Raw genomic sequence first — 93,213 nt, 5'->3', positions numbered from 1 at the left:
TCCCCACTGCTGCCTCCCGTAGGAGTCTGGACCGTGTCTCAGTTCCAGTGTGGCTGGTCATCCTCTCAGACCAGCTAGGGATCGTCGCCTAGGTGAGCCGTTACCCCACCTACTAGCTAATCCCATCTGGGCACATCCGATGGCAAGAGGCCCGAAGGTCCCCCTCTTTGGTCTTGCGACGTTATGCGGTATTAGCTACCGTTTCCAGTAGTTATCCCCCTCCATCGGGCAGTTTCCCAGACATTACTCACCCGTCCGCCACTCGTCACCCAAGGAGCAAGCTCCTCTGTGCTACCGTTCGACTTGCATGTGTTAGGCCTGCCGCCAGCGTTCAATCTGAGCCATGATCAAACTCTTCAATTTAAGTTTGATGCTCGTGAATTAAACTTCGTAATGAATTACGTATGTTCACTCAGAGACTTGGTATTCATTTTTCGTCTTGCGACGTTAAGAATCCGTATCTTCGAGTGCCCACACAGATTGTCTGATAAATTGTTAAAGAGCAGTTGCGACGCGCTTTAGCGCTCTGTCGCGAGGTCCCGTATATTACGTTTTCCTCATTCAGAGTCAAGCATTTATTTTTGCTTTTCTCTACGAAGTTCTCAGTGGAACCCCGCTGACCCGGCGGCTTGTAATCCGTTGTTCCGTGTCAGTGGAGGCGCATTATAGGGAGTTATTTCAGGCTGACAAGGGGAAATTTAAAATAATTTTCCGAGTGATTATTTTTTATACTTTACGTTTATTTTGACACCGTTTTGTGGGTTAACTGAGCGATTTCCCGCGCGAAACCCGCAACCTGTTCCCAATCGGTATACACCACTTCTTTATTCGCATCCGTTTCACCGCCTGACATCTTCATTATCAGTTGGATCATAACGCGGTCATACCAGCGATAACGGGGATACCGCAAAGCACCGGCAATAACTGCGCTACGATCTGGCCGCCACGGCGAACTCATCAGGAACTTGCGCGCATAGCTGTTAGTTTGAGGCGTACGTTTTTCCGGTTTACGGGCAACCAGGTTAACGGAGTAGAACGCACTCGGCATCGCATTCAATCGCGTGGCATGCTTTTTCACAAATTCCTGGAAAGCAGCATGGTAATGACCATAGCGAATCGAGGCGCCAATCACCACGCTGTCATAATTTTGCCAGTCGGGCTCCGCGGTACGATGCAAATTAAGCACATCCGCCCAAACACCCAGCTCTTTGAGCTCAGAAGCCAGATACTCGGCGATTTCGCGCGTTTGTCCGTCCCGGGAAGAAAAAAGAATCAGTGTTTTCACGTGTTACTCCATTATTCACGCCAGAAGGTAGGTGTAAAAAGTACCAGCAGAGTAAAGACCTCCAGACGACCAAACAGCATATTGGCAATCAGGATCCACTTCGCTACGGGGTTCATACTGGCAAAGTTGTCGGCAACAACCCCCAGCCCGGGCCCCAGGTTATTCAGCGTCGCGACCACAGAGGCAAACGCAGAGAAGTCATCTACGCCGGTCGCAATAATCGCCAGCATACTGATAATAAAGACCAGCGCATAAGCAGAGAAGAATCCCCATACGGCTTCAAGAATTCGCTCCGGCAACGCACGATTCCCCAGCTTGATACTGTAAACCGCATTCGGGTGTACCAGTCGTTTCAATTCACGGTTACCCTGTTTAAACAGCAGCAGGATACGAATCACCTTCAAGCCACCGCCCGTCGACCCGGCACACCCGCCGATAAACGCAGAACACAGCAACAGCACCGGTAGGAACAGCGGCCAGCGGGCAATACTATCTGTAGTAAATCCGGCAGTCGTCGCCATCGACACTACCTGGAAAAAAGCCTGGTTGATGGTCGTGAGCGCCGACCCATAGGTATTATGTATCCACAACACCAGCGTACAGACAACCACCAGCGTCAACTGTACGCCGATGAACATACGGAATTCCGGATCGCGCCAGTAGACCTTCAGACTACGCCCGCTTAATAAAGAGAAGTGCAGACCATAGTTACAGCCGGAGATCAGCAAGAAGATAGCAATAATCGTATTAATCGTGGGACTGTCAAAATATCCCACGCTGGCATCGTGTGTGGAAAAGCCGCCGATAGCAATTGTGGCAAAGCTGTGCCCAATGGCATCAAACGCGGGCATCCCGGCAAACCATAGCGCCAGCGCGCAGGCCACCGTCAGTAATACATAGATAAGCCACAGCGTTTTTGCTGTTTCGGCAATACGCGGGCGCATTTTATTATCTTTCAGCGGTCCGGGCATTTCTGCCCTATAGAGCTGCATGCCACCCACGCCAAGAATAGGCAGGATAGCCACTGCCAGCACGATGATCCCCATCCCGCCGAACCATTGCAGCATCTGGCGATAAAAGAGAATCGCGTGTGGCAATGAATCCAGCCCCACCAGCGTCGTCGCACCTGTGGTAGTTAATCCGGAAAAGGATTCAAAAAAAGCGTCGGTTATCGTGAGGTTAGGACTTTCCGAAAAAATGAATGGCAACGCACCCACGCTCCCCAGCACGGTCCAAAATAAAACAACAATCAGAAATCCTTCGCGCGATTTCAGCTCGCCCTTCTCTTTACGGTTTGGCCACCACAGCATAGAGCCAATAGCCAGAGCAACGAAGAAAGTTTGGGTAAATGCACGCCCAGCCCCATCGCGATAAATGAGCGCTACCAGTCCGGGGATAATCATTGTCCCCGAGAATAAGATGACCAGTAGTCCAACGATTCGGGTGATGGCGCGAAAATGCATCTCTGCCGCTTCCTTAGTTCTTTAAAATGAGGTGGGGATTATTCTTCAATCGCTAACAATTGCAATGAACCACGACTAAAATCCGCCAGTTTTGCCGAAAATCCATCCACTTTGGCATAAGGAAGCGCCACCCTGAGCCGAACAAAAGCCTGGTAATCACTGGCAATGACTTTACCGTCAAACTGCCCCAACAAAGCTTCAATACCTGCCAACTGACCGTACTCACACTGCAAAGTATATTCGGTTAATGGCGTCTTGCGCTGTGTCGTTAACTGCCGCAGCGCCTGATTCACACCACCACCATAGGCTTTTACCAGTCCCCCCGTACCCAGAAGGATACCGCCGTAGTAGCGCACCACCACCGCGGTAATCTCACCGACGCCGCTCCCCATCAGCTGTGCGAGCATCGGTTTGCCTGCCGTACCCGCCGGTTCGCCATCATCGGAAAATCCCAGCTGTTGCGAGTCATTGGGCGCACCCGCCACCCACGCCATACAATGATGACGGGCGTCCGGGTGTTCCGCTTTAACTGACTCAACAAACGCTTTTGCCGCTTCTACACCGTCCGTATGGGCGATCAGCGTAATGAAGCGGCTTTTTTTGATCTCTTCAACGACGCTTACCGGCGCCGCAGGGATTAACCAACTGTCCATTACGCCAGTTTTAAATCCCGGGTCATGTTTTCGATATTGTTTTCGTGGACCACCACGTTGTCCTCAATACGAATACCGCCGAACGGTTTCAGGGCTTCGATTTTCTGCCAATTGAAGTGTTTGCTGAACTGCCCTTCACGCCACGGTGCCAGCAGCGATTCAATAAAATAGATGCCCGGTTCGATCGTCAAAACCATGCCCGGTTGCAAAATGCGGGTGCAACGCAGATAAGGATACTTCGACGGCGCAGCCAGGTGGGTACCGCTGTCATCCTGCATAAAGCCAGCAACATCATGTACCTGCAGGCCCAGCGGGTGACCAATACCGTGCGGCATAAACGGCCCGGTAAGATCGTTTTCAACCATCGCTTCTTCACTCATATCGGTGATAATTTGATGCTTACGTAGCAGTTTCGCGATGCGCTGATGGAACTGAATGTGGTAGTCCACATAGCTGGCGCCCGCTTTCATCGTGGCAATCAACGCCAGTTGCTCGTCATTCACATCCTTCACCAGATGCGCATAGTCATTGTCGCTTTTCGCCGACCAGGTGCGCGTCAGGTCTGCCGCATAGCCGTTATATTCCGCACCTGCGTCCAGCAGGAAGCTACGGATTTCAGACGGAGCCTGATGATCCAGCTTGGTATAGTGTAAAACCGAAGCATGCTCGTTAAGCGCCACGATATTGCTGTACGGCACGTCGGTGTCGCGATGACCGGTAGCCGTCAGGTAAGCGAGGTTAATGTCAAACTCGCTCATTCCGGAACGGAACGCTTCTTCCGCGGCACGGTGTCCATTCACCGCCATTTTCTGCGCTTCGCGCATACAGGCCAGTTCGTAATCCGTTTTATAAGCACGGTAATAATGCAGGTAGTCGATCACCCCTTTCGGGTTGATGTTACTGGCCGCGATGTCCAGTTGCAGCGCGCGTTCCGGAACGGGACCGATGTAACCGATATTGCCGCGAGCAGCAGGCAGTTGGCTACCAATACCATCCGCTTTTGGCAGCGCGATGATCTCGATCTCTTCCGTCCAGAAGGAGGTCGGCAGCGGCTCAACGTTGTGCCAGTAATCAACCGGCAGGTAGAACCACAGCTTTGGCTTATTCACACCATCCACCAACAACCAGCAGTTAGGAACCTGCGTTACAGGCACCCAGGCTTTGAACTGCGGATTGACCTTAAACGGATATGGATGATCGTCGAGAAAGACGTTAATCAGCTCACCTGAATGAATAAGTAACGCATCCAGCTTATAGCGTTCCAGCGCGTCGCGCGTCCGTTCTTGTAGGGTAACGATATGATTTTTATAGAGTGCGGCCAGTGATTCCATTTTCTATCCTTCTGTTTTTTTGACCTCAAGTCTCCGCATCTTAGCACATCGCCTTGTGAGTGCGTGATTTCTACCGAGCGTGATCAAATCGTCATTTCTTTAATCATTCATTTGCATTTTTTAACACAAAATACACACTTCGATTCATCTGGTATGACCAGATCACCTTGCGGATTCAGGAGACTGACATGCTTTACAAAGGCGACACCCTGTACCTCGACTGGCTGGAAGATGGCATCGCCGAACTGGTGTTCGATGCCCCTGGTTCGGTCAATAAACTCGACACGGCCACCGTTGCCAGCCTGGGCCATGCGCTTGACGTGCTGGAAAATCAACCGAATTTAAAAGGGCTGCTGCTGCGTTCTAACAAAGCAGCCTTTATTGTTGGTGCCGATATCACCGAATTCCTTTCACTGTTCCTCGTGCCTGCAGAGCAGTTGAGCCAGTGGCTGCATTTTGCTAACAGCGTCTTTAACCGCCTCGAAGATCTGCCTGTTCCGACCCTCTCAGCGGTAAACGGCTACGCACTGGGCGGCGGCTGCGAGTGTGTCCTGGCAACCGATTATCGCCTGGCAACACCAGACCTGCGCATCGGCCTGCCGGAAACTAAGTTGGGTATCATGCCGGGCTTTGGCGGCTCCGTACGTATGCCACGTATGCTGGGCGCAGACAGCGCTCTGGAAATTATTGCTGCGGGTAAAGATGTTGGCGCTGAGCAGGCGCTGAAAATCGGCCTGGTCGATGGCGTAGTGAAGCAAGACAAACTGCTTGATGGCGCGATTGCGGTATTACGACAGGCAATTAATGGCGATCTCGACTGGAAAGCCAAACGTCAGCCGAAGCTTGAGCCGTTGAAGCTCAGCAAAATTGAAGCGGCCATGAGCTTTACCATCGCTAAAGGTATGGTGGCGCAGACGGCAGGTAAGCACTATCCCGCACCGATTACCGCAGTGAAAACCATTGAAGCAGCGGCCCGTTTTGGTCGTGAAGAAGCGCTGAATCTGGAAAATAAAAGCTTTGTGCCACTGGCGCACACCAGTGAAGCTCGCGCGCTGGTTGGGATCTTCCTGAACGATCAGTTCGTGAAAGCCAAAGCCAAAAAACTCACCAAAAATATTGATGCGCCAAAGCAAGCGGCAGTGCTGGGCGCAGGTATTATGGGCGGCGGCATCGCGTACCAGTCAGCCTGGAAAGGCGTGCCGGTTGTGATGAAAGATATCAATGACAAATCATTAACGCTCGGTATGACCGAAGCAGCCAAGCTACTGAACAAACAGCTTGAACGCGGCAAAATTGACGGTCTGAAAATGGCGGGCGTGATTTCCACCATTCATCCTACCCTCGACTACAGCGGTTTCGAACGTGTGGATGTGGTAGTTGAAGCGGTCGTGGAAAATCCGAAAGTGAAAAAAGCGGTGCTGGCGGAGACTGAAGACAAAGTTCGCCCGGATACGGTACTGGCTTCGAATACCTCCACCATCCCAATCAACGAACTGGCCAGCGCGCTCAAGCGCCCGGAAAACTTCTGTGGGATGCACTTCTTTAACCCAGTACACCGCATGCCACTGGTTGAGATCATTCGCGGCGAGAAAAGCTCGGATGAAACCATCGCCAAAGTTGTCGCATGGGCAAGCCAGATGGGCAAAACGCCAATTGTGGTCAACGACTGCCCCGGTTTCTTCGTGAACCGCGTGCTGTTCCCGTATTTTGCCGGTTTCAGCCAGCTGCTGCGCGACGGAGCGGATTTCCGCAAAGTCGACAAAATCATGGAAAAACAGTTTGGCTGGCCAATGGGTCCGGCTTACCTGCTGGACGTGGTGGGTATTGATACTGCACATCACGCGCAGGCGGTAATGTCTGCAGGTTTCCCACAACGGATGCAGAAAGATTATCGCGACGCGATAGACGCCCTGTTTGATGCTAACCGTTTCGGGCAGAAAAACGGTCTTGGATTCTGGCGCTATAAAGAAGACAACAAAGGCAAGCCGAAGAAAGAAGAAGATGCCACCGTTGATGGTTTGCTGGCAGATATCAGCCAGCCTAAACGCGACTTCAGTGATGAAGAGATTATCGCCCGCATGATGATCCCAATGGTCAACGAAGTGGTGCGTTGTCTGGAAGAAGGCATTATCGCCAGTCCGGCAGAAGCCGATATGGCACTGGTGTATGGCCTGGGCTTCCCTCCGTTCCACGGCGGCGCGTTCCGCTGGCTGGATACGCTCGGCAGCGCGAAGTATCTCGATATGGCTCAGCAGTATCAGCACCTTGGCCCGCTGTATGAAGTTCCGGCTGGTCTGCGTGATAAGGCGCGCCATAACGAACCGTATTATCCCCAGGTTGAGCCTGCCCGCCCGGTTGGCAGCCTGAAAACGGCTTAAGGAGTCACAATGGAACAGGTTGTAATTGTTGATGCGATCCGTACCCCGATGGGCCGTTCAAAAGGGGGGGCGTTTCGTAACGTGCGGGCAGAAGATCTCTCCGCACACTTAATGCGTAGCCTGCTGGCGCGTAATCCGGCACTGGATCCAACCGCGCTGGATGACATTTACTGGGGCTGTGTGCAGCAAACGCTGGAGCAGGGTTTCAACATCGCCCGTAACGCCTCGCTGCTGGCGGAAATCCCGCACTCCGTTCCGGCGGTCACCGTGAACCGCCTGTGCGGTTCATCAATGCAGGCGCTGCACGACGCGGCACGTATGATCATGACCGGCGATGCACAGGCGTGCCTGATTGGTGGCGTGGAGCATATGGGCCATGTACCAATGAGCCACGGCGTTGATTTTCACCCGGGCATGAGCCGCAACGTAGCAAAAGCTGCGGGGATGATGGGCCTGACCGCAGAAATGCTTTCGCGCATGCACGGTATCAGTCGTGAAATGCAGGACGCCTTCGCCGCACGTTCACACGCCCGCGCCTGGGCCGCCACACAGTCCGGCGCCTTTAAGAATGAAATCATCCCAACCGGTGGTCATGACGCAGACGGCGTGCTGAAGCAGTTTAACTACGATGAGGTTATTCGCCCGGAGACAACCGTTGAAGCGCTGTCCACCCTGCGTCCGGCGTTCGATCCGGTGAGCGGAACGGTCACTGCGGGTACCTCCTCCGCGCTCTCCGACGGCGCAGCGGCAATGCTGGTGATGAGCGAAAGCCGCGCCCGTGAGCTGGGTCTGACGCCGCGTGCCCGTATTCGTTCGATGGCTGTTGTCGGCTGCGACCCCTCAATCATGGGTTACGGTCCGGTTCCGGCCTCAAAACTGGCGCTGAAAAAAGCGGGACTCTCCACCAGCGACATCGGCTTGTTTGAAATGAACGAAGCCTTTGCCGCCCAGATCCTGCCGTGCATTAAAGATCTGGGGCTGATGGAGCAGATAGACGAGAAGATCAACCTCAACGGCGGCGCGATCGCCCTGGGCCACCCACTGGGATGTTCCGGTGCGCGTATTAGCACCACCCTGCTCAACCTGATGGAACGCAAAGACGTGCAGTTTGGTCTGGCGACGATGTGTATCGGGTTAGGGCAGGGCATCGCAACGGTATTTGAGCGAGTTTAATCAAAGATAAATTCCCCTAAATAATTCGCGCTGCATCGCGGCGGCAACTGAGCGAATCCCCGGGAACATAGATAACTATGTGACCGGGGTGAGAAAAGGCAGCCAACAAAGAAGCAGTGTGAATTATGACGGGGAAAGGTTTAGTTGCCGTTCTTCCCGCCTGTCAGGGGCGGGTTTTTTATTACTAAATGAATGCAAAAGCATCGCCAAACAGACGGTCTTCACGCGCACTGCGTTCATTGCAGAACAGATCGCGCGCGATTTTGGCCATCTCGAAACGACCAGCAATGTAGATATCGTGTTCCGCCAGAGTACCGTAATCCTGCAATACTGCCGTTAACACGGTGCCCGTACGACCACGCCAGCCGTCTTCAGGCTGTTCCACCACCGGCTCAACGCGCAGGTTCGGGTGATTAACTGACAACGCTTCCAGCTCAGAGAGATCGTAGAGATGTTTCTCTTCGCGCCCACCCCAGTAAATGGTGATATCGCGGTTGGGATTACGCGCCAGCGCGGTGAGCAGAATGGAACGCACGTAAGAAAACCCCGTGCCGCCTGCGATCAGGATCAACGGGCGCTCGTCTTCATCACGCAGCCAGGCTTCGCCATGCGGAATATCGACCTTGATCTCCCGGTCTTTCAGAATGCGGTCCATCACGGCCATGGCATAAAGATTTAGCTCAGAAGCGCCAACGTGCAGCTCAATGAATCCTTTCTCGTCCGGCGTTGATGCCATGGAGAACGGACGCTTATCCCTTTCGTCCATCACGACCATTAAATACTGGCCAGCACGAAAGGAAAACGCCGCGTCAGGCACTAAACGAACGCGATATACGGTGTCAGTGATAGCTTCTACCGAGGTCACTTTACAGCTTAAGGTTGTCATGCGCTCTCTCTGTCGGATCAATAGGCAAAATGATCGCGCCTCAGGCGCTTTTGCCGTCATTAAAGATGGCCAGTTCATCCCAAATAGCGTCAATACGCGCAGTCACTTCAGGATCTTTTTTAATCGGACGTCCCCATTCACGTTGGGTTTCGCCCGGCCATTTATTTGTGGCATCCAGCCCCATTTTTGAACCAAGGCCGGAAACCGGCGAGGCAAAGTCCAGGTAATCAATTGGCGTATTCTCTACCAGTACCGTATCCCGGGCAGGGTCCATACGGGTAGTAATTGCCCAAATCACATCATTCCAGTCACGTGCGTTGACGTCATCATCGCAGACAATAACAAATTTGGTGTACATAAACTGGCGCAAAAACGACCAAACACCCATCATGACGCGTTTAGCATGGCCAGCGTACTGTTTTTTCATCGTCACCACTGCCAGACGGTATGAACAGCCTTCCGGAGGCAGGTAAAAATCGACGATTTCCGGGAACTGCTTTTGCAGAATAGGAACAAATACTTCGTTCAACGCCACGCCGAGCACTGCTGGCTCATCAGGCGGACGTCCGGTATAGGTAGAGTGATAAATAGCATCTTCACGCTGGGTAACATGCGTTACGGTAAAGACCGGGAAGCTATCTACTTCGTTGTAATACCCGGTATGATCGCCATACGGCCCTTCCGGGGCCAACTCACCCGGCTCGATATACCCTTCGAGCACAATTTCAGCGCTGGCGGGTACTTCCAAATCGTTGGAAATACATTTGACCACTTCGGTCTTGGTACCACGTAACAGCCCGGCAAATGCATACTCGGATAATGTATCTGGGACGGGCGTGACGGCCCCCAGAATGGTCGCAGGGTCTGCACCCAGCGCAACTGAAACCGGGAAGCGCTCACCAGGATGCGCCGCGCACCATTCCTGATAATCGAGCGCTCCGCCGCGGTGGGACAGCCAGCGCATAATGAGCTTGTTTTTGCCAATCAACTGCTGGCGATAGATACCCAAATTCTGCCGCTCTTTATGCGGGCCGCGCGTTACGGTTAGCCCCCAGGTAATCAGCGGCGCCGCATCTTCCGGCCAGCAGGTCATAATCGGAATACGATTTAAATCAACGTCATCGCCGGAGAAGACCTTTTGCTGACAAGGCGCACCGCGCAACCGCTTAGTCGGCATGTTCAGCACCTGCTTAAACTGCGGCAGCTTATCAAACAGGTCGCGGAATCCTTTCGGTGGCTCTGGCTCTTTCAAAAACGCCAACAGTTTACCGACTTCCCGTAATGCCGAGACATCTTCTTGCCCCATACCCATCGCAACACGCTTCGGTGTGCCAAACAGGTTACACAACACCGGCATTGAATAGCCTTTAGGATTCTCAAACAGTAACGCAGGCCCACCGGCACGCAGGGTGCGGTCGGCAATTTCAGTGATTTCCAGGTGGGGATCCACCTCAAGCGAAATGCGTTTGAGCTCGCCCTGCTGTTCAAGCAGCGTCAGGAAGTCGCGTAAATCGTGATATTTCATGGCGTCCATTGTGGCCTCTTCGTAAGCGCTTCATTATACGGCGTTCATCATTGTGATGCTGTATTTTTGTTAAATTAGCGTGAACTCTGGCGATGCATTTAAGCTCTGGGAGTATATACCCATTGGGTTTCAGCCTGCTTTGAGACAGGTATAATTAACTTAACTCATGGCTTTTGCTATGCTGGCGCTCAGAACAAGCGGATAAGAGTTATTATGCAAGCCTGGTATTTACTGTACTGCAAACGTGGGCAACTTCAGCGAGCCCAGGAACACCTGGAAAGGCAGGCGGTGAACTGCCTGACGCCTATGATCACCCTGGAAAAAATGGTGCGCGGTAAACGTGCCACGGTCAGTGAACCGCTATTCCCTAATTACATGTTTGTCGAGTTCGACCCAGAAGTGATCCACACCACTACCATCAACGCCACGCGTGGTGTCAGTCATTTCGTACGCTTCGGCGCAACGCCAGCGACCGTCCCTTCTCCCGTTATTCACCAGCTTTCCATCTACAAGCCTGAAGGTATTGTTGATCCTCAGACCCCTCAGCCTGGGGACAGTGTGATTATCACTGAAGGGGCGTTTGAGGGGTTAAAGGCGATTTTCACCGAGCCGGATGGCGAAGCGCGCTCCATGCTGCTGCTTAACCTGCTGAATAAAGAGATTAAGCAGAGCGTGAAAAATACTGGCTTTCGAAAAATATAAGCCATTAGAAGGCCACTTCGAACAGCGTTCTGACGTTAGCATCAATGGTTGCTGACAACCATTGAGGATCTTCTCCGCGCCAGTGTGCAATACGCTCAAGAATATGTGGCAGGTGCGCCGGTTCATTGCGCCGTGAGGCTGGTTTCGGCATTAAGTCGCGAGGAAGTAGATAAGGCGCATCGGTTTCTATCAGCAGTCTTTCCACCGGGATAAACGGCAGCAGCTCCCGTAGTTCCATTCCCCGGCGCTCATCACAGACCCATCCGGTAATACCGATATAAAGTCCTCGGTCCACGCAGTCCTGCATCTCCTGACGCGAGCCGGTGAAACAGTGCAGCACTGCGCCGGGGAGGCTATCCAGCCACGGCTCCAGTAATGTCAGAAAACGCGCATGCGCATCCCGACAATGCATGAAAATCGGCATCTGCAGTTCAGCGGCAATGCGAAGCTGTGCCTCAAACGCACGCTCCTGCTCTTGCGGGGTGGAGAAATTACGATTGAAATCCAGGCCGCATTCACCAATAGCAACCACCTTCGACTGGTTTGCCAGCGCGATAATCTCGTCTTCCGTTGAGGATTGCCATTGACTGCTGTTATGGGGATGCACGCCAGCCGTGGACCAGCAATGCGGATAATGTTGCGCCAGCTTTAACGCTTGCTGACTTTCGTGCAGGTTTGTTCCGGTCAGAAGCATACCGTTTACGCCCGCAGCAAAGGCGCGCGCCACGACCTCATCCCGGTCTTTCGCAAATTGTGAACTGGTTAAATTAACGCCAATATCAAACATGCTTCCTCCCATATGACAACCGCCCTGACGGGCGGTTGAATTTATTCTTCAGTTTTCTCAGTGGCTTCGGCTTCTTTTGCTTCTTCAGCCTCGTTGTCCTCATCTCGCGTACGTCGCTTACCGACATAGAAACGGGAGAAGAAAACACCCACCTCGAACAGGCAGTACATCGGTATCGCCAACAGCGTTTGCGAGAAAACATCCGGCGGGGTCAGTAACATCCCGACGACAAATGCCCCAACTACAACGTAAGGACGTTTCTTGCGTAAATCGTCAGGCGTCGTAATGCCCATCCAGCATAGCAGGACGATGGCAACCGGAACCTCAAAAGAGACACCGAAAGCCATAAACAGCGCCATGACGAAGCTGAGATAGCTGGCAATGTCCGTCGATACCTGTACACCTTGCGGAGCCGTGTTGGCCAGAAAACCAAACGCCAACGGGAAGACGACAAAGTAGGCGAATGCCATGCCGATATAAAACAATAACGAACTGGAAACCAGCAGTGGCACCACCAGGCGACGTTCATGTTTATACAAAGCTGGCGCAATGAATGCCCACACCTGGTAGAGGATCACTGGCGCTGACAGGATCAGCGACACCATGAAGGTCAACTTGATCGGGGTAAAGAACGGCGAGGCCACATCAGTGGCAATCATCGTTGCGCCCTGCGGCATCTGTTTAATCAGCGGCGCTGCAACCATATGGTAAATGTCGTTGGCAAAATAAACCAACGCCAGAAAGATCACGATTACCGCAATAATGCAGTTCAGGAGTCGCTTACGCAGCTCAATAAGATGCGTGATGAGCGGTTGGGTATCTTCTACAGACATGTTTACGGTTTATCACTCGACGAGGGTGAGGATTCGACAACAGGTGCGGCAGCTTTCTTTTCTGCATCCATCAACGTGGCGGAAGCGTTTTCCGTCGGCTCTGGCGTTGTAGCACCCGTGGATTCCGGTTTTTGCTCCGGCGAACTGGCCTGGTTTTCAGCGGCGGCAGGGGTGACCCCTTCTCGCTGCGCTTCACCTTCTTTCACCACCGGATTGTGGATAGTGTGCGCTTCATCGCTCGCTTTCTCAGGATCGTGCACGCTGTATGAACGCTTCATCGATTCTGCCGCTTCACGCAGCTCATCCATTGAGGCTTTCAGCTCCGGGGTCAGATTTGTCAGGCTCGCTTTCTCTACTTTCTTCAGGCTGTCCTGAAACTCCTGAAGCTTAAGCTCCTGGGTCAGTTCATTCTGAACAGTAGTTGCCAGGGAACGTAAAGCACGCACCCAGCCAGCAACCGTTTTTACCGCTACGGGTAATCGTTGCGGCCCCAGAACGATGAGGCCGATCACGAACACCAATAACAGTTCGCTAAAACCGATATCAAACACGGATTATACCTGCTCTTTATCTTGGCTTTTGGCGTCTTCCTTTTTCACTTCGCCCTGCTTATCGGTGATGGATTTAGCTGTAAAATCAGCGTCCTGGCTGGTTTTATCTTGCTTAGGCTCATCATCACCCATCGCTTTTTTGAAGCCTTTAATCGATGCGCCAAGATCGGAACCGATGGAGCCGAGTTTCTTGGTGCCAAATAGCAGTACAACGATGACGGCAATGATCAACAACTGCCAAATACTGATACCACCCATACATGTTCCTCTGTCATAGATGATGAATTAATAAGGCCGTAGTATACGTTACACGGCCTGCCTTGGGCGATGAAAAATTCAGCGCATTTTGCGCCAGCCGATTAACCAGGCCAGGACACCGCCTGCCATCAACCAGCCCGGCATAAGCCCCCACTCAGGACGGCTTACCAGCAGGAATGTTCCACTTAGCAACAATGTTGCGCCAATGCCCAATAAATAACGGGATTGTCCCTGACGTACATGATTCGCGTGAAGCTCGCGGGCAATCTTATCAACACTGTGCTGTAAATATTTGCCCTGGCGCAAACTGTCATACACCAGTTCAGGTATTTCTGGCATTTTTTCGACCCAGAACGGTGCTTTTTCTTTAAATGCCCTGACAAGTGCCGGAATACCGACCTGATCTTTGATCCAGGATTCGAGGAATGGCTTAGCCGTTTTCCATAAATCTAGCTGCGGATAGAGCTGTCGTCCGACACCTTCAACATACAGCAGCGTCTTCTGAAGCAATACCAGTTGAGGCTGAACTTCCATGTTGAATCGGCGCGCAGTGTTGAACAGATTCAACAGCACATGACCAAAGGAAATTTCCGCCAACGGCTTTTCAAAAATCGGCTCACACACGGTACGAATGGCAAATTCGAACTCTTCAACGTTGGTATCCGGCGGAACCCAGCCAGAATCCACGTGCAGTTCAGCAACTTTGCGGTAGTCACGGTTAAAGAACGCGATGAAGTTTTCAGCCAGGTAGCGCTTATCTTCTTTGTTTAAAGAACCCACTATCCCACAATCAATACCAATGTATTTCGGGTTTTCAGGGTGCTCATAACTTACGAAAATATTCCCGGGGTGCATGTCCGCATGGAAAAAGCTGTCACGGAAAACCTGAGTAAAGAAGACCTGAACACCGCGTTCAGCCAGCAACTTCATATTGGTGCCGTTCTTCTCAAGCGTGGCGACATCTGAAACGGGAATACCGTAAATGCGCTCCATCACCATCATGTTCTGACTGCAATAGTCGGAGTACACTTCCGGGATGTACAACATCGGGCTGTCTTCAAAATTACGTCGCAGCTGAATCGCGTTCGCTGACTCGCGCAGCAAATTCAGTTCATCAATCAACGTCTTTTCATATTCACGGACCACTTCTGTTGGCCGCAGGCGACGACCATCAGGCAGCAGGCGAGGAACCCAACGAGCAAGGCGATAGATCAGTTTTAAATCCGCTTTGATAACCGGCAGGATGTCCGGGCGAATAACTTTGATCACCACCTCTTTGCCATTCGATTTCAGCCGTGCGGTGTGAACCTGAGCAATAGATGCAGATGCCAGCGGCGTGATCTCAAAATCATCAAACCATTCTTCGACGGGCAGTCCGCCCATCGCTTCTTCGATTTGTTCTTTCGCGCGTTGCCCATCGAATGGCGCAACCCGATCCTGCAGTAGCGCTAGCTGATCGGCGATGTGAGGAGGGAAAAGATCACGACGGGTTGAGAGCATTTGCCCAAACTTGATCCACACCGGGCCAAGTTCCTGTAAAGCCAGTCTCAGCCTTTCTCCCAGTGGTTTATCTTTGTGTCGGTTGGGCATCCAGAACAGCGAGTAACGCCACAGCCGGAGCGGCAGCGTGATACGCATTTTAGGGATGAGTTCATCAAGGCCATAACTTAAAAAAGTGCGAATGATGAAATAAAGGCGCCGTACTTCACCTGGCGTCATTTGGCCTCCAGTTTTTCCAGCCGTGTTGCCAGAGATTCGACCGCGCGCTCAACGGCTGCCGTTTCTTCTGCAAACCATGCAACCTCAAGCGGACCAGGAGCCATGCGCCACTCTTCGGTGAGCGCTTCAGCAACATAGCGCTGCTGGCGTTGAATGTTGCGGCACAGGAACTTCGTTCCACCACGCAACACTTTGCTAACCCCTTCCGCGACGATATCGCCAGTATAGGGCGCTAACAGTTCAGCGGGATCAAACTCCGCCAGATCGGCCAACGCAACAAAGTTCTGTACGACCTGAATATCGCCCTGGACTTCCAGCTCACCGCTGCGAATAAGCGTGGTGAGTTGCTGCCGATCGCGTAGTTTCGGTAACACGCTGGCATGTGTGATTACGGTGCAATCGGCTTCGCCTTCCCATGCCCCCAGCACATCGACCTGGCGCTCACTGAACACCAGAACTAACGGTGTTGAAAATCCTTTGAGATCAACACGTAGCACTTTTCCCTGTAAACGCGTTCTGGCTGACTTAAGCGCAGGGGAACGGTACAGAAAGGTGTTGAGCAGATTTTCAACGCCTGCGGTCACTAAGGGTTTTAAAGGCATCCCCAATCTCCTGTCAGAACTTGTAACCACGATGCAGCGCAACGACACCTGCCGTCAGGTTGTAGTAATCAACGCTTTCGAACCCGGCATCTTGCATCATTGCTTTTAAGGTGTCCTGATCGGGATGCATGCGGATTGACTCCGCCAAATAGCGATAACTGTCTGCATCGCTTGCTACCATTGAGCCAATACGCGGTAGAACGTGGAAAGAGTACGCGTCGTAGGCTTTGCTCAGCGGTTCGATAATCGGCTTAGAGAACTCCAGCACCAGTAGACGCCCGCCCGGCTTCAACACGCGATACATTGAGCGTAATGCTTTGTCTTTATCCGTCACGTTGCGCAGACCGAAAGAGATGGTGATGCAGTCAAACGTGTTGTCAGGGAAAGGTAATGCTTCCGCATTCGCCTGAACGTACTCAACGTTCCCCACTACACCGATATTGCGCAGCTTTTCACGACCCATTTTGAGCATCGAGTCATTGATATCCGCCAGCACAACTTTGCCGGTTTCGCCTACCATGCGAGAGAATTTCGCCGTCAGATCGCCGGTACCGCCAGCCAAATCGAGAACGGTTTGTCCGCGACGCACGCCACTGCAGTCAATGGTGAAGCGCTTCCACAAACGATGAATGCCGAATGACATTAAGTCATTCATAACGTCATATTTAGAGGCCACAGAATGAAAAACGTGGGCCACCATGTCAGCTTTCTGCTCTTTAGCGACGGTCTGAAAGCCAAAGTGCGTCGTTTCTTGTGAATTATCCACCATCTCAGTGCCTGCTCATTCAAAAAATGTTCGAGAAGTGTAACAGATTGGGCCAATTTGCCCTACCCTTCTGCCGGGTTCAACTACCCCAAATGGACTAGCTTGATTGCTGATTTACCGCTTCATCATCGGAGTAAGGCTCATCTTGTTGCGTTTCAGGGACCGAGCGCAAGCGGTACTCTTCATCCTGCGTAGTGGCTTGTTCAGCCAGCTCAGGATTAATCTCGCGCTTAATTTCCACTCCTAAACTGCGAAACGCTTCGGCCTGCGACAGGACGTTTCCACGGCCTGAAGAGAGTTTTTTCATCGCCTGTCGGTAGTTGTCCTGGGCTTTATCCAGGCTTTGACCAATTGCCGACATATCATCCACAAACAACCGCATCTTGTCATAAAGTTTGCTGGCCCGATCGGCAATTTGTTGCGCATTACGGCTCTGATGCTCGTAGCGCCACAGATTGGCAATCGTACGCAATGCCACCAACAGCGTGGTGGGACTGACCAGCATAATGTTATTTCTAAGCGCTTCGGTAATCAGTTCGGGCTGCCTGTCGAGCGCCAGTAAAAAAGCTGGCTCAACGGGGATAAACATCAGCACATAGTCAAGCGTACGTAATCCAGGAAGCTGCTGATAGTCTTTGCGGCCCAACAGACGAATGTGGTTTCGCACCGAGGCGATGTGCTCCTGTAGCGCGCTCTCGCGGGTGAATTCATCTTCAGCGTTAAAATAGCGTTCATAGGCGACCAGCGTCATTTTCGCATCAATCACCACATCTTTGCCCTGCGGTAATCGAACAATAACATCTGGCTGCATCCGTGAACGGGCGTCGTTTTCGATGCTGACCTGGGTTTCGTATTCATAGCCTTCGCGCAGACCGGAAGCCTCAAGCACCCGCGTGAGTACGACCTCGCCCCAGTTCCCCTGCGTTTTGTTATCACCTTTTAATGCCCGCGTCAGGTTTACCGCTTCCTGTGCCATCTGCGCATTCAGTTGTTGGAGATTACGAATTTCGTGCGCCAGAGTATGGCGTTCCTGCGCCTCTTTGCCAAAGCTGTCCTGAACCTGGCGTCGAAAACCGTCCAGTTGTTCGCGAAGCGGTGCCAGCAGGCTGTTCAGGCTTTGGCGATTTTGCTCATCTACGCGGCGATTGCTGTGCTCGAAAATACGGTTCGCCAGATTTTCAAACTGCTCGCTCAGGCGCTGTTCGCTGTTGATCATCTGACGGATCTTATCTTCCGCATGCTGTTGCGTTGCTTCCAGCCGGGTAGTGACTTCACGGAGATCGGCTTCCAGAGAGGTGTTGATACTGTGCAGGCTGCGCAATTCGTTATTAAGCAGTTCGCACTCATCACGCCAGTGGGCTTCCTGTGAGAGTTGTTGCCGGGCGGCGCTTAGCGCGATATCCAGTTCACGTCGTTCTTCGATGAGATCGGCACGGATCCTGTCGGCGTGCGCTTTTGTTGCCAGCCACCCGACCAGCAGTCCTGCGGCTAATGCCAGCACGGCACTCATCACAATTGAAATATCCACAACGCCCCCCTTACAGCTACGACTTACCGGCACAAAATAGAATTGTGCTGTATAAACGTCCAGTTTAAAAGGAATTTCCTGCGAGGCACTACGCAAAATAAAAAGGCCGAACGCGTCGGCCTTTTTGAATAGACGGGAGAATTACAGTAAACGACGCGCAGCTTCCACCACGATTTTCACCGCGTGGCTTTCTGTTTGTTTCATCGTTTCCGCATTAGGGATCTCTTGCTGAGTACGGTTCACGATAACACCCGCAACCATACCGGCACGCAGACCCTGGCTAGCGCACATGGTCAGCAGCGTGGCGGATTCCATTTCGTAGTTCATGACGCCCATAGACTGCCACTCTTCCATAGAGCCTTTAAAACGGCTCACTACGCGACCAGAGAAGGTGTCATAACGCTCCTGGCCCGGGTAGAAGGTATCAGAAGACGCAGTAACGCCAATGTGGGTGGTGGCGCCGATTGATTTCGCCGCTTCCACCAGCGCGGTGGTGCACTCGAAGTCCGCAACAGCCGGGAACTCCATGGGCGCGAAGTGCAGGCTTGCTCCATCCAGACGGACAGACGCCGTGGTGACCAGGACATCACCCACGTTGATATGTGGCTGGATAGCGCCAGTCGTACCGATACGCAGGAAGGTACGAATGCCCAGCTGTGCCAGTTCTTCTACGGCAATAGAGGTTGACGGGCCACCGATACCGGTAGAGCAAACGATCACGGCTTTACCATCCAGCTCAGCACGCCAGGTAGTGAACTCGCGATGAGATGCCAGCTTAACCGGCTTATCCATCAGCGCGGCGATCTTTTCCACACGCTCCGGGTCGCCAGGGACGATAGCAAGCGTAGCCCCTTGTAAATCGCTCTTAGTGAGGCCGAGATGAAAAACATCAGACTTAGACATAAAAACTCCTCTGTGAATCGGTTTTGTCAGAAGAAGCAAAAACACACTTTACCGAAGGCATGAACATATTTTCGTGACAGTCATCACTATGATGTAAATCAATTGCATTCAATTACCATCAAATAGTGACTTGAATCACATAAATGATGCGATGTAAGGAACCCCTGCACAAAAGATAGCCCGTTTAAGGCAATGTGGTTCGTTGCATGTGTCTATAGTTAACAATGCGCTTTTTGGCTGAATATTTAAGGGTACGGAGAATACCATGACAACACGACAATCTGGCTTTGCACCTGCTGTATCTCCACCAACGTCTACCACGGTTCACACTCCAGATAACGCAATTATCGCCGGAGTAACATCCATACCTTCACAAGGCGATGATATGCCAGCGTATCACGCACGACCAAAGCAAACCGATGGCCCGCTGCCCGTGGTTATTGTCGTGCAGGAGATTTTTGGCATTCATGAACACATTCGTGACGTTTGCCGCCGTCTGGCTCTGGAAGGGTATCTGGCTATCGCTCCAGAGCTCTATTTTCGCGAAGGCGATCCCAATGACTTTGCCGACATTCCCACGCTGCTCAGCGGCCTTGTCGCCAAAGTACCTGACTCTCAGGTACTGGCCGATTTGGATCACGTCGCCAGCTGGGCCTCCCGCAACGGAGGTGATGCGCATCAACTGATGATTACCGGATTCTGCTGGGGCGGGCGCATTACCTGGCTGTATGCCGCACATAATCCACAGTTAAAAGCGGCGGTGGCGTGGTACGGCAAACTGGTGGGCGATAAAACCCTCAACTCGCCGAAACATCCCGTTGATATCGCGACCGATCTTAACGCTCCCGTTCTGGGGCTTTATGGCGGCCAGGACACCAGTATTCCACAAGATACCGTTGAAACAATGCGTCAGGCGCTACGCGCCGCCAATGCTAAAGCGGAAATCGTGGTCTATCCCGATGCCGGACATGCGTTTAACGCCGATTATCGCCCGAGCTATCACGAAGAGTCCGCTAAGGATGGCTGGCAGAGAATGCTGGAGTGGTTTACCCAGTACGGCAGTAAAAAATAAGGACAACCCTGGCTTCGGCCAGGGTATCCCTCAGAAAAAATAAGTGTATTGCGTCACATTCTTGCGACAATTTTTTTAATTATACAGTCTCGCTGCATCAATTTTTTTGCTGTTAAAGAAGGCGCTATGATCGCCTTCACATTTGACGTACTCCTCCCCCATCAAATGCAAAATTTTCGTTGCTTAGCGCCAAACTATTTTTCTGTTTAACATCGCTATTCTCCTGAATACTCAGTAACAGACCCAGCGAATTGCTTATTCTGTGAACAGGAGATTGATCATGACGCAACAGACTTTCCAGGCCCAACCTTTTGCTCTGCCTTTTGATCCGCATACCACCGCACTGGTGATGATCGATATGCAACGTGACTTTGTTGAGGCAGGTGGTTTTGGTGAAGCATTAGGTAACGATGTCTCGTTGGTTCGAAGCGCAATTGAGCCATGTAAAAAGGTATTAGCGGCTGCGCGCGATAAAGGCTTACTTGTGATTCATACTCGCGAAGGGCACCGCGCCGATCTTAGCGATTGCCCGGCGGCGAAACTCACCCGCGGCGGTAAAACTTTCATTGGCGAAACAGGCCCTATGGGACGCATTTTGGTTCGGGGCGAAGCCGGCCACGACATTATCCCTGAACTGTACCCGGTCTCGGGTGAACCGGTTATCGACAAACCAGGTAAAGGTGCGTTCTACCAGACTGATTTACATCTGATTTTACAAAATCACGGGATCAAAACGTTAATTGTCTGCGGCGTCACGACTGAAGTATGCGTGACGACGACGGTACGAGAAGCCAACGATCGGGGCTATGAATGCATCATTCCTGAAGATTGTGTGGGTTCCTACTTTCCAGAGTTCCAGAAATATGCGCTGGAGATGATCAAAGCCCAGGGCGCGATTTTTGGTTGGGTCAGTCACGCTGATGCCATTATCGCAGGGTTGAAAGGCTAACGTCATGGCGCCGGCGGCACTTTCTGCGCTTTCGCTAGGGTATCTCTTTCCGGTGAAAGGACGACACATTCTGCGGGTTCACAGTGCATTTCAGCATGCTCTGAATCTGCGCTCAGAAGAAGGACGTCACCTCACGCTGCTGTGTGCAGAGAAGTATCAAAACCTGGCGGATGCGGCACGGATCATGCTGCCAGAATGGTGGGACTGGCGGCGGGAGATCACAGGAACCGGGACAATTCGGTTAGCCGATGGCGTATTAATAGCCCAGCGTTTTCGTGTGGACCTGAACGCAGCCGCAGTATGGCAACCCCAACTCCGACGTGAATCGCTGGATCCGAAAACCTGTTTGTGGCCCCAACGGCACTACAGGACGCTGGATTCTCAACTGCTGCTGTTTTGCCTGGAACATGAGGTAGAAAGCGCACTGCAATGGCAGGGAAATATTCGCCAACGGGGGTTAAGGCCACAAGAGTCGCCGGAGCAACTTGAAGAACAGGTCCCCCGGTTAATCGGTTACGGCAAAGGGCTAACGCCGGATGGCGATGACTATCTACTGGGTTATCTGGCGGCGCTTTGGCAGTGGAAACTCTGTCCCGGTCTTGAGGCTCACTACACCAGATTGCAACAGGCTATTGAACGGCAACTACCGTACACAACTGACATCAGCCAGCATTATTTACGCGGCGCGCTACAAGGTCATTTTTCGCAACCGATTTGCGAGTTGCTCAAACAGCTTAATGTTGACGCGCCTACAACAACGATTATCGCCTGTGCAGAACAGGTCATGCAATTTGGGGCGACATCGGGCGTCGACTGCCTGGCCGGTTTGCTTCACGGCATGAGAACGCTGTACGCACACCATTGAATAAATGAAATGCTCTCGTAGCGCAGATCGCTACGCGGAATCGCTGTACCCGAAATCTGTTATCGGGTGATAAACGACGGACATAACACAATGAAAGTAAAGAATAAAATTTTCAGAAACCTCTATCAGGATTCCGTATCCCTGATGCAGATTTCGGCGCAAATCAGCGCGTTACCAGGCATTCAGCAGGCTTCCGTGGTGATGGGAACATCAACAAATCTTGAGCAGCTTAGTCACGCCGGGCTTGGCGACAACGTCAAAGCAGGGCCAAACGACCTGGTCATAGCGGTAATGGGAGAAGAGGATATCTGCGCCGAAGCGCTGGATATCGCAGAACAACGCCTGATCAGTAAACCGGAAGATGAAGGTGACGAGGGTGTAAAAACACCGGATATAGTGAGTATAGAAATGGCGCTGGAGAAAGTGCCTGATGCCAATCTGGCGCTGATTTCTGTCCCTGGTGACTACGCCGCGGCGGAAGCCATTAAAGCGCTGAATCTTGGTCTGAATGTGATGATGTTCAGCGATAACGTCAGCATTGAGCAAGAGAAAGCGATAAAAAACCTCGCTCGTGATCGTAACCGTATCGTCATGGGGCCCGATTGCGGAACCGCCATTATTAACGGCATTCCATTGGGTTTCGCGAATGTAGTAAACCGCGGTCATATCGGCGTGGTGGGAGCCTCCGGCACGGGATTACAGGAAGTCACCTGTCGTATTGACCAACTGGGTGCAGGTATCTCTCAGGCGCTCGGTACTGGCGGCCACGATCTGAGCGAAGACATCGGCGGGATTTCGATGCTGTTTGGGCTGCAAGCACTCATGGATGATGACGACACCCACGTCATCGTATTGATTTCCAAACCACCGTCATCAGTGGTAGCTGAACGTATTCTGCAACTGGCGCAGTCTGCCGGCAAGCCGGTCGTCGTCAATTTCCTGGGAGCCGACCCACAAACCGTTACGCGACCAAACGTAACCGCAGCGACAACCCTTGCTGGCGCAGCAGACCTTGCCGTCGCGTTGCTAAACAAACGCCCACTAACGGAAACTCGCTATCAGCCTTCACCGTCAGACCTTACTGCACTGCAACAAGCCTGCCAGCGTTTGGCTCCAACTCGTCAGGCTATCCGCGGTGTTTTTGCAGGAGGAACATTCTGCTACGAAGCGCAGCTCATCTGTCAGCAAAACGGTTTTACCGCCGCATCAAACACGCCGGTGTCGGGTAACCAAACGCTTGCCAATATCTGGCAAAGCCATAACCACACGCTGATAGATATGGGTGATGACGATTTTACCCGAGGTAAGCCACATCCCATGATCGACCCGACATTACGCAATCAACGTCTGCTCGCTGAACTTAACGATCCGCAGACCGCCGTCGTTCTGTTCGATTTGGTGTTGGGATACGGTGCGTCTGAAGCACCTGCTGCTGAATTACTCGAACAACTCACACAGATTGATCAACAGCAGGCACCACTGATGATTGCTCACGTTTGCGGTACCGAAAGCGATCCCCAGCAAAGAAGTCGCCAGGTCAGCGCTTTGCGTGATGCTGGCGTCATTATCGCTGACTGTAATGCCCAGGCTGCGCAATGGGCCAGCATCGTGGCGCAGATTCAGATTGAGAAGAAGGAAGTAATTGCATGAATACCTTGTTTAATCAGCCGCTGAAAGTGGTAAACGCCGGATTACAGAGTTTCGCCAACAATATTCAGAAAGTCGGCGGTGAAGCAATAGCGTTGAGCTGGCAGCCGCCTGCACAGGGAGATGTGAATGCCGGACTGGAGCTGGCCTCTTTAATACACCATCCGCTGGTTGAACAGGCGAATAAAATCGCCATGGAGCGCTATCTCAGCGCCCAACCGGTACTGGTCGATGTTATGCAGGCTCATGAAGCAATTCCAGAAATGGCTAAAAGTAAACGTATTCTTCACTCCGGTCCCCCCATTAGCTGGGAAAACATGTGTGGGCCGGTAAAAGGCGCAATCATCGGCGCAATGCTCTTTGAAGGATGGGCCACCAGCCATGAAGAGGCGGAGTGTCAGATTCTGGCGGGAGATATCGAACTTGAACCGTGCCACCATTATCACGCTGTTGGACCGATGGCGGGAATTATCAGTCCGTCGATGCCGCTGTGGGTCATCGAGAACAAGACTAACGGTCAGCGTACGTTCAGCAATTTTAATGAAGGGCTGGGTAAGGTTTTACGCTTCGGAGCGAACAACGATGAGGTACTCAATCGCTTGTACTGGATGCGTGACGAGCTGGCACCGGCACTGAAAGCGGCTGTCATTCGTCTTGGAGAACTGGAGCTAAAACCACTCATGGCCCAGGCGCTGCATATGGGTGACGAGGTTCACAACCGTAACGCCGCCGCGACCGGCCTGCTCATCAAACGCCTACTGCCTGCGCTGTTGTCCAGTAATTTACCTGCGGAGCAGTTGCAGCGAACGGTCACCTTCATTACCAGCAATGATCACTTCTTTCTTAATCTCTCGATGGCGGCCTGCAAAGCAATGATGGACGCGGCAACCAATGTTCCTTTCAGTTCCATGGTTACCGTTATGGCCCGCAACGGCGTGAATTTTGGTATTCGTCTTTCGGGTACAGGCGACCAGTGGTTCCAGGCTCCGGCCAATGCGGTTGAAGGGTTATTTTTCCCCGGCTATGGAGTAGACGATGCCGCCGCCGATCTTGGCGACAGCGCTATTACCGAAACCGCGGGCGTGGGTGGTTTTGCCATGGCTTCTTCCCCAGCAATTGTGAAATTTGTTGGCGGAACACCTGCAGATGCCACCAACAACAGCAGACGCATGCAGGCAATCACCCTGGGCGGCAATCCGGCATTTACTCTGCCAGCACTCAATTTTGCTCCGACGGCGGCGGGAATCGATGCACGTAAGGTGGCCGACAGGGGGATTTTACCGGTCATCAATACGGGGATCGCCCATAAACAGGCAGGTGTCGGTCAGATTGGCGCAGGGATCACGACCGCGCCAATGCGCTGTTTTGTTGATGCCATTGCCGCGCTGGCGCGGATCGTCGCACAAGGAGAAAAACCGTGAATAAACCTCTGGCTGTCGTTGCCGTTGGCGGCAACGCGCTGATTCAGGACGATCGGCGTAATAGTATCTCCGATCAGTACGAGGCCGTCATGGAAAGCGTGAAGCACATTACTGATATGGTCGAAGCTGGATGGGACCTGGTACTGACTCATGGCAATGGCCCACAAGTGGGCTTTATTTTACGTCGATCCGAGTTAGCTAGCAGTGAAGTCTCGCCGGTCCCGCTGGATTATGCGGTCGGCGATACTCAGGGCGCGATCGGCTATATGTTTCAGAAAGCGCTGCATAACGAACTTGCGCGCCGCAGCCTCCATAAGCCGGTTGTGGCACTCATCACGCAAACACGGGTCAGCCAGCACGACGACGCTTTTGCTAACCCAAGTAAACCCATCGGTGCATTTCTGGACGAACACACTGCACGTGAACGCCAGCAACAGCTTGGCTGGACGATGATGGAGGATGCCGGACGAGGCTGGCGACGTACCGTACCGTCGCCAAGGCCTCTGGAAATCATTGAACGAGACACTATCGCGCAGTTAGTGCGGCAGGGCTATATCGTTATCGCCTGCGGCGGTGGCGGGATCCCTGTCATACGCGATGCGCATCACCAGTTGCAGGGGGTTGAGGCGGTGATAGATAAAGATCTCGCTTCCGCGCTGCTTGCCAGCCAACTGGGAGCGGATTTGCTGGTTATCCCGACTGGCGTGGAAAAAGTGGCGATTAACTTCGGCACACCAAAGCAGCAATGGCTGGAAACGCTCAGCATCGCGCAAGCCGAAAAGCTCCTGCAGGAAGGTCAGTTTGGCGTCGGCAGCATGCAGCCCAAAGTCGAAGCAATTCTCGATTTCATGAATGCCAGCCGACAACAGGGCAAGAACGCCAGCGGTCTGATCACCAGCCCGCAGGCGATCAAATCTGCACTGGACCATCAAAACGGCACATGGATAACCCTTTAGCTTTAGGAGAATAAGATGACTACAACAACCCTACTGGCCGTCAACGGAACCCTGATGCGCGGCCTGGAACTCAATAAAAATATGCAAAAAGCAGGAGGTGTCTTTATCCGCGAAGACCGCACTGATGCGCACTACCGTTTGTGGAGCATTAACGACCAACATCCGGGGATGATCCGCGTTGCCCAAGGTGGTACTCACGTGGCTCTGGAAATTTGGCAATTACCACTGGCCAGTTTTGCTGAACTGCTGATGAGTGAGCCAGCCGGACTGGCAATCGGCAAAGTCAAACTCGAAGATGGCAGTGAAGTTTTGGGTGTACTGGCGGAAAACTGGCTGACAGAAGGGCAACGGGAAATTACCGAATTAGGAAGCTGGCGCAAATACACCGGTCATTTTCATACCGTGTAATGCGCATTAACAGAGGGAACAGGATATGCGTAAAACAGAAGAGAGTATGAATACTGCATCAGGCTTGAGAATTGCCATGATTCTGTTGGGGATCGCAGTAACACCGGTTTTGCTGTCGTCCTCAAGTCTTGGCAACCAACTCTCCAGTAGCAGTCTGGTTACTGTAGTGCTGTTGGGTGGGTTAATCCTTACCATCCTTGCCGCCATCACGATCAGCGTTGGCGAAAAAGCCCGTCTGCCGACATACGGTATTGTTAAGTACGCTTTCGGTGAAAAAGGGGCCATTGCTATCAATATCCTGATGGCAATCAGTCTTTTTGGCTGGATTGCCGTGACTGCAAATATGTTTGGTCACTCTGTCCATGACTTACTGTTACAGCACGGCATAACGCTTCCTGTCCCTCTGCTGGTGATAGCGGGTTGCGTGGTATTCGTCGCATCTACGGCATTTGGCTTTGCCGTATTGGGTAAAGTCGCACAGGTCGCGGTGCCGATCATCGCCTTAGTACTGTGCTATATCCTCTATATTGCGACACACAGCGAAGTCACCGCGCCAGCGGAAGTTGTCAGCATGAATACAGGTGTCGCTGTCTCGACCGTCGTCGGCACCATTATCGTGCTTGTCGCTACGCTACCTGATTTCGGCAGCTTTGTGCATAATCGCAAACATGCTCTCATCTCTGCGGCTGTGACGTTCCTAATCGCCTATCCGCTACTTTACTGGGCTGGCGCAACGCCCAGCGCCCTCAGCGGTCAGGGTTCTCTGCTGGGAGCCATGACAATATTTGGCGCCGTATTGCCAGGCGCGCTGCTGCTGATCTTTGCCTGTGTAACAGGGAATGCCGGAAATATGTTTCAGGGTACGTTAGTGGTTTCAACACTGTTAACCCGGTTCCCTAAATGGCAAATTACTATCGCCCTGGGTGTACTCTCTGCGATAGTCGGAAGTCTGGATATTATGGCGTGGTTCATTCCCTTCCTACTGTTCCTCGGTATCGCGACGCCGCCTGTAGCAGGTATTTATATTGCCGACTTTTTCCTCTATCGCCGAAATGGTTATCAGGAATTGGTCCTGACGCAAGAGCCACAGATTAAGGTACTGACGTTTGTTGCATGGATCCTTGGCGCCGCTGTAGGTTTTATGACGGTAAAAGGCCTCTTCACTCTAACCAGTATTCCTTCGGTGGATTCGATTGTTGTAGCTTGTATCGCTTATATACTGTTAAGTCGACTGGGCAAACATCATTAGTTCCTGGGTATAATTGGCATTAACATTACGGCTGAACCGGGATTGGTTTAGCCGATCTCTGCCAACCAGGAAACCTTATGTTCATCTCTGACGAAACCCTTCGTGTTATTCATCTGGTCGCCAGGCATCAGAGCATCAGCATCGCCGCAGAACAATTAAATAAGGTGCCTTCAGCCATCAGTTACACCATTAAAAAAGCGGAAGAAAGCCTGGGGGTAGCGCTGTTTACTCGCAAAGGTCGATATATCGAAATCACACCTGCTGGCCGCTATTTTATTGAACATAGCAAGACCATTCTCGGTGATATGGAGGCGCTTAAGCGTAACACCGCTCTGATCCATGATGGCGTCGAGCGCGAATTAACAATTGCGGTGAACAATATTATTCCCGCCCCTTTGTTGGTGGCGTTTATCCACGATTTCGAACGACAATTTTCCTCGACAACTCTGACGGTCTGCCTTGAGGTATACAACGGTTGTTGGGACGCGCTCTACAGCAGACGTGCCGATCTGGTGATTGGCGCGCCACATGCCGTCCCCAGTACTGAAGGTATTGTCAGTGAACCTATTGGCCAGCTTGAATGGGATTTTGTCGTCAGCCCGCGACATCCGCTCGCCAGTGAGCGCCATCCGCTGGAAAACGCAGAACTTCGCCAGTACACCGCAGTGTGTATTCGTGATACATCCGTAAATTTTACGCCGTTACAAGCATGGTTACTGGAGGGACAAAAACCGCTGTTCGTACCAGACTTTGCTACCGCCATTGCGCTTATCGAACAAAATGTCGGTATTGGCTATATCCCGCACCATTTAGCGCTCCCGCTGTTAAATAGTGGCAAACTGTTGAAAAAACCGATGCGCGAGCATAAACATGCGACAAAATTATTCCTGGCAGCCCGTTCGGATGGAATGGGGAAAGTGTGCCAGTGGTGCATCGACTATTTAAAGAAACCGGCGCTTTATGCCAGTTAACAGGGAAGAGCGGAGGCTTTTGCCTCCGCTGTAGAGGTTAAGCCTGACGCAGATTCTGCGCCGCTTTAACCATGTTGGCCAGCGCAGCACGGGTTTCCGGCCAGCCGCGCGTTTTCAGGCCGCAGTCCGGGTTCACCCACAGACGCTCTGCCGGAATACGCTGCTCGGCTTTCTTCAGCAGGGCTTCAATCCACTCCACGCTCGGGACGTTCGGCGAGTGAATGTCGTAGACGCCCGGCCCGATTTCGTTCGGATAGTCGAACTCTTCAAACGATTCCAGCAGCTCCATATCAGAACGTGAAGTCTCAATAGTGATCACGTCCGCGTCCAGCGCCGCAATGGAATCCATGATGTCGTTGAACTCGCAGTAACACATGTGGGTGTGGATCTGGGTTTCATCCTTCGCCACTGCCGCGTTAATGCGGAAGGCTTCCACGCCCCACTCCAGATACGCCGCCCAGTCGCTGCGACGCAGCGGTAAACCTTCACGCAGTGCCGGTTCGTCAATCTGAATAATACCAATCCCCGCCGCTTCCAGATCCGCGACTTCATCACGCAATGCTAGCGCAATCTGCTTCGCGATGGTTTCACGCGTCACGTCTTCACGCGGGAATGACCAACAGAGAATGGTCACCGGACCGGTCAGCATACCTTTTACCGGTTTGTCGGTCAGCGACTGGGCATACTTCGCCCACTCCACGGTGATCGCTTCCGGGCGGCTGACGTCGCCAATCACCACCGGCGGCTTCACGCAACGGGAGCCATAGCTCTGCACCCAACCGTTCTGGGTAAAGACAAACCCGTCCAGATGCTCACCAAAGTATTCCACCATGTCGTTACGTTCTGCTTCACCGTGTACCAGCACGTCGAGACCCAGGCGCTCCTGTTCGGCGATCGCCTGTTTGATATGTTCCGCGATCCCTGTGCGATAGTTACCGGCATCCAGGTTGCCTTTTTTGAAGTCCAGACGCAGACCGCGAATTTCCGTGGTTTGCGGGAATGAGCCAATAGTCGTGGTCGGCCATGCCGGCAGATTAAAACGGGCACGCTGTGCCTCGGCGCGAACCGGGTAAGCGTTGGCGCGCTGGCTGTCCTGGGCGGTGATCGCCGCCAGACGTTTTTCCACTGCAGCGTTGTGGACGCGGGTAGAGTGACGACGAGCCTGAATCGGTGCGCTCCACGCCACAATTGCCGCCGTATCACCACTGTTTAGCGCATCGCGCAGCAGCGCCAGTTCGCCGCATTTTTGCAGGGCGAAAGCAAACCAGCTCTTCACTTCCGCATCAAGGCGGGTTTCCACACTGAGATCGATGGGGCTATGCAGCAGTGAGCAGGAAGAGGCCACCCACAGATTACGTTTTCCGACGATATCTTTAATTTGCGCATATTTCTCACTGAGGTCGGCGCGCCATACGTTGCGCCCGTTCACCAGACCCGCTGACAGCAGCCAGTCGGCAGGCAGACGCTTGTGCAGCTCGGCGACATCATCTTTACCATGCACGAAGTCAACGTGCAGCCCCTGTACCGGCAGCGCGGTAATGGTATCCAGATTCGGCGTGACGCCTTCAAAATAGGTGGTCAGCAGCAGCTTCACCTGGCCTTGCAGGGCGTCATAAGCCGGTTTAAAGGCATCCAGCCACGCTTGCGGCAACTCCAGCACCAGAGCCGGTTCATCGATTTGCACCCACTCAATACCCCGTTTTGCCAGCTCCGCCAGCACCTGCTGGTAAACCGGCAGAATATCGTTCAACAGACTCAGGCGATCAAACTGTTCGCCCTTCACTTTCCCCAGCCACAGGTAAGTTACCGGCCCCAGCAGCACAGGTTTCACCTTATGGCCAAGCGCCAGCGCTTCGTCTACTTCATCCAGCAGTTGCGTCCAGGTCAGTTTGAACTGCTGACCTTTGGTGAACTCCGGTACCATGTAGTGATAGTTGGTGTTAAACCATTTAGTCATTTCTGCCGCCGCCGCTGGCTCACCGGTCGGTGCGCGGCCACGACCAATGCGGAATAAGGTATCAATATCAACCGAACCGTCTTTGTTCTGATGACGAGCCGGAACGTTGCCGAGCAGCAGGCTGGTGGTCAGAACATGGTCGTACCAGGCAAAATCACCTACCGGCAGCAGGTCAACACCCGCCAGCTTCTGCTGATCCCAATGGCGGGCACGCAGCTCGCGGCCAACGGCCAGCAATTCTTCACGGGAGGAATTTCCCGCCCAGTAACTTTCTTGCGCTTTCTTCAACTCGCGACGAAGGCCAACACGAGGGAAACCGAGGGTGTGATTAAGTATTGTCATTATATGCCTCTTATTTAATTTGCAGGTTTTAGCCATCCAGATGTTTACACCGCTATATTTCGCAAGTACTGTATATTCCTCAAGCGCAATTTGTTCATGCCGAAGTGAAGGACTTTCATGATCGAGATTAAACACCTGAAAACGCTCCAGGCGTTGCGGAATAGTGGTTCGCTGGCAGCCGCCGCAGCGACGTTGCATCAGACCCAATCCGCCCTTTCTCACCAGTTCAGCGATCTGGAGCAGCGCCTTGGCTTTCGACTCTTTATCCGTAAAAGCCAGCCGCTGCGCTTTACGCCGCAGGGCGAAATTTTGCTGCAGCTGGCAAATCAGGTGTTGCCGCAAATTGGCCGGGCACTGCAGGCCTGCAACGAACCGCAGCAAACCCGGCTGCGAATCGCCATTGAATGCCACAGCTGTATCCAGTGGCTGACGCCCGCGCTGGAGAATTTTCGTGCCAACTGGCCGCAGGTGGAGATGGACTTTAAATCCGGTGTAACGTTTGATCCGCAACCGGCGCTACAGCAAGATGAGCTGGATCTGGTATTAACTTCCGACATTCTGCCGCGCAGTGGACTGCACTACTCACCGATGTTCGATTTTGAAGTCCGCCTGGTACTGGCGCCGGATCATCCGTTAGCCAGCAAAACGCAAATCACACCGGAAGATTTAGCCAGCGAGACGCTGCTTATTTACCCGGTGCAACGGAGTAGACTGGATGTCTGGCGGCATTTCTTACAGCCTGCGGGCGTGAGCCCGTCGCTGAAGAGCGTGGATAACACCCTGCTGCTGATTCAAATGGTTGCCGCCAGAATGGGTATCGCCGCGTTACCACACTGGGTGGTGGAGAGTTTTGAACGCCAGGGCCTGGTGGTGACCAAAACCCTGGGCGATGGATTGTGGAGCCGACTGTACGCCGCCGTGCGTGATGGCGAGCAGCGGCAGCCGGTCACGGAAGCGTTTATTCGCTCAGCGCGGAATCACGCCTGCGATCATCTGCCGTTTGTGCGGAGTGCGGAACGACCCACTTTCGATGTACCCACAGTGAGGCCACTATCACAGCCGCGCCAATGATGAAGCTTGGCCAGTGAGGCTGTTGATGCCAGATAGCCAGGTTGACCAACAGCCCGGCTGGCACATGCATATTGTTCATGATGCCCAACGTACCTGCATCCACTTGGGTCGCACCGTAGTTCCACATAAAGTAACCAATGCCGGACGCCGCCACGCCAAGAAATACCAGGATACCCCACTGTAGCGTAGTGGTAGGCATTTTCTGCGCATTGCCCAGCATGAACCAGGCCACGACAGCCACCATAAAGGCCCCCATGTAAAACCAGGCAAAAGCGTTATGCTGTGGCATTGGGCGGGTTTCCATCAGACGCTTATAGCCCACCATACCGATGGCAAAACTAATGTTGGAAAGCTGCACCAGCAGCAGGCCAGTCCAGAAGTGGCTGGTTACCTGATCGTAACGAATAATCCCCGCGCCAATCACCGCCAGTAACGCACTGAAAGCGTAGCTCCAACGCAGACGCCGCCCGCTCATCAGGTCATAAATCAGCGTGATGTAGAGCGGCGTCAGCACGGTGAAAAGCAATAGCTCTGAAACCGTCAGATACAGGTAGGCGTGAAAACTCAGCATATACATAATGCCAAGCTGCATGGCCCCCACCAGCATATACAGCGCGATTGTTTTTACGCTGTGCCCACGGGTACGTAAAAACGGCAGGAACACCAGCGCCGCGAGTCCAACGCGCACCAGCACTGCAAAATAGCTATCGACATGACCAGCAAGGTACTCGCCAAACAGGCTGAAGGAAAAGGCCCACAAAATAGTGGTAATGATGAGTAGCGCCACAATGGATGTCTCTTAGAACAGGGAACATCCATTGTAGCGGAGAGTTTAGTTGACAACTGGTCAACTAAAGAACAATTACTTTAAAAAGAGATCGCGCAAGTAGTGCGGCACGGCATCGTCGGCGTTGAGTCCGATGACTTCCAGTTCCGGATGCAGATCCTTCAGACGCTGGTGGGCGTTGCCCATGATGCAGCCTTTGCCCGCCATGGAGAGCATTTCCGCGTCGTTCATCCCGTCGCCAAAAGCGATACAGTCTTTCAGGTTGTAGCCCATCGCTTTCGCTACCGCTTCCAGCGCATGACCTTTCGATACGCCGCCCGCCATGACTTCCAGACAGGTAAGCGTAGAGAAGCTAACGTTGACGCGATCGCCCCAGCGGGCGTTAATCGCCTGCTCCAGCGGCAGCAATCTTTCGTGAGAATCGGTGGTGAAGAAAACTTTGCTGACGCCTTCCGGCTCCAGTAGCGCAGGTTCAAACAGGGAATAGTTAAACACCGCTTCTTTGAAAAAGCGCATTTCGTCGGGGCGATGGCGGTTCATAAACCACTCATCATCACGATAAACGTTGGTCACGATGTCCGGATTTGCATTCACTACGCCAAACAGGTCGCTGGCAATGTCGCGATCCAGGTTATGAGAAAACACCAGATTTCCATCAGAATCATGCACCCGCGCACCGTTGGAGGTGATCATGTAGGTTTTAATACCGAGGTTATCGCGAATTTGTCCCACATCAACATGATGACGGCCAGTCGCAAACACGAAGTTAACGCCACGAGCAGTCAGTAATTTCAGCGTCTCTTTGGCATAAGGGGACAAAGTATGGTCGGGGGAAAGCAGCGTACCGTCTAAATCAGACGCAACAACCTGATACATAAGAAAATTAAACCTCTAGGCAAAGCGGGTTCCGCTGGATGAGTTATGCTTGTCGAAAAATTCGACAATAGCGTTAAGCGCGACTGAGCGCATTGCGTCCTTTTCAAAAAGGATCTCATGGTACGCGCCTTTTATGACAAGCGGCTGACCTCCTTCTACAGGATGGCCCGCCGCGGCGCGGAGTTCACAAAAACGATCGTGCATGCGGTTATCCACCACACGCTCTTCTTCGGCCTGAATTAGTAGGGTCGGCGTCGCGTCATCTCCCGCACCAGCCAGAACCTGTTCGCCTGCCAGAATACCTTCACGTACCCAATGGTAGGTCGGGCCGCCAACACGTAGCCGCGGCTCATCAGCATAGAAACGTAGATTGCGCCGATAGCGCTGTCGACTATGAGTTAACGCATTCATGCCGAAGGGTAGCGCCCGCCAGCGCCCGGTGCCCATCGCATAGCCTTCGCGGATCCGTGGATGCCCTTCAGCCCAGTCCAGAATGTGGCGCACCATCCAGTCGGGAAAGCGCATCACAATACCAAACATCGGCGCGCAAAGCGCAATGGCATCACACTGATTCGGGTGGCGCTGCAGGAACAATGTGGCAATCGCACCGCCCATCGAATGCGCCAGTATATAGCGCTTTCTCCACGGACCGGGTAGCACTTCCTGCTGCCAGAAGGCGGTTAAATCGTCGACATAGTCATTAAAGTTATCGACATGACCGCGATGTGGATCCGACAGCATGCGCCCGGAGCGCCCCTGGCCACGGTGGTCGATAATGAGCACGTCAAAACCAGAATGAAACAGGTCATACGCCAGTTCAGCGTATTTCACGTAGCTTTCAATGCGTCCAGGACAGACGACGATGACGCGATCGTTTTTTTCTGCATGAAAACGAACAAAATGTACGGGGATATCATCCACACCCGTAAATTCCGCTTCTTCCCGCTGACGCCAGAAATCTGTCAGTGGCCCCATGGAAAAAGCAGCAAACGCGTTTTCTCTTGTTTCCCAGTCTTTTTGCTGCTGAAACATCGGGTATCCAGCCTCGCTGACCAAGTAAAATCGTTTTTTTCACCGTCGCTGACACAACCTAACGACAGTAGCGTATTGTGGCATAAAAATAGACAATTCGGGAGTTTCTCATGACCTTTGAATGGTGGTTCGCCTACCTGCTGACCTCTATTATTTTGAGCTTGTCTCCAGGTTCAGGCGCAATCAACACCATGACCACTGCCATCAGTCACGGTTATCGCGGTGCCAGCGCGTCGATTGCGGGTTTACAGACCGGGCTGGGCATTCATATCGTTTTGGTTGGCGTGGGGCTGGGAACGCTATTTTCTCGTTCGGTGATCGCGTTTGAGGTGCTGAAGTGGGCGGGAGCAGCCTATCTGATTTGGCTGGGCATTCAACAATGGCGGGCAGCGGGCGCTATCGATCTGAACACCATGGCAAATACGCAATCGCGCAGTCGCCTGTTCAAACGCGCGGTCTTTGTGAATCTGACCAATCCCAAGAGCATTGTTTTTCTTGCTGCTCTGTTCCCGCAGTTTATTCTGCCGCAGGAACCGCAGCTGATGCAGTATGTGGTGCTTGGCGTTACGACCATCGTGGTCGATATCATTGTGATGATCGGTTACGCGACGCTGGCTACGCGCATTGCAGGATGGATTAAAGGGCCAAAGCAAATGAAGGCGCTGAACAAAGTGTTTGGTTCGCTATTTATGCTGATAGGCGCCCTGCTGGCATCGGCAAGGCATGCCTGATTACAGGACCGGACCCGCTAACGCTTATCGGGTCTGGAACGAACTCAGCGCGAAATGATCAGGTGGATACCGAAGCCCGCGAACAGCGCGCCAGCAAAACCGTCAATCCACTTCGCCAGGCGCTGATAGCCACGACGCATTTTCGGCAGCGCAAACAGGCTGGCAACCACGGTAAACCACGCCAACGTTTCCACGATGATCAGGGCAAAAATTCCCCAACGCGCGCCAGTTCCCACGTTGTCGCCAACGAATAATGAGAAGACAGAGCCAAAATAGATAATGGCTTTAGGATTCGCCAGATTGGTCAGCAGACCTTTCAAGAAGCTGCGTCCGCTCTGCGCCAGCTCAACCTGCGGATTGGAAGGAGCCACGTCCTGTTTTTTAAACGCGCCGCGCAGCATCTGATACCCCATCCAGCACAGATACAGACCCCCGCCGACCATAATAATGGTATGTAGCCAGGCCATTTTTTCAATAATCAGATGCAGGCCGAGCAGCGCCACGCCAGCCCAGACCATGACGCCACAGGTAATACCCAGCACGCCCATCATCGCTTCTTTGCGCGAACGGCTAACGGCCGTTTGAGAGACAAAGAAAAAATCGGGGCCGGGACTCATCAGCGCAACGATGTGCACCAACGCAACGGTGAAAAATAGCGTTAACATAAAAAATGACTCGCGGGGGAATAGTTCAGTGAGTCACCATCTTGGCACTTTTTTGCCCGGCTGACTACTCTTCGTCGTCACCATCCACATGTGCGCGGATAAGTGCCATAAACTCTTTGCCAAAACGCTCAAGTTTACGCATTCCCACGCCATTAACGCTCAGCATTTCGCTCGGTGAAACCGGCATTTGTTCGGCCATTTCAATCAGTGTGGCGTCGTTGAACACCACGTAAGGCGGGATATTCTCTTCATCAGCAATGGCTTTACGCAGCTTACGCAGTTTGGCGAACAGTTTGCGATCGTAATTACCGCCAAAGGATTTCTGCATTGCGCGCGGTTTCAGCGCCACAATACGCGGCACGGCAAGCTGTAGTGGAACGTCACCGCGCAGTACCGGACGCGCGGCTTCGGTTAACTGTAATGCCGAGTGATGGGCAATATTCTGCGTCACCAGACCAAGATGAATAAGCTGGCGAATAACGCTGACCCAGTGTTCATGGCTTTGCTCACGACCAATGCCGTAGACCGGCAGCTTGTCATGGGCCAGCTCGCGAATACGCTGGTTATTGGCGCCACGCAGAACCTCGACGACATAACCCATACCAAAACGTTGATTCACACGGTAGATAGTCGACAGCGCTTTACGCGCATCCATGAGTCCGTCGTACTGCTTTGGCGGATCGAGACAAATATCGCAGTTACCACACGGCTCCTGACGCCCCTCGCCAAAATAGTTCAGCAGCACCAGACGACGACAGGTTTGCGCCTCGGCAAACGCCCCCATCGCATTGAGTTTATGCCGTTCGATATCCAGCAGTTGTCCGGCGGGTTTCTCTTCGAGGCAACGGCGTAGCCACGCCATATCTGCCGGATCGTAAAACAGCATTGCTTCCGCAGGCAGGCCGTCACGCCCGGCGCGACCGGTTTCCTGGTAGTAAGACTCGATGTTACGTGGAATATCGAAATGCACCACGAAACGTACGTTGGGTTTGTTGATCCCCATGCCGAACGCCACGGTTGCCACCACAATTTGCAGATCATCGCGCTGGAATTTCTCCTGCACGTCGGCGCGTACGGTATTTTCCAGCCCGGCATGATAAGCCCCGGCACTGATGCCCCGGCTTTGCAGGCGCGCGGCGGTATCTTCTACCTTGGCGCGACTGTTACAGTAGATAATGCCGGACTTACCGCGCTGCTCTTGCACATAGCGCATCAGCTGATCGAGCGGCTTAAACTTCTCCATCAGCATGTAGCGAATATTTGGGCGGTCGAAGCTGCTGATCTGAATTAACGGGTCGTTGAGGCCCAGCAGACGCACAATGTCCAGCCGGGTGGTTTCGTCCGCGGTGGCGGTCAGCGCCACAAACGGCAGGGTTGGGAAACGTTGACGTAACTGTCCCAGCGCCGCGTATTCCGGGCGGAAATCATGTCCCCATTGCGAAATACAGTGCGCTTCATCTACCGCCAGCAGCACCGGGTTCCAGTGCGCCAGGTTTTCAAGGAAGTTATCCAGCATCAGGCGCTCAGGCGCAATGTACAACAGGCGAATCTGTCCGCTGCGACAGCCTGCCATCACCTCAAGCTGCTGCTCGCGACTTTGAGTGGAGTTAAGGCATGCTGCCGCCACGCCGTTGGCCAGCAGTTGATCGACCTGATCTTTCATCAGAGAAATCAGCGGAGAAACAACAACGGTGAGCCCGTTGAGCAATAATGCGGGAATCTGATAGCACAGGGATTTACCGCCGCCGGTCGGCATAACGACCAGGCAGTCGCGACCAGAGATCACGGTATCAATGATTTCTTCCTGACCCGGGCGAAACTGTTGGTAGCCAAAGGTTTCTTGCAAAACCTGTTTAGCGCCCATTTCCAGATTCAACACTTCCGCCTGCGCCACATTAACCCCATTAGCCTGAAATAAAAACAGGCGCTATTTTCAGCGCCTGAGAGAGAAACTGCAATGATTAAAATACTCTCAATACCTGTCAGAAGATATCGTTGAGCATCACGCCCACGCCAACACGGGTCTGATTGAAGTTATAGTCAATCAGCGATTCGCCGTAACCGCTGTAAACCTGGGTGTAAAGGCGCACATGCTTCGTAATGGGGTAACTGACACCCAACTCAGCACCGCCGTAACCGGTATTCCAGTTGTACTGACCTTTCGCACTTAAGACGGCGTCACCGAGGTGATAACCCAGTTTGAGCTGATAGTAGCCCATATATTTTGTGATATCCGGGTTATCGTCGGTGCTGCCGATGACGTACCACGGCTTAACTTCCACCAGCCAGTTACCGTTTTCAGCCATCAAACGCGTGTAAAGACGATTCCAGCTACGTGAAGTGGGGTCAGACCGACCGTTGGAGTCATGGTTATAACCCATTTCGACATCGCGGAGCGTCCAACCAGCGAAGCGATAGTCGGTAGCGAAACCGAGGAACAATTGCGGTTCATAATTGGTTTCGCGAAATGGGGAAGACTCTTCGCTATTCGAAAGCTGCCACCAGGACTTCTGGGTATAGGAGCCGCCAAGTACCGAGTTCGGACCTAAGATCCCGCGCCAGAGCGGAAACGCCAGGCTTAGCTGAAACTTAACCTCATCTTTGCGCGCATTTTCGGACCAGCTATAGCTGCTGATCGCTTCTTTGTTCATGTCGCTGGTATTGGTGTAGATAAGATAGTTGGTGTCATAAGGATAAAGCGTGAAAGGATTGTCATGCTCCTGCAGCATGTTGGCGATAATACTGCCGCGAACCGCGGGTGCATCATGAATCTCTTTCACTGTCGCTTCCTGCGCATACGCGGTCAACGGCAGCATGACTGCTGGTAGTAACCATCCCAGAATCGCCCGCATCGGTACTGTTCTCCTGAACCAAAATATTGATGAATTGTATAATTATCTGGCAAGTATTCTACATACTTAGCGAGTTCCTCGTTAGTTATCCCGTCCTAAAGTAGAAAACAACAAATAATAAGCATAATATCAACATTTCATTAACCATTAAGATGTAGGGATCGTATGTCTGCCGTACTTACTGCTGAGGAAGCGCTGAAGTTAGTGGGTGAAATGTTCGTCTATCATATGCCGTTTAACCGGGCACTGGGACTGGAGCTTGAACGCTATGAGAAAGAATTCGCTCAATTAGCCTTTAATAACCAACCGATGATGGTCGGCAACTGGGCGCAAAGCATTTTGCATGGCGGCGTGATCGCCTCGGCGCTGGACGTCGCCGCCGGACTGGTGTGCGTTGGCAGTACGCTAACCCGCCATGAGACGATCAGTGAAGACGAATTACGTCAGCGGATGTCACGCATGGGAACCATCGATTTGCGCGTTGATTACCTGCGCCCGGGGAGAGGGAATCGCTTTACCGCCACCAGCAGCCTGCTGCGGGCGGGTAATAAAGTCGCCGTGGCGCGCGTGGAACTGCATAACGAAGAACAGCTTTATATTGCCAGCGCAACCGCCACTTATATGGTGGGGTAAGCAGCCAAAAAAAGGTAAACTGCTGTTACATTTCTGCAATGAGTTTTCCCGATGGATGCTAAACAAACGCGGCAGGGCGTGTTACTCGCTCTTGCTGCTTATTTTATTTGGGGTATCGCACCTGCCTACTTCAAGCTGATTTACTATGTCCCGGCGGATGAAATCCTGACGCACCGCGTCATCTGGTCATTTTTCTTCATGGTGGTGCTGATGAGCATCAGCCGCCAGTGGTCGGGTGTCAAAACATTACTCCAAACGCCAAAGAAGATATTCCTGCTGGCACTCTCTGCAGTGCTCATTGGCGGAAACTGGCTGCTGTTCATTTGGGCAGTCAATAATCACCATATGCTGGAAGCCAGCCTCGGCTATTTTATTAACCCGCTGGTGAATATTGTGCTGGGAATGCTTTTCCTCGGCGAGCGCTTCCGTCGCATGCAGTGGCTGGCGGTACTATTAGCCGCCTGTGGCGTACTGGTACAGCTGTGGACCTTCGGATCGCTGCCAATAATTGCGCTGGGACTGGCGTTCAGCTTTGCTTTTTATGGTCTGGTGCGCAAGAAGATTGCCGTCGAAGCACAAACCGGCATGCTGATCGAAACGCTGTGGCTTTTACCCATCGCGGCCATCTATCTGTTTGGCATTGCCGACAGCCCAACCAGCCATATGGGGCAAAACCCAATGTCGCTCAATCTGCTGCTGATTGCTGCGGGTGTCGTGACCACCATTCCGCTGCTGTGCTTTACCGGCGCCGCAACCCGCCTGCGTCTGTCGACGCTGGGTTTCTTCCAGTACATTGGCCCTACGCTGATGTTCCTGCTGGCGGTAACGTTCTACGGTGAAGCCCCGGGTGCGGACAAGATGGTCACCTTCGCGTTTATCTGGGTCGCACTGGCGATTTTCGTAATGGATGCGATTTATACGCAACGACGGGCGCGCCGGAGCTGAAGAAGTGCCGGATGGCGGCTGCGCCTTATCCGGCACAGCCCTTACAGCCAGTTTTTGCGCTTAAAGTACAGATACGGCGCCAGACCGGCGAGCATCATAAAGACAATCGCCCCCGGATACCCGAAGCTCCAGTGCAGTTCCGGCATGAACTCAAAGTTCATCCCATAACTTGAAGCTACCAGCGTCGGCGGCAGGAACACCACAGAGACCACCGAGAAGATCTTGATGATGCGGTTCTGCTCAATGTTGATAAAGCCCATCGCCGCCTGCATCAGGAAGTTAACCTTCTGGAACAGCGATTCGTTGTGCGGCAGCAGAGATTCGATATCGCGCAGGATCTCACGCGCCTGTTCCAGCTGGCTGCCCGGCAACCGCGCTTTACGTACCAGGAAGTTCAGTGCGCGTTGGGTATCCATCAGACACAAGCGTACCTTCCAGCCGATATCTTCAAGTTCCGCCAGCGTCGACAGCGCTTCGTCATATTCATCGCCCTGACGCCCTTCCATGATCACACGGCTGAGTTTTTCCAGGTCGCTGTAGATATTTTCGATCTCATCCGCCAGCTGTTCAATTTTTGTTTCGAACAAGTCGAGCAACAGCTCGTAGGCGTTGCCATCCACCATCGCCTGGTTACGCGCACGCATGCGGTACAGGCGAAAGGCCGGTAATTCGCGCTCGCGCAGGGTAAACAGTCGACCTTCGCGAATAGTAAATGCGACGGTTGAGTTACCCGCGTGATCGTCGGCGTCTTCATAAAAGAAGAAGGAGTGAATGTGCAAACCGTCTTCGTCTTCAAAAAAACGCGCGGATGCTTCGATGTCTTCCAGTTCAGGGCGCGTAGCCAGATTCTGGCCCAAGTCCTTTTGCACACGGTTTCGTTCTTCGTCATCCGGCTCGACTAAATCGACCCAAACCGAACTGGCCAGGTGCTCGATCTCGTCTGCCTCAAGGCGAGTTAAACGATTGTTTTCCAGTTGAAATGCGCTCAGCATGACCGGGACTCCCAATGCAAAAAATTATCGGACAGTTCGGAGGGCACACAGAAACAAATTGGGTTTCAGACCATTAAACAGCCTGACTCAGCGCGACGGAAAAAAAACAGAAGGTCGCTGACAACCGCGAAGGCTATCAGCAAAAAGGGATAGCCTTAGGAGTTGATCCTGGATGACAGGATAATGAGCCAGTATCTACTGGGTGTGTCCAAGGCGAATGTCCTCTTAGCGTAATCGTGCGCGCATGTTACGCCAGCAAAATTTTGACGTCAACACGCAACGAAACGCTAGCCTGGATAAATTACCTGCTCATCAGTAAGGCTAGCAGATCGTTACAAAATAATGATATTTTTCTGAAAGTTATACCGTTTCCAGTCGGGCATAGGCTGCCACCAGCCATTTGATCCCCTGCCCCTGGAACGCGACCTGCAAACGACTGTGCTCACCGCTGCCTTCCAGATTGACAATGGTGCCCTCGCCAAACTTGGCGTGGCGCACGCGCTGGCCAAGCTTATAGCCAGTGTCGTTTTCCGCCATTGGCGTGCCCATCCGCTGATGGCTCACCGGACGGCTGACCGTGGCGCGCAAACGTACCTCTTCAACGCACGCTTCCGGCAGTTCACCAATAAAGCGTGACGGACGATGGTAAACCTCTTTGCCATACAAACGACGCGTTTCAGCGTAGGTTAGCGTCAGCTTTTGCATCGCACGGGTCACGCCGACGTAGGCCAGTCGGCGTTCCTCTTCGAGACGTCCGCCTTCGTCCAGCGACATCTGGCTGGGGAACATGCCTTCTTCCATGCCGACGATAAACACCTGAGGGAACTCCAGACCTTTCGCCGAGTGCAGGGTCATCAGCTGTACCGCGTCCTGCCAGGTATCCGCCTGTCCTTCGCCCGCTTCCAGCGCGGCGTGAGACAGGAACGCCTGCAGCGGCATCAGGTCTTCGTCTTCTTCGTTGTAACTAAACTGACGCGTTGCCGTCACCAGTTCGTCTAAGTTTTCGATACGCGTCTGGCCCTTCTCGCCTTTTTCCTGCTCGTACATCATGCGCAGCCCGGAGTCTTTAATCACCCGGTCAGTCTGCACGTGCAGCGGCATATCGGCGGTCTCCTGCGCCAGAGCGTCAATCAGCTCCATAAAACGCTGTAAGGCGCTGGCGGCACGACCCGCAAGGGCTTTTTCCTGCAACAGTTCACGACAGGCCTGCCACAGCGTTAGCTGGCGGTCACGTGAGGTCTGGCGCACCACATCCAGCGTACGATCGCCAATCCCGCGCGTCGGTGTATTCACCACGCGCTCAAACGCCGCATCGTCATTGCGATTAGCGATCAGGCGCAGGTAGGAGAGTGCATCTTTGATTTCCTGGCGTTCAAAGAAGCGCATCCCGCCATAAATACGATACGGCATACTGGCTTGTAACAACGCCTCTTCCAGCACGCGCGACTGGGCGTTGCTGCGGTACAGAATAGCGCATTGTTCAAGCGCACCGCCGTTGTCCTGCCAGGTTTTGATGCGGTTAACGACAAAGCGCGCTTCATCGAGTTCGTTGAACGCGCAGTATAGCGAGATCGGTTCACCGTCGACGCCGTCGGTCCACAGCTTTTTACCCAGACGCCCATTGTTGTTTTCAATCAGGGCGTTAGCCGCGCTGAGGATATTGTTGGTCGAGCGGTAATTCTGCTCCAGGCGAATGGTTTCTGCGCCCGGGAAATCGGTGAGGAAGCGCTGGATATTTTCCACCTGCGCTCCGCGCCAGCCGTAGATCGACTGGTCGTCATCGCCCACGATCATCACTTTGCCGGTGTCGCCTGCCAGCAGGCGGATCCAGGCGTACTGAATGTTGTTGGTATCCTGGAACTCATCCACCAGGATATTGGTAAAGCGTTCGCGGTAGTGCTGCAGGATATGCGGTTTGTTGAGCCACAGTTCATGGGCACGCAGTAGCAGCTCGGCGAAATCCACCAGCCCGGCGCGATCACACGCTTCCTGGTAAGCCTGATACACTTTCTGCCAGGTTTGCTCAACCGGGTTGCCATAGCTCTGCAGATGGTGCGGGCGCAGCCCTTCGTCTTTCTGACTATTGATAAACCACATCGCCTGACGCGGCGGCCACTGCTTCTCATCCAGGTTCATCGCCTTGATCAGGCGCTTGAGCAGACGCAGTTGGTCTTCGCTGTCGAGGATCTGGAAATCCTGCGGCAGGTTGGCATCCATATGGTGCGCGCGCAGCAGACGGTGCGCCAGACCGTGGAACGTACCCACCCACATACCGCCCTGGCTGGTTCCCATGATCTGACCAATACGGTGGCGCATTTCCGCCGCCGCTTTGTTGGTAAAGGTGACCGCCATAATGGAGTACGGCGAGTTGTTCTCTACCGTCAGTAACCAGGCGATGCGGTGCACCAGCACGCGCGTTTTACCACTCCCCGCGCCTGCCAGAACCAACATGTTGCTGCGTGGCGCGGCCACAGCCTGGCGCTGTTCGTCATTGAGGCTATCGAGCAGGTAAGAAACGTCCATTGGCACCGCCGGAATCAACAGGGCCCAGCCGGACCCCTGGGAATTTATACAGAGTTGTTGGTGATTATATCAGCGAGGTCAGAGATGCCAACTGTGAAATTTCGATATGCGGCAGCAAACGGCTGTCAGCGATGTGCATCAGGTCGGCATTTTCCGGTTTGATCCAGCAAGCCTGCATACCGCAACGGATGGCTCCCGCGACGTCTGTCGTCAGGTCATCGCCCACGTGCAGAATGTCACCCACGGGCATGTTCAGTTTTTCCGCCGCCAGCGCGTACATGTCGCTGAACGGTTTTGATCGCCCGTCGGGACCGGCGCGCAGTACAAACTCAAAATAATCGCCCAGGCCAAACAATTCCGGCTGCGCGTTACCGTTGGTAATCGCCACCAGCGGCCATTTTCGGGCCAGCGCCTTCAGCGTGTCATGTGTCGCCTGCGGGACATCAATACGGCTACGCCATTTGGCGAAATTCATCATCGCCGCATTCGCTCCCATTCTGGCTTCGGCCTCTGACAACCCCGCCTCCAGCATAGCGCGTTCTACGGCGCGGTGGCGCCATTGAGTAACGTCGTGGTAGATTTCCGGCTCAGCGTCGCGAACGGCCTGACGTAAGCGCTGGAGGTCGCTATTTTGCAGCGAACTCAGCGCCGGATGATAATTCTGTACAAACGCGAGCGCTTCCTGCTCGGTGCGTGTGATAACGGGACGGTTATCGTAAAGGGTGTCATCAAGGTCAAAGGTGAGCGCAGAAATGCGCCCCAAAGGCCGGTAAAAACGCATTATTTCCCCCGTTTGGCGCGCGGATGCGCCGCATCGTACACTGAAGCCAGGTGTTGAAAATCAAGATGGGTATAGATTTGGGTCGTGGAGAGATTGGCATGGCCTAATAATTCCTGCACACCACGCAGATCGCCGCTCGACTCCAGCATATGCGTCGCAAATGAATGGCGTAGCTTGTGGGGATGTACATGGCTGTTCAGCCCCTGCTTGATACCCCATTCAGCAAAACGTTTCTGCACGTTCCGTGCAGAGATGCGTTTGCCCAGTTTTGACAGAAATAACGCATCGTCATCGCAGCCAAAGAGTCCGCGCAGATCCAGCCAGTGCTCAATCCACGCCACCGCATTGCGGCCAATCGGCAGTCGACGCTCTTTACTGCCCTTGCCCATCACCCATACTTCGCCGGTGTCGAGATCGAGATGTTTAATATCCAGCCCAACCAGTTCAGATAAACGCAGCCCGGCGCCGTACATCACTTCCAGCATCGCGCGGTCGCGCACGGCGAGGGGATCGTTGAGATCGATATCCAGCAGGCGATTAACGTCGTCGACATCGATATTTTTAGGCAGATGACGCGGTGCTTTGGGTGCGGAAACGCTTTTTGCCGGATTGGCTTTCAGCTCGCCCTGATTAACCAGCCAGTCGAAAAAACTGCGTAGCGCGGAAAGTCGCAACGCCAGGCTCGCCGGTCCCAGCCCTTTACGACGACTGCGCACGGCAAAGCTTCGCACCATAGCAGCGTCACATTGTTGCCAGCTTTGCAAACCGGTTTCTCCGGCTAACGCGATGATGGCATCAAGCTGGCGCTGATAATTAAGCAATGTGATCGGGCTAAGCTGGCGCTCAACGCCCAGATAGCGCAAAAAGCGCGCCACATCCTGAGAAAGGGGTGAATCGGTCATATGCGTTCAATCCAGCGCTCCAGCAGTTCCGGCAACATCAACGAGATTTCCTGCAATAACTGCGTACCTTGTCCCTGCTGGTAATGATTAACGTCACGACTGCTGAACAGCATCACGCCAATGGAGCCATCTTGCCCGAGCATCGACATCGCGACTGAGCCTATCGCTTTCGCCTCCGGCATCATCACCAGCAACTCGGGGCCATTGAGCGGCCCAAGATAATGCCGAGACTGGCCCAGACGCTGAATTCGCAGCGGTTCAAAAGCCTGACGGCTTAATGCCAGATGGGTGAATTTTGAGGGCGCGCCTAGTCGCCAGCGATCCGGGAACAGACGAACCGTCGCTCCTGCCAGCCCTAACTCACGCGCCCAGCGATGAAATCGCATCAGCATATCGTCAAGGCTGCTGGCCGCCACCAGACGTCCTTGCAGATTTAACAGACGATAGAACAGGCTTTCATTGGCGTTGGCCTGTTCCATCAACAGCGCCATGTTCTCTTCCAGCACGTTAATATGATTACGCGCCCGTGCCATATGCCATTCCACTAAAGAGACCGTGCCGCGCACCGGGTGCGGAACACGCATCGCCTCAACTGCCTGGGCATTACGGATAAAAAACTCAGGATTACGTTGCAGGTAATCGACGACCGCCCGATCGTCGAGCTCCATGAGCGTTTCCTGTAGTTCTTCCCCTGGTTGCTTCATAAGTGAATAAATCCGTCGTAGACATGTGCCGCCGGGCCTGTCATATACAGCGGATGACCCGGACCTTTCCAGGCGATATCAAGTCGACCGCCCGGTAATTCCACCCTCACCTCTTCTGCCAGCAGACCCTGCTGAATACCAACCGCAACAGCGGCGCACGCCCCGCTACCGCAGGCCTGCGTTTCACCCGCTCCACGCTCATAAACCCGCAGTCGGATATGCTCGCGCTTCACCACCTGCATAAAGCCAATATTGGCGCGTTCAGGGAAGCGCTCGTGGCTTTCCAGAACCGGTCCCAGTGTTTCTACTGTGGCCGTATCAACATCATCAACCTGAATCACGCAGTGCGGGTTCCCCATTGAAACCACGCCGCACAATACTGTCTGTTCGGCCGCGCGCATAATATAGGTCTTCTCTGCTTTATTGGCGCGAAACGGAACCTGCGAGGGTTCAAAATTGGGTTCTCCCATATTCACCTGCACCAGCTCGTCGTCGGTTACGGTTAATACCATACGACCATTGGCGGTACTGACGCGAATATCGCGCTTATTGGTCAGCCCTTTCAGGCGAACAAAGCGGGCAAAACAGCGGGCGCCATTGCCACATTGTGACACTTCACTGCCGTCGGCATTAAAAATACGGTAGTGGAAATCCAGCTCCGGATCATACGGAGGTTCAACCACCAGCAGTTGATCAAATCCAACGCCGAGATGCCTGTCGGACAGGCGGCGGATCAGCTCTGGTGAGAAAAAGACATTCTGCGTTACCGCGTCGACGACCATAAAATCGTTGCCAAGGCCATGCATTTTAGAGAATTGCATCATTCACTCCGTTCACGCGGGTACAGAAATGTAAATCTATTCCTGCCGTCAGTAATTCACCTGGGAAGGCCCGTCACTAATCCCACGATCGTTTTTCTCAGGCGTGGTGGATTGCGATTGCGGCTGAACGCTCTTGGTCGGAGGCGGCGCGGTTTTATCTGCTGGCGGGAAATACAGCGGGCCTTTGAGCCCACAGCCCGTCAGGCTGAACAGAGTAAAAATGACAGCGAGTGGCTTTAACACGTTTTTCATTATGGATTGCCTGTAAAGTTCATGCTTTCTGTTTTCTATCATCGCAGGAGAAGGCGTAAAAGCAAGAGTTAGCCTGTAATCTGCAACGCGTTTTGTTTCAGGTTATACTGCCGTCATCACGAAAAACAGGATAAGAAAATGAACGACAGTGAATTTCATCGCCTTGCTGACACCCTGTGGATGACCATTGAAGAGCGTCTGGACGACTGGGACGGCGACAGCGATATCGATTGTGAAATCAACGGCGGCGTGCTGACCCTCAGCTTCGAAAACGGCAGCAAAATTATTATTAACCGTCAGGAGCCGCTGCACCAGGTGTGGCTGGCAACCAAGCAGGGCGGCTACCACTTTGACCTGAAAGGCGACGAGTGGATCTGCGATCGTAGCGGCGAAACGTTCTGGGATCTGCTGGAACAGGCGGCAACACAGCAGGCAGGTGAAGAAGTGAGCTTCCGCTAAGTGTGATTGCCGGATGCGCTTCGCTTATCCGGCATCATGTTCAGGAAAAATACTGCTGCAACTGCGGCGCGTCGTTGTCCTGATTGACGGGCGGAACAGCGCTAATCGGCTGGGTACGGAACGGAATTACCTGCGCGCGCCCGTCGGTTTTCACAATCTGGTAGAACTGCGGCAGGTTAAAGTTGATAAAGCTTGAGCCATAGGTGAAGCGATCGTGCGACGATGAGTAGAAACGGCTGACGTCGCGTACCAGTTCCTCTTTGCTGCCTTCGCAGTGGTGATACACCTCGGCCCGGTTACTCTCGTCCAGAATGTAGATATTAAAGCCCTGCTCATCACCCGTTTCTTCGAAAAAGAACTGAATGATCCCTTCGCTGGCAAACCCGTCCACTACCGACGGAAGTTTCACATGGTTAGTCTCAACCTGAACGGAAAGTCCGTGCAGTTTGTTATGTGAAATCGCACCATAGAATTCAATCGCGTTTTCCAGCTTCTGTACCGAGACGTTCAGACGTTCGAAGAACAGCCCCCACGTCTGACCGGAAACACGCAGCGCTTTGAAGCGTCCAGTTTCCTGACGGGTACTGGAGAGGCGTAATTCGATGCACTCAGACACCAGTTGCTGTACGCGAGTACGAATTAACCCGCGCAGATGCTGGCTATAGCAGAAGACCTCGACGCTATCCGGCGGCGCGGCATCCTGATGCATTTTGCCCAGAATCGTTTTTAACGCTTCAATCATCGCCTGCTCGCCGTTGAAGTGCAGCGTACGCACCTCATTCCACGAGTTGCGATACAGCAGGTCTACGCTACCGACCAGGCAATTTTGCTCTTCGCCAAAACTGAAGACGTCCAGCTTACGGAAATCAAAATGCACCACCTGATTGCGAAATGCCGCCGTCGGGTCATATTCGAGGTTAACGATAATTGCCAGATGCCGAATTTCGCACGGACTATAAAGCGCTTTCGGCGTTGGCGCTGGTAAACGCAGCGGGAAGTGGTGCGACACATCGGCGACCATTTCCTGCAGCTTCGGCAAATCAACGATGCCGTTACCCTTAATAAATAGATGCGTACGCGAGGTCAGCAGGCCATTAAACCAGGCCCACGCCACCAGCTTGTTGAGATAGCGGTTATATTCCAGTGGCTGATGGCTGATGATCGAGTCCATGTTCGGCGCTCGGTTGTAAAGATACCACCCCGAACGGTTGGCACGACCCGGAGGCACATGGATAAAGGTCAGATTCGGTTCCGAGAGGTCTGGAGATATCTGCGGGTTCACCAGCGTGACTTTACCCGGCAACGCTTCAAACGCGGCATACAGCTTACGGGTCAGCACGCCGATATCTTGCGGGCTGGCGCTGACGCTGAGGTTATTACGCCGTGCAAAGCGGATCAGGTTACGATAGCTCTGCATCATCGCATCGAGCAGTTCGTTATGCGCTTCACGCACCTGGTCAATCTTCCAGTTAGCGCGGTTATCCAGCATGGTCAGACGGGCATCATCCCAGCCCCACTCTGTCACTAATTGACTTAATACTTCACGGCGCCAGCCCACGCAGGCGCGCTCACGGCTCAGTTTCTCACACACTTTTAAGTAGAAACATCGACGCACTAAATCCAGACGTGTCGGGTCTTCGATCGCCGTAAGGTATTCGGTTACACGCTCCAGCATCATGCAGTAAGGGTCGAGACCAAATGAGACGATCTCACCATCGTGCAAGCGCTGTTTAATATCTTTCGCCAACAGGCGTGGATTGGGGTATTCCCAGGAATACGCCTCCAGCAGCAGCGTTTTCAGCACTGCTTTGTACGGAGAGTCGATACTCTTGTACAACTGCCAAAGGCTGGCGCCGAAATACTCTTCGGCAGAGAGCGAACTGAGCCCGCCGAGATCCAGCCATTCGTTTGGCGTTAGCACCCCTTGTGCGTAGAGCGTCATGACGTAATCGTCGTAATGCTCTTCTTCGTCGCCCGGTACCATATTCCACAGAATACGTTTACCCGCGAGGCGCACAGCGGTGCGATAGAATTCATCCAGCAACAGGATATGCTGCGTCGAGCCACAGTCTTCCCCACCCAGACTGCCGCTTTCATTGTGACGGAAACGGTTTTCGTCAATCAGGAAGAAACTGACTTCCACGCCCAGCGAGGCCGCCCAGCTTTCCAGCAGGCTACATTTACGCTGCAGCAGTTGGCGCTCTTCGCTATCCAGCCAGGATTGATGGCAGACCCAGATATCAAGGTCAGACGAACAGCTTTGCCCTACCGAAGAGGTACTGCCCATCGAGTAAACGCCGGTGATCGGCAGTTCGCCCTTCGGCGGGTCCTGCGGCGACATGCCGCGGTACAGTTCCAACTCGTTCAGGTAGTGGCGTTGGGTTTCATCAGGCGTGTAAAGGCATATGCCTTTGGGAACGTTACCATCAAGGTAACCCGGCATCAGCGGATGGTGGTAGTGCAATAATGTCGGCAGCAGACTGTATACCTGCTGGAAAGCAGGTCCCATGGCAGCAAGCGCGCGATCCACACGCAGTTGATTTATGGCATCCAGTCTCTGTTTCAGAGTCTCAATATAGAGGTACAAGACGTATCGCCTGATGTTGCATCCGTCATGGCGTCGATAGCGGCGGCGCAAACGCTTACCACCCTCGTCATCAATCCGGATAAACCGTATGTCAAAAATAACCGTTACCTTTTTCACCTGCACTTTTATTAGTTACAGATGAAAAAATGGTCTAAAACGTGATCAATTTAACACCTTGCTCATTGACCGTAAAGAAAGATGCGCTACATACAAGTGTAGCACCGTTCGTTACGTGTAAATTCCTTCATACGGTCGGGAGGTTTTTCTCGTCATTCTTCACTGACAGTGATGATGCAGCGCCTTTTCCTCTCACTTACGTTTGAGCGTAACGCTGACATCCCTTTGATAAGGATGTTAGGATGGTCAATGATTGATAATGACGGTAACAAGCATGTTAGACAATGTTTTGAGAATTGCCACACGCCAAAGCCCCCTTGCGCTCTGGCAGGCACATTATGTCAAAGACGCCTTAATGGCAAACCACCCCGGTCTGATCGTGGAACTGGTTCCTATGGTAACCCGTGGCGATGTGATCCTTGATACTCCGCTGGCGAAGGTCGGGGGGAAAGGGCTGTTTGTTAAAGAGCTGGAAGTCGCGCTGCTGGAAAAACGCGCCGATATCGCCGTGCACTCCATGAAGGATGTGCCGGTTGAATTCCCTGACGGTCTTGGACTGGTCACCATTTGCGAGCGAGAAGATCCGCGTGATGCTTTCGTCTCCAATAAGTACAACACGCTGGATGAACTCCCGGCTGGCAGCATCGTCGGGACATCCAGTTTGCGCCGTCAGTGCCAGTTGGCGAAACGCCGTCCGGACCTCATCATCCGTTCGTTGCGCGGTAACGTAGGCACACGTCTCGGCAAACTGGATAACGGTGATTATGACGCGATTATTCTGGCGGTCGCCGGATTAAAACGTTTAGGTCTTGAGTCGCGCGTCCGTACCGCTCTGCCGCCGGAAGTCTCTCTGCCAGCTGTCGGGCAAGGCGCAGTTGGCATAGAATGTCGACTGGATGATATGCGCACTCAGGCGCTGTTAGCGCCGCTCAATCATGAAGAGACAGCGCTACGCGTCAAAGCCGAACGCGCCATGAACACCCGCCTGGAAGGAGGATGTCAGGTACCTATCGGCAGTTATGCCGAGGTCATTAACGGTGAGATTTGGCTGCGGGCGCTGGTTGGCGCACCTGATGGTTCGCAGATGGTATGCGGAGAACGTCGCGGTGCCGCGCAGGATGCTGAACAGATGGGCATCTCTCTGGCTGAAGAGCTACTGGAGAACGGTGCGCGTGCCATTCTGGCTGAAGTTTACAACGGAGAAGCCCCCGCATGAGTATTCTGGTCACCCGCCCGTCTCCCGCTGGGGAAGAGTTAGTGAGCCGTCTGCGCACACTGGGGCAGGTGGCCTGGAGTTTTCCGCTCATCGATTTTTCACCGGGTCGGGAACTGGCGATGCTTGCTTCCCGACTGTCAGCGCTGACGGAAAACGATCTGGTCTTCGCACTCTCACAGCACGCCGTCACCTTTGCTGATGCCGAGCTTCAGCAGCAAGGGAAAAGTTGGCCCTCCCTTCCGCATTATTTTGCTATTGGCCGCACAACGGCGCTGGCACTGCATACCGTTAGCAGCTGCAATATTCACTACCCTCTGGATCGGGAAATTAGCGAAGTCTTGCTACAATTACCTGAATTACAAAATATTGCGGGAAAACGCGCGCTTATTTTACGCGGCAACGGTGGTCGCGAGCTGATAGGTGAAACCCTGACGGCACGTGGAGCTGATGTCAATTTTTGTGAATGTTATCAACGCAGTGCAAAACACTACGATGGCGCGGAAGAAGCGATGCGCTGGCAATCTCGTGGCGTGACCACGCTGGTTGTCACCAGCGGAGAGATGCTACAACAGCTCTGGTCGCTCATTCCGCAATGGTATCGTGAGCACTGGTTACTACGCTGTCGGCTGCTGGTCGTCAGTGAGCGTCTGGCGCACCTCGCCCGGGAACTGGGCTGGCAAGATATTAAGGTCGCTGATAACGCCGACAACGATGCGCTGTTACGCGCATTACAATAACTCTCATAATGGGATGCCATAATGACGGAACAAGAAAAATCCTCCGCCGTGGTTGAAGAGACCAGGGAGGCCGTGGAAACCACGTCACAGCCAGTCAATACTGAAAAAAAGAGTAAGAACAGCACGGCGCTGATTCTGAGCGCCGTGGCGATTGCAATCGCGCTGGCAGCAGGCGTTGGGCTGTACGGCTGGGGGAAACAACAGGCAACAACACAGACAGCAACCAGCGACGCGCTGGCAAACCAACTGACGGCGCTGCAAAAAGCGCAGGAAAGCCAAAAAGCTGAGCTGGAAGGCATTATTAAACAGCAGGCCACGCAGCTGGATGAAGCCTCTCGCCAGCAGGCCGCTCTGGTCAAACAGCTTGACGAAGTCCAGCAAAAAGTCGCCACTATCTCCAGCAGCGATGCCGGAACATGGTTACTGGCGCAGGCTGATTTCCTGGTGAAACTGGCCGGTCGCAAATTATGGAGCGATCAGGACGTGACCACCGCCGCGGCGCTACTGAAAAGCGCTGATGCCAGCCTGGCGGATATGAACGACCCGAGCCTGATTACCGCCCGCCGCGCGATTACCGATGATATCGCTAGCCTCTCCGCGGTGACTCAGGTCGACTATGACGGCATTATCCTCAAAGTAAATCAGCTCGCAAACCAGATTGATAACCTGCGTCTGGCCGACAATGACACCGATGATTCGCCGATGGACTCCGACAGCAACGAGCTTTCCAGCTCGATCAGCGAATGGCGTATCAATCTGCAAAAAAGCTGGCAGAACTTTATGGATAGCTTTATCACCGTTCGCCGTCGTGATGAAACCGCCGTCCCGCTGCTGGCACCGAACCAGGACGTTTATTTACGTGAAAACATCCGTTCACGCCTGTTAGTGGCCGCCCAGGCTGTGCCGCGTCATCAGGAAGAAACCTGGCGTCAGGCGCTGGAAAACGTCTCTACCTGGGTGCGCGCCTACTACGACACCGATGATGCAACGACCAAAGCTTTCCTTGAAGAGGTAGACCAGCTGAGCCAACAAAGCATCAGTATGGATGTCCCGGAAACGCTGCAGAGCCAGGCTCTTCTCGACAAGCTAATGCAGACCCGCGTACGTAATTTACTGGCGCAACCTGCCACAGCGCCAGTTGTACCTGCGCCTGCGCCTGCAACAGACGCTCCGGCGACTGCGCCGCAAGGAGAATAATGATGCTAAAAGTATTATTGCTCTTTGTGCTGCTGATTGCCGGGATCGTTGTTGGTCCGATGATTGCCGGTCATCAGGGCTACGTATTGATCCAGACGGATAATTACAATATCGAAACCAGCGTGACGGGACTGGCGATCATCCTGATCGTCGCCATGGTCGTCCTGTTTGCAATTGAATGGCTGCTGCGCCGAATTTTCCGCACAGGTGCGCATACCCGCGGATGGTTTGTCGGTCGTAAACGTCGTCGCGCCCGTAAGCAGACCGAACAGGCGCTGCTCAAGCTGGCGGAAGGTGACTATCAGCAGGTTGAGAAGCTGATGTCGAAAAATGCCGATCATGCAGAACAGCCGGTAGTGAATTACCTGCTGGCGGCAGAAGCGGCTCAGCAGCGCGGTGACGAAGCGCGTGCCAACCAACACCTTGAGCGTGCCGCCGAACTGGCAGGCAATGATACGATCCCGGTTGAAATCGCTCGCGTTCGCCTGCAGCTGGCGCGTAATGAAAATCATGCCGCGCGCCACAGCGTAGACAAACTGCTGGAAGTGACACCTCGTCATCCGGAAGTGCTGCGTCTGGCTGAACAGGCCTACATTCGTACCGGCGCATGGAGTTCGTTACTGGATATCATTCCATCCATGGCAAAAGCGCACGTGGGCGATGACGAACATCGCACTATGCTGGAACAGCAGGCATGGGTTGGCCTGATGGATCAGGTTCGCGCCGATCAGGGCAGCGAGGGGCTACGCGCATGGTGGAAAAATCAGAACCGTAAAACCCGTCATCAGGTTGCCCTGCAGGTAGCGATGGCTGAACATCTGATTGAGTGTGACGATCACGACACGGCGCAGCAGGTCATTATTGATGGCCTGAAACGTCAGTACGACGATCGCCTGGTGCTGCCGATCCCGCGTCTGAAAACCAATAACCCGGAACAGATAGAGAAAGTGTTGCGCCAGCAGATTAAAGCCGTGGGCGATCGCCCGTTGCTATGGAGCACGCTGGGGCAGTCGCTCATGAAGCATGGCGAATGGCAGGAAGCCACGCTCGCCTTCCGTGCAGCCCTCAAACAGCGCCCGGATGCCTATGACTACGCCTGGCTTGCTGACGCGCTGGACAGATTGCATCAACCGGAAGAAGCCGCCACCATGCGCCGTGATGGCCTGATGCTGACGCTGCAGAACAACAATCCCCCGCAGTAATTCCCCATTGCCCGGTGACGCTTCGCTTACCGGGCATTTTCAATGATGCATAAATAAAAAAACGCCCGCTCTTTTGGAGCAGGCGTTAAACAGGTCTGTATGACAACATAAATGGGTGCTTCACTCAACGTTATGTCCATGGTGTTTGATGAGGCTACGCGACATCTGTCTGTGGACGATAAGCACCGTAAACGGCTCTGCATCATTCCTGAGTTTATGAGGCCAGATGGCGAACATAAGAGATGGAATGAGCATCTACCCGTATATTATTGCACAACGCGTGCCACGATTGCACTGCAAAAACCAGGTATTCGGACTTTTTAAGACAGCAGGTAATTCTTGGGAATAACGACTGAGAAAGGAAAATCAGAAAACAAAAAACCCCGCCGAAGCGGGGTTCAAAATTGGTCGGCGAGAGAGGATTCGAACCTCCGACCCACTGGTCCCAAACCAGTTGCGCTACCAAGCTGCGCTACTCGCCGTTTTACTGCTTTTTGAATTTTTAGTTCAATTCTTTAAGTCGTGGTGCGAGGGGGGGGACTCGAACCCCCACATCCTAAGGACACTAACACCTGAAGCTAGCGCGTCTACCAATTCCGCCACCTTCGCATTTCACAACTTTAAATTAATGGGGTGGCTAATGGGATTCGAACCCACGACAACTGGAATCACAATCCAGGGCTCTACCAACTGAGCTATAGCCACCACTGCAAATCTTTTACGCGGTATTAAAACCACCGCAGCTCCGGCACCTTACTAAATGGTGCGCCCGACAGGATTCGAACCTGAGACCTCTGCCTCCGGAGGGCAGCGCTCTATCCAGCTGAGCTACGGGCGCTTAGCGCCGTTGCGGGGCTGGATATTACGGAGGTCTCGGTCTGCTGTCTAGTGGTTTTTTAAAATAAATTATCGTTTGGTCATGGTTTGTGCGTTTTGTCGCTTATTCCTGCAATTTTTGGGCTGTGCCATGACGATTCAGGCCAAAAACCTTATAAATGAGTGTCACCGCCAGTAAGAAGCCAATGCCAACAAACAGTGACATTCGGGTATCTTCATTAAAGTACATGCCGATTAATACGCAAATCAGGAACGCCATCGTCAAATAATTCGCCCACGGGAACAGAATCGAACGGAAAGGATGACTGGCGATCGCCGCTTTATGCGCCTGGCGGAACCGCAGCTGGCTTATCAGGATCACAAACCACGGCACCATCCCCGGTAGCACGCTGGCGCTATAAACATAAACGAATACGCGCTGCGGGTTGGGAATAATGTAGTTCAGGCACGACCCAATCAGCAGTATCGCGATAGAAATAGCCACGCCGGCAACCGGTACGCCATGGCGAGAAACTTTTCCAACAGCGGCGGGGAGCTGACGATTCTTTGCCAGTGCGTAGAGCATGCGCCCGCAGCTGTACATCCCGCTGTTACAACCCGACAGCGCAGCCGTCAGAACCACAAAGTTAATAATCCCTGCCGCGGCGGTAATACCAATCTTGGCAAAGGTGAGAACAAACGGACTGCCGTTGCTGCCAATCTCGTTCCACGGGAAAATAGTGACGATAACAAAAATCGCCCCAACGTAGAAAATCAGGATACGCCACAGCACTTTACCTACTGCGCTACGCAGCGTGACCTGTGGATTCTTCGCTTCACCTGCAGTAATGCCGATCAGCTCCACGCCCTGGTAAGAAGCCACGACAATACACAATGCCGTCAGGAAGCCCTTCCAACCACCAGCAAAGAAGCCACCATGCTCGGTCAGGTTGCCAAAACCGATCGCCTGACCACCGTTGCCAAACCCGAAGAAAATCACCCCTAACCCAATGACGATCATCACAATGATGGTGGTCACTTTGATCATGGCAAACCAGAATTCAATTTCACCATACAAGCGAACTGCGGCGAGGTTTGCCAACGCAACCAGTCCAACAGCAATCAGTGCGGGTATCCATTGCGCCATTTCCGGGAACCAGAACTGGACGTACACTCCGATGGCGGTAATCTCTGATATCCCCACTGCCATCCACATAAACCAATATGACCAGGCGGTGAGATAACCAAAGAAGGGGCTCATATAACGATGGGCGTAAACAGCGAATGAACCGGCAACCGGCTCGAGGAATAACATCTCCCCCATAGAACGCATAATGAAAAAGACGAACAGCCCGGCCACGATGTATGCCAGCAGAACCGACGGCCCCGCCCATTTCAGGGTACTGGCAGCCCCCATAAAGAGTCCGACGCCAATAGTGCCCCCAAGGGCAATTAATTCGATGTGACGAGCCTCCAGCCCACGCTGTAGCTCAGGTTTGTTCTCGGCCATAAATCCTCTTGTTGTGTTTGCATGCTGTCCGGTATTACCGGTTCTCGTTATGGGTACATCTTGTTATGCCATAACAGGCCACACGACACCGACCGCTTAGCGGTTGGCGTCAAAACTCCACGGCACTGGAATGATTGTTGCGAATGGTTTCCTAAAATCGCTTAAATGGCAATTAAAGCATTCAAAAAATAGATGGATTGTGCGATAAAGCAGCGATAATGTGGTGAATAAGTAGCGTAATTAGTAGAAAACGCTACTTATCAGAGAAGAGAAGGTGTCAGAGGTTGCCGGTATAGTGCCAGCGGAGATAACGCAATAAGCGCAGTTGACGAGTGATGCGGCTTGGCTGCGACAGTAAGCGATACAGCCACTCCAGACCCAGATTCTGCCAAATTTTAGGTGCGCGCTTAACGTGACCGGTAAAGACGTCGTAGGTACCACCCACGCCCATATACAGCGCTTCTGGGTGAGTCTTGCGGCAATCACGCATAAAGATCTCTTGTTTCGGCGAGCCCATCGCCACCGTCACAATTTGCGCACCGCTGGTGTGGATACGCTCAAACAACGCCTGACGTTGCTCCGGGGTAAAATACCCGTCCTGGCTACCCACTATGTTCACGCGCCACTGCGCACGCAGTTTGGCTTCTGTTTGCGCCAGAACGTCAGGCTTACCGCCAATCAGGAATACCGGCGTTCCCTCATGCCCGGCTCGCGCCATCAGCGCTTCCCACAGATCAGCCCCCGCCACGCGTGAAACCTGCGCCTGCGGGAATTTTTTGCGCACTGAACGCACCACGCTAATGCCATCCGCATATTTGAACTCAGCGGCGTTGATCAATTCCCGCACTTCAGGGTTATCTTCTGCCGTCAGCATTTTCTCGGCGTTGATCGCCACCAGTGTCCCCTGCCTGAGATGTCCCTCGGCAAACAGGTAATTTAGCGCATGCTGCATATCGCGCCAGCCAATCAGTTGTAGCCCGCGCAGCGAATAGAGTGGCGCTGTTGTGTTATCTGTCATTACGATCCTTCAATCTGTGTCCGGGGCAGCGATTTTATTCGTTTATGGATGAGTCCCGCACTATCGAATAGCCAGAACAGCAATTTTGCTACCAGCAGACAAACGCCAAAAATCACGAGGAAAAAGACTACTCGTGAGACAAACGAATCCAGTCCTTCACGTGCCAAAACGATCATATTGAAAATGGCACCAAAACAGAAACTGTGCAGAATCGCCGCCTTATAGCGATTAGCTTCGCGATTGCCTAACTCATACAACCAGTCGAACCATTTAATAATTAACCCGACGACAATCGCGCCTAACGGAATAAACAGCGCCCCGCCCATCACCACCAGAGAACCAATTAGCGTCGGCGAAATCGCCAGTCCCGAGTGGTTATTCAACACTTCCCAGGTAAAGTAGTTCGCTGAGTTGAGAACAATACTCGGCCGCCCTGGCCACAGCCAGGAAGGGATAAAGACATAGAAGTCACGAACAATCGGCGCCAGCCCCTGGAACTCAATATTATGGTAATTTTGCAGCAACAGCGCCAGATTCTCCCACGGCGAGAAAGTGTCGCGCGTAAGATACAAGAACGTATAGAACGCCTCATCTCCGCTGACGTTCATTCCGTAGCGCTTCAGCGCAAGCCAGAACATTCCGACAATACCCAACACACCCGCAGCGGCCAGCATCCACAGCGAAATCCAGCCGCGAATAATGCCGATAAACAGGAAGATGGCAAACGCAATAATGATATTGGCGCGTGTCCCGCCCACAATCATATAGGTCAGCAAACCAAACGCGACGGTGCTTACCAGGAAGAACAACCACGCTTTGCTGTCCTGACGCAGGAAATAGACGACCAGCATGGCCGGAATGAAGAAGTAGAAGAAACGCTTCAGAGCGACCCCAGAGACTTCGCTGGAAAAAATCTGGCTGTAGGATTGCAGTCTGAACAGCAGGAATCCGTTGTTCATAAAGAAGACGCCTACGCTTACCAACGCAATCGCCATCAGGATAATCCAGGTCAAATGGGCTTCAACGCGGTTAATAGTAAACAGCGGCCTGCGCGGCTTACCCTCTACTCGCTTACGCAATCGCGTTTTATACGTCACATAGTAGACGGCATAGAAACAGGCGGCTGACAGCAAGGCCTGCAGCAAGATCTCCGGTGGAGCGACAACCACATCAAAACGGAACACCAGGATGCTGGTCAACGGGAATCCAAAAAAGAACGTCAGCAAAAACAGCAGCGAAAAGAAAACGTTGAAGTTAAAACGTACGCGACGGAATTCGAACCAGGTCAGCGTGGCGATAAACAAGGTGGAAAGCAACCATACCACCAGCAGGCCGCTAAATTGCATCAGGCTCATACGATTTCTCCTGAAGCAATGCGCAGCGCGTTATGCCACGGCTGCAGATAATTAGGGCTAAAGAAGGTGATTGTATTTTTATCTACCGATGCCAACTGGCGCTGCGCTTCGCGTACGACGTCTTCATTGAGCTCATCAGTGGTAAATAACACCGGGAGATTCTGCTCCACCATATCCTGCCAGAAGGGATTTTCACGGTTCAGCACGCAAGGAATACCGGCCTGAATCAGCAAACACAGAGTACCGATCCCTTGCTGACGGGCAAAAATGAAGTACCCCAAATCACACTGACGCAATAATGCCAGATAGGCATCAAATTCCAGTTTTTCACTTAAAATTTGCAGATTATCAGCGCTAAATAATGCCAGCCCCGCCTGGCGAACCTCATCGATGTAGGCGGTATTATTAGCGGGGTAACCCATCGGCACAATCACGTTCACCGTGTCGCCGAACTGCTGATGAACAGCGCGTAGCGCGGCAACATGCTCATTGCTGCGATCGCCTGAGTTGCCAACCAACACCGTCATCTTGCCGCTACGCTGACATTCACTGCTCATATTATTGAGTCTGGGATCCATTCGCGTTGGGAAATAGAGCAACTCACCACGCACGCGCGGATGTTGTCCGGCGAAATAGCTCAAGTCACCACGCGTGGCAAATACGCAGCCCACGCGGTTCTGCGCCATGCGACGAATCGGGTAAAACAGGCGGAATTTCAGTCCACTGGAGACTTCGTATAAATCTGCGCCCCAGATATGCCAGTTAAACTGCGTCGGTTTAATTCCCCCGCTCAGCAGCGCCAGCCATAGGCTGGTATTGAACTGACCGTGGAAGAAGAAGCGCTGTTGGCGATCCGCTTTTGCTTTCGCGATAACCGCTTCAGCCAACGCCTTTTTCCCGCTGTAGAAACTCAGCGATAACGCCGGGCAGCTCTCACTGAATCCCGCATCCGGACCTGCAACCATAAACGAGCGCGCGTGCTCGCTGGTTGCGGCCAGCGAGTCGTTGAAAAACCGCAGCACGGTTTGATTATGGTGAGGGATATCCGATCCCAAAACGTGAATCAGTACAGTCATGCCCGCCTACGCCAGAGTAAAAATACGCCACAACAAAGAGAAAAATAGACGATGTACGTTGCCATATACGCCTGTGCCGCGCCCAGCGCACCGTGAGCAGGGATCAACCAATGAGCAAACGCCGTCAATAATATGAACTGGCTAATTTCAGCCAAAATATAAAACCGCAGCGACGCTTTCGCGATCACCAGATACCCAAAGACATACGCCCCCACTTTCAGCACATCGCCGACCAGTTGCCAGGCAAACAGGTCGCGCATCGCGGTGAATTTAGCGGAGAAAAGCAGCCAGATAGCAAAGTCACGCAGTAGCCAAACGCTAAAGCTTGCGGCGGCAACCGCCGGCAACACAAACTTCAACGACTTGATCACTTCGCGTGTAATGTCGCGCTTTTCGGTCAAACGCGACAATGTCGGCAGCAAGTAAACGCTAAATGAGGCGGTGATAAATTGCAGGTAAGCATCGGAAATACTGCTTACCCCTTGCCAGATCCCCACATCATCCCAGCCGTACTGCGCCGCCAGCAGGTTTCGCATCATCACATATGCGACAGGTAGCGTTATGGAGGTAATCAGCGCCATCAGCGTAAACTTGCTTAGCTGCCCTGCCAGACCGTTATCCCACGAGGGCTTCAGGTAATGCAGAGGAATAGTGCCACGCTTAATCAGCATGATGGCTGCTGGGATAACCACCAGCGCAGGAACCAGCGCCAGCCCCAGCAAGGCCCCCTCATACCCACCCAGGCGATAACAGCCATAATAAGCCACCACGCCTACCAGGCTACCCACAATTAGCGACAGCGCGTTACCCGCCGCATCGCGGAAACCCTTCATCAGCGCCAGCAGTAGATTCGCCCATGCAATACCCATCTGCACCAGCGCAACCAGTCGTACCAGCCCCTGATAATGAGTATGGCCAAATAACCCCTGACTGATAGGCGCGGCCGCCAGCAAAAAAACCACCGCCATTAGGGTAGAGAATCCCAACACCATTGCGGAAGAGGTACCGACTACCCTCCGCAGTCGTGCCGGGTCATCATGGTGCTGCGCAACGTATTTCGTGACGCCGTTAAAAATGCCGGCCCCCGCTAACACGCCAAGCACGGTGACCATCTGACGGAAGTTGCCCGCCTGCCCCACGCCAGCCGGACCAAATGACACTGCCAGCAGCTTCACGACCAGCAAACCCGCACCGATTTTTACCAGCGTACTGGCCGCCGTCCACAAGGACACTTTTGCAAGCGACATATCAGGCGAAATAGTTGAGTAAGGTCGAAATTACCGTTCGCTGGTTAACCGGTGACAGGTTATAGAACAGCGGTAAACGCAGCAGGCGCTCGCTCTCTTTGGTGGTGTAACGATCAACACCGGCAAACACGCCAAATTTATCGCCAGCCGGGCAATCATGCAGCGGGATATAGTGGAACACCGCCATAATTTCGGCTTCTTTCAGGAAGTTAATCAACGCGGTGCGATCATCGATATCGCGCAGCTTGATATAAAACATATGGGCATTTTGCACGCAGCTTTCCGGAACACAAGGCAGGTCAATCCGTCCGGCACGCGCCAGCGGTTCGAGGGCATCGTAATAATTCTGCCACAGCGCCAGACGCTGCTGGTTAATGCGGTCCGCCGCTTCCAGTTGCGCCCACAGATAGGCGGCCTGCAGATCGGACATCAGATAGCTGGAGCCGATATCACGCCAGGTATATTTGTCTACCTGACCGCGGAAAAACTGGCTGCGGTTGGTGCCTTTTTCACGGATGATCTCTGCGCGTTCGACTAATTTTTTATCATTAATCAGCGTCGCACCACCTTCACCGCCTGCGGTATAGTTTTTGGTTTCATGGAAGCTAAAGCAGCCAATGTGACCAATTGTCCCCAGCGCCCGACCTTTGTAGGTTGACATGACGCCCTGAGCGGCATCTTCCACCACAAACAGGTTGTACTTTGTCGCCAGCGCCATAATGGTATCCATTTCGCAGGCCACGCCCGCGTAATGTACTGGCACAATCGCGCGGGTTTTGTCGGTAATTGCCGCTTCAATCAGCGTTTCGTCCATGTTCATGGTATCCGGGCGGATATCAACAAAGACGATTTTTGCCCCGCGCAGCACGAAGGCATTGGCCGTGGAGACAAACGTGTAGCTTGGCATAATGACTTCATCACCAGGCTGGATATCCAGCAGTAATGCCGCCATCTCAAGCGATGCGGTACAGGAGGGTGTCAGCAGCACTTTCTCGCTGCCAAAATGCTGCTCCAACCATTGCTGACAGCGGCGGGTAAAGCCGCCATCACCACACAGTTTGCCGCTGTTCATCGCGGACTGCATGTAATCAAGTTCAGTTCCCACCACCGGCGGTGCGTTAAATGGAATCATCGTTTCACCTGTATAACCAATACGCGGTGCTTTCCACATTCGCACCACTGTGTATGTAACGTTTAAGCGCGGCGGTGTTGCCCATTTGGGTCGCCACGCGCAATGTTGTTTTACCGCGAGCCTGTGCCCAACAAAGCGCCGCCTGCATCAGTTCTGCGCCCACACCACGCCCGGCCAGCAGACCAATTCGGGCCTCGGTCGCATTCAGTTCACGCAGCGAGACATAGCCACGAATTTCACCTGTCGGTTTACGAAAAATGAGGCATTGATGATCGAACGTCCCAAGCACCGCGTTTTCGATCCACTGCGCGTAAAAACGCGCACTGGCATCTGCGGGATACCACGGAGTGCGAAAACGACTTTGCGCAAACGCCTGGCCTGCCAGTTGGCGTAATGCCGGGATATCCTCAGGTTGTGCGACCTGCGCACCGGGGTTGCCGCTTAAACAGGTCACCGGCAGTACAAAATCCACTTCACCTTCTACCAGTGAGAATCCCAACTGCTGTAAGCCATCTAATTCATGGCTATTTGCGGCAGGAATTTTTGCCTGTACCCGCGACCAGGACTGCAACGCATTCGCAGTCAGAACCGGCGCATGTTGGTCAAAACGTACAATGGCGCTATTGACGCCAAAGAACGTATTTTCCCAGCTAAGCGGCTCAATACTGGCGCGGACGAGCACGGAGCAGCTCCAACAAATATTGGCCATAGCCCGTTTTGGACAGTGAACTGGCGGCACGCTTAACGCCTTCGTCATCCAGCCAACCGTTACGCCAGGCGATTTCTTCCAGACAGGCTATTTTAAAGCCCTGGCGTTTCTCTACCGTCTGCACAAAAGTACTCGCTTCGATCAAACTGTCATGCGTACCGGTATCCAGCCAGGCAAAACCACGCCCAAGCAACTCTACCGTCAGGTGTCCGTCATCAAGATACATCTGGTTAATGGACGTAATCTCCAGTTCTCCACGCTCAGACGGTTTTACGCGTTTTGCATATTCCACCACTTTACTGTCATAGAAATAGAGTCCTGTCACCGCCCAGTTAGACTTCGGTTCTTTCGGCTTCTCTTCCAGTGAGACTGCGCGAAAATTTTCGTCAAACTCAACAACACCAAAACGTTCAGGATCCATCACCTGATAGCCAAACACCGTCGCGCCTTGCGTTCGGGCAGCCACATGACGCAGTTTTGGACTAAATCCCTGACCAAAGAAGATATTGTCCCCTAACACCAGACACGATGGTTCACCGTTAAGAAACGTTTCACCGATAATAAACGCCTGCGCTAATCCATCCGGGCTCGGCTGCTCAGCATACTGCAATTCAATGCCGAACTCAGAGCCATCACCCAGTAAACGCTGGAAATACCCTTTATCTTCCGGGGTAGTGATAATCAGGATTTCGCGAATTCCCGCCAGCATCAGTACCGATAGCGGGTAGTAAATCATCGGCTTATCGTAAATGGGTAACAGTTGCTTCGATACGCCGCGCGTGATGGGATACAGGCGAGTACCTGAACCACCCGCCAGAATGATACCTTTCATGCGTTGTCTCCTCCGGGAGCCAAAACCAGGCTGTTAGCCCTTCAGACCTAAACGTTCGCCCTGGTAACTGCCGTCCTGCACGGGTTTCCACCATGCTTGATTATCCAGATACCACTGCACGGTTTTGCGCATTCCGCTTTCAAACGTTTCCTGCGGCATCCAACCTAGTTCACGCGCTATTTTTGAAGCATCAATGGCGTAACGCAAATCATGACCTGGGCGATCGTCCACAAAAGCGATCAAATCGCGGTACTGCGCAATGCCCTGCGGTTTATGCGGCGCCAGCTCTTCCAACAGGCTGCAAACTGTTTCGACGACATCCAGGTTTTTACGCTCGTTATGACCACCAATATTATAGGTTTCTCCAACCACGCCCGCCGTCGCCACACACCAGAGCGCCCTGGCATGATCTTCTACATATAACCAGTCACGGATTTGTTGCCCATTGCCGTACACCGGCAACGGTTTCCCCGCCAGTCCGTTGAGGATCATTAGCGGAATCAGTTTTTCCGGGAAATGGTACGGACCATAGTTGTTGGAACAATTGGTAATCAGCGTTGGCAGACCGTAGGTACGCAGCCAGGCGCGGACCAGATGATCGCTGCTGGCTTTCGACGCAGAATAAGGGCTACTCGGCGCATACGGCGTGGTTTCTGTGAAGAAATCATCGGTAGAATGGAGATCACCATACACCTCATCCGTCGAGATATGGTGGAACCGAAATGCGGCTTTTTCCTCGCTGGTTAATGCACTCCAGTACGCGCGCGCCGCTTCTAACAGCGTGTAAGTTCCCACAATGTTAGTTTCGATAAATGCGGCCGGCCCATCAATGGAGCGGTCAACATGGCTTTCTGCAGCCAGATGCATCACACAGTCCGGCTGATATTGTTGAAACACTCTGTCGAGAGATGCCCGATCGCAGATATCCACTTTCTCAAAGGCAAAACGGGGATTCTGTGCAACCGGCTCCAGCGACATCAGGTTTCCGGCGTAGGTCAGCTTATCGACCACCACCACCGCATCCTTTGTCTCATGAATGATATGCCGTACAACTGCAGAGCCGATGAATCCCGCTCCACCGGTAACCAGAATTCGTTTCATTAGCGCCAGACCCCTTTGGTATCAACCACATACTGCTGTTGTACCGCATCGCCTTCAATGGCTTTAAATTCATTATGGTCGACCAGCATGACTAACACATCGGCACTTGCCAGCGCATCATCCAGTGCCGCCAGCTGGCAAAGACCATCCAGTTTTTTCGGCAGTTGACGGATATTCGGTTCCACCACCAGCGTTTCACCTTTGTGCCATTGCGCGATATGTTGCGCAATTCCCATCGCCGGGCTTTCACGCAAATCATCAATATTCGGTTTGAATGCCAGGCCAAAACAGGCAATTTTCACTTCGCTGGCGCGTTTATTGGTGTCCGCCAAACAGTCGGCCACGGCAGCCTTAACACGCTCGACCACCCAATGAGGCTTACCATCATTGACCTCACGCGCAGTGCGGATTAATTTCGCCTGTTGCGGGTTCTGCGCCACGATAAACCACGGATCGACCGCGATACAGTGCCCACCTACGCCCGGGCCAGGCTGCAAAATATTCACACGCGGATGACGATTTGCCAGGCGAATCAGTTCCCAGACGTTAATCCCCTGTTCGGCGCAAATCAGCGATAGTTCATTAGCGAAGGCGATATTGACGTCGCGGAAGCTATTTTCCGTGAGCTTGCACATTTCCGCTGTGCGCGCGTTGGTCACGACACATTCTCCTTCAAGGAAGATGTTGTACAGCTCACTGGCGCGTGCAGAACAGACTGGGGTCATGCCCCCAATCACTCGGTCGTTTTTAATCAGCTCAACCATCACCTGACCCGGCAGCACGCGTTCAGGGCAATAGGCAATATTGACGTCAGCCTGGTCACCAACCTGTTGCGGGAAAGTCAGATCGGGCCGCATTTCTGCAAGCCATGCAGCCATCTGTTCCGTTGCCCCGACGGGTGACGTCGATTCAAGGATCACCAGGGCGCCTTTTTTCAACACCGCTGCAAGAGACTTCGCCGCGGCTTCAACGTAGGCCATATCGGGATCATGCTCACCCTTGAATGGAGTCGGCACGGCGATCAGATAAGCGTCAGCTTCGACGGGCGTAGTGACCGCTCGCAGAAATCCGTTTTCAACCGCCGTTTTCACCACCGCCCCCAGATCGGGCTCAACGATGTGAATTTCCCCGCGGTTAATGGTGTCCACCGCATGCTGATTTACATCTACGCCAATCACATGTTTTTGACGGGAAGCAAAGGCAGCCGCCGTTGGCAGTCCGATATAACCCAGCCCAATGACAGAAATGGTCGTAAAACTCATAGCGATATCCGATTATTTTTTAACGCGTGTAAAATTCGGTCACATGCCTGCCCGTCACCATACGGATTATGGGCGCGGCTCATGGTTTGATATTCATCGTCGTTATGAAGCAAACGCGTGACTTCTTCAACAATACGCTGCGGGTCTGTCCCCACCAGACGTACCGTACCAGCGGTAATGGCCTCCGGACGCTCCGTCGTTTCGCGCATTACCAGCACAGGTTTCCCCAAAGACGGCGCTTCTTCCTGAATCCCGCCGGAGTCGGTAAGGATCAGCCAGGCGTGATTCATCAGCCAGACGAATGGCATATAGTCCTGCGGTTCAATCAGAATCACGTTTTCAACGTGACCTAAGATTCGATTAACCGGCTCGCTAACGTTAGGGTTGAGGTGTACCGGATAGACAATCTGTACATTCTGATTAGCCGCAGCAATTTCCGCCAGCGCGTGGCAAATGTTTTCAAAGCCGCGGCCAAAACTTTCCCGACGATGGCCGGTCACCAGGATCATCTTTTTATCAGAGCTCAGGAAAGGATAATGCTCTGCTAATTCAGCACGCAATTCATCGTTCGCCAGTACGCGGTCGCGAACCCAGATCAACGCATCAATCACCGTATTGCCCGTGACGAAAATACGATTTTCGGGAATAGCTTCCCGTAACAAATTTTGGCGCGAGTTTTCTGTTGGCGCAAAATGATACATAGCCAGACGCCCGGTCAGCGTACGGTTCGCCTCTTCCGGCCAGGGAGAGTAGAGATCACCAGTACGTAAACCAGCCTCTACATGCCCCACCGGGATGCGCTGATAGAACGCAGCCAGACTAGTGGCAATGGTCGTTGTGGTATCACCATGAACCAACACCACATCAGGTTTAAAATCAGCCAGAATTGGCTTTAATCCTTCCAGTATTCGGCAGGTAATTTCTGTTAATCCCTGGCCTGGCTGCATAATATTGAGATCGTAGTCAGGTACGATGGAAAAGAGGTTCAACACCTGATCGAGCATCTCCCGATGCTGCGCCGTGACGCAAACTTTCGCCTCAAAATCAGGATCTTTTGCCAGCGCATGAACCAGAGGTGCCATTTTGATAGCCTCCGGTCGCGTGCCAAATACAGTCAGTACTTTCACATCGATTCTCTTCGGATTGGCAGTGAGGGCCCAGCCCCTCACTGCAACGGTATTGCTAAATCGTGCGGCGGCGGGTTAACGCGACACCAGCACCGATCAGAGCCCCAACGATGCCCCACATAATCATCAGGAAAGCACGACGAGGGCTGTCACGTTTTACCGGTTCTTCCGGCGTACGCAAATAACGATAGGTCTGAAAACGCGGATCCAGAGTTGGCCCAACGTTCAGTGTGTTAAGCATGGCTCGGTTTTGGAAGTAGTCCAGATCGAAATCAGGACCAACAGATTGCAGGTTCTCGAGTCGCGCCTGCAGCATAGGTCGTCCAAGCAAAAACAGTTCAGAATCAGGTAATTCTTCAGCAGGAATATCCGTGGAAGTACGCGAAATATTATGCTGTTCAGCAATTTTGAGCGCCTGCTCAATGTTGTGAACACGGCGGGAGAAGATCGATTTCGCCACTTCCTCCTGACGTTTAACCTGCGCCTTCATCTGCACGGTGCGTGCAGCCCAGGCACCCTTCAACTCATCATTCAGATGACGCGCCGCGCGCTGGCTGGCAAACGCGACGTACTGACGCAGCAGATTGTTAGCATCAGGCGCCGTCTCGGCAATCAGCTTCACGCTGTCGTTGGTATTACGTACCGCATCACCAGGCATAAACTGAATGTTATTAATCAGTTCATCCAGCATCGCCGCATCGGCTTTGCTATTACCGACCATACGCTGCTTATAGTAATCAGTCTGCTGCCAGAATTCACGACGCGTATCCCAGGAAGCAAGCTGCATGATGAATTCTTTATAGGCTTCATCCATCACCGACGGTTGGTCCGCAGAAGCGAGACTGGCCTTAATATCCAGGTTACGCAAAAACTGCTGCTGAGAGTAATAACCGCCTAACATATTGACCGTTGGCCGGTCTGAAATCGCCGTGGCGCTCCACTCCTGACGCGCAAAAAACGTATAGGCGAGAGCGACAATCGCAAAGGCGAGAGCCATACCGACGATCCACACCTTTCCAGCCCACAAGGTACGAAACAACCCACGGATGTCCAGTTCATTTTCAGCGCTCACGGCGTGTTCCCCCGGTAATGGTTGTGTCATCGTACCCTCATTTTATTTGGTTAAGTCTGGTTTACTTTCACGATTTCTACGCAGCTTGCGCTTCAAACGTTTGATAAATCTCGCCACCTTCCACGCTCGTTTAATACAGATGTCGTACAAGACAAACGCCAGTAAAAAGAGCACCAACATCACCCATTCCGGGACAATACGAGAATATTCAGCCAGCACGCCAATGGATGCCAGAATCGCTGCAGCCAGGGTAATCAGGACAAAAGCCTGTCGGGAAGTAAATCCGGCACGCATGATTAAATGGTGAATATGTTGGCGATCCGGGGAGAAAGGACTCATACCCTTGCGTAAACGACGGTACATAATTGCCACCATATCCATTAACGGAATGGCAATAATCCACAGAGCCGTAACCGGACTAATAGGATGCGTTGGCCCCTGGGTCGTCTCCAGCAGAATCCAAATCACCGTGAAGCCAATCAACGTACTTCCCGCATCCCCCATAAAGACTTTATAGCGGCGTCCGAGAATACCCAGGTTCAGCAGGATGTAAGGCAGAATGGCGGCGATCATGGCAAAACACCAGATAGCAAGGCTTGTCTGGCCATCGAACCACAGAATAAGTCCCATAGCGGCGAATGACACGCTGGATAGCCCACCGAGCAGACCATCGATCCCATCCACCATATTGAAGGCGTTAATCGCCGCCCAGACGGCAAACAAAGTAAGGAAATAGCCAAAAGGACCGAGCACCATCTCCCAAGGGCCGAAAATATAGCCAAGGCTTAGCAGATAGAGTTTTCCCACCGACATCATAATGATGCCAATAAGGGCCTGGATGGTCGCGCGGATTTTTACACTGATATCAAAACGATCGTCCAGAGCACCGATAAACACCAGTACCCCAGCACAGGCCAGGTAGAGAGTAGCATGCGGGATGTAGTAATCGGCGATGAGGAAGGTAAAGCAAATGCCTGCGTAAACCGAAATCCCCCCAACCAACGGAATCAGTCCCTGATGACGTTTGCGGAAGTTGGGTTTATCCACCAATCCAATCTTTTTCGCGACCTTGCGGGCAAAGAAAAGAAACAGCGTTGTGAATAAAAAAATACTGATGAGATCAGTACTTGCTGTCAGTAAATTCACTATACATGCTCTCAGAGAATATCAATATATGAAGTATAACCATCCGGGCGATTATTCAGAAGAGAAACCCGACTCCATATCAGGTGGTTCTGTATGATTATCAACCACAAAATACGAATTACAACCTTTCTTCGCCAGGCGGTAGTCATACCGTATTGTTGTTATTGTGTCGTTAAGATTACATCCACAAAAGCAAAACGCCACGTAAAAACGTGGCGTTTTCAGATGATGCCTGAATCAGGAACGCTTCATCATATCGAAGAAGTCGTCATTGGTCTTGGTCATCGCCAGCTTGTTAATGAGGAATTCCATTGCGTCGATTTCACCCATCGGATGGATGATTTTGCGTAGGATCCACATTTTCTGCAGCTCTTCCTGAGTGGTGAGCAACTCTTCTTTACGGGTACCGGAACGGTTGTAGTCGATAGCTGGGAAGACGCGTTTTTCAGCAATCTTACGAGAGAGATGCAGTTCCATGTTGCCGGTACCTTTAAACTCTTCGTAGATAACTTCATCCATTTTAGAGCCGGTATCGATCAGCGCAGTCGCGATGATGGTCAGGCTACCGCCCTCTTCCACGTTACGCGCCGCACCGAAGAAACGCTTCGGACGATGCAGGGCGTTGGCATCAACACCACCAGTCAGCACTTTACCGGAAGCCGGAACCACGGTGTTGTACGCACGCGCCAGGCGGGTGATGGAGTCGAGCAGAATGATAACGTCTTTCTTGTGCTCAACCAGGCGTTTCGCCTTCTCGATAACCATTTCCGCAACCTGAACGTGACGGGATGCTGGTTCGTCAAAGGTAGAAGCCACAACTTCACCTTTAACCAGACGCTGCATCTCGGTCACTTCTTCCGGACGTTCGTCAATCAGGAGCACCATCAGCACACAGTCCGGATGGTTGTAAGCAATGCTCTGCGCGATGTTCTGCAGCAGCATGGTTTTACCCGCTTTCGGCGGAGCAACAATCAGACCACGTTGGCCACGACCGATCGGCGATGCCAGATCCAGTACACGCGCCGTTAAGTCTTCAGTAGAACCGTTACCACGTTCCATACGCAGACGAGAGTTTGCGTGCAGCGGCGTTAAGTTCTCAAAGAGGATTTTGTTACGGGCGTTTTCTGGTTTGTCGTAGTTAACTTCGTTAACTTTCAACAGCGCAAAGTAGCGTTCACCTTCTTTCGGCGGGCGAATCTTACCAGAGATGGTATCACCAGTGCGGAGGTTGAAACGGCGGATTTGGCTGGGAGAAACGTAGATGTCATCAGGACCGGCGAGGTAGGAGCTGTCTGCAGAGCGGAGGAAACCAAATCCATCCTGCAATATCTCCAGCACACCGTCACCAAAGATATCTTCGCCACTCTTTGCGTGCTGCTTCAGGATGGCAAAAATAATGTCCTGCTTGCGCATACGAGCCAGGTTTTCAAGGCCCATATTTTCGCCGAGAGTGATCAGCTCAGAAACCGGCGTATTCTTTAATTCGGTAAGATTCATAATGGTGTGAGTTCTTAAACTTGGGGTAAATCTCGAACTTAATGTTGTGAATGGTATGGCAGGGTCATCCATGCCTGTTTACGGCCATCAAACTCATGTCTGTTCGCTGTCTGGTCACAGGAAAGTACGCAGAACTGAAACGACAAGACGGATTGAGCGATAAGCCAGGAATCTGTCCACTTCCTGCGCGAGAAACAACGGGAAGTATTGGATATAACTAGATTCAAACTTAATAAGGTATGTTTAATACGAAGTCAACACTAACTTAGCACGACTCAAGTCGGGCGTCCAGTCATCCGAATCATTTCGAAGTATGGTCGCCCGATCATGAGACTTCCTTACGCTAAATTAGCGTCGAGGAATTCTTTCAACTGACCTTTGGACAGTGCGCCGACTTTAGTCGCCGCAACTTCGCCGTTTTTGAACAGCAGCAGGGTCGGGATGCCACGGATACCATACTTCGGCGCGGTGCCTGGGTTTTGGTCAATGTTCAGTTTAGCAACCGTCAATTTGCCCTGATATTCGTCAGCGATTTCATCCAGAATTGGAGCGATCATTTTGCACGGACCGCACCACTCTGCCCAGAAATCAACGAGGATAGCTCCGTCCGCTTTGAGTACATCCGTGTCAAAACTGTCGTCAGTCAGGTGAATAATTTTATCGCTCATATTAACTCCACAGGAATAAGCCTGGTGCGTTGGTGTACCCTTAATCAACGACGTGTTGATGTAGCATTAACCAACTAAAGGTTGACTTTATTTCACCGGATACGCTTTCGTAAAGCAATAGTAAGCTGATATTCTACCACACTATGAGCAAAACACATTTAACAGAACAGAAGTTTTCCGACTTCGCCCTGCACCCAAAGGTGATCGAAGCCCTTGAAAACAAAGGGTTTCATAACTGCACGCCCATTCAGGCCCTCGCGCTGCCGCTAACGCTGGCAGGTCGTGATGTTGCAGGGCAGGCGCAAACCGGTACCGGAAAAACGATGGCGTTCCTGACGTCAACGTTTCATTATCTTCTCTCTCATCCCGCGATTGACGATCGCAAGGTGAACCAACCGCGTGCGTTAATTATGGCGCCAACGCGTGAGTTAGCCGTGCAGATCCACGCCGACGCCGAGCCGCTGGCACAGACCACCGGTCTGAAATTAGGCCTGGCTTATGGCGGCGACGGTTACGATAAACAGCTGAAAGTGCTGGAAAGCGGCGTCGATATTCTTATCGGCACGACCGGTCGTCTTATCGACTATGCAAAACAGAACCACATTAACCTGGGCGCGATTCAGGTCGTGGTGCTGGATGAAGCAGATCGTATGTACGATCTGGGCTTTATTAAAGATATCCGTTGGCTGTTCCGTCGTATGCCGCCAACCACCCAACGTCTGAACATGCTGTTTTCTGCAACCCTCTCTTACCGCGTTCGCGAACTGGCGTTTGAACAGATGAATAACGCCGAGTACGTTGAAGTCGAACCGGAACAGAAGACAGGTCATCGTATTAAAGAAGAACTCTTCTATCCTTCCAACGAAGAAAAAATGCGTTTGCTGCAAACGCTGATTGAAGAAGAGTGGCCAGATCGCGCTATCGTCTTTGCTAACACTAAGCATCGTTGTGAAGATATCTGGGGTAGTCTTGCCGCCGATGGTCATCGCGTTGGTCTACTGACCGGTGACGTAGCGCAGAAAAAACGTCTGCGTATCCTTGATGAGTTCACTCGTGGCGATCTGGATATTCTCGTTGCGACTGATGTCGCCGCGCGCGGTCTGCATATCCCAGCCGTAACGCATGTATTCAACTATGACCTGCCGGATGACTGTGAAGATTACGTTCACCGTATCGGTCGTACCGGCCGTGCTGGCGCGAGCGGTCACTCGATCAGCCTGGCCTGTGAAGAATACGCGCTGAATTTACCCGCTATCGAGACCTATATTGGCCACTCGATTCCGGTTAGTAAGTACAACCCGGATGCGCTGATGACCGATCTGCCGAAGCCGTTACGTTTAACGCGCCCACGCACTGGCAATGGCCCACGTCGTACCGGTGGTGCTCCGCGTAATCGTCGTCGTTCAGGTTAACGTAAGATATGCTCACAACCACTTCGCTGTACGCCGCAATCGATTTAGGCTCTAATAGTTTTCATATGCTGGTTGTGCGCGAGGTGGCGGGAAGCATCCAGACGCTCACGCGTATTAAACGCAAGGTGCGTCTGGCCGCTGGACTCAACAGCGACAACGTTCTCTCCGCTGAAGCCATGGAACGCGGCTGGCAATGCCTGCGCCTGTTTGCTGAACGCCTGCAGGATATCCCGCAACCGCAAATCCGTGTGGTCGCCACGGCAACATTGCGCATCGCGGTAAACGCCGATGTCTTTATCGCTAAAGCGCAAGAGATCCTCAGCTGCCCAGTCCAGGTCATCAGTGGTGAAGAAGAAGCGCGTCTGATTTATCAGGGTGTTGCTCACACCACTGGCGGTGCCGATCAGCGTCTGGTCGTTGATATTGGCGGCGCCAGTACCGAACTGGTTACCGGCTCAGGTGCCCAAACAACCTCTCTGTTCAGCCTGTCAATGGGCTGTGTCACCTGGCTTGAACGGTACTTCACCGATCGTAATCTGGCACAGGAAAACTTTGACGAAGCCGAGAAAGCGGCTCGTGAAGTTTTGCGCCCCGTCGCCGACAAACTGCGTTTTCATGGCTGGAAAGTTTGCGTCGGTGCCTCCGGTACCGTCCAGGCGTTGCAGGAAATCATGATGGCGCAGGGTATGGATGAGCGCATTACGCTGGCCAAACTTCAACAGCTTAAGCAACGTGCTATTCACTGCGGTCGCCTGGAAGAGCTGGAAATCGAAGGGTTAACGCTGGAACGCGCGCTGGTTTTCCCCAGCGGATTGGCCATTCTGCTCGCCATTTTCACTGAGTTGAATATTCAATGCATGACCCTGGCCGGCGGCGCACTGCGTGAAGGTCTGGTTTACGGTATGCTACACCTGCCTGTCGATCAGGATATTCGCAGCCGCACGCTGCGTAATATTCAGCGTCGCTTTATGGTCGACACCGATCAGGCGAACCGCGTCGCACAGTTGGCTGTACATTTATTCGATCAGGTGAAAGATGAGTGGCATCTTGAGGCCATTAACCGCGAACTGCTGCAAAGTGCCTGTCAGTTGCATGAAATAGGGCTGAGCGTGGAATATAAGCAGGCTCCGCTGCATGCCGCCTGGCTGGTGCGTAATCTCGATCTTCCGGGCTTTACTCCCGCACAGAAAAAACTGTTAGCCACGCTGTTACTCAACCAGAGCAATCCTGTCGATCTCTCTTCGCTGCACCAGCAAAACGCTGTGCCACCGCGCATTGCGGAGCACCTTTGCCGTTTACTACGTCTGGCGATCATCTTCGCCGCACGCCGTCGCGACGATTTAGTGCCACACATCATCCTGCAAGCTCAGGATGAAAATCTGACGCTAACGTTGCCGGAAGGCTGGCTGGAACATCATCCATTAGGTAAAGAGTTAATCGATCAGGAAATCCAGTGGCAAAGCTATGTCCACTGGCCTCTGGACGTTCATTAACGCGGAATAGGCTACTTCAGCCCACTGGCTAAAACCCATCCTTCAGTCACCTTATGCGTCACCGGATGGGTATAGCGAACAAAGGAAAAGCCCGCGTACGCAGACCGATTTACCATCTGAACTTTGTCGTCAGCAATGATGAATGAATTATCTTCGCGAAGGCAGGCTTTATCCGGCGCATCATAGAAATAGAGGCGCGGTTGAGTCTGAGCGACTTTACGCTCAACAAACTCTCCCGGCGCAGGATTCTTTAACCCCGATTTATCCCTGGCATCGTTGCATACCAGATCGACCGCCTCCAGATGATTGGCTTCTATCCAACCAACGTAACCACCGTATCCTGCCAACAAATAACCATGTGAATCGTTACCCCGCACAGACTCATAAAACTTTTGCGTTTCTTCATCCCGGGCAATGCTGAACCCGGTTCTGGATACGATATCACCGGGTACGATAAAAATTGATTCACTGCGGCACTGCGCTACCGGAGCGGCATAGAACCAGGCGCGAGACTTACCCGTCAACGCATAACGCGGGAAATCAATGGTGGCATCCAGTTTCAGTTTCTGATTTAAATCCTGACATTCCCGCATACGGGTTAAACATTGTTGAAAGTGTTTGCCTTTTTGCGGGTCAAATTGCAGTTGTTCATCATTAATGTCCGTCAGGATATTTTTAGCCGGATGATAAGTCACCCAGCCAAGATGCCCGGCTCCGGGGGTATCCGGGGTGCTTTTTTTCCGCCGATCAAACAATTGGAGCATAACGTTACTCTCATCATCTTCTTCGGCTTCAATACGTAAATCTTTCGCACCAACATGCTCTGCAATCATTAATGGCTGATTACTGCTGGCAACCATATTCACCATCGACACAGAACAATAGTCAAAAAACTCAAATCTATCTGTTGCAGACGCCGTTGCGGTATAGAACATCCCTGACAAAATGACCAATACAAACTTCAACATCTCATCAACCTCCCTGTTGTGCTGGCTGCCGGATGACGCTTATACGCCCTGGAAAATATCTACTTCTCTTTTGCTTTCGCCATCATCGCCCGAATATTGGCGATGCTGGCCTGTCCCTTTTGCATCCGCTCCTCGGCGCTTACCACTTTACGCTCCTGTTCCCAGATAACGTCATCTTGTGGCAGTTCCAACAAGAATCGGCTCGGTTCTGGTCTCACCAGCTCACCGTACTGGCGGCGCTCTTTGCACAGCGTGAAGATAAGTTCTTTCTGCGCACGCGTAATTCCGACGTAAGCCAGACGACGCTCTTCATCGATGTTGTCTTCATCAATGCTGCTCTGGTGCGGCAAAAATCCTTCTTCCATTCCCACCATAAACACGTAAGGGAACTCCAGCCCCTTTGAGGCATGCAGCGTCATCAACTGCACCTGATCCAGCTCTTCTTCGCTCTCTCCGCGCTCCATCATGTCGCGCAGGGTAAAGCGGGTAACGACCTGAGTCAGGGTCATGGGTTCTTCCAGCTCACTGCCTTCCAGCATCTCCGTCATCCAACTGAACAGGGTGTTGACGTTTTTCATACGCATCTCTGCCGCTTTCGGGCTCGGCGAGGTTTCATACAGCCAGGATTCATAATCAATGCCGTGGATCAAATCGCGCACGGCGGCAACCGGCTCGCGCTCCGCCAGGCGTTGGATTTCACCCAGCCAGTGCGTAAAACGGGTCAGAGAATCATACCCACGTCCGGTCAGTGTCTGGCTAAGCCCCATATCAAAGCTGGCGGTAAACAGGCTTTTGTTGCGGGTCATCGCCCATTCACCGAGCTTTTGCAGCGTGGCAGGACCGATTTCACGTTTTGGCGTGTTTACGATGCGTAAAAATGCGCTGTCGTCATCCGGATTGCTCAGCACACGCAGGTAGGCCAGCAGATCTTTAATCTCCGGACGCGAGAAGAACGACGTTCCACCAGAAATTTTGTACGGGATGCGGTTCTGCATCAAAAATTTTTCAAATACCCGCGACTGATGATTACCGCGATACAGGATGGCGTAGTCTTTATATTGCGTCTTGTTCACAAAGTGATGGGCAATTAATTCCCCGGTGACGCGTTCCGCTTCATGCTCTTCATTATTCGCACTCAGCACCTTCAGCTCAGCCCCATAGCCCAGCTCGGAGAAAAGCCGCTTTTCAAAGACGTGCGGGTTGTTAGCAATGAGAATGTTCGCCGCCTTCAGGATACGCCCGGAGGAACGGTAGTTTTGCTCCAGCTTCACCACCTGTAGCGCCGGAAAATCTTTGCTTAGCAGTACCAGGTTCTGCGGACGCGCGCCGCGCCAGGAGTAAATAGACTGATCGTCATCACCCACCACGGTAAAGCGCGCACGTTGCCCCACCAGCAGCTTCACCAGCTCGTACTGGCTGGTGTTGGTATCCTGGTATTCATCCACCAGCAGGTAGCGGATTTTGTTCTGCCAGCGCTCGCGCACCTCTTCATTACGCTGAAGCAGCAGCGTCGGCAGTAGGATCAGATCGTCAAAGTCCAGCACGTTGCACGCCTTCATATGCGCGTCGTACAGGCCATAGCAGTGAGCAAAAATGCGATCGCGCTCGCCTTTCGCACTGGCCGCCGCCTGTGCCGGGGTCATCAGATCGTTTTTCCAGTTGGAGATCGTCGAGATCAGCTGTTGAAGAATAAGTTTATCGTCTTCAATTAACCCTTCGGTCAGTTCCTTAAGCAGGGCCACCTGATCGGTATCGTCAAATAACGAGAAGTTCGACTTCATCCCCAGCGCCGCATATTCGCGCTTTATGACGTCCAGTCCCAGCGTGTGGAATGTGGAGATCATCAGCCCACGCGCCTCTTTACGACCCAGCGTTTGCGCCACGCGCTCTTTCATCTCGCGCGCAGCCTTATTGGTAAAGGTCACGGCCGCAATATGGCGTGCCTGATAACCACATTCACGGATCAGATGTGCGATTTTGTTAGTGATAACACGCGTCTTGCCGGAACCCGCCCCCGCCAGCACCAGGCAAGGTCCGGTGACGAATTCGACGGCTTGTTGTTGTCCGGGGTTCAAACGCATAAAGGGTCACTCATGAAAGTCGGGAGGGGAGAATAACAGCGTGGTAGTATAGCCAGCCTTAACCACCCCACTCAAGGCACGATCATGGCAAAAACAGCAGCAGCAGTGCATATCCTTGTTAAAGAAGAGAAACTGGCACTGGATCTTCTGGAACAGATTAAAAACGGCGCCGACTTCGGCAAACTGGCGAAGAAACACTCTATCTGCCCATCAGGTAAACGCGGCGGTGATTTAGGCGAGTTCCGCCAGGGCCAGATGGTTCCGGCGTTCGATAAAGTCGTCTTCTCTTGCCCTGTACTGGAGCCGACCGGCCCGCTGCATACCCAGTTCGGTTATCACATCATTAAAGTGCTGTACCGTAACTAATAAAAAGCCCGGAGTATCAACCTCCGGGCTTTTTTTGCCTGATGGCGTTATGCTTATCCAGCTACGGCAATGCGCTTCATATCGGTCATGTAGCCACGCAGTTTCTGGCCTACTTTCTCGATTTCATGGCTACGGATCGCGTCATTCACGTCGCGCAGCTGCGCGTTGTCTACCGCGCCTTCGGCAATCGCTTTGCCCAGGTCGCCAGTCTGCAGAGTCGTCATGAACTCTTTCAGCAGCGGTACGCAAGCGTAAGAGAACAGGTAGTTACCATATTCTGCTGTATCGGAGATAACCACGTTCATCTCGTACAGACGCTTACGAGCGATGGTATTCGCGATCAGCGGCAGCTCGTGCAGCGATTCGTAGTACGCAGATTCTTCGATAATGCCGGAATCGACCATGGTTTCGAACGCCAGCTCAACGCCCGCTTTCACCATCGCGATCATCAGTACACCTTTATCGAAGTACTCCTGCTCACCGATTTTACCTTCAAACTGTGGGGCGGTTTCGAACGCGGTTTTGCCGGTCTCTTCACGCCAGGTCAGCAGTTTCTTATCATCGTTGGCCCAGTCAGCCATCATGCCGGAAGAGAATTCACCGGAAATAATGTCGTCCATGTGCTTCTGGAACAGCGGCGCCATGATCTCTTTCAGCTGCTCAGAGAGCGCGTAAGCACGCAGTTTCGCTGGGTTGGACAGACGGTCCATCATCAGGGTGATCCCACCCTGCTTCAGCGCTTCGGTGATGGTTTCCCAGCCGAACTGAATCAGTTTTTCCGCGTAAGCCGGGTCGGTCCCTTCTTCCACCAGCTTGTCGAAGCACAGCAGAGAACCGGCCTGCAACATGCCGCACAGAATGGTCTGCTCACCCATCAGGTCAGATTTCACTTCCGCCACGAAGGAGGATTCCAGCACGCCCGCACGGTGACCGCCGGTGGCTGCTGCCCACGCTTTGGCGATAGCCATGCCTTCGCCTTTCGGATCGTTTTCCGGGTGAACGGCGATCAGGGTCGGAACGCCGAAACCACGTTTGTATTCTTCACGGACTTCGGTGCCCGGACACTTCGGCGCCACCATCACTACGGTGATGTCTTTACGGATCTGCTCGCCCACTTCCACGATGTTGAAACCGTGGGAGTAACCCAGCGCCGCACCGTCTTTCATCAGCGGTTGTACGGAACGTACCACGTCAGAGTGCTGCTTGTCCGGGGTCAGGTTAACCACCAGGTCAGCCTGCGGGATCAGCTCTTCATAGGTCCCGACTTTGAAGCCGTTTTCGGTCGCTTTGCGCCAGGAAGCACGCTTCTCAGCAATCGCTTCTTTACGCAGGGCATAAGAGATATCCAGACCGGAGTCACGCATGTTCAGTCCCTGGTTCAGACCCTGTGCGCCACAGCCGACGATGACCACTTTTTTACCCTGAAGGTAGCTTGCGCCATCGGCGAATTCGTCGCGGCCCATAAAGCGACATTTGCCCAGCTGTGCCAACTGCTGGCGCAGGTTCAGTGTATTAAAGTAGTTAGCCATGGTGGTGTACTCCGTGATGTTGTGTTGTGGTGCTTATTATTCGGTTCGCGTTTCAGCGGGATTAGACTCACATTACAACAGGAAATTTATTGCGGAAATTGATATATTCACAACGTCACATTGCAATATCTGCAACGTCAAAATAAAGAGGCTCGCCGGTGGATTTACGCGATCTGAAAATGTTCCTGCATCTGGCAGAAAGTCGCCATTTTGGCCGCAGCGCGCGGGCGATGCACGTCAGCCCTTCCACGCTTTCGCGCCAGATCCAGCGCCTGGAAGAAGACCTCGGCCAGCCGCTGTTTGTGCGCGATAACCGCACGGTCACCCTGACCGAAGCAGGTGAAGAGCTGCGCGTATTCGCCCAGCAGACACTGCTGCAATACCAGCAGCTGCGCCACACCCTCGATCAACAGGGACCGTCGTTGTCTGGCGAGTTACATATCTTCTGCTCTGTCACCGCCGCGTACAGCCACCTGCCGCCAATCCTCGACCGCTTCCGCGCCGAGCATCCTTCGGTGGAAATCAAGCTCACCACTGGCGACGCCGCCGATGCGATGGACAAAGTGGTCACCGGCGAGGCCGATCTGGCGATTGCCGGTAAGCCCGAGATGCTGCCCGGCGCGGTGGCGTTTTCGATGCTGGAGAATCTGACGGTCGTATTGATCGCCCCGGCGCTGCCCTGCCCGGTGCGTAATCAGGTTTCCGTCGAGAAACCCGACTGGTCGACGGTGCCGTTTATCATGGCCGACCAGGGGCCGGTACGCCGCCGCATTGAGCTGTGGTTCCGCCGCCACAAAATCAGCAACCCGTCGATTTACGCCACGGTGGGCGGTCATGAAGCGATGGTCTCGATGGTGGCGCTCGGCTGCGGCGTGGCGCTGCTGCCGGAAGTTGTGCTGGAAAACAGCCCGGAGCCGGTGCGTAATCGCGTGATGATTTTAGAGCGCAGCGACGAGAAAACACCGTTCGAGCTGGGCGTCTGCGCGCCGAAAAAGCGGCTGCATGAGCCGCTAATTGATGCGTTCTGGAAAATTGTTCTGGAGCGTAAATCCACCGAGTAGCGCCAGCATCAGGCCTAAAATCAGTGGTAGATTCAGTATTGGCACTCCTTTTCTGTATAATGTCACGTGCCATAATAGATGTGGGGGGCTTGTTAACCATCACGTTTAGCAAGCCAGAACAGACGGTGTCATTGCGCACTTGACAGCGAAAATACAAACTTAATTAGCCATCATTATGATAATCAAACCAAAAATTCGTGGATTCATCTGTACAACGACCCATCCGACTGGCTGCAAAGTCAATGTGGAAAAACAGATCGATTATGTGAAGAAAAACGGGAAAATCGCTAACGGCCCTTCCCGCGTGCTGGTCATCGGTGCTTCCACCGGTTACGGTCTGGCGTCCAGAATTTCCGCCGCCTTTGGCAGCGGTGCCGCCACTATCGGCGTATTTTTCGAAAAACCAGGCACGGAAACCAAACCGGGTTCCGCGGGCTGGTATAACTCTGCAGCCTTCGATGAAGCCGCTAAGCGCGAAGGCCTGTACGCCAAAAGCATCAACGGCGACGCGTTCTCCGACGAGTGCCGTGATGAAGTCATCAAACTGATCAAAGAAGACCTGGGTCAGATTGATCTGGTGGTTTACTCGCTGGCTTCCCCGGTGCGTAAAATGCCGAAAACCGGTGAAATCGTCCGTTCGGCGCTGAAGCCAATCGGTGAGGTTTACACCTCTAAAGCGATTGATACCAACAAAGATCAGATCATCACCGCCAGCATTGAGCCGGCAACGGAAGAAGAAGTTCAGAACACCGTTACTGTGATGGGCGGTGAAGACTGGGAACTGTGGATGGGCGCGCTGAGCGAAGCGGGCGTGCTGGCTGATGGCGTGAAAACCGTGGCCTACTCCTACATCGGAACCGACCTGACCTGGCCAATCTACTGGCACGGCGCGCTGGGCAAAGCAAAAGAAGACCTCGACCGCGCGGCAGGTGCGCTGCGTGATCAGCTGGCTCCGCTGCACGGTTCTGCGAACGTTGCCGTACTGAAATCCGTGATCACTCAGGCATCTTCTGCGATCCCGGTAATGCCGCTGTACATCTCTATGGTCTTCAAACTGATGAAAGCGCAGGGGATTCATGAAGGCTGTATCGAGCAGATCAACCGTCTGATGACCACCAGCCTGTACGGCGACAAAGTGGCGCTTGATGACAACCAGCGTATCCGTATGGATGACTGGGAACTGCGCGAAGACATTCAGCAGGCATGTCGCGATCTGTGGCCGCTGATCACCACCGAAAACCTGGCGCAAGAAACTGACTATGCAGGGTACAAGCAGGAATTCCTGAACCTGTTCGGTTTTGGCCTCGACGAAGTGGATTACGATGCTGACGTGAACACCGAAGTCGAATTCGACGTCATCACGCTGTAATTTGCAGATACAGTTGCAAAAAGGGTTCATGTGAAAACATGAACCCTTTTTTAATGGCGACTGCTAACCCGCGAGGAAAAAACGGAACGCCGGGTTATGCGTTTCATCGTGACAATCATAGCCCAGTTCGTTCAGCCGCGTTTCGAAATCAGGCTCGTGCTCACCCAACTCAAACGCCGCCAGTACACGACCGTAATCGGTGCCGTGACTGCGGTAGTGGAATAATGAAATATTCCAGTGCGTACCCAGGGTATGCAGGAATTTGAGCAACGCCCCTGGCGATTCGGGGAATTCAAAGCTGAACAGACGTTCCTGCAAGGGTTTCGACGGACGGCCGCCAACCATATAGCGCACGTGCAGCTTCGCCATTTCGTCGTCAGACAGATCCACCACGCTGTAACCGCCGTCACTAAGCAACTGGAGGATTTCTTTACGTTCTTCCAGACCACGACTCAGGCGTACGCCGACAAAAATGCAGGCATCTTTGGCATCGGCAAAGCGGTAGTTAAACTCGGTCACCGAGCGTCCACCCAGCAACTGGCAGAACTTGAGGAAGCTGCCTTTTTCTTCCGGGATAGTGACTGCCAGCAGCGCTTCGCGCTGTTCTCCCAACTCACAGCGTTCAGACACGTAGCGCAGGCCGTGGAAGTTAACGTTCGCACCTGACAACACATGTGCCAGTCGTTCACCGCGAATATTGTGCTGGGCGATGTACTTTTTCATCCCTGCTAATGCCAACGCCCCGGAAGGTTCCGCCACCGCACGCACGTCTTCGAACAGGTCTTTCATTGCCGCGCAGATTGCATCGCTATCAACGGTAACGATGTCGTCGAGGTATTCCTGGCACAGACGGAAAGTTTCATCGCCGATACGCTTCACCGCCACACCTTCAGCAAAGAGACCCACACGCGGAAGATCGACCGGTTGACCGGCATCCAGCGCCGCTTTCAGGCAGGCGGAATCTTCAGCTTCCACGGCAATCACTTTGATCTGTGGCATCAGCTGTTTGATCAACACCGCCACGCCTGCCGCTAATCCGCCGCCGCCTACCGGGACAAATACGCGGTCGAGGTGAGCATCCTGTTGCAATAACTCCAGCGCCAGCGTGCCCTGCCCGGCAATCACCATCGGATGGTCAAACGGCGGAACCCAGGTAAAACCCTGCTGCTGCGACAGCTCAATCGCTTTGGCTTTGGCTTCATCAAAATTCGCGCCGTGCAACAGCACTTCTCCACCGAAGCCGCGTACGGCATCAACTTTGATATCGGCGGTAGCCGTTGGCATGACAATCAGTGCCTTCACGCCTAATCGCGCAGAAGAGAACGCGACACCTTGAGCATGATTACCCGCCGATGCGGTGATGACCCCATGCGCTTTTTGCTCTTCGGTCAGGCCCGCCATCATGGCGTAGGCTCCACGCAGCTTGAAGCTGTGAACGGGTTGACGGTCTTCGCGCTTGACCAGAATCACGTTATCGAGGCGCGAAGAGAGCTTTTCCATTTTTTGTAGCGGCGTTACCTGCGCCGCTTCGTATACCGGCGCACGCAGTACCGCTCTGAGATACTCAGCGCCCTCAGGAGCACCGGATAGAGGTTGTGAATCCGCCATGATCATTATCCCCCGAGTTTTGACTTATCGCGCACCGCGCCTTTGTCGGCGCTGGTTGCCAGACTGGCATAGGCGCGTAGCGCAAAAGAGACCTGACGCTGACGATCTTTAGGCGTCCAGGCTTTGTCACCGCGTGCTTCCTGCGCTTCGCGACGCGCAGCGATTTCCGCATCACTTAGTTGTAACTGGATACCGCGATTCGGGATATCAATAGCAATCATGTCGCCATCTTCGATGATCGCAATGTTGCCACCGCTGGCCGCTTCCGGGGAAACGTGGCCGATAGACAGGCCGGATGTGCCGCCGGAGAAACGTCCGTCGGTGATCAACGCACAGGCTTTGCCAAGGCCCATCGATTTCAGGAAGGTGGTTGGGTAGAGCATTTCCTGCATGCCCGGCCCGCCTTTCGGTCCTTCGTAACGAATGACAACCACGTCGCCCGCCACCACTTTGCCGCCAAGGATCGCCTCAACCGCGTCATCCTGGCTTTCGTACACTTTCGCCGGGCCGGTAAATTTCAGGATGCTGTCATCCACACCTGCGGTTTTCACGATACAGCCGTTTTCCGCGAAGTTACCGTAGAGTACCGCCAGACCGCCGTCTTTACTGTAAGCGTGTTCCAGCGAACGGATACAGCCTTCGGCACGATCGTCATCCAGCGTGTCCCAGCGGCAGTCCTGCGAGAACGCCTGGGTGGTACGGATGCCCGCCGGGCCAGCGCGGAACATTTTTTTCACCGCATCATCTTTGGTCAGCATCACATCATACCGATCAAGCGTTTGCGGCAGAGTCAGTCCCAGCACGTTTTTCACGTCACGGTTCAGCAGCCCGGCTCGGTCCAGTTCGCCTAAAATACCCAGTACGCCGCCTGCGCGGTGCACGTCTTCCATATGGTATTTCTGCGTGCTCGGCGCCACTTTACACAGCTGTGGGACTTTGCGGGACAGCTTGTCGATATCACTCATGGTGAAGTCGATTTCCGCTTCCTGTGCGGCCGCCAGCAGGTGCAGAACGGTGTTGGTGGAGCCGCCCATGGCGATATCCAACGTCATGGCATTCTCAAACGCCGCCTTGCTGGCAATGTTGCGCGGCAGCGCAGAAGCATCATCCTGCTCATAGTAGCGTTTAGTCAGCTCAACGATGCGTTTACCCGCGTTAAGGAACAACGTTTTACGGTCGGCGTGAGTCGCCAGCAGCGAACCGTTACCCGGCTGCGATAAACCCAGCGCTTCGGTCAGACAGTTCATGGAGTTTGCGGTGAACATCCCGGAGCATGAGCCGCAGGTCGGACAGGCAGAACGTTCAACCTGCTCGCTCTGCGAGTCGGAAACTTTCGGGTCAGCGCCTTGAATCATCGCATCAACCAGGTCGAGCTTGATAATTTGGTCAGAGAGCTTGGTTTTCCCGGCTTCCATCGGGCCGCCGGAAACAAAGATCACCGGAATGTTCAGGCGCAAGGAGGCCATTAACATCCCCGGGGTAATTTTGTCGCAGTTAGAGATACAGACCATCGCATCGGCGCAGTGAGCGTTAACCATGTACTCAACGGAGTCAGCGATCAGCTCGCGCGACGGCAGTGAATACAGCATGCCCCCGTGGCCCATGGCGATACCATCATCCACAGCAATGGTGTTGAACTCTTTTGCCACACCGCCTGAGGCTTCGATTTGTTCGGCAACCAGCTTACCGAGATCGCGCAGGTGGACATGGCCCGGCACAAACTGGGTAAAAGAGTTCACCACAGCAATAATCGGTTTACCGAAATCATCATCGGTCATCCCGGTGGCGCGCCACAGTGCGCGGGCACCCGCCATATTGCGGCCGTGGGTGGTGGTAGCAGAACGATACTTAGGCATGCTTGATTAACTCCCGTCTGTCTAATAATTGGGACGGTGCGTGCCGTCCCAAATTTATGTTTATTGATTAACCTGATCCAACCAGCCGTATTTATCTTCCGTTTCACCGGTGAAGAGGCCAAAGAAGGCCTGCTGGATGCGTTTGGTGACCGGACCACAGCGGCCTTCGCCCACCTGGATACCATCGACGCTACGTACTGGGGTGATTTCGGCCGCAGTACCGGACATAAATACTTCGTCGGCCAGGTACAGCGATTCACGGGAAAGCACCTGCTCACGCACTTCAATATTGAGATCTTTCGCCAGCTTAATGATCGCGTCACGGGTGATACCCGGCAGGGCGGAAGAAGTAAATGGCGGAGTAAATAAAATGCCGTCTTTTACTTCAAACAGGTTTTCGCCCGCGCCTTCTGAGATGTAGCCATTCACATCCAGCGCAATACCTTCCTGGTAGCCATGACGACGCGCTTCGCTACCCACCAGCAGTGAAGACAAATAGTTACCACCAGCCTTGGCAGCGGTAGGGATAGTATTCGGTGCAACGCGGTTCCAGGAAGAAACCATCGCGTCGATCCCCTGTTCCAACGCTTCAGCTCCGAGGTAAGCCCCCCACGGGAACGCGGCGATAATCACATCAGTGGTGTAACCCGCTGGCGGGTTAACGCCCATCCCTACATCGCCAACAAACACCAGTGGACGGATATAGGCGCTGGTCAGGTTGTTTTTACGAATCACTTCGCGGCACGCTTCCATCAGCTCATCAACGCTCTGAGATACCGGAAAACGATAGATCTTGGCTGAATCACGCAGACGCTGCATATGTTCACGATGACGGAACACCACCGGCCCTTTGTGAGAATCGTAGCAACGAATACCTTCAAATACGGAAGTACCGTAGTGCAGCGCGTGGGACATCACGTGGACCTTCGCGTCTTCCCAACGAATCATCTCGCCATTAGACCAAATGTAATCAGCTTTTTTCGTCGTCATTTTTCTTCCTTTTGCGCTCAGGCGCGGATTTGTTGTGATGTGGTTGTGCTCTGACAGATGGCAACATGTGCAACATCCACCAGTTTACTTAACTGACTAAACAGTAAGTCGACCGACCGGGGGCTGGCAACGGTCAATTCGATATTTATATTCTGCGCATCGCTGGCGGCTTCCATATTCATGGAGCACACCTGAAAACCACGATGGCGTACCACGCGTAAAACACGTTCTAACGTTTCCGGATTGAAACGAGCCTCAACGGCGACCTGATGTTGCATCATGATAATTTCTCCAGCATTTCTGAGTTGCTGGCGCCAGGTGGCACCAGAGGCCAGACATTCTCAAGTTCGTCGATTGAGACATGAAGCAGATATGGCCCCTCGCTGTTCAGCATGGTGTCGAGTGCCGCTTCAACCTGGTCTTTACGGGTGATGTGCTGACCAGGTATGCCGAAAGCGCTGGCCAACATGAGGAAATCGGGGTTATCGGTAAGGGTAGTTTCGCTATAACGTTCCTGAAAAAACAGCTGCTGCCATTGTCGCACCATGCCTAACCGCTGGTTGTCGAGTAAAACTATCTTCAGTGGCAACTGCTTGCGTTTTACGGTGCCCAGCTCCTGTACATTCATCATGAAGGAACCGTCACCGGAGATACAGATTACCGTATCATTCGGGCGAGCAACCTGCGCGCCAACCGCAGCAGGCAAGCCAAAGCCCATCGTACCCAAGCCGCTCGACGTGATAAAATTTTCCGGGCGGGTGTAGGTCATATGCTGTGCCGACCACATCTGATGCTGACCAACATCCGTTGTTACTACGCTGTCGGCTGGTTTGCGGTCTGAAAGCTGTTTCAGCAATAACGGCGCATAAATAGCTTCGCCCGGATGGTCATAGCGCCAGGTATGCTCTGTGCGCAGCTCAGCACTGTACTGACGCCATTCGTCAATCTTCAACGGTTGCTGTAATGCCGGCAGCAACGCATTTAAATCGCCTTGCAGCGCCACGTGCGCCTGGCGCAGTTTATTCATTTCCGCCGGGTCGATATCCATGTGGATCACGCTGGCGTTCGGTGCGAAAGTATTCAGCTTACCGGTCACCCGGTCATCAAAACGTGCGCCAACTGCAATCAGTAAATCACACTCTTGCACCGCGAAATTTGCAGCTTTAGTACCGTGCATTCCCAACATACCCAAATAGTATGGGTAGTTAGCATCTACTGCGCCCAGGCCTTTCAGCGTACAGGCGACCGGCATTTGGGTAAGCATAATAAACTCACGCAGGGCCGGAACTGCCTGCGCCATGCCTACGCCGCCACCTACGTACAGGATCGGTTTTTGCGCCTGCGCCAGCATGTTACGCGCCTGCTCAACATCAGCGTGCGGGAAAGCCTCAACGTTTTCGACGGTCGTAAAATATGGCTCCAGCGAACCGCTGGCTAATTGGATGTCTTTTGGGATATCAACCAGAACCGGGCCCGGACGACCGGAATTCGCCACGGCGAAAGCCTCAGCCATGATGCGCGGCAGTTCTTCCAGTGATTGCACCAGAAAACTGTGTTTGGTGCAGGACAGAGACATACCCAGAACATCCACTTCCTGGAATGCATCCGTTCCGATGAAAGGTGATGCCACCTGACCGGTGATCGCCACCACAGGAACAGAATCTAACAGCGCATCGGCAAGTCCGGTGATCAGGTTAGTAGCACCAGGACCGGAAGTGGCGATACAAACGCCGGTTTTACCCGTCGCTCGGGCATAGCCAATCGCCGCCATCGCTGCGCCCTGCTCATGTCTGCACAACAGGTGTTCTACGCCGCCGTCATACAGCGCATCGTAAACCGGCATAATTGCGCCACCGGGATAACCAAAGACGGTTTGAACCCCTTGTGCACGCAACGCATGTACCACCCACTGTGCCCCATTCATAGTTACATCCCCGCCGTAAATCTTGAGAAACAGAATTTTATGCTGATATTCACTTTCTGCTCCTCGTTTAAGTTTTTAAGGTCAAAAAAAACCCCCGAACCTTTCGGTGCGGGGGTCTTAGTTCGTTAAGGCTTGTTTTCTAAGCCTTTCCTCGTCCAAGTGCAGCCCCGCACGGTGGGATAATAATCACCACCACGCTAATCACGACCAGGCTAATCACTCGTAGAAGGGCTGTCATTTTTGTATTTTCTTGCATCTTGTTCGAAGGAATACCTAAAGAGTTACCATAGAATTTGCAAATGACACAAGATATTTTTTTATTCATTTTTCTGACACCATTAACGGTTTAGATAAATATCGTTGTTTTTTATACAAAAAATCAAAAATGAAAATATTTCACGTTTCAGGTAATTCTCAGCAGCCCGATCCCCAATAAAAAGTCTATTCAAAAGCATTTGCGGGCGTCATCCCAGACTAGATGCAACTTATTGTGAATTACACTAATACACATGAATCAGCACCTAAAAGGCGTAATTATGTAAAATCTTGCCGCGATGTATTGCGACATAATACTGTCATCAGGAGGCATTATGTCACTATCGATCATTCATACACGCGCCGCGTTGGGCGTAAATGCACCCGCCATTACTGTCGAGGTACATATCAGCAACGGCCTGCCCGGTTTAACCATGGTGGGGCTGCCGGAAACGACGGTGAAAGAGGCTCGCGATCGGGTACGCAGTGCGATAATTAATAGCGGGTATGAATTCCCGGCAAAGAAGATAACCATAAATCTCGCTCCAGCCGATCTTCCGAAAGAAGGGGAGCGATATGATTTACCTATCGCTGTTGCGCTTCTGGCCGCTTCTGAGCAGCTTACAACCCATAATCTCGATGCATATGAGCTGGTCGGTGAATTAGCGCTTACAGGCGCGTTACGCGGCGTTCCCGGCGCGATATCAAGCGCAACCGAAGCCATTCGTGCAGGCAGGAGAATTATTGTCGCCACAGAGAATGCCGCTGAAGTTGGACTGATACACGGCGAAGGATGCCTGATCGCAGATCACCTGCAGACCGTATGCGCATTTCTCGAAGGTAAGCACGATTTAGACAGGCCCTCAGCCGCAGATTTTACGCCCGACGCATTCGCCGACGACCTGAGCGATGTTATCGGCCAGGAACAGGGTAAACGCGGGCTGGAGCTTACCGCAGCTGGCGGTCATAACCTCTTGCTCATTGGCCCGCCGGGTACGGGCAAGACCATGTTGGCCAGTCGCCTCAGAGGTCTGCTCCCACCGCTTAGCAACGATGAAGCGCTGGAAAGTGCTGCGATACTCAGTCTGGTTAATTCCGAAACGATACAAAAACAATGGAAGCAACGCCCTTTTCGTTCACCACATCACAGTGCTTCATTAACGGCCATGGTCGGTGGAGGCTCTATTCCTGCACCAGGCGAGATCTCTCTGGCGCATAACGGCATACTGTTTCTGGATGAACTACCCGAGTTTGAACGGCGTACGCTGGATGCCTTGCGCGAACCCATCGAGTCCGGGCAGATCCATCTATCCCGCACCAGAGCAAAAATAACCTATCCCGCGCGCTTTCAACTTATAGCAGCGATGAATCCAAGCCCTACAGGCCATTATCAGGGGAATCATAATCGCTGTACTCCAGAACAGACGCTGCGCTACCTCAATCGACTGTCAGGACCATTTCTCGATCGCTTCGACCTCTCCCTCGAAATCCCCTTACCACCGCCCGGCATACTCAGTCAGAGCGCAGTGAAAGGGGAAGATAGTGCAACGGTTAAGCAACGCGTTATAGCAGCACGAGAGCGTCAGTATCTGCGGCAAAATAAGTTAAACGCGCACCTGAACAGCCAGGATATTCATAAATACTGCCCACTGCACAGCGACGATGCTCAATGGCTGGAAGAAACGCTCGCGCATCTCGGATTATCTATCCGCGCCTGGCTGCGTCTGATAAAGGTCGCTAGAACGATTGCGGATATAGAACAATGTGATCGCATCTCTCGCCAACACTTACAGGAAGCCGTTGGATACCGGGCGATAGACAGGTTACTCATTCATTTGCAGAAACTACTGGCATAAAAAAAGGGCTTTCGCCCTTTTTTATTAATCATCAGATTCGGTGTAGTCTTCTGCGCCTTCCACCTGAGGTTTCCCACCAGAAAGCGTGTGGAAGCGTTTTGGACGCTTAATACGCGTCATGTATTTAGACCACACGCGTTCAGCTTCAGTAACCGGCTCACGTTCACCACGGCATACCGCAACAAACAGTTTCTCTTCTTCAGTTACCGGCTCACGCTTACCCAGATCCAGCTCGTTGAAAGCATAACCGTGACGCTCAAGCAGTTGTGCTTCTTTAATGGTGAAATCACCATGACGGGAGAATCCGCGGGGATAATATTTATTATCGAAATATCGATTAGTCGTCGTAAAGCTTTCCGCCATCCTGCACGCTCCTAATTCTTTGGCCGAGCTATTTATGGCGCGGAGTATTAGTTACGCTTGACAGAGCGTCAAACAAAAGATTTAAATCATAACGACAAATTATTTTATGGAGCGAGTTGTGGATACGGAATTGTTAAAAACTTTCCTGGAAGTTAGCCGGACACGCCACTTTGGCAGGGCTGCTGAAGCGCTCTATCTGACCCAGTCAGCGGTTAGTTTTCGGATCAGACAGCTGGAAAATCAATTGGGTGTAAACCTGTTCACTCGACACAGAAACAATATCCGTTTGACCGCCGCAGGTGAAAAATTATTGCCTTACGCTGAAACCCTGATGAATACGTGGCAAGCAGCACGTAAGGAAGTTGCGAATACCTCGCGGCATAACGAGTTTTCTATCGGCGCCAGCGCATCTCTCTGGGAGTGCATGCTTAATGACTGGTTGAGACGTTTATATCAATCTCAGGAGCCACAGTCCAGCCTGCAGTTTGAAGCGAGGATCGCTCAGCGCCAGTCATTGGTAAAACAGCTTCATGAACGACAGCTTGATCTACTGATTACGACCGAAACGCCCAAAATGGACGAATTTAGCAGCCAACTGTTGGGATATTTCACGCTGGCGCTCTATTGTAGTTCTCCATCGCAAACCAAAGATGAACTGAACTATCTACGTCTGGAATGGGGACCCGATTTTCAACAACACGAAGCGGGATTGATCGCGGGAGATGAAGTGCCGGTACTCACTACCAGTTCAGCTGAACTGGCCAGGCAACAGCTTTCTGTGATTAAGGGCTTTAGCTGGCTTCCTGTCAACTGGGCCAAAACCAAAAGCGATCTCCATACGGTTACCGACAGTACAACACTATCTCGCCCTTTATATGCAGTTTGGCTGCAAAACAGCGATAAACATGCACTGATCTGCGATCTATTGAGAACAAATATTCTGGAAGATTAAGGTAAATACTGGCAAGGATGCCGGGAGTAAAAACAGAAGGAAGACAATGTTGAATTGCACGAAAAAAAAATCCTTAGCAAGAATGCTAAGGATTGTTTCTGGCAGGGGCGGAGAGACTCGAACTCGCGACACCCGGTTTTGGAGACCGGTGCTCTACCAACTGAGCTACGCCCCTAAATTTTCTTATCATTAAGCCTGCTTGATAGCAGGCTTAATTTTCTAATAAGTGGCGGAACGGACGGGACTCGAACCCGCGACCCCCTGCGTGACAGGCAGGTATTCTAACCAACTGAACTACCG

Annotated in this window: 85 protein-coding genes, 5 tRNA genes and 1 rRNA gene; 28 read left to right on the top strand and 63 right to left on the bottom strand. The window is 52.9% G+C overall.

Going from position 1 to position 93,213, the window contains the following annotated elements; all coding sequences use genetic code 11:
- The 5 genes from OGX99_RS01360 to pepQ form a co-directional block, all read right to left on the bottom strand.
- Positions 1 to 363 (bottom strand): 16S ribosomal RNA (locus OGX99_RS01360); the annotation flags it as partial.
- A 376-nt stretch (positions 364 to 739) separates the two neighbouring features.
- Positions 740 to 1,285, bottom strand: coding sequence for a menaquinone-dependent protoporphyrinogen IX dehydrogenase (hemG, locus tag OGX99_RS01355; RefSeq protein ID WP_210905524.1), 546 nt, complete (start codon positions 1,283 to 1,285; stop codon positions 740 to 742).
- An 11-nt stretch (positions 1,286 to 1,296) separates the two neighbouring features.
- Complete coding sequence (trkH, locus tag OGX99_RS01350; protein ID WP_151220027.1) at positions 1,297 to 2,748, bottom strand: Trk system potassium transporter TrkH; 1,452 nt, start codon at positions 2,746 to 2,748, stop codon at positions 1,297 to 1,299.
- Positions 2,749 to 2,786: 38 nt separating this feature from the next.
- Positions 2,787 to 3,401 carry an IMPACT family protein gene (locus OGX99_RS01345; RefSeq protein WP_151220028.1) on the bottom strand — a complete coding sequence of 205 codons (615 nt, stop codon included), beginning with the start codon at positions 3,399 to 3,401 and terminating at the stop codon, positions 2,787 to 2,789.
- Positions 3,401 to 4,732 carry a Xaa-Pro dipeptidase gene (gene pepQ, locus OGX99_RS01340; RefSeq protein ID WP_151220029.1) on the bottom strand — a complete coding sequence of 444 codons (1,332 nt, stop codon included), beginning with the start codon at positions 4,730 to 4,732 and terminating at the stop codon, positions 3,401 to 3,403. Before pepQ ends, OGX99_RS01345 begins: the two co-directional genes overlap by 1 nt.
- A gap of 188 nt (positions 4,733 to 4,920) precedes the next feature.
- Between pepQ and fadB the strand changes: the two genes are divergently transcribed.
- On the top strand, positions 4,921 to 7,110 hold the full coding sequence (fadB, locus tag OGX99_RS01335) for a fatty acid oxidation complex subunit alpha FadB (protein WP_286542361.1): 2,190 nt from the start codon (positions 4,921 to 4,923) through the stop codon (positions 7,108 to 7,110).
- Positions 7,111 to 7,119: 9 nt separating this feature from the next.
- Complete coding sequence (gene fadA, locus OGX99_RS01330) at positions 7,120 to 8,283, top strand: acetyl-CoA C-acyltransferase FadA (RefSeq protein ID WP_151220031.1); 1,164 nt, start codon at positions 7,120 to 7,122, stop codon at positions 8,281 to 8,283.
- A gap of 184 nt (positions 8,284 to 8,467) precedes the next feature.
- Here fadA and fre read toward each other — a convergent pair whose 3' ends face one another.
- Positions 8,468 to 9,169, bottom strand: a complete 702-nt coding sequence (gene fre, locus OGX99_RS01325; protein ID WP_151225768.1) for an NAD(P)H-flavin reductase — start codon at positions 9,167 to 9,169, stop codon at positions 8,468 to 8,470.
- Between the two features lie 40 nt (positions 9,170 to 9,209).
- Positions 9,210 to 10,703: a 4-hydroxy-3-polyprenylbenzoate decarboxylase gene (ubiD, locus tag OGX99_RS01320; RefSeq protein WP_187254155.1), complete on the bottom strand. Its 1,494-nt coding sequence runs from the start codon at positions 10,701 to 10,703 to the stop codon at positions 9,210 to 9,212.
- 204 nt (positions 10,704 to 10,907) lie between these two features.
- On the opposite strand from ubiD, the gene rfaH reads away from it, so the two are divergent.
- Positions 10,908 to 11,396 carry a transcription/translation regulatory transformer protein RfaH gene (gene rfaH / locus OGX99_RS01315; protein WP_151220032.1) on the top strand — a complete coding sequence of 163 codons (489 nt, stop codon included), beginning with the start codon at positions 10,908 to 10,910 and terminating at the stop codon, positions 11,394 to 11,396.
- Between the two features lie 4 nt (positions 11,397 to 11,400).
- On the opposite strand, the gene tatD is transcribed toward rfaH, so the two are convergent.
- The 9 genes from tatD to udp all read right to left on the bottom strand — a co-directional run bounded on the left by tatD (position 11,401) and on the right by udp (position 19,343).
- A complete protein-coding gene (gene tatD, locus OGX99_RS01310) occupies positions 11,401 to 12,183 on the bottom strand; it encodes a 3'-5' ssDNA/RNA exonuclease TatD (protein WP_151220033.1) in 783 nt (260 codons plus the stop codon).
- A 41-nt stretch (positions 12,184 to 12,224) separates the two neighbouring features.
- Entirely contained in the window at positions 12,225 to 13,016 is a 792-nt protein-coding gene (gene tatC, locus OGX99_RS01305; protein ID WP_003017884.1) for a Sec-independent protein translocase subunit TatC, read from the bottom strand.
- Between the two features lie 2 nt (positions 13,017 to 13,018).
- The gene (gene tatB, locus OGX99_RS01300) at positions 13,019 to 13,567 is read right to left on the bottom strand and encodes a Sec-independent protein translocase protein TatB (protein WP_151220034.1); all 549 of its coding nucleotides are present in this window, start codon (positions 13,565 to 13,567) and stop codon (positions 13,019 to 13,021) included.
- Positions 13,568 to 13,570: 3 nt separating this feature from the next.
- Complete coding sequence (gene tatA, locus OGX99_RS01295) at positions 13,571 to 13,825, bottom strand: Sec-independent protein translocase subunit TatA (RefSeq protein WP_003017888.1); 255 nt, start codon at positions 13,823 to 13,825, stop codon at positions 13,571 to 13,573.
- 78 nt (positions 13,826 to 13,903) lie between these two features.
- Positions 13,904 to 15,544, bottom strand: a complete 1,641-nt coding sequence (ubiB, locus tag OGX99_RS01290; RefSeq protein ID WP_151220035.1) for a ubiquinone biosynthesis regulatory protein kinase UbiB — start codon at positions 15,542 to 15,544, stop codon at positions 13,904 to 13,906.
- Positions 15,541 to 16,146, bottom strand: a complete 606-nt coding sequence (ubiJ, locus tag OGX99_RS01285) for a ubiquinone biosynthesis protein UbiJ (RefSeq protein WP_252839015.1) — start codon at positions 16,144 to 16,146, stop codon at positions 15,541 to 15,543. The genes ubiB and ubiJ overlap by 4 nt, the downstream gene beginning before the upstream one ends.
- Before the next feature lie 13 nt (positions 16,147 to 16,159).
- A complete protein-coding gene (ubiE, locus tag OGX99_RS01280; RefSeq protein ID WP_003017897.1) occupies positions 16,160 to 16,915 on the bottom strand; it encodes a bifunctional demethylmenaquinone methyltransferase/2-methoxy-6-polyprenyl-1,4-benzoquinol methylase UbiE in 756 nt (251 codons plus the stop codon).
- Positions 16,916 to 17,009: 94 nt separating this feature from the next.
- The gene (rmuC, locus tag OGX99_RS01275) at positions 17,010 to 18,422 is read right to left on the bottom strand and encodes a DNA recombination protein RmuC (RefSeq protein ID WP_247605082.1); all 1,413 of its coding nucleotides are present in this window, start codon (positions 18,420 to 18,422) and stop codon (positions 17,010 to 17,012) included.
- A 159-nt stretch (positions 18,423 to 18,581) separates the two neighbouring features.
- Positions 18,582 to 19,343, bottom strand: coding sequence for a uridine phosphorylase (gene udp / locus OGX99_RS01270; protein ID WP_057064426.1), 762 nt, complete (start codon positions 19,341 to 19,343; stop codon positions 18,582 to 18,584).
- A gap of 265 nt (positions 19,344 to 19,608) precedes the next feature.
- Between udp and OGX99_RS01265 the strand changes: the two genes are divergently transcribed.
- From OGX99_RS01265 to OGX99_RS01225, 9 genes are all read left to right on the top strand, one after another.
- Complete coding sequence (locus OGX99_RS01265) at positions 19,609 to 20,415, top strand: dienelactone hydrolase family protein (RefSeq protein ID WP_151220038.1); 807 nt, start codon at positions 19,609 to 19,611, stop codon at positions 20,413 to 20,415.
- 280 nt (positions 20,416 to 20,695) lie between these two features.
- The gene (locus OGX99_RS01260; RefSeq protein WP_151216371.1) at positions 20,696 to 21,364 is read left to right on the top strand and encodes a cysteine hydrolase family protein; all 669 of its coding nucleotides are present in this window, start codon (positions 20,696 to 20,698) and stop codon (positions 21,362 to 21,364) included.
- A 4-nt stretch (positions 21,365 to 21,368) separates the two neighbouring features.
- Entirely contained in the window at positions 21,369 to 22,229 is an 861-nt protein-coding gene (locus OGX99_RS01255; protein ID WP_278238720.1) for an oxamate carbamoyltransferase subunit AllH family protein, read from the top strand.
- 90 nt (positions 22,230 to 22,319) lie between these two features.
- Positions 22,320 to 23,879, top strand: coding sequence for an acyl-CoA synthetase FdrA (fdrA, locus tag OGX99_RS01250; protein WP_187260260.1), 1,560 nt, complete (start codon positions 22,320 to 22,322; stop codon positions 23,877 to 23,879).
- The gene (locus OGX99_RS01245) at positions 23,876 to 25,297 is read left to right on the top strand and encodes a YlbE family protein (protein WP_151225763.1); all 1,422 of its coding nucleotides are present in this window, start codon (positions 23,876 to 23,878) and stop codon (positions 25,295 to 25,297) included. Before fdrA ends, OGX99_RS01245 begins: the two co-directional genes overlap by 4 nt.
- Entirely contained in the window at positions 25,294 to 26,253 is a 960-nt protein-coding gene (gene arcC, locus OGX99_RS01240) for a carbamate kinase (protein WP_187260259.1), read from the top strand. The genes OGX99_RS01245 and arcC overlap by 4 nt, the downstream gene beginning before the upstream one ends.
- 15 nt (positions 26,254 to 26,268) lie before the next feature.
- On the top strand, positions 26,269 to 26,661 hold the full coding sequence (locus OGX99_RS01235; protein WP_151216376.1) for an allophanate hydrolase-related protein: 393 nt from the start codon (positions 26,269 to 26,271) through the stop codon (positions 26,659 to 26,661).
- Positions 26,662 to 26,686: 25 nt separating this feature from the next.
- Positions 26,687 to 27,910: a cytosine permease gene (locus tag OGX99_RS01230; RefSeq protein ID WP_151225760.1), complete on the top strand. Its 1,224-nt coding sequence runs from the start codon at positions 26,687 to 26,689 to the stop codon at positions 27,908 to 27,910.
- Between the two features lie 77 nt (positions 27,911 to 27,987).
- The gene (locus OGX99_RS01225; RefSeq protein ID WP_151217230.1) at positions 27,988 to 28,881 is read left to right on the top strand and encodes a LysR substrate-binding domain-containing protein; all 894 of its coding nucleotides are present in this window, start codon (positions 27,988 to 27,990) and stop codon (positions 28,879 to 28,881) included.
- Positions 28,882 to 28,918: 37 nt separating this feature from the next.
- On the opposite strand, the gene metE is transcribed toward OGX99_RS01225, so the two are convergent.
- Positions 28,919 to 31,180, bottom strand: coding sequence for a 5-methyltetrahydropteroyltriglutamate--homocysteine S-methyltransferase (metE, locus tag OGX99_RS01220; protein ID WP_187260257.1), 2,262 nt, complete (start codon positions 31,178 to 31,180; stop codon positions 28,919 to 28,921).
- A gap of 117 nt (positions 31,181 to 31,297) precedes the next feature.
- Here metE and metR point away from each other — a divergent pair, with 117 nt between their 5' ends.
- Positions 31,298 to 32,251, top strand: a complete 954-nt coding sequence (gene metR, locus OGX99_RS01215; RefSeq protein WP_003841224.1) for an HTH-type transcriptional regulator MetR — start codon at positions 31,298 to 31,300, stop codon at positions 32,249 to 32,251.
- Here metR and OGX99_RS01210 read toward each other — a convergent pair.
- The 3 genes from OGX99_RS01210 to pldB all read right to left on the bottom strand — a co-directional run bounded on the left by OGX99_RS01210 (position 32,139) and on the right by pldB (position 34,946).
- Complete coding sequence (locus OGX99_RS01210; protein ID WP_003844634.1) at positions 32,139 to 33,038, bottom strand: carboxylate/amino acid/amine transporter; 900 nt, start codon at positions 33,036 to 33,038, stop codon at positions 32,139 to 32,141. The genes metR and OGX99_RS01210 overlap by 113 nt on opposite strands.
- A gap of 75 nt (positions 33,039 to 33,113) precedes the next feature.
- Entirely contained in the window at positions 33,114 to 33,914 is an 801-nt protein-coding gene (gene yigL, locus OGX99_RS01205) for a sugar/pyridoxal phosphate phosphatase YigL (protein WP_151217234.1), read from the bottom strand.
- 15 nt (positions 33,915 to 33,929) lie between these two features.
- Positions 33,930 to 34,946 carry a lysophospholipase L2 gene (gene pldB / locus OGX99_RS01200; protein ID WP_003017911.1) on the bottom strand — a complete coding sequence of 339 codons (1,017 nt, stop codon included), beginning with the start codon at positions 34,944 to 34,946 and terminating at the stop codon, positions 33,930 to 33,932.
- A gap of 110 nt (positions 34,947 to 35,056) precedes the next feature.
- Here pldB and rhtB point away from each other — a divergent pair, with 110 nt between their 5' ends.
- Complete coding sequence (rhtB, locus tag OGX99_RS01195; RefSeq protein ID WP_003828938.1) at positions 35,057 to 35,677, top strand: homoserine/homoserine lactone efflux protein; 621 nt, start codon at positions 35,057 to 35,059, stop codon at positions 35,675 to 35,677.
- Between the two features lie 44 nt (positions 35,678 to 35,721).
- Here rhtB and rhtC read toward each other — a convergent pair whose 3' ends face one another.
- The 3 genes from rhtC to pldA all read right to left on the bottom strand — a co-directional run bounded on the left by rhtC (position 35,722) and on the right by pldA (position 39,194).
- Positions 35,722 to 36,342, bottom strand: a complete 621-nt coding sequence (gene rhtC, locus OGX99_RS01190; protein ID WP_151217236.1) for a threonine export protein RhtC — start codon at positions 36,340 to 36,342, stop codon at positions 35,722 to 35,724.
- Between the two features lie 64 nt (positions 36,343 to 36,406).
- Complete coding sequence (gene recQ / locus OGX99_RS01185) at positions 36,407 to 38,236, bottom strand: ATP-dependent DNA helicase RecQ (protein ID WP_151217238.1); 1,830 nt, start codon at positions 38,234 to 38,236, stop codon at positions 36,407 to 36,409.
- Positions 38,237 to 38,324: 88 nt separating this feature from the next.
- Positions 38,325 to 39,194 carry a phospholipase A gene (gene pldA, locus OGX99_RS01180; protein ID WP_003017916.1) on the bottom strand — a complete coding sequence of 290 codons (870 nt, stop codon included), beginning with the start codon at positions 39,192 to 39,194 and terminating at the stop codon, positions 38,325 to 38,327.
- A 165-nt stretch (positions 39,195 to 39,359) separates the two neighbouring features.
- Here pldA and yigI point away from each other — a divergent pair, with 165 nt between their 5' ends.
- Both yigI and rarD read left to right on the top strand, forming a co-directional pair.
- Positions 39,360 to 39,827: an acyl-CoA thioesterase YigI gene (gene yigI / locus OGX99_RS01175; protein WP_003017917.1), complete on the top strand. Its 468-nt coding sequence runs from the start codon at positions 39,360 to 39,362 to the stop codon at positions 39,825 to 39,827.
- 51 nt (positions 39,828 to 39,878) lie between these two features.
- Positions 39,879 to 40,772, top strand: coding sequence for an EamA family transporter RarD (gene rarD / locus OGX99_RS01170; protein WP_210905530.1), 894 nt, complete (start codon positions 39,879 to 39,881; stop codon positions 40,770 to 40,772).
- A 41-nt stretch (positions 40,773 to 40,813) separates the two neighbouring features.
- Here rarD and corA read toward each other — a convergent pair whose 3' ends face one another.
- The 8 genes from corA to lptM all read right to left on the bottom strand — a co-directional run bounded on the left by corA (position 40,814) and on the right by lptM (position 47,747).
- Positions 40,814 to 41,764 (bottom strand): magnesium/cobalt transporter CorA, encoded by a 951-nt coding sequence (corA, locus tag OGX99_RS01165; RefSeq protein WP_003017920.1) that lies wholly within the window; start codon positions 41,762 to 41,764, stop codon positions 40,814 to 40,816.
- 155 nt (positions 41,765 to 41,919) lie between these two features.
- On the bottom strand, positions 41,920 to 41,976 hold the full coding sequence (gene ysgD, locus OGX99_RS01160; RefSeq protein WP_212723238.1) for a YsgD/CorL family protein: 57 nt from the start codon (positions 41,974 to 41,976) through the stop codon (positions 41,920 to 41,922).
- Between the two features lie 148 nt (positions 41,977 to 42,124).
- On the bottom strand, positions 42,125 to 44,287 hold the full coding sequence (gene uvrD, locus OGX99_RS01155; protein WP_003017922.1) for a DNA helicase II: 2,163 nt from the start codon (positions 44,285 to 44,287) through the stop codon (positions 42,125 to 42,127).
- A gap of 64 nt (positions 44,288 to 44,351) precedes the next feature.
- Positions 44,352 to 45,068 carry a 5-amino-6-(5-phospho-D-ribitylamino)uracil phosphatase YigB gene (gene yigB, locus OGX99_RS01150; protein ID WP_151217244.1) on the bottom strand — a complete coding sequence of 239 codons (717 nt, stop codon included), beginning with the start codon at positions 45,066 to 45,068 and terminating at the stop codon, positions 44,352 to 44,354.
- Complete coding sequence (xerC, locus tag OGX99_RS01145) at positions 45,068 to 45,970, bottom strand: tyrosine recombinase XerC (RefSeq protein ID WP_114681699.1); 903 nt, start codon at positions 45,968 to 45,970, stop codon at positions 45,068 to 45,070. Before xerC ends, yigB begins: the two co-directional genes overlap by 1 nt.
- Positions 45,967 to 46,674 carry a DUF484 domain-containing protein gene (locus OGX99_RS01140; protein WP_286542352.1) on the bottom strand — a complete coding sequence of 236 codons (708 nt, stop codon included), beginning with the start codon at positions 46,672 to 46,674 and terminating at the stop codon, positions 45,967 to 45,969. Before OGX99_RS01140 ends, xerC begins: the two co-directional genes overlap by 4 nt.
- A complete protein-coding gene (gene dapF, locus OGX99_RS01135; RefSeq protein WP_151217298.1) occupies positions 46,671 to 47,495 on the bottom strand; it encodes a diaminopimelate epimerase in 825 nt (274 codons plus the stop codon). Before dapF ends, OGX99_RS01140 begins: the two co-directional genes overlap by 4 nt.
- Before the next feature lie 48 nt (positions 47,496 to 47,543).
- Complete coding sequence (lptM, locus tag OGX99_RS01130) at positions 47,544 to 47,747, bottom strand: LPS translocon maturation chaperone LptM (protein WP_003017937.1); 204 nt, start codon at positions 47,745 to 47,747, stop codon at positions 47,544 to 47,546.
- Positions 47,748 to 47,885: 138 nt separating this feature from the next.
- Here lptM and cyaY point away from each other — a divergent pair, with 138 nt between their 5' ends.
- Positions 47,886 to 48,206 (top strand): iron donor protein CyaY, encoded by a 321-nt coding sequence (gene cyaY / locus OGX99_RS01125; protein ID WP_151217248.1) that lies wholly within the window; start codon positions 47,886 to 47,888, stop codon positions 48,204 to 48,206.
- Between the two features lie 40 nt (positions 48,207 to 48,246).
- Here cyaY and cyaA read toward each other — a convergent pair whose 3' ends face one another.
- The gene (gene cyaA / locus OGX99_RS01120) at positions 48,247 to 50,793 is read right to left on the bottom strand and encodes a class I adenylate cyclase (RefSeq protein WP_040230071.1); all 2,547 of its coding nucleotides are present in this window, start codon (positions 50,791 to 50,793) and stop codon (positions 48,247 to 48,249) included.
- 391 nt (positions 50,794 to 51,184) lie between these two features.
- Here cyaA and hemC point away from each other — a divergent pair, with 391 nt between their 5' ends.
- Genes hemC through hemY form a run of 4 tightly spaced genes read left to right on the top strand, consistent with a single transcriptional unit; the run spans position 51,185 to position 55,262 of the window.
- Positions 51,185 to 52,126 carry a hydroxymethylbilane synthase gene (hemC, locus tag OGX99_RS01115; protein WP_151217250.1) on the top strand — a complete coding sequence of 314 codons (942 nt, stop codon included), beginning with the start codon at positions 51,185 to 51,187 and terminating at the stop codon, positions 52,124 to 52,126.
- On the top strand, positions 52,123 to 52,863 hold the full coding sequence (gene hemD, locus OGX99_RS01110; RefSeq protein WP_286542350.1) for a uroporphyrinogen-III synthase: 741 nt from the start codon (positions 52,123 to 52,125) through the stop codon (positions 52,861 to 52,863). The genes hemC and hemD overlap by 4 nt, the downstream gene beginning before the upstream one ends.
- A 21-nt stretch (positions 52,864 to 52,884) precedes the next feature.
- Positions 52,885 to 54,060, top strand: a complete 1,176-nt coding sequence (gene hemX / locus OGX99_RS01105; RefSeq protein ID WP_286542347.1) for a uroporphyrinogen-III C-methyltransferase — start codon at positions 52,885 to 52,887, stop codon at positions 54,058 to 54,060.
- A gap of 2 nt (positions 54,061 to 54,062) precedes the next feature.
- The gene (gene hemY / locus OGX99_RS01100) at positions 54,063 to 55,262 is read left to right on the top strand and encodes a protoheme IX biogenesis protein HemY (protein WP_151225756.1); all 1,200 of its coding nucleotides are present in this window, start codon (positions 54,063 to 54,065) and stop codon (positions 55,260 to 55,262) included.
- Positions 55,263 to 55,667: 405 nt separating this feature from the next.
- Here the strand turns inward: hemY and OGX99_RS01095 are convergent.
- The 20 genes from OGX99_RS01095 to trxA all read right to left on the bottom strand — a co-directional run bounded on the left by OGX99_RS01095 (position 55,668) and on the right by trxA (position 72,830).
- A tRNA-Pro gene (locus tag OGX99_RS01095) sits at positions 55,668 to 55,744 on the bottom strand.
- A 41-nt stretch (positions 55,745 to 55,785) separates the two neighbouring features.
- Positions 55,786 to 55,871: transfer RNA gene (locus OGX99_RS01090), tRNA-Leu, on the bottom strand.
- A gap of 20 nt (positions 55,872 to 55,891) precedes the next feature.
- Positions 55,892 to 55,967: transfer RNA gene (locus tag OGX99_RS01085), tRNA-His, on the bottom strand.
- Positions 55,968 to 56,023: 56 nt separating this feature from the next.
- Positions 56,024 to 56,100: transfer RNA gene (locus OGX99_RS01080), tRNA-Arg, on the bottom strand.
- Positions 56,101 to 56,202: 102 nt separating this feature from the next.
- On the bottom strand, positions 56,203 to 57,588 hold the full coding sequence (thrP, locus tag OGX99_RS01075) for a bifunctional threonine/serine APC transporter ThrP (protein ID WP_151225755.1): 1,386 nt from the start codon (positions 57,586 to 57,588) through the stop codon (positions 56,203 to 56,205).
- 277 nt (positions 57,589 to 57,865) lie between these two features.
- Positions 57,866 to 58,606 carry a lipopolysaccharide N-acetylmannosaminouronosyltransferase gene (wecG, locus tag OGX99_RS01070; protein ID WP_286542344.1) on the bottom strand — a complete coding sequence of 247 codons (741 nt, stop codon included), beginning with the start codon at positions 58,604 to 58,606 and terminating at the stop codon, positions 57,866 to 57,868.
- Positions 58,606 to 59,961 carry an ECA oligosaccharide polymerase gene (wzyE, locus tag OGX99_RS01065; RefSeq protein WP_286542342.1) on the bottom strand — a complete coding sequence of 452 codons (1,356 nt, stop codon included), beginning with the start codon at positions 59,959 to 59,961 and terminating at the stop codon, positions 58,606 to 58,608. Before wzyE ends, wecG begins: the two co-directional genes overlap by 1 nt.
- Positions 59,958 to 61,037 (bottom strand): TDP-N-acetylfucosamine:lipid II N-acetylfucosaminyltransferase, encoded by a 1,080-nt coding sequence (locus OGX99_RS01060; RefSeq protein WP_151217257.1) that lies wholly within the window; start codon positions 61,035 to 61,037, stop codon positions 59,958 to 59,960. Before OGX99_RS01060 ends, wzyE begins: the two co-directional genes overlap by 4 nt.
- On the bottom strand, positions 61,034 to 62,284 hold the full coding sequence (gene wzxE, locus OGX99_RS01055; protein ID WP_286542339.1) for a lipid III flippase WzxE: 1,251 nt from the start codon (positions 62,282 to 62,284) through the stop codon (positions 61,034 to 61,036). Before wzxE ends, OGX99_RS01060 begins: the two co-directional genes overlap by 4 nt.
- A 1-nt stretch (position 62,285) precedes the next feature.
- Entirely contained in the window at positions 62,286 to 63,416 is a 1,131-nt protein-coding gene (rffA, locus tag OGX99_RS01050) for a dTDP-4-amino-4,6-dideoxygalactose transaminase (protein WP_151217259.1), read from the bottom strand.
- Between the two features lie 4 nt (positions 63,417 to 63,420).
- Positions 63,421 to 64,098: a dTDP-4-amino-4,6-dideoxy-D-galactose acyltransferase gene (gene rffC, locus OGX99_RS01045; protein ID WP_286542337.1), complete on the bottom strand. Its 678-nt coding sequence runs from the start codon at positions 64,096 to 64,098 to the stop codon at positions 63,421 to 63,423.
- Entirely contained in the window at positions 64,076 to 64,957 is an 882-nt protein-coding gene (rfbA, locus tag OGX99_RS01040) for a glucose-1-phosphate thymidylyltransferase RfbA (protein WP_286542334.1), read from the bottom strand. The genes rffC and rfbA overlap by 23 nt, the downstream gene beginning before the upstream one ends.
- A 33-nt stretch (positions 64,958 to 64,990) precedes the next feature.
- Positions 64,991 to 66,058 carry a dTDP-glucose 4,6-dehydratase gene (gene rffG, locus OGX99_RS01035; RefSeq protein ID WP_151225753.1) on the bottom strand — a complete coding sequence of 356 codons (1,068 nt, stop codon included), beginning with the start codon at positions 66,056 to 66,058 and terminating at the stop codon, positions 64,991 to 64,993.
- Complete coding sequence (wecC, locus tag OGX99_RS01030; protein WP_286542332.1) at positions 66,058 to 67,320, bottom strand: UDP-N-acetyl-D-mannosamine dehydrogenase; 1,263 nt, start codon at positions 67,318 to 67,320, stop codon at positions 66,058 to 66,060. The genes rffG and wecC overlap by 1 nt, the downstream gene beginning before the upstream one ends.
- Positions 67,317 to 68,447 carry a non-hydrolyzing UDP-N-acetylglucosamine 2-epimerase gene (wecB, locus tag OGX99_RS01025; protein WP_151217267.1) on the bottom strand — a complete coding sequence of 377 codons (1,131 nt, stop codon included), beginning with the start codon at positions 68,445 to 68,447 and terminating at the stop codon, positions 67,317 to 67,319. Before wecB ends, wecC begins: the two co-directional genes overlap by 4 nt.
- A gap of 55 nt (positions 68,448 to 68,502) precedes the next feature.
- Positions 68,503 to 69,549, bottom strand: a complete 1,047-nt coding sequence (wzzE, locus tag OGX99_RS01020) for an ECA polysaccharide chain length modulation protein (protein ID WP_151225752.1) — start codon at positions 69,547 to 69,549, stop codon at positions 68,503 to 68,505.
- Between the two features lie 12 nt (positions 69,550 to 69,561).
- On the bottom strand, positions 69,562 to 70,665 hold the full coding sequence (wecA, locus tag OGX99_RS01015) for a UDP-N-acetylglucosamine--undecaprenyl-phosphate N-acetylglucosaminephosphotransferase (RefSeq protein WP_151217271.1): 1,104 nt from the start codon (positions 70,663 to 70,665) through the stop codon (positions 69,562 to 69,564).
- A 237-nt stretch (positions 70,666 to 70,902) separates the two neighbouring features.
- Positions 70,903 to 72,162 (bottom strand): transcription termination factor Rho, encoded by a 1,260-nt coding sequence (rho, locus tag OGX99_RS01010; protein WP_002437993.1) that lies wholly within the window; start codon positions 72,160 to 72,162, stop codon positions 70,903 to 70,905.
- A gap of 64 nt (positions 72,163 to 72,226) precedes the next feature.
- Positions 72,227 to 72,370: a hypothetical protein gene (locus tag OGX99_RS01005; protein ID WP_252839018.1), complete on the bottom strand. Its 144-nt coding sequence runs from the start codon at positions 72,368 to 72,370 to the stop codon at positions 72,227 to 72,229.
- A gap of 130 nt (positions 72,371 to 72,500) precedes the next feature.
- On the bottom strand, positions 72,501 to 72,830 hold the full coding sequence (gene trxA, locus OGX99_RS01000; RefSeq protein ID WP_001280776.1) for a thioredoxin TrxA: 330 nt from the start codon (positions 72,828 to 72,830) through the stop codon (positions 72,501 to 72,503).
- Positions 72,831 to 72,973: 143 nt separating this feature from the next.
- On the opposite strand from trxA, the gene rhlB reads away from it, so the two are divergent.
- Together rhlB and gppA are read left to right on the top strand one after the other, a co-directional pair.
- Positions 72,974 to 74,242, top strand: coding sequence for an ATP-dependent RNA helicase RhlB (gene rhlB / locus OGX99_RS00995; RefSeq protein WP_187254145.1), 1,269 nt, complete (start codon positions 72,974 to 72,976; stop codon positions 74,240 to 74,242).
- 8 nt (positions 74,243 to 74,250) lie between these two features.
- Positions 74,251 to 75,735 carry a guanosine-5'-triphosphate,3'-diphosphate diphosphatase gene (gene gppA / locus OGX99_RS00990; protein WP_151225749.1) on the top strand — a complete coding sequence of 495 codons (1,485 nt, stop codon included), beginning with the start codon at positions 74,251 to 74,253 and terminating at the stop codon, positions 75,733 to 75,735.
- An 11-nt stretch (positions 75,736 to 75,746) separates the two neighbouring features.
- Here gppA and OGX99_RS00985 read toward each other — a convergent pair whose 3' ends face one another.
- Positions 75,747 to 76,703 carry a hypothetical protein gene (locus OGX99_RS00985; RefSeq protein WP_151225747.1) on the bottom strand — a complete coding sequence of 319 codons (957 nt, stop codon included), beginning with the start codon at positions 76,701 to 76,703 and terminating at the stop codon, positions 75,747 to 75,749.
- Positions 76,704 to 76,762: 59 nt separating this feature from the next.
- Entirely contained in the window at positions 76,763 to 78,784 is a 2,022-nt protein-coding gene (gene rep / locus OGX99_RS00980) for a DNA helicase Rep (RefSeq protein ID WP_187254142.1), read from the bottom strand.
- Between the two features lie 84 nt (positions 78,785 to 78,868).
- Between rep and ppiC the strand changes: the two genes are divergently transcribed.
- Positions 78,869 to 79,150 carry a peptidylprolyl isomerase PpiC gene (gene ppiC, locus OGX99_RS00975; protein ID WP_003017999.1) on the top strand — a complete coding sequence of 94 codons (282 nt, stop codon included), beginning with the start codon at positions 78,869 to 78,871 and terminating at the stop codon, positions 79,148 to 79,150.
- Between the two features lie 53 nt (positions 79,151 to 79,203).
- On the opposite strand, the gene ilvC is transcribed toward ppiC, so the two are convergent.
- Positions 79,204 to 80,679 (bottom strand): ketol-acid reductoisomerase, encoded by a 1,476-nt coding sequence (gene ilvC, locus OGX99_RS00970; RefSeq protein ID WP_151217281.1) that lies wholly within the window; start codon positions 80,677 to 80,679, stop codon positions 79,204 to 79,206.
- A gap of 158 nt (positions 80,680 to 80,837) precedes the next feature.
- Between ilvC and ilvY the strand changes: the two genes are divergently transcribed.
- Both ilvY and fabV read left to right on the top strand, forming a co-directional pair.
- Positions 80,838 to 81,740, top strand: coding sequence for an HTH-type transcriptional activator IlvY (gene ilvY / locus OGX99_RS00965; protein WP_151217283.1), 903 nt, complete (start codon positions 80,838 to 80,840; stop codon positions 81,738 to 81,740).
- Positions 81,741 to 81,915: 175 nt separating this feature from the next.
- Positions 81,916 to 83,109 carry an enoyl-ACP reductase FabV gene (gene fabV / locus OGX99_RS00960; RefSeq protein WP_187254141.1) on the top strand — a complete coding sequence of 398 codons (1,194 nt, stop codon included), beginning with the start codon at positions 81,916 to 81,918 and terminating at the stop codon, positions 83,107 to 83,109.
- 63 nt (positions 83,110 to 83,172) lie between these two features.
- Here fabV and ilvA read toward each other — a convergent pair whose 3' ends face one another.
- The 6 genes from ilvA to ilvL all read right to left on the bottom strand — a co-directional run bounded on the left by ilvA (position 83,173) and on the right by ilvL (position 89,725).
- The gene (ilvA, locus tag OGX99_RS00955) at positions 83,173 to 84,717 is read right to left on the bottom strand and encodes a threonine ammonia-lyase, biosynthetic (RefSeq protein WP_151217287.1); all 1,545 of its coding nucleotides are present in this window, start codon (positions 84,715 to 84,717) and stop codon (positions 83,173 to 83,175) included.
- 5 nt (positions 84,718 to 84,722) lie between these two features.
- Positions 84,723 to 86,573 carry a dihydroxy-acid dehydratase gene (gene ilvD, locus OGX99_RS00950; RefSeq protein ID WP_003844609.1) on the bottom strand — a complete coding sequence of 617 codons (1,851 nt, stop codon included), beginning with the start codon at positions 86,571 to 86,573 and terminating at the stop codon, positions 84,723 to 84,725.
- A gap of 60 nt (positions 86,574 to 86,633) precedes the next feature.
- Positions 86,634 to 87,563: a branched-chain amino acid transaminase gene (locus OGX99_RS00945; protein WP_151217290.1), complete on the bottom strand. Its 930-nt coding sequence runs from the start codon at positions 87,561 to 87,563 to the stop codon at positions 86,634 to 86,636.
- Between the two features lie 17 nt (positions 87,564 to 87,580).
- The gene (ilvM, locus tag OGX99_RS00940; protein ID WP_003018017.1) at positions 87,581 to 87,844 is read right to left on the bottom strand and encodes an acetolactate synthase 2 small subunit; all 264 of its coding nucleotides are present in this window, start codon (positions 87,842 to 87,844) and stop codon (positions 87,581 to 87,583) included.
- Positions 87,841 to 89,487 carry an acetolactate synthase 2 catalytic subunit gene (gene ilvG, locus OGX99_RS00935; RefSeq protein ID WP_210905541.1) on the bottom strand — a complete coding sequence of 549 codons (1,647 nt, stop codon included), beginning with the start codon at positions 89,485 to 89,487 and terminating at the stop codon, positions 87,841 to 87,843. The genes ilvM and ilvG overlap by 4 nt, the downstream gene beginning before the upstream one ends.
- A gap of 139 nt (positions 89,488 to 89,626) precedes the next feature.
- Positions 89,627 to 89,725, bottom strand: a complete 99-nt coding sequence (gene ilvL / locus OGX99_RS00930) for an ilv operon leader peptide (RefSeq protein WP_001311244.1) — start codon at positions 89,723 to 89,725, stop codon at positions 89,627 to 89,629.
- Between the two features lie 352 nt (positions 89,726 to 90,077).
- On the opposite strand from ilvL, the gene OGX99_RS00925 reads away from it, so the two are divergent.
- The gene (locus OGX99_RS00925) at positions 90,078 to 91,598 is read left to right on the top strand and encodes a YifB family Mg chelatase-like AAA ATPase (protein ID WP_286542327.1); all 1,521 of its coding nucleotides are present in this window, start codon (positions 90,078 to 90,080) and stop codon (positions 91,596 to 91,598) included.
- 24 nt (positions 91,599 to 91,622) lie between these two features.
- Here the strand turns inward: OGX99_RS00925 and maoP are convergent, their stop codons facing one another.
- Complete coding sequence (maoP, locus tag OGX99_RS00920; protein WP_003018025.1) at positions 91,623 to 91,961, bottom strand: macrodomain Ori organization protein MaoP; 339 nt, start codon at positions 91,959 to 91,961, stop codon at positions 91,623 to 91,625.
- Positions 91,962 to 92,067: 106 nt separating this feature from the next.
- On the opposite strand from maoP, the gene hdfR reads away from it, so the two are divergent.
- Positions 92,068 to 92,913, top strand: coding sequence for an HTH-type transcriptional regulator HdfR (gene hdfR, locus OGX99_RS00915; protein ID WP_151217296.1), 846 nt, complete (start codon positions 92,068 to 92,070; stop codon positions 92,911 to 92,913).
- Between the two features lie 99 nt (positions 92,914 to 93,012).
- Here the strand turns inward: hdfR and OGX99_RS00910 are convergent.
- Positions 93,013 to 93,088: transfer RNA gene (locus OGX99_RS00910), tRNA-Trp, on the bottom strand.
- Positions 93,089 to 93,213 lie beyond the last annotated feature (125 nt).

The sequence above is a fragment of the Citrobacter sp. Cu096 genome (genome assembly GCF_030332285.1).
GTDB lineage: Bacteria > Pseudomonadota > Gammaproteobacteria > Enterobacterales > Enterobacteriaceae > Citrobacter > Citrobacter meridianamericanus.
This window is presented reverse-complemented; position numbering and strand designations above follow the sequence as displayed.

Bases quoted from the DNA above. Each gene is read 5' to 3' on its own strand.
- trkH (WP_151220027.1), bottom strand. From the start codon at position 2,748: ATGCATTTTCGCGCCATCACCCGAATCGTTGGACTACTGGTCATCTTA.
- OGX99_RS01345 (WP_151220028.1), bottom strand. From the start codon at position 3,401: ATGGACAGTTGGTTAATCCCTGCGGCGCCGGTAAGCGTCGTTGAAGAG.
- pepQ (WP_151220029.1), bottom strand. From the start codon at position 4,732: ATGGAATCACTGGCCGCACTCTATAAAAATCATATCGTTACCCTACAA.
- fadB (WP_286542361.1), top strand. From the start codon at position 4,921: ATGCTTTACAAAGGCGACACCCTGTACCTCGACTGGCTGGAAGATGGC.
- fadA (WP_151220031.1), top strand. From the start codon at position 7,120: ATGGAACAGGTTGTAATTGTTGATGCGATCCGTACCCCGATGGGCCGT.
- fre (WP_151225768.1), bottom strand. From the start codon at position 9,169: ATGACAACCTTAAGCTGTAAAGTGACCTCGGTAGAAGCTATCACTGAC.
- ubiD (WP_187254155.1), bottom strand. From the start codon at position 10,703: ATGGACGCCATGAAATATCACGATTTACGCGACTTCCTGACGCTGCTT.
- rfaH (WP_151220032.1), top strand. From the start codon at position 10,908: ATGCAAGCCTGGTATTTACTGTACTGCAAACGTGGGCAACTTCAGCGA.
- tatD (WP_151220033.1), bottom strand. From the start codon at position 12,183: ATGTTTGATATTGGCGTTAATTTAACCAGTTCACAATTTGCGAAAGAC.
- tatC (WP_003017884.1), bottom strand. From the start codon at position 13,016: ATGTCTGTAGAAGATACCCAACCGCTCATCACGCATCTTATTGAGCTG.
- tatA (WP_003017888.1), bottom strand. From the start codon at position 13,825: ATGGGTGGTATCAGTATTTGGCAGTTGTTGATCATTGCCGTCATCGTT.
- ubiB (WP_151220035.1), bottom strand. From the start codon at position 15,544: ATGACGCCAGGTGAAGTACGGCGCCTTTATTTCATCATTCGCACTTTT.
- ubiJ (WP_252839015.1), bottom strand. From the start codon at position 16,146: ATGCCTTTAAAACCCTTAGTGACCGCAGGCGTTGAAAATCTGCTCAAC.
- ubiE (WP_003017897.1), bottom strand. From the start codon at position 16,915: ATGGTGGATAATTCACAAGAAACGACGCACTTTGGCTTTCAGACCGTC.
- rmuC (WP_247605082.1), bottom strand. From the start codon at position 18,422: ATGAGTGCCGTGCTGGCATTAGCCGCAGGACTGCTGGTCGGGTGGCTG.
- udp (WP_057064426.1), bottom strand. From the start codon at position 19,343: ATGTCTAAGTCTGATGTTTTTCATCTCGGCCTCACTAAGAGCGATTTA.
- OGX99_RS01265 (WP_151220038.1), top strand. From the start codon at position 19,609: ATGACAACACGACAATCTGGCTTTGCACCTGCTGTATCTCCACCAACG.
- OGX99_RS01260 (WP_151216371.1), top strand. From the start codon at position 20,696: ATGACGCAACAGACTTTCCAGGCCCAACCTTTTGCTCTGCCTTTTGAT.
- OGX99_RS01255 (WP_278238720.1), top strand. From the start codon at position 21,369: ATGGCGCCGGCGGCACTTTCTGCGCTTTCGCTAGGGTATCTCTTTCCG.
- fdrA (WP_187260260.1), top strand. From the start codon at position 22,320: ATGAAAGTAAAGAATAAAATTTTCAGAAACCTCTATCAGGATTCCGTA.
- OGX99_RS01245 (WP_151225763.1), top strand. From the start codon at position 23,876: ATGAATACCTTGTTTAATCAGCCGCTGAAAGTGGTAAACGCCGGATTA.
- OGX99_RS01235 (WP_151216376.1), top strand. From the start codon at position 26,269: ATGACTACAACAACCCTACTGGCCGTCAACGGAACCCTGATGCGCGGC.
- OGX99_RS01230 (WP_151225760.1), top strand. From the start codon at position 26,687: ATGCGTAAAACAGAAGAGAGTATGAATACTGCATCAGGCTTGAGAATT.
- OGX99_RS01225 (WP_151217230.1), top strand. From the start codon at position 27,988: ATGTTCATCTCTGACGAAACCCTTCGTGTTATTCATCTGGTCGCCAGG.
- metE (WP_187260257.1), bottom strand. From the start codon at position 31,180: ATGACAATACTTAATCACACCCTCGGTTTCCCTCGTGTTGGCCTTCGT.
- metR (WP_003841224.1), top strand. From the start codon at position 31,298: ATGATCGAGATTAAACACCTGAAAACGCTCCAGGCGTTGCGGAATAGT.
- yigL (WP_151217234.1), bottom strand. From the start codon at position 33,914: ATGTATCAGGTTGTTGCGTCTGATTTAGACGGTACGCTGCTTTCCCCC.
- pldB (WP_003017911.1), bottom strand. From the start codon at position 34,946: ATGTTTCAGCAGCAAAAAGACTGGGAAACAAGAGAAAACGCGTTTGCT.
- rhtB (WP_003828938.1), top strand. From the start codon at position 35,057: ATGACCTTTGAATGGTGGTTCGCCTACCTGCTGACCTCTATTATTTTG.
- rhtC (WP_151217236.1), bottom strand. From the start codon at position 36,342: ATGTTAACGCTATTTTTCACCGTTGCGTTGGTGCACATCGTTGCGCTG.
- pldA (WP_003017916.1), bottom strand. From the start codon at position 39,194: ATGCGGGCGATTCTGGGATGGTTACTACCAGCAGTCATGCTGCCGTTG.
- yigI (WP_003017917.1), top strand. From the start codon at position 39,360: ATGTCTGCCGTACTTACTGCTGAGGAAGCGCTGAAGTTAGTGGGTGAA.
- rarD (WP_210905530.1), top strand. From the start codon at position 39,879: ATGGATGCTAAACAAACGCGGCAGGGCGTGTTACTCGCTCTTGCTGCT.
- corA (WP_003017920.1), bottom strand. From the start codon at position 41,764: ATGCTGAGCGCATTTCAACTGGAAAACAATCGTTTAACTCGCCTTGAG.
- uvrD (WP_003017922.1), bottom strand. From the start codon at position 44,287: ATGGACGTTTCTTACCTGCTCGATAGCCTCAATGACGAACAGCGCCAG.
- yigB (WP_151217244.1), bottom strand. From the start codon at position 45,068: ATGCGTTTTTACCGGCCTTTGGGGCGCATTTCTGCGCTCACCTTTGAC.
- xerC (WP_114681699.1), bottom strand. From the start codon at position 45,970: ATGACCGATTCACCCCTTTCTCAGGATGTGGCGCGCTTTTTGCGCTAT.
- OGX99_RS01140 (WP_286542352.1), bottom strand. From the start codon at position 46,674: ATGAAGCAACCAGGGGAAGAACTACAGGAAACGCTCATGGAGCTCGAC.
- dapF (WP_151217298.1), bottom strand. From the start codon at position 47,495: ATGCAATTCTCTAAAATGCATGGCCTTGGCAACGATTTTATGGTCGTC.
- lptM (WP_003017937.1), bottom strand. From the start codon at position 47,747: ATGAAAAACGTGTTAAAGCCACTCGCTGTCATTTTTACTCTGTTCAGC.
- cyaY (WP_151217248.1), top strand. From the start codon at position 47,886: ATGAACGACAGTGAATTTCATCGCCTTGCTGACACCCTGTGGATGACC.
- hemC (WP_151217250.1), top strand. From the start codon at position 51,185: ATGTTAGACAATGTTTTGAGAATTGCCACACGCCAAAGCCCCCTTGCG.
- hemD (WP_286542350.1), top strand. From the start codon at position 52,123: ATGAGTATTCTGGTCACCCGCCCGTCTCCCGCTGGGGAAGAGTTAGTG.
- hemX (WP_286542347.1), top strand. From the start codon at position 52,885: ATGACGGAACAAGAAAAATCCTCCGCCGTGGTTGAAGAGACCAGGGAG.
- hemY (WP_151225756.1), top strand. From the start codon at position 54,063: ATGCTAAAAGTATTATTGCTCTTTGTGCTGCTGATTGCCGGGATCGTT.
- thrP (WP_151225755.1), bottom strand. From the start codon at position 57,588: ATGGCCGAGAACAAACCTGAGCTACAGCGTGGGCTGGAGGCTCGTCAC.
- wecG (WP_286542344.1), bottom strand. From the start codon at position 58,606: ATGACAGATAACACAACAGCGCCACTCTATTCGCTGCGCGGGCTACAA.
- wzyE (WP_286542342.1), bottom strand. From the start codon at position 59,961: ATGAGCCTGATGCAATTTAGCGGCCTGCTGGTGGTATGGTTGCTTTCC.
- OGX99_RS01060 (WP_151217257.1), bottom strand. From the start codon at position 61,037: ATGACTGTACTGATTCACGTTTTGGGATCGGATATCCCTCACCATAAT.
- wzxE (WP_286542339.1), bottom strand. From the start codon at position 62,284: ATGTCGCTTGCAAAAGTGTCCTTGTGGACGGCGGCCAGTACGCTGGTA.
- rffA (WP_151217259.1), bottom strand. From the start codon at position 63,416: ATGATTCCATTTAACGCACCGCCGGTGGTGGGAACTGAACTTGATTAC.
- rfbA (WP_286542334.1), bottom strand. From the start codon at position 64,957: ATGAAAGGTATCATTCTGGCGGGTGGTTCAGGTACTCGCCTGTATCCC.
- rffG (WP_151225753.1), bottom strand. From the start codon at position 66,058: ATGAAACGAATTCTGGTTACCGGTGGAGCGGGATTCATCGGCTCTGCA.
- wecC (WP_286542332.1), bottom strand. From the start codon at position 67,320: ATGAGTTTTACGACCATTTCTGTCATTGGGCTGGGTTATATCGGACTG.
- wzzE (WP_151225752.1), bottom strand. From the start codon at position 69,549: ATGACACAACCATTACCGGGGGAACACGCCGTGAGCGCTGAAAATGAA.
- rho (WP_002437993.1), bottom strand. From the start codon at position 72,162: ATGAATCTTACCGAATTAAAGAATACGCCGGTTTCTGAGCTGATCACT.
- trxA (WP_001280776.1), bottom strand. From the start codon at position 72,830: ATGAGCGATAAAATTATTCACCTGACTGACGACAGTTTTGACACGGAT.
- rhlB (WP_187254145.1), top strand. From the start codon at position 72,974: ATGAGCAAAACACATTTAACAGAACAGAAGTTTTCCGACTTCGCCCTG.
- gppA (WP_151225749.1), top strand. From the start codon at position 74,251: ATGCTCACAACCACTTCGCTGTACGCCGCAATCGATTTAGGCTCTAAT.
- OGX99_RS00985 (WP_151225747.1), bottom strand. From the start codon at position 76,703: ATGTTGAAGTTTGTATTGGTCATTTTGTCAGGGATGTTCTATACCGCA.
- rep (WP_187254142.1), bottom strand. From the start codon at position 78,784: ATGCGTTTGAACCCCGGACAACAACAAGCCGTCGAATTCGTCACCGGA.
- ppiC (WP_003017999.1), top strand. From the start codon at position 78,869: ATGGCAAAAACAGCAGCAGCAGTGCATATCCTTGTTAAAGAAGAGAAA.
- ilvC (WP_151217281.1), bottom strand. From the start codon at position 80,679: ATGGCTAACTACTTTAATACACTGAACCTGCGCCAGCAGTTGGCACAG.
- fabV (WP_187254141.1), top strand. From the start codon at position 81,916: ATGATAATCAAACCAAAAATTCGTGGATTCATCTGTACAACGACCCAT.
- ilvA (WP_151217287.1), bottom strand. From the start codon at position 84,717: ATGGCGGATTCACAACCTCTATCCGGTGCTCCTGAGGGCGCTGAGTAT.
- ilvD (WP_003844609.1), bottom strand. From the start codon at position 86,573: ATGCCTAAGTATCGTTCTGCTACCACCACCCACGGCCGCAATATGGCG.
- OGX99_RS00945 (WP_151217290.1), bottom strand. From the start codon at position 87,563: ATGACGACGAAAAAAGCTGATTACATTTGGTCTAATGGCGAGATGATT.
- ilvM (WP_003018017.1), bottom strand. From the start codon at position 87,844: ATGATGCAACATCAGGTCGCCGTTGAGGCTCGTTTCAATCCGGAAACG.
- ilvG (WP_210905541.1), bottom strand. From the start codon at position 89,487: ATGAATGGGGCACAGTGGGTGGTACATGCGTTGCGTGCACAAGGGGTT.
- ilvL (WP_001311244.1), bottom strand. From the start codon at position 89,725: ATGACAGCCCTTCTACGAGTGATTAGCCTGGTCGTGATTAGCGTGGTG.
- OGX99_RS00925 (WP_286542327.1), top strand. From the start codon at position 90,078: ATGTCACTATCGATCATTCATACACGCGCCGCGTTGGGCGTAAATGCA.
- maoP (WP_003018025.1), bottom strand. From the start codon at position 91,961: ATGGCGGAAAGCTTTACGACGACTAATCGATATTTCGATAATAAATAT.
- hdfR (WP_151217296.1), top strand. From the start codon at position 92,068: ATGGAGCGAGTTGTGGATACGGAATTGTTAAAAACTTTCCTGGAAGTT.